Genomic DNA, 115,343 nt, shown 5'->3' with positions numbered 1-115,343 from the left:
TTACCGCCACCAATGCCAGCGGCGCGACGACCGCCCTGGTCGGGTCGCCACGCACGATCGCCGACTCCATTCTCGACTATATCGACCTTGGCGCCGATCTGATTTCGATCCGTGGATACGACAACTATAATGATGCCGTAGACTACGGACGATACATCCTGCCCCTCGTCCGCGAGGGTATTCGCGAACGCGAAGAGGCGAAGAAGAAGGCCGCCGCCTGATCACGGCAGTCCGACCACGCCGTCGGACCGATCCACCTCTCTTCCAAGACCGGGATCATCCACCCCTGTGACGGATGATCCCGCCTGCCGACCATGAGAAAGCCGCTATCCGCATGTCCTATGACCCCACCGCACTCGACGCAGCCGCGCGCGTCCTTTCCGAAGCCGCATCGGATGCGGATCAGACCGGTCAGTTTCCCTGGACCGGTATTCGCGCCGTTCATCAGGCTGGACTTCTCGAAAGCACGGTGGCCACGCGTTATGGCGGGCCGGGAGGAACCTTGAGCACCGCAGCCCATATTCTGGCGGCGCTCGGGCGAGGCGATCCTTCTGTAGCGCTGATCAGCGCAATGACGATTTTTACACATCTCGGGCAGGCCACGAAGGGCCATTGGCCGGACGGTCTCTATAGGGAACTTCTTTCACAGGCAAAGCAGCAGCCGCTTCTTCTGAACGCCGCGCGTGTGGAACCAGAGCTGGGGTCGCCGGCCCGCGGCGGATTGCCGGCCACGCGTGCGCACCGGACGGCAAATGGCTGGTTGATCACGGGCCGCAAGCGCTTCGTAACGGGTGCCTATGGCCTCACCCATTTTCTCGTCTGGGCGCATACCGATGAGGTTCAGCCGCGGGTCGGCACCTTCGTCGTCCCCAACGGTCTGCCCGGCATCAAGATTATCGAGAACTGGAAAAGCCTCGGCATGCGGGCGACCGGTTCGCACGATGTCGAGTACACCGAAGTTGAAATCCCGGCAGAAAATGTGCTGGAGCTCGTTGATCCCTCGGTCGCCCAGCAGGATAATCGCGGCCACGCGGCAATGACGCTTGCACTCACTGCCATCTATCTGGGCGCGGCCGAAGCCGCCCAAGAAGCGTTCATCCGCTTCGCGCATGAGCGCGTGCCGGCTAATCTTGGCCGCCCGATTGCGCAAACGGAACGTTTCGTTGAACTCTCGGGTGAAATCGACCTTCTGGTTGCCGGCGCCCGCCAGATCATCTTTGGCGCGCTCGCAAACCATATTGGCGATGCCGAACACCTGATAAGGGCCCGCCTTCTCGCCGGGAGGCAAATCCGCGACGCTGTCCAGCTGGCGGTCCGCGGCATCGGCAACCCGGGTCTCAATGCCGATCTCGGGCTCGAGCGTCATTTCCGGGATATCCAGTCAGTCCTCGTCCATGCACCTCAGGAAGACACGTCCGTCGCCATTCTCGGACGCGCCGCCTTTGAGAAGTGGAAGACCGGCGAGAATGATCGATCGGCACATCCGGCCGGGTTGTCGATTCTCAAGACGGCCTAGGGCGCGCAGACACAAACCGCATTTATGCAGGATCACCCGAAAGAAAGTTCAATGAGCAACAATCTGATCGTCGGTTTCTCCGGCAACACATCGCGGCCATCAAGCACAAAGCGCTTCGTCGAAAGCGTCAGCGAGGCGCTGGCCGGCCAACTGGGCCTGCAACATCAGGTTTTCGACGTTGAGGATCTCGGCCCCTCCCTGAGCTCGGCACGATCCGTAGCGGACCTGGAAGGCGGCGCGCAGCAGGTCGTTCAGACCATCATCGACGCTGAAGCTCTGGTGATCGGTTCACCAACTTACAAGGGAAGCTATACCGGCCTCTTCAAACACGTCATCGATCTTCTCGATCCCGCCGACCTCAGGGGCAAACCTGTCATCTTGACGGCGACAGGCGGCGGAGACCGGCACTCGCTTGTGGTGGAACACCAACTCAGGCCGCTATTTGCCTTTTTCGAATCCTTCGTGACGCCGACCGCAATCTACACCTCCGGCCGGGATTACGTGGAAGGGCAGGTTTCTCCCGTGGTGAACGCCCGGGTAAATCAGGCAATCGCAGAAGCCGCGCTTCTCGTCAAAGCTCGTTTCGGAAACGTAACAATCGCGGCAGAATAATTTAGAAATGGACGGCTTTTGCCAAGGCAGGCTGCAGGCGCGACGGAACACTATCGGAATTTGGCTGAACCCGCCGCGACAGCGCCGGTGGCTTTGCCTTGGGCTGCATCCCGCTCGATGGTCGTGCAAAGCGTTTAGACGGCGTGCCGGCAGAATCAATCTGCAGGGATCAGCGCGTCACATGTCCGCGACCACGTTTGCGCGTAGCTCGGCGGCACCGCACAAGGGGATAACGACGCCACGGACACGCGTAGCGCCCGTGGATGTGATGATGAACGACGAGCAAGCTGAACTTAATCAGACTCTCCTCGTGGGCTGCTTTTGCTTGAACAGCTTTAGCTAAAGCAAGAGCAACGTACCCTAGATGCGGGCGCCGCCCGTTGCATCGATCATCTGCCCCGTCGTCCAGCGGGCATCGCTGGATGCGAGGAAGGTAATCAGGTCGGCGATATCCTCCGCCTTTCCGACGCGCGAGAATACAGAGAGGGCTTCGGCGCCAGCGCGCGCTTCCGGAGACGACAGCCACTCTGCATTCATGTCGGTTTCCGTGACACCCGGCAGCACGGCATTGACTGTGATACCGCGCGTAGCAAACTCCGGTGCCAGCGCCAATGTCAACGTTTCCAGCGCGCCCTTGGACGCGGCGTAAGCGGGATGAGTCGGCGCTGCGATCCGCGTAAACCCGGTCGACACGTTGATAATACGGCCGTTTTCACGGATGTGGTCGGCCACGGCCTGGATCAGGAAAAACGGCGCCTTGTAGTTGATCGTCATCACCTCATCGAACGCGGCTTCGCTCGTCTGCTTCAATGGCAGTGCGGGCGCGATACCGGCATTGTTCACGAGAATGTCGAGAGCGGTCGAGCCTGTCTCGATCTCCGCTGCTTCGCTGAACTGCGCCCACAGGCTGTCGGCCGCGTCCTTGCCCTGTTTGAGATCGGCCTTCACGGCGACGGCCTTGACGCCGAGCCCTTCGATCTCGCGCACCGTGGCATTGGCCGCATCCGCGTTGGCGGCATAATGCGCGCCAATCAGCGCGGCACCCTCCCTGGCAAAGGCAAGGGAAACCGCCCGGCCGATGCCGCGTGAACCTCCAGTGATAAGGGCTGTCTTGTCTGCAAGTCGTCTGGACATTGATCACTCCGTTGCAAAAATAAATAGTGACCCCTACAATAAGGAGCGAAACACATCTGTCAACAATTTAATAGGGATCACTATTTTATGGAGACACCAGTCCGCAGACGAGGCAGGCCCCGCCTGCTCGATCGCGACGTTGGGCTCGACATCGCGGCACGGCTGTTTTGGGAGCGCGGCTACGAAGGAACCTCGACCGCCGATCTGACGAAAGCGATGGGCATCAACCCCCCGACGCTCTATTCGATGTTCGGATCGAAGGAGGAGTTGTACCGCCAGGCGCTGGATTTCAGCATTGCTCGTGAAAACAGCCGTCGATCCGACATATTGCAGTCCGATCTGCCGCTTTACGAAGCTCTGAGGCTTTACCTCTACGATATTGCCGATGGAGACACCCAGCCGGACAAGCCGCGCGGATGCATGGTCTCCACGGCCGTCCTGCAGCATGCGGAAGAAAATGCGTCCGTAGCGCGTCTGACGGCGACATTGCGCGAGGCATCGATGCAGGCCCTCAAGACCCGCTTCGACCGTGCAGTCGACGAAGGGGAACTGCCGGCGGGAACCGATACCGACACGCTTGCCCGCTTTTATGGTGCGATCATCCAGGGCATGTCCGCCCAAGCCTGCGACGGCGCCTGCAACGCCTTGCTGAAGCGGCTGATCGACCTTGCTCTCGCAGCTTGGCCCGGAACGCGTATCCCCTGACGGGGGGCAGGCCCGCCGGGTGAGCTGACGATCATATCGTTACCCAGATCGGAGCTGATAACTGAAAGCCTGCGGCAGAACGGAGAATTCCGCAGCCCTTCGGGTCGGCACGTTCTCAGATCTGCACTGGCTTGATGGTGTCTATACGGACATCGCCGTCCATCACCCCTCGCGTCAGACCCTGTCGACCGTGTTCCACTTCGATCACCGTATAGAGTTTTTCATCTCTAAAGGCGCTTGCATTCAACGTCGACACGTCTTCAGCGGGAAGGGCGTCGATCTCCATGAAATCGAGTTCCGCACCTGCAGCGACAACCCGTGCATCACCCGCCGTCCGCGCTGCGACGACCACGGTTCCGTGGGCAGGCGCATTCTGCCAGCGTGGGTCGTCCGGCGCCGCAACAGGTTCAAGGCGATAAACATTGAGGGTTTCGCCGGCGGCCGTTCCGCGCGCTATCTCGGTGGCATCGTCAAACTGAGCCTGGCTTTCAAGCGAGTAGCCGAACCGATTGTCGGTCGTACCCGTGTTTTCGGCGTAACCGCCATCCGTGGATTTTGAGTTAGACATTATATCTCCTCTCTTTTCCGCCTTGACCCTTGGTACAAACCGCGGACCTTGTCGAAGTGTTCCAAGCCCGGCCGGAACTCAGCCATTAGCCAACTGGCAGCAGCGGAAATTTCAATCATCAGTCAGTCCCGGCTCCGGGTCATTGTCCTGTTTCAGCGCTACTCTCACGGGAAGACGCAGACGCCAACACCCAACACTGTGTAACGGGAATACTATTCGAGCACCCAGATCCGTCTCGATGCTGCAACCGGCTATTTACCAGCAAGCGACACTGAAAAGAGCCGGCTGGACCCCCGACCGGATCACCGTCGCGGAACCTTGTCAGCCGACGAGGTTTTAAGACGAACTTGGCTAGAGCAAATTCTTGAGCTGAAATCGAGCTTTAAAGAGTTGAACTGGATCCGGTGAGGGGAAGGAGACACGATTTGCCAATCATTGCCACTGCGGCCTGGTCCATCCCGAGAAAGGTGGCCGACCGGTTCCCGGCAGAAGGGAGCGGCCTTCAACGTTACGCCTCGGTCTTTGATGGAGTCGAAATCAACTCCACATTCTACCGTCGGCACAAGGCGTCCACCTTCGCGCGGTGGGCTGAATCCGTGCCCGACACCTTCCGTTTCTCTGCAAAGATGCCCAGAGAGATTTCGCATACGCGCAGAATGAACGATATAGCCGAGCCGTTTGAAACTTTCATAGAAGACCTTGCGCCACTGGGTCGAAAGCGTGGACCGCTTCTGTGTCAGCTTCCGCCATCGCTTGCCTTTGATATCCGGACGTCAGACAGGGCGTTCGAGGCGATGCGTGGGTCTGATAAAGGGCAGATTGTCATTGAAGCCCGGCACGAGAGCTGGGCGTCGCAGGACGCGATTGATTTGCTGAAAACATACAAGATTGACCGCGTTTTCGCCGATCCGGCGCTCGTGTGGCCTGCGGAAACCTTCAACGAACCCCCGCGATATGTTCGCCTGCACGGAAAACCAAAGATCTATTATTCCACTTATAGCGACGATGAGATCAGGCACTTTTGCGAACTCGTTGCGCCTGACGGTTGGTGCGTCTTCGACAACACCGCCTCAGGCGCTGCAATCGAGAATGCTCTGAGCATGACATCCATGCCCGCACGCGATCCTGCGCGCAGGGCATCAGGATGATGCAGCCGCACTTGCGATATCAGTTCCGCGGACGCGGCAGGGATGATACACCGCGATATTCCCGCAAATTCACTGCAATTCCACCCATCATATTCCGGATCCGAAAAGCTCGCGGTCATCATCCCCTTCCCAGGGAGATGGCGCCGAGAGCCCACCGGTATTCGCCGCCGGAACCGGCATCCAGCACTTCAGCTCCGGTTCCGCATATTCAATTATCCGACCCGGTGAGGAATCCGAAGCTCGCCAGCCTTCTGCTCCGAGCCGGTCGCCATTGGACCAATAAACAAGATCCACCTGTGCCGGGCCTTGCTCCGACGAGCGGATCGTCACGAGAATCCGGGTACCGTCTTTCGGTGCGCTTGTCATGTGACGCCACGGCTGGTCCATTTTTGCTCTCCCTTGCCAATGCCCCAAGTTTTGCCTCGCCGCGAGAGGCGGTCAATTCAAACTTTTTGGAACTCGCACAATGCGGGCGCTTCGCTTCCAGTCCCGGCTTCAACACGGCCGTTCAGTTTCTCCGGAAAGCAAAAACACGGCACAGCATGAGCTGCCTGTCCCAGGTTGGACCTGCCTCGACGAACGCGATGCAGTTGCGAAGGGAAGCTACCCCCTAGGGTTTGTCGCACAACGATTAGCGGAAGGGGGCGTTACGGACATACAATCCGCTTCATGGAACGACACCGGGCCACATCACACGGAATAGTCACGCCCAAATCACGCCGCTTGGCGGCCTAACCGCTCAAAATTCCGAGCGCCCCATGAAAACTGCAACGCCACGCGCTAATGAAAGCGCATGACATCGCAGAATTGAGCAAACCATTTCGCTAGCTACGCCCCTCGCCCATTGCCTTCAGGCCTCTCTGAAGGTGCGGTTCGCCTGATCAATCAACGGCTTGAGGAAATAGGACAAGACGCTTCGCTCACCTGTCGTGATGAAAGCTTCCACCGGCATGCCGGGCATGAGGCTGAATTCGCCAAGACGCTTTATCTGCTCTTGCGACGTGGCAACACGTACCAGATAAAAGCTGGTGCCCGTTCGCTGATCCACCGTCACATCAGCGGAGATACGTTCCACCGTTCCGGTTATTTCCGGCGTCGTTTTCTGGTTGAAGGCGGAGAAGCGCAGGTTGGTCAGCTGACCGTAATAGATCTGATCGATATCCTGCGGCGCGACCTTGACCTCGACCACCAGTTTGTCGACTTCCGGCACGATCATCATGATCTGCTCGCCGGGCGCCACAACACCACCGATGGTGTGCACTGAAAGCTGGTGCACCACCCCATCCTGCGGCGCCAGGATATCGACGCGCTTCAGCTGGTCTTCGGCCGCCACCCGGCGCTCGACATATTCACCGATGCGCGCATCCATTTCGCGCAGATCGGAACCCACCTCTTCCGACCATTGTTCGTCGATTTGCAGGATTTGCAGCGCGGTTTCGCTGATCTTCGCTTCGACCCCGGCAATGCCGGCCATCAGCCGGCCAATATCACCGTCGATATCCGTCGCCTGACGCTCCAGTGTGCTGAGGCGGCTTTTTTCCATCAGCCCCCTTTCATGCAGGGAGCGAAAGCGTATGAGCTCTTCATCGACCATGCCCTGCTCGCGGAAATTCGCCGCGCGCTCGGCTTCCATGCCGCTTATCTCATCGCGAAGCTGTCGCACGCGTTGTTCGAGCTGGCGTTTTTTACTTTCGCGAACCGCCTTGCGGTTTTCATACAGGCGCTGTTCGGCATTCATCATGGCCAGAACCTCGCCATCGCCGGCGCGATCGAGCAGCGTTTGCGGAAAAATCACCCGGCCGGCCCGATCACGCTCGCTCTCCAGCCGCGCCTTGCGGGCGGTGAATTGATCGAGGCTCTTGACGATGATGGCGAGATTGGCCTTGGTCATCGTCGCATCGATACGCATGACCACATCGCCTGCCTTGACCCGGTCTCCGTCCCGCACGGCCAGTTCGCTGACAACGCCGCCCACGGGATGCTGGACTTTCTTCAGGCTGGTTTCCACCACCAGAGAACCCTGCGCGATGACCGCACCCACAATCTCGGTACCGACGGCCCAGCCGCCGAAGACGCCGACGAGGGTTAGAAAACCCAGTCCACCAACGAAAATATGGTTGCGGATCGAGCGTCTGAGTGTCTGCCATTCATCCATATTCAGATCTTTCCTGCTTCCGTGGCCTGCACGACCTTGAGGGCGCCTGCCGAACCACCGACCGGACGCAGCACCTTGGCGAGTACTTCCTCCTTGGCGCCGAAGGCCTGCTGCCGTCCGTCAGCGAGCATGAGCACCTTGTCCACGGCCAGAAGCGCGCTTGGACGATGGGCGATGATGACGGCCACGCCGCCACGCTCGCGAATGCCGAGAATGGCAGCCGTCAGCGCCTCTTCGCCTTCGGAATCGAGGTTGGAATTGGGTTCGTCGAGCACAACGAAGAACGGCTCGCCATAAAGGGCACGCGCCAGCGCTATCCTCTGTTTTTGCCCCGCCGACAATTGCCGGCCGGTTTCGCCTACCAGAGTGGAATAGCCATCGGGCAGGCTCACAACGAGGTCGTGGATGCGCGCAGCACGGGCGGCCGCGATGATTTTTTCCGAACTCGCCTGCCGGTCGAAGGAGGCGATGTTTTCCGCAATGGTGCCGTCCAGCAAGTCGATTGCCTGCGGCATGTAGCCGATGTGGCGCGCCAGCGCCTCTGCCGGCCATTGGTCCAGCGTTGCGCCATCCAGCCGGATCGAGCCTTTGAGCGGGCGCCAGAGGCCGACCAGCAACCGTGCGAGCGAACTTTTCCCCGAACCGCTCGCGCCGATCACGCCAAGGGCGCTGCCGGCCGCCAGCGTGAAGGCGACATCCTGCAGAACCGGCTCGGTCGCTTCCGGTGGAATGGCGCCGACACGTTCGACGGAGAGAAGGGAGCGGGGCGCCGGAAGGTCCATGCGCATGGCGGCATCCGGCAACAGCGCAAGCGTCTTTTCGAGACGGCGGCGGCTCTGCCGGGCAGCGATGAAGCCCTTCCAGTTGGCGATGGCGAGATCCACCGGCGCGAGCGCCCGCGCCGACAGGATGGAGCCGGCGATGATGATGCCGGGTGTCGCCTGCTCATTGATGACCAGCCACGCCCCAACCGCCAGAATGCCGGATTGCAGCAGCATGCGCAGCACCTTGCTTGCCACGCCGAAACCGGAGGCTATATCGCTTGCAGCGCGCTGTTCGCGCACATAAGCGCGGTTGCCCGTCTGCCAGCGATCGCGCAGGGGCGGAACCATACCCATGACGGCGACGATGTCGGCGTTCCGGCGCACGCTTTCAATCGACCGATTGCGCTGGGAGGCGTGTCGCGCGGCCTCCTCGACGGGGCGTCTGGAGACAAGCTCGGTCATCAGCGTGAACGCGGTGAGAATTGCGGCGCCGGCAAGCGCGGTGGCGCCAAGCCAGAAATGAAAGGCAAAACAGATGGCAATATAAAAAGGCAGCCAGGGCAGGTCGAACAAGGCCGTCGGCCCGCTTCCCGACAGGAAAGAGCGGATTGTATCGAGATCACGAAGCGGGTGTGCCTGGGCGCCGCTGACCGGCAGGCGCAATTGCAATCCGATCACCGCCTCGTAGACCCTCGAGGAGAGGACCTGATCGAGACGATCGGAGATGCGCACCAGAAGGCGCCCGCGCAGGGCATCGAACAGGCCCTGAAATACGTAAAGCGCCACCACGATGGCGAACAGCGCCACCAGCGTCGGCAGGCTGCGGCTGGGCAGGACGCGGTCATAGACCTCCATCATGAACAGCGAGCCGGTGAGATAAAGAATATTGACCAGGGCGCTCATGAGACCGACGCCGATGAAAGCGACGGCGCAGCCCGCAAATACACCCTTGATCTTACGAACATTACTATTGGCGGATTGGAAACGCATTTTACTGTCCATTGAAATCGCGGCGGTGGGGTCAGCCGGTGGCAATACGCCTGTGACAATCTTCCGCGAACGGGAAAAAGCGCATCGCGAGCGGGCCGGCGATCATGTTTGAAGAGGTCGTCATCTCCTGCCCTTCCTTCGCGACACGGGAGTGGCCCGAGAGCCATGTCGGCACGCCTAGCGGCAAAGGCTAACGTGCGGATGACGGAGACCTGAAAAATCGTAAACGCGCCATAGGGATTTCCCATGGCGGCCATCGGTTTAGTAAAGGGCTGCTGCTTCACCAGCCCACCCTGCATTTCTCGTTGATGAACGACAGGCTGATCGCAGCCAGCGTCGCTGGCGCACAAATGCTACTGGGGGCGATGATCCACGGGAACCCGTGACGGCCGGCCGCTATATGCCGCCCATGCAGAGATATTTCATTTCAAGATAATCCTCCATGCCGTGGCGCGAACCTTCGCGCCCGATGCCGGATTGTTTGACACCACCGAAAGGAGCTGCTTCCGACGACATGCGGCCGGTATTGATACCGACCATGCCATATTCCAGGGCTTCGGCAACACGCCACACGCGCTTGAGATTGGAGGCGTAGAAATAGGCAGCCAGACCGTAGATCGTGTCATTGGCTTCACGCACAACCTGCTCCGCATCGTTGAAACGGATGATCGGCGCTAAAGGTCCGAAAGTCTCTTCCTGCGCCACCCGCATCGCGCTGGTGACGCCGGTGAGGACCGTTGGTTCGAAAAAGGTTCCGCCATTGCCGACACGCTTGCCGCCGCACCTTATTGTGCCGCCTCTTGCGCTGGCGTCGGCCAGATGTGCCTCGATCTTGCCGATGGCGTGGCTGTCGATCATCGGACCGATGGTCACCTCGGGATCGAAGCCGTCGCCAACCTTCAATTCTGCCACCCGCGCAACGAATTTTTCCGAAAACTCATCATGAACCGCCGACTGCACATAGATGCGGTTGGCCGAGACACAGGTTTGTCCGCCATTGCGGAATTTCGCCTGAATGGCGCCTTCGACGGCTTCATCAATATCGGCATCGTCAAAAACGATGAAGGGTGCATTGCCGCCCAATTCGAGGTTGAGCTTCTTTATCTGCGGCGCGCATTGGCTCATCAGCAACCGCCCGACTTCGGTTGAGCCGGTGAAGCTGATCTTGCGTATCTTGGCATTGGTGCACAATTCCGCACCGACATCGGCGCCGTGACTGGCATAGATAAGGTTGAGCACCCCCTCCGGAAAACCGGCGAGCCGCGCGAGCACGAACATTGCCCCTGCCACCAGCGGCGTCTGTTCCGCTGGTTTCAATACGATGGCACAGCCGGCGGCAAGTGCGGGCGAAATTTTCCGGGCGACCATGGATGCTGGGAAATTCCACGGCGTGATGGTGCCCACCACGCCCACCGGCTGCTTGATAACGAGCATCCGCCGATCGTTGGAAGGGGCGGAAATCGTTTCGCCATAGATGCGGTTCGCCTCCTCGGCATACCATTGCACGTAAGCAGCGGCATGGGCGACTTCGGATTTTGCCTCCGTCAGCGGTTTACCCATTTCTGCCGTCAGGATCGTTGCGAGATCGTCCGAATGGAGAACAATCAGTTGGTGCCAGCGGCGCATCACCGCGCTCTTATCCTTGGCCGGCAGGCTCTGCCACACGCCTTGTGCTTCAGCCGCGCGGTCGATCGCGTCCCGGGTTTCCAAGGGCCCCATATCCGGCAGCCGCGCGAGCAGCGCACCGGTCGAAGGATTTAAAACATCGAATTCCGCGCCCGACCAAGCCTTGCCGCCGAGAGCGATGCCTGCAAGATCGGAAAACAGATCCGGCCGGGCGAGCCTGCCGAGGAGAACAGGATAAAGCGACAAGGACGGTTCCCCCTTTGACACGACAACCCGAGTACGCCGACCAGCCGCTATTTCAGCGAATGACCGTCGGCTGACGGGCACCGGCACAGGTGGTAGCGCCGCACCGGAAAAACGTCAATCTTGCGCGTGCATTTGCGACAATCGATCAAGAAAATTCATGAGTCATCACACGCATCGGCGATGAAAACCGCCCTCCCCTACATCGATTATGATTTGAGATATTCCCCGGCAGCTGGTTCGACGCTGGCCATCCAACAGGTCGCCGTCCGAATATGGGCGATCGCGTCCGGCGCCAGCGCCGGTCAGCACGTCCGCTGCAGCAATATTGGCGACAGCGTGCTCTCCGGCCCCCGGGGGGCCAATGACGAAGACGTTTTCTTACTTCGTCTTTGCCGACAGGGTGCGCCACTCCTGCCAGGCTCCCTCAAGCACAAACCCGCCGAAATCGGCGGGTTTGGCGCGATTTGAAGGGCACCCGGATGGATGCGCCCTTTTGGTTTACGCGAAGCGGAAGTCGTCGATGACGAATTGCTCGGTCTTCACACCATCGAAGGTAATCGTCGACCCGTCCTTGAAGGCGATCTCGGCACCGTGGTCGCCATCCGTGAAGACCCCGGAGGCGATAAACGCCTGGTAATCCGCAAAGACGTCCTTCGAGAGTTCGACGACATCCTTGCCGTCGGCGCCGGCCTGGAAGTCCGTCACCACATCCCGGCCGCTGCCGGCTGCGAAAACGAAGGTATCCGCACCACTGCCACCGGTCAGCACATCGTTGCCCGCCCCGCCGATCAGCGTGTCATCGCCCGATCCGCCGTTCAGCTGGTCGTTGCCAGCACCGCCGTGAAGAACATCATTGCCGGCGCCGCCCATCAGCACGTCGTTACCGGCGCCGCCCTCGACGATATCGTTGCCGTCACCAGCAACAACACGGTCGTTGCCAGCGCCCGCATCCACCATGTCGTTGCCGGCACCGGCCAGCAGCGTGTCGTTGCCGTCACCACCTTCCAGCATGTCCTTGCCATCGCCAGCCACCAGGACGTCGTTACCGTCAGTACCGCTGACGATGGTGTATTCGGTGTAGCCGTTCACAGTCACGGTTGTCGTGCCGTGCGCTTCGCCGCCATTGGCGTCGCGGACCGTATAGGTGAGCGTCACGACCGCCTGCTGGTCATCTTCCAGGGCCGCGAAAGCCGAGGAAGGATCAACAACCAGCTTGCCATCGACCACGGAGAAGGCGGCAGCGGCCTGCTCGCTGGTCAGCGCGAGACCGGTAACGGCCGCCACAGCGACGCTGATGAGCGTCAGGCGATCGCCTTCCACATCCGTGTCGTTGGCGACCAGATCGAAGCTGGCGTTATCCTTTTCCGATACGGTGATCCTGTCGTCTACGGCCACGGGCGCATCGTTGACGGGATTGATCGTCACGGAGACGACGCTCTCGGCACTGCCGCCCCTGCCATCGGAAACGACGACCGTGAAGCTGTCGGTTCCATTCACATTGGCGTTCGGCGTATAGACCCACTCACCGGTCGCCGCGTCGATCTTGACTTCGCCCTTCGCCGCGCCGGCATCAGCCTTGATGGCGAAGGTCAGCGTATCGCCATCGATATCGGATGCAACGACCTTGCCCTTCAGGACAACATCCTCATCCGTTTTGACGGCGATGGAGGCGGCAACAGGTGCGTCATTGACAGGCTTGACGGTGAAGCTTGCCGTCGCCTCGCTCGAACCGCCGCGATCGTCAGTGATCCTGTAGCTGAAGGACGCCGTGCCGTTGAAATCGGCAGCCGTGGTGAAGCGGATGCCCGTTTCCTCCATAACCGCTGTTCCACCCGCGACAAGGGAGACACCCGTCACCGCCAGCTGGTCGAGATCGGCGTCCTTGTCATTCGCCAGCAATGTGGCGAAGGAAATAAGGAAGGATGCCGCATCTTCATCGACTGCAGCCAGCGTATCGGCAGCAGCAACCGGGCCACGGTTGACAAGACCCTTGACGATCGCATCGCGGTTGAGAAGCGTTCCGTCGGCGAAGGTCACCAGTTCTAGACCGCCGCCAGCGAGCTGGTTGCGCAGCGAGATTTTTTCACCGTTGCCGAATTCGATTTCGACGTTGTCGCCGAACTTGTGCAGGACGGCTTCGTTTCTGGCAATATCGTGCAGAACGAGAACGTCTTTGTCGCCCGTTGCACCAGCGGTCTCGACGATGTCGTCGGAGCCGTCACCGCGGCCATAGACATAGGTGTCGGAGCCATCACCGCCCAGCAGCAGATCGTTGCCGGTACCGCCTTCGATGACGTCGTCACCCAGACCGCCGGAGACGATATCGTTGCCCTCGTTGCCAAACAGCACGTCGTCACCGTTGCCGCCGGACAGCGCGTCACGCCCTGCCCCGCCCATCAGCACGTCGTTACCATCGCCGCCCGCTAGGCGGTCGTTGCCGGCGTTGCCGATCAACCGGTCATTGCCCCCGTGGCCGAAGATCGTTTCATCGGCATCTGTACCCACGAGGGTGTCGCGCGCTTCCGTGCCGTTGATGGTTGTGCCCGCCTCGAGGCCGGATTTCAGATTGACCACCGTCAGATTGTCGAAGGCCAGACCCTTATTACCCCAGGAATAGAGGCCGAAAGTACCCGCGTCGAGTTCGCGATCACCGATGGGATAGGCAAACAGCGCCTCTTCGTTGAGGAAAGCGGTGATCTTGTCGCCGATGACCTCGACGCGCAGCTTCGTGTCCTGGCCAGGCTCATATTTGCCCGGCACCTGAGCGAGGATTTCCTCGATGCCGTTTCGCATCCGGACGAGATTGAAGATGCTGCCGGCACCATTGCTCGGAGTACGATCAAGAATGCCGTCGGCATCCAGTTCGAGCTTGTAATAGTTTTTGCTGTCCTTGTAGCGGAACAGGAAGCCGAGGCCGTCCTTGTCAGGTGTCTGGAAAGTCGTTTCGATGGCGTAGTCGGTCCATGCCAGCGCTGCCGGGTCGTTGAAGAGCGCATAAGTGCCAAGTCGCAGCACGTTGACGCCGTCCCCCATCGGGCTCCAGCCACGCTTCCAGTAGTCGGAGTTGGTTGCGCCGCTCCAGGTCAGCTCACGGCTTGCAAGCTCGGTCGTCTGAACCAGCCTGCCGTTGGAGATCAACCATTCGGACGACTTTCCATCCGGTCCGATACCGCCGAACTCACCATCGTCAACAATCTTGAAGCGCGCCATGGCTTCTGCGGAGGAGAAATCCTCGGCAACGAGAATTTTCGCCTTCTCCACGACCGTAACATCAACGCGATCGGTCGAAACGGCACCGTTGGCGGAGGTGACCTTCAGGATCAGCCTGTTGATGCCGGTATCGAGCGCGACGTCGACCTTTTTGCCTGTGGCGACGACATTGCCGTCGAGGTCCGTCCAGACGAAGCCAGTCAGATGCTCAGGGCCAAAGGAGCCGGATGCATCGAGCGTGACGGAAGCCTTGCCATCGCCATCCAGGTCGTAGACCCGCTGGTCGATCCCGGCCTTGGCGGTCGTGACCGCGCGCGTGACGACGATGTCATCGAAAACCGAGGCGCGCTGACCGCTGGAATAGACGCCAACCGTGCCGCCGGAGAGCGGCGACGTCGCATCCACGACGGGGCCGCCAAAGACGTTCTTGTCACCCAGGAAGACGTTGATGACGCCGCCGACAACCGAGACGGTCAGCGGAAGCTCCATATTATACTGGACGCCCTCATTGACCGAGGCGAGCAGAACTTCATTGCCGCCCGAAACCTTGATCAGCTGGCGGCGGTTCGTTTCTCCGTCCATCGAGAAGCGGTAGTAGTTGCTCGCGTCCTTGTAATAGAAGTAGACGCCGATTGCGTCATTATCGAGCTGGATGAGCGTCGCTTCCAGGACGTAGTCGCTCCAGCCGGCCGATTGTCCGCCAATATAAACAAGCTTGTTGCCGGTCGCATCGCTCTGGTCGAAGAGCGCTGCCTCCGGAGCGGCAAGGCCATCCGTTGTGCTCGAGCGCGAAAATACCGTGCCCTTGAGCAGGAAGTTGCCGGTGTTGCCATCGGTCGCGCCGAAATTGGTGGCCCAGCCGTCCGCCTTGCCGTCATTGAAGTTTTCAACCAGCAGGGTGCGGTCGCCGCGAACGAGAACGTCGATCTTATCGGTGGTCTTGACGCCGTTGGCGTCGGTTGCCGTCAGCGTCAGCTTGTGCTTGCCGAGCGAAAGATCGGCAACCGCTTCCTTGCCTTCGGCAACCACATCGCCGTTCTTGTCAGTCCAGACGAATTTCTTGATGTCTGCCGATAGCAGTGATTTGGCCGCTGAGAGGTTAACGCTTGCCTTCGATGCACCGGCTGCCGCACTGGCGACGATGTCGTCACCGGCATCGGCCATGGCGCGCGCCTTGCCTGCACCGACATAGACGTTTTCGAACACTTCCTGATGACCGCGATAATAACCGGTCAGGCCGTTGCGATCGATTTCCGGCTTGCTGCGGTAACCGTCGAGGTAATCGTCGAAGGCGGTGAAGTAGGTTTCGGTGGAGATGCGGTTATTGTCCGGATCGATGGTGATCAGGCGTATCGCGCCGTTGCCGCCGTTATTGCCGCGCGACTCGATGCCGTTGCCGGTGATTTCGCGGGATACGCCGTTCTGGTAGTTGACCAGGAACTGGAAGACCGGCTCGCCATACTGGTTGTAGGTGATGTCGGTTTCTGCGCCATCGCCGAAGATGTGACCGGAGAAGGTCATGACGATGTTCGGATAACGGGACAACAAGACGCGGGCGACATATTCGCCGTCGTTTGCGCCGCGCTGGTCGGTGCGCATACCGTAATCATAGCCGGCGCCTTCGTCATAGAGCGGCAAGGCCAGATTGTCCTGACGGCCGGCATAGCTCGTCAGCGAATGCGTTGCAAGCATCACGCGATGGTCGGGAAACTTCTCGATCACATCGCCTGCCCAGCGGATCACGTCGTCGCGCGGGCCGAATTCGAGCGAAATGGACAACCACTTGGTCCCATCAGGCGCGGTGAAGGTGCTGTAGGTGTTGCGGGCGGCGGCCTGTTCCTGATCGTAAGCGCCCCCGAAGGTGCCGGCATTGGTCGCCGCCTGCTTTGCAGCCGAGAAACGGCTGTCCAGCTGGTCGGAAGAATGGTTTGCGGCGTTGCCGGACGAGCCCTGATCGTGATTGCCGGGAAGCAGCGCATAGGGCAGCTTGCCATCGAGCTTGCGCAGCGCAGCTTCGGCAATATCCCATTCGGACGACTGGTTGTTCTGGGTGATATCGCCCACATGGCTCATGAAGACGATGTTGTGGCTCTGGCGGTTATCGACCAGCCACTGCGTCATGTCGCCGAAGAGATGCTTTATGCCATCGTTCGAGGTATAGTCCTGCGTGTCTGGAAAAACCGCAATCGTATAGGCGTTCGGGCCGGCCACACGCACACGAAAGTCGTCGGCCATGCTTTTGCCGGCAGCGTCCGTCGCGGTCACACGAATGTCGGAATGGCCGAGTTCGGCAAAGTCAAGCGTCAGCTTGTTGCCTTCCGCAAGGACCGCATTCACGACCTTGTTTTCGCTGTTCTGCACGGTGAAGGTAAGCTTTTCACCGGAGAAGTACTTCGACAGATCGATCGTCACGTTTGCCGCGTCGGGCGTCACCATCATGTCCCTGATCATGGCGGTTTTTGCCACGGCCGACGGATCGACAGGGGCCGTCTCGCCAATTCCCAGGACGTTAGCCTTTGCAGGCGTCGTGAATTCGAGCGTGGTGCCCTTTGCGGTAATCGTTCCCGTGCCGATTGCGGGTGCGGCCGAGCCTTCCGAGAAACGGACTTCGAGAGCGCCTGTCTGCTCTGCCGCCTGCTTCATTACATCCGGTAGAATACCCGATGCTTTTGCTGCGCCCAGATAGGACATTTCGGCCTTCGTCAGCACTTTCTGGAGAAAGAGGAAATTGCTGAGATAGCCGGGAGATGTATCGCCATCCTCATCCGAGAAGATCAGGAAGCCTTTGGACAGGTCGATGGCGAAGCGCCCCGGATTGGACGATATCTGCTGGGTCGCGATATAGTCGCCATTGACGTATTTATTCATCGAAACGGTGCCGTTCGAATTCTTTTCGATCGTGACACCAACACGGTTCCAGGCATCCAGTTTGGCCGTGCCGCGATAATTACCGCCGATGCCGATACCGTAGCTGGCACTGCTTGCAGAGCCAAAAATGTCGCCGTCGTTGCTGTTGGTAAGATCCGTCTGAAGGAAGGGTATCCATTCGGTGGAGCCGCCCGAAGGGAAATAGACGTCATATACCAGGCTGTAGGACGTTACCGTGCCGGTGCCACCGGGCGAAACGAGAATGCTCTGCTGCTGCGAGAGGTCCGGGATCTTCAGCAGCCAGTCGGAAGAGGTTTCGATGGGGTTGGCGATCGAGTTTTGCGAAGTCGTCATCTCTTGGGCCTTTTTGCGTGAAACGGATTGGCCGAGGCCATGGCGGCACGATTAGAGGCAGGGGCTAACGCCCGGATGACGAATTCTTAACAAAGTGTAAACGCGCCATAGCGATTTCCCATGGCCGCCATCGGTTACGCCACAGGGTAAACGAAGCCTTCTCGCGGGCGTCATGGTGTTGTCAGCGTTTTCGCCGATAATCGCACGGCAGAAGGAAGGCGCACACGGCGCTAGCGCCGGCAGAACAGGATCTCATGTCGACCACCCAGCTGAAGGCCTTTCACATCGTCGCACAATCGGGCGGCTTTTCCCAGGCCGCGCGGGACATGGCGATCAGCCAATCCACCCTTTCAGCCCATGTGCGCGAGCTGGAGGCGATCAGCGGTGTGAACCTTCTGGAAAGAAAACCGCGGGGGGTGAGCCTCAGCCCGCAGGGCGAACGCCTGTTCGAAATCACCGCGCGCCTGTTTCAGGCCGAAAACGAGGCCAAGGCCTTCCTGCGCGGCGATACGGGGTCTGCGGGCGGGCATCTGCGCGTTGCAGCGGATGGTCCCGTGCTGCCGCTGCCGATCCTCTCGCGGCTGAAGGCAGAGCGGCCGCAGCTAACCTTTTCGCTCTCGGTGGACAATTCCGCGCGGGTGATGGAACAGATCATCGACTATCGCGCCGATGTCGCCATTACCGCCCGTGCACCTGATGATCCGCGCCTCTATGGCGTCAAATTCCTCAGCATGCGGCTTGGCCTGTGCGTGCCCGTCTTTCACCCGCTGGCGGCGCGGGAGAGCGTCTTCGTGGCAGAGCTTAAAGGCCTGTCCTTCGTCATGCGAGAACGGGGATCGCGCACCCGCGAAATCTTCGAAAAGAACCTTGCCGATCACGGCATCTCCATCCAGCCCGTCATAGAAATCTCCTCCCGCGAGGGCGTGCGAGAAGCCATCGCCAACGGTGTGGGATGCGGCGTGGTGGCCGATCTGGAATTCGGTCACGACGCGCGCCTTTCCTTCGTGCCGCTCTGCGATGCCACCGAACTCATCGATGAATATGCGATCTGCCTTGCCGAAAGACGACATCTGCCGCTGGTGCGAAGATTCATCGAGGAAGCGGGGCGGGTTCTATGACATTGGCCGTCCTCTCCCGGCAGCAGCCGGAAGGAGGATCAGCCTATCCTCCCCCGCCTAGGCCGCCATCACTCTGCAGGTTTCGAAGCCGCGCTTTCAATATAGGCAATGAGATTGTCCAGATCTTCCGGCTTGCTGATGCCGGCCAGCGCCATCTTGTTGCCAGGGATTTTCTTTTTGGGCGCGCTCAGGAATGCCCGCAATTCTTCCGGCGTCCAGACGAGGCCTTCCTCGCCCGCTTTTTTCATCGCAGCCGAGTAAGTATAGTCCGGCACGCCGCCCGCCGCGCGGCCGATAATCCCGTTAAGCTGCGGGCCGACCCTGTTTTTAGCGCCCTCACCGATGGCGTGACAGGCGGAACACCGCTTGAAGACGGCCTCGCCCTTGGCAACATCGCCCTCCGAAAAAGCAGGAATGGCGCTTGCGGCAAACATTGCCGCCGCGATGATTGTTATTTTGCGCATCGTGTCATCCTTGTCTTGCCGCTTGAGTACGACCCGTCCGCGGAAGCAGACGGGCCGGCGATTTTCTTCAGGTCGTGCCCCAGGCAGGCGTGCCCTTCTTGTAGGGAACGCGATCCTCGAAGCCACCGGGAATCTCGTCATAGACGAGAACTTCCGTGGCGCCGATCTTCGAGGTGAAGAAACCAAGCAGTGTCAGCTGCTTGACCAGCGTGAAAGCATGCGGTTTTGCCGGCGACTGTTCCGCTTTGGCCTGTTTGTCCAGCACAGAAAGCAGCGCCTGGCGCTGTTCGGCGGTCAAATCCACAAAGGCCTTCCCGTGTTCGGCCTGACTGCGTTTCTCGATATCGGAAATGGCCGAAAGGAAGAGTGTCCGCTGTTCGTCAGTGTAGCAATCGGCCGCATAGACGGCCATGAATGCACCGACTTCCGCGTCCTTCGCGCCCGGCGTGGAGGTCCGCGGAATGATGGTTTCCGCCACCTCGTCCAGAAAGCGGATTTCCTCGGGGGTAAAGACATGGGCACCCCCGGCGGGCCTGGCAGCGTTTTCGGCGGCTGTCAGGATATCCGCACCGATCAGCGGCAGGCCGGTCGCAACGGCTATGAGTTTCAGCAGTTCGCGTCTGTTCATCACAGGTTCCCCTTCTTCAGTTCGGAAACGGCGAAATCGGCCGCACGCGCCGTCAGCGCCATATAGGTCAAGGACGGGTTGACGCGGGAGGCCGAAGTCATGCAGGCGCCATCGGTGACGAAGACGTTCTGCGCATCCCAGACCTGGTTGTTGCCGTTAAGGACAGAGGTTTTCGGGTCGCGTCCCATGCGGGCCGTTCCCATTTCGTGAATGCCCATGCCCGGCGCATAGCTGCCACGACTGGGCTTGACGTTCTTGATGCCGACCGCCTCGAACATCTCGACGGCGTCATTGACCATGTCTTCGCGCATGTCGAGTTCGTTCTGCTTCATCTCGACATTCATGGAAAGGACCGGCAGGCCCCACTTGTCCTTCTTCTCATGATCCAGCTTCACGCGGTTCTCATGATAGGGCAGCATTTCACCGAAGGCGGTCATGCCGATGGTCCAGCCACCCGGCTCGGTCAGCGCTTCCTTGTAATCGGCGCCGATATTCAATTCCGCGATCTCCCGCTCCCAGCGCGACCGGCTGGCGGAGCCCTGATAACCGAAACCGCGCAGATATTTGCGCTTGTCGTCACCGGTATTGCGGAACCGCGGAATGTAGAAGCCCGCCGGACGGCGGCCCTTGAAATAGAAGTCCTCGAAACCTTCCACCTGGCCGGTGGCGCCCATGCGGAAATGGTGATCCATAACATTATGGCCGAGTTCGCCGGAGCTGCTGCCAAGCCCGCCTTCCCAGACATCGGTGGCCGAGTTCATCAGCACCCAGGTCGAGTTCAACGTCGATGCGTTCAGGAAGATGATGTCGGCGGTATATTCATAGGTCAGGTTTGTCTCGGCATCGATGATCTCGACACCCCCGCGCCTTCTTCTTGTCCTTGTCATACAGGATTTCCTTGACGATGGAGAAGGGACGAAGCGTGAGATTTCCCGTAGCGACCGCTGCCGGCAGGGTGGATGCCTGCGTACTGAAATAGCCGCCGAAAGGACAGCCCAGCCTGCATTTGTTGCGGAACTGACAGCGCGTGCGTTCCTGATCGGGAAGTTCCTGGGTGATGTTGGCGCAGCGCGAATTGATGAGGTGGCGCGTGCCTTTGAACGCCTTCTTCGGCCGGCTTGCGACATCCTGCTCCACGAAATTGAGAGGAATGGGCGGCAGGAATTCCCCGTCAGGAAGGATGTCCAACCCCTCGCGGCTGCCTGAAATGCCGGCGAAGCGCTCGACGTAGTCATACCAGGGGGACACGTCCTCATAACGGATCGGCCAGTCAACGGCGATGCCTTCTTTCGCGTTGGCCTCGAAATCGGTCTGCGACCAGCGATAGGTCTGGCGTCCCCACAGCAGCGAGCGGCCGCCGACATGATAACCGCGGAACCAGTCGAACCGCTTTTCCTCGACATAGGGCGTTTCCTGCTCATCGGCCCACATGCCAAGCGTCGCCTCTTCCAGCAGATAATCGCGGCTGAGAACGGGATATTTCGCCTTCATTTCCTGCGTGGCGCGGTTGCGATGGGGGTAGTCCCAGGCTTCCTTGTCGGCATTCTGATAGTCGGTGACGTGTTCGATATTGCGGCCACGCTCCAGCATCAGAACCTTCAGGCCCTTCTGCGTGAGTTCCTTTGCGGCCCAGCCTCCACTGATGCCCGAGCCGACAACAATCGCATCATAATGATTGTTTGCCATGATAACTCCTCCGATGTGAGCTTGGAAAAAACGACAGGGCAAAGCGCTTCCCGTCGCGGCGCGGCGGAAATGGACATGCGTCTGCCGAACCTCATGCTCCCCGCCGAAACCGGTCGCCGGGGAGCGGTTCTGGTTTTACTGGCAGTGTTTACTGAACGGTCGGCAGGTGTTCGTTGAGGAACGCGTTGCCCTTGGTTACGACCGCTTCGGCATCGAGCGGAAGGTCGTGCTCGAGGATGAACCATTTTGCGCCGGCATGTTTGGCCGCCGGCAGGATCGTCTTCCAGTCAAGCGTGCCGGTGCCAAGTATGGCGAAGCCGCGTTCGTTTTCCGCCGTGCCCGCCGGTGCATTGTCCTTGGCGTGGATGGCAAAAACCTTGCCCTTTAAGGTACCGAGGAATTCTGCGGGATCATGACGACACGTGTACCTTTGCTGAGCACCACCTTCGGCGCCCTGTGTCGTCTCCTCCGATAGGCTGCGACCTAGATATCGATACTGATCCAGGTCGAGGTCTGGCTGGAGCGAACGGCGGCATCGATGAATGCGAGACCCGCAAGGCCGTCCTCCATGCCGGGGTAAATCACCTCCCCGGCGGCTGCTTTTCCCTCCCTTTTGGCGATGATGGCATCTGCGGCTTCGCGGTAGATCGTCGCAAAACCCTCGAGATATCCTTCCGGGTGCCCCGATGGCACGCGGCTGACACGGTTGGCCGCGGCTCCTGCGCCTGCGCCGTTGCGGGTTATGAGCCGCTTCGGCTCCCCGTAAGGGGTGAACCACAGCTCATCCGGCACGCGGTGGTGCCATTCAAGCCCGCCCTTTTCGCCGTAGACCCGCAGCGACAGCGCGTTTTCATTGCCGACTGCGATCTGGCTTGCCCAAAGCATGCCCTTGGCGCCGCTTTCGTAACGCAAAAGAATATTGGCGCTGTCATCCAGCTGCCGGCCCGGCACGAAAGAGGTCAGGTCGGCATAAAGACTCTTCGGGATTTCACCGGTAACGAAGGCGGCGGCGTTGAAGGCGTGGGTGCCGATATCGCCGATGGCGCCGCCCGCGCCGGAGCGGCTGGGATCGGTGCGCCATTCCGCCCCCTTCGCACCGGTCTTCTCAACCGCCTCGGTCAACCAGTCCTGGGCATATTCGGCCTGAACGTGGCGCAGCTTGCCAATGGCTCCATCAGCCACCATCTGCCGCATCTGCCGCAGCATGGCGTAGCCGGTGTAATTATGCGTCAGGACAAACAGGCTGTCCGACGCCCTGACGATCTCGGCCAGCGCCTTTGCTTCCTCAAGTGTCGCGGTCACAGGCTTGTCGCAGATGACGTGAATACCGGCCTCGAGAAAGGCCTTTGAGGGCGCAAAATGGAGGTGATTGGGCGTCACGATGGCGACTGCCTCGATACCGTCGTCTCGACCGGCCTCTGCCGCGGCCATCTCCTCGAACGAGGCATAGGAACGCTCCGGCGCGATGCCGAGCAGGGTTGCCGAAGCGGCCGCACGCGCGGGATCGGAGGAAAGCGCTCCGGCCACGAGCTCGTAACGATCATCCAGCCGGGCCGCGATGCGGTGCACCGCACCGATAAAGGCGCCCTGACCGCCGCCGACCATTCCGAGACGGATACGGCGGCTGTCGAATTTTTTTGGTGCGGAAGACATGGCTATCCCTTTCAGAGGCCGAGAAGGCGACGATTGGCGGCATCATCGACGCCGCTCTTGGCGAAATCGTCGAAGGCCCGCTCGGTCACACGGATAATGTGGTTTTCAATGAAGGCGACGCCTTCGCGCGCGCCGTCTTCCGGGTGCTTCAGCGCACACTCCCATTCCAGAACCGCCCAGCCATCGAAATCATATTGGGTAAGCTTCGAGAAAACCGCGCCGAAATCGACATGCCCGTCGCCCAGCGAACGGAAACGGCCCGGCCGATCGACCCAGCTTTGATACCCGCCATAAACGCCGGAACGGCCGGTTGGATTGAACTCGGCATCCTTGACGTGGAAGGCGCGGATACGCTCGTGGTAGATATCGATGAAGCCGAGATAATCCATCGCCTGCAGCACGAAATGCGAGGGATCGTAGAGTATGTTGGCGCGCGCGTGGTCGCCGGTGGCTTCGAGAAATCGCTCAAAGGTGACGCCGTCATGCAGGTCCTCACCCGGATGCAGCTCGTAGCAGAGATCCACGCCATTTTCCTCGAAGGCATCGAGAATGGGTGTCCAGCGCTTGCCGAGCTCGGCAAAGGCCATTTCGACAAGGCCCGCCGGGCGCTGCGGCCACGGATAGACGAACGGCCAGGCGAGCGCGCCGGAGAAGGTCGCATGGCTCTTGAGGCCGAGATGCCGCGACGCCTTCGCTGCGCATATCAGCTGATTGACCGCCCATTCCTGCCGCGCCTGCGGCTTTCCGCGCAGTTCGGTCGGAGCGAAACCGTCGAACATCTCGTCATAGGCGGGATGAACGGCAACGAGCTGGCCCTGAATATGCGTCGAAAGCTCGGTGATTTCGACACCGATCTCGGCCAGACGGCCCTTGATCTCGTCGCAATAGTCCTTGGATTTCGCAGCCTTTTCCAGATCGAAGAGCTTGGGGTCGGTCGGCACCTGGATGCCCTTGTAGCCGAGCGAAGCCGCCCATTGGCCGAGATTGTCGAGCGTATCGAAAGGGGCCTCGTTTCCGGCGAATTGCGCGAGGAAAATCGCCGGGCCTTTGATCGTCTTCATGTCCTTTCACTCCTTGCATTCACAGTCTGGCCGCTACCGGTGCGGCGGTCGGCACGGCGCGACCGAGCCGCGCACCACCAGTTCCGTATCCAGCACGATGGTCTCGGCGGTGCGTTTGCCATTCAGCCTGTCCACCATCAGCGCCATGGCCCTTCGGCCCATTTCCTGCCGGGGCTGACGCACCGTCGTCAGCGGCGGCTCAAAGGCATTGGCGAAGATGATATCGTCGAAGCCGATGACGGAGACGTCACCCGGGACCGACAGGCCCCTGCCCCGCAACTCGCTGATCGCGCCAATCGCCATCTGGTCGCTCGATGCGAAGATCGCGGTAAAGACAATGCCGCCTTCGAGAAGACCCGCAATCGCCTGCCGGCCGGCCTCAATGCTGTAATCACCCGTCACCACCAGTTCGTCGGCATAAGCTATGCCGGCCTCCGCAAGTGCCGCGCGGTAACCGTCGAAACGTTCCTGCGCCAGACTTTCCGGTACGGGACCGGCCAGATGCACGATCCTTTCATGTCCCGCTTCCATGAGGTGACGCACGGCGTTCATCGATGCGGCGCGGTTGTCCACCTTGACGGTCGGCAGCTCGAGGCCGGGCACCGTCTCCGACGCGATGACGATCGGCGGCAGCGCATCGCCCTGATCGAGAAGCTCGGACGGGAACTGCCCGGTCATCAGGATGAGGCCGTCGGCATGTTTCTGCCGTACCATATCGATGTGGGTCGCCACACGGTGCTCGTCGTTGCGGGCATCGCCCATAAGCACCTTGAAGCCCGCTTCGCCCGCCGCTTCCTCAACACCCTTGTAGATTTCGAGATAGAAGGGGTTGCCGATATCGCGAACGAGAAGGATGACGGTGTTGTTGGATTGGCGGCGGAAACTGGCCGCCTGCGCATTGGGAACGAAGTTCGCCTGCCGAACGGCATCGAAAACCTTCTTGCGGGTTTCCGGGCGAACCTTGTCGGGTTGCTGCAGCGCGCGCGATACTGTCGCGATGGAGACACCCGCGAGAGCTGCAACTTCCCTGATATTCGAACTGTGGTCTTTGCTCATCTGTCACACACGCAACTGCTTTTGGCGGCCATAAAGCAGCATCAGCGCTAGCAACGTGACACCGAATATGATCTGCCGTGCCCATACATCGAGGTTGAGCGTTATCAGTACGCTTTGCAGAATGGTGAGCGCAACTGCGCCGGCCATGGTTCCGACATATCCGCCAGCCCCGCCGGCCAGCGAGGTGCCGCCAATGACCACTGCGATGATCGACGGAAGCACATACTGGTCGCCGACAGAGATGAAGGACGTGCCGGTATAGCCGATGACGCAAACCCCGGTCAGGCCAGCGAACAGGCCGGAAAGGCCATAAAGCAGCGTGCGGATCAGCGGAACAGGAAGACCTACCAGCGTCGCCGCCCGCTCGTTGGAGCCGATGGCGTAAATGGCGAAGCCGAAAGCCGTGCGGCGCAGGACGAAGAGCATGATCGCGGCGATGCCCAGCCAGACGAAGAGTACACCGGGAATGCCGAAGATGAGCGGGCGGTTGATGAAACCTGCGAGCAGCGGAGCCGCCGCACCTGACGGAACGCCCTGCGAATAAACCACCAGCCCGCCCTGGATGACCGCCGTCATGCCGAGCGTCATTACCAGCGGCGGAATACGCACGAAGGTGATGCCGAGACCGTTGATGAGGCCGATCAGGAACGGAATGCCGCCCGCAACCAGAATGGCAAGGGGAATACCGGCATTCTGCCCGTTCATCATATTGCCGGCAAGCACCGCGCCGAGCGAGATCATCGCGCCGACGGAAAGGTCAATGCCTTCGCGTCCGCCGAGGATGACGAGATTCTGGCCCGCCGCTACGATACCGAGAATGGCGGCAATCGTCAGCAGCCGCACGATCTGCGATCCCTGTGCGAAGCCGGGCGACAACAATTCGCCGACAAGCAGCAGGAAAGCCGATGCGCCAATGGCGATGGTCAGGGGATCGGTGAGAAGGGTTTTGAGTTGCAAGCCGGGATTGGTCATATCAACGCCTCGTCACCAGAACGCCACCGGCCAGAGCCGTCAGCACGATCAGACCCTGCACCAGTGTCTGGTACTCGAAGGGCAGGCCCGCAAAGAAGATCACATTGCCGATCATGCCCAGCACCAGCGCGCCCGCGATCGACCCGGTCGAACTGCCGAAGCCGCCGGAAAGCGCCGTACCGCCCAAGACCACCGCAGAGATGGAAGATAGCGCCAGACTTGCGCCGAGAAGCGGATCGCCGGAGGCCGTCTCACCCGTCAGGCAGAGCGCCGCCAGCGCGGAGAAAAGACCAGAGATCATGTAAGCGCCGATACGGATGCCGGAGAGGCGTAGCCCCGTCTGGAAGGCGCCGGTGCGATTGCCACCCACCGCAAGCAGATGCGTGTGAAAAGGAATACGCGACACGATAAGCGTGAAGGCGATGCCGGCAATCAGCACCCAAAGCACGAAGGGCAGGCCGAAGAAGCTGCCGGAATAGGTCTGCCAATAGGCCTCCGGCACCGGCAGGCCAGCCTGCGGCAGAACCCAGATCGCCATCCCGGCAAAGATGATGCCTGTCGCGAAGGTGGTCACGATCGGCTGGAAACGCAGGCCCGAAATGAAGAGGCCGTTGACCAGGCCGCAGAGTAGCCCAACGGTTACACCCGCTGCCATGCCGGCGAAGACAGCGCCAGTCGTGCCGCCAAGAGCAGCAATGACGCTGACGGTGACGACATTGGCGAGCGCCACGATGCTGCCAACCGACAAATCTATATCGCCCGCCAGAATGACATAGGTCTGGCCGATGGCGACCAGGATCAGCGGCAGGAACGTCGTCAGGTTCGATTGCAGCACCGAGGGCTGAACGAAGGACGGTTGCAGAAACGTATTCACGGCGACGAGAACGGCCAGAACGACGAGGGTGATGACCCATGGCTGCCTGCGCAGGAAACCGGAGACGCTCATGCGGCATCTCCATAAGCGGCGCGGGTCATGTTTACAGATGTCATGTCGGCTCCGGTCAGTTCCGCAGAGATGCGTCCGCCGTTGAACACAAGAATGCGGTCGGCATATTCGAGGATTTCCGCATCTTCCGAGGAATAAAGAAGGATGGTCGCGCCGGCATCGGCCTGCTGACGCATCAGCGCAAAAAGATCGGCCTTGGCGCCGAGATCGATACCCTTGGTCGGATCATCCAGCAGAAGCAGTTTCGGCGCTGTGGCGAGCCAGCGGGAAATGAATATCTTCTGCTGATTGCCGCCGGAAAGCGTGCCGATCGCCATATCCAGGCCGGCAAACTTCGTCTTCATATCATCCGCGACCTTTTGCACCCGCGGCTTCAGCGTGGCGGGCCGGACCAGCCGCATCTTTTCGCGCACCATCAGGGCCGCGACGAGATTTTCGAAGATCGACCGGCCCTGAAGGGAAGCGTCACGCCCGCGGTCGCCCGAGACATAGGCAAAACCGTTGTGAACCGCGTGCGATGGCTTGCCGATGGTAATTTCACGGCCATCGAACCATGTCTGGCCCGTCGCAAAGGGCGTCGCGCCGAACAGCCCCTTCAAAAGCGCCGACTGTCCCTGCCCCTGCAGGCCGGCCAGACCGACGATTTCACCCGGGTAAGCTTCAATACTGACACCGCGCACGCCTTCGCCTGTAACATCCGTCACCTTGAGGCTGGGAGTTGCGGCAGCGCGTCCCTGCTGGCGGGCAGGTGCTGCGCGGACATCGCCGACCATATCGTGCACCACAGCTTCACGCGTGGTTGCCGCCGTATCGAGCTCGGAAATCGTTGCGCCGTTCCGCATCACGGTAATGCGGTCGCAGACGGCAAAAACCTCGTCGAGACGGTGGGAAATCATGATGGTCGAGACGCCATCGGCCTTCTTGGCCCGGAGTATCTCAAAAAAGCGCTGGGACTGGCGGCCATCGAGCGCTGCCGTAGCCTCATCCATAATCATGAGGCTGGCATTCTGGGCAAAGACCTTGAGGATTTCGACGAGCTGGCGCTGATCGGGCGGCAGAGTGCCAACGATCGCATCCGGCTCCAGTCCTTCGCCGGCCACGCCGTCAAACAGGGCGATCAGCCCTGCCGCCTCGGCTTTCAGTACCTTACGGTCAACAAAAATGCCACGTTTCGGCTCCCGGCCGAGAAAGATGTTATCGGCAACCGAAAGCTGCGGAACAAGGCTGAGTTCCTGGTAAAACAGCGCAATACCGGCGTCTTCGGCGTCACGCGGGCTCTTGAAGCGCACATCTTCGCCCTTGAATTTGATCGTGCCGCTCGTCGGCGCCACCGCGCCAGCAACGATTTTGCAGAGCGTGCTCTTGCCGCAGCCATTGGCGCCCAGCAGCGCGTGAATTTCACCGCGACCAACAGTCAGCCTGCCGTCCGAAAGCGCACGTACGGCGCCAAAATTCTTCGTTATGCCGGCCGCTTCCAAAGCGTTCGCCATCGCATGTCCCCGAATAATGCTTGTCACAGGCGGCCAGCCAACGCGCGGTCCGCACTCGAAATTCCGGTTCGGGCCGGCGCTTCCGCCGGCCCGGGACGGTTCTTATTTAAAGAACTCGCCGGCCTGTTCCGGCGTCACGGTCGCCGTAACGGACCAGTAACCGGGCTTGCCTTCTGCAGCCTTGATATTGTCGGCAAGGTTTTCGTTGCTGACGAAGGGGATCGGAATATAAATGGCGTTGCCATAGGTGCCGCCAAAGATACCGTCCTTGAATTCCTTGCCCTGAAGCTTCAGGACAGCGACATTGAGCGCACTGGCCATCACGCCGGGCGGATTGACCGAGGCGCCGGAGTTGAATTTTTCCTTTTCCCAGCGGGTCATGAAGTCCTTGCGGATTTCACCGGTCGCAGCAATGTCCTTCGTCTTGCCGGCGGCTTCGATGGCGCGCCACGCGCCGTCGGCCATGCCGTCCTGCACCCAGACACCGCTGATGTCGGGATAAGTGGCAAGCAGGTTCTGCATGGCCTGCTGCCCCTGCGCCTGATCCCAGCTCGCATTGGCTTCGTTCAGCACCTTGATGTCAGGATATTTCTTGAACACTTCGCGATAACCGGCGACGCGGGCTTCGTTTGCCGGATTGCCCGCGATACCGTTGATGGCGACGACGCTTCCCTTGCCCTTCAGCGCATCCGCCAGCCATTGCGCCGACTGCGCGGCCCATGCCTTCTGGTCGATACCGACATAAATCGCATCCTTGGAGGACACTTCGGCGTCGGTTGCGATGACGAGGATGTTGCGTGCCTTGGCCTGCGCGAAGATTGGATCGAAGGCGGTCGGGCTGCCGGGATTGATGAGGATCGCATCAACGCCCTGGTTCATGAAATTGCGGATATGACCGATCTGCCCCTGCACGTCGACATTGCCGCTCTGGACGACAACCTCGACCTTGACGCCCTTTTCGCCCCACGCCTTCGCGGCAGCCTGAGCTTCCTCGATCATCTGCGTGCGCCATTCGCTGCCGACGAAAGAATTGGAAAGACCGATCTTGAAACTCTGTTCCTGCGCGTGCACGGACGTGCCCGCCGCCAGCACCATCGCGGCAGCAGCCAACAAATGTCTAAACATGAAAACTTGCTCCTCCAAGCAACGGATATCGACTATGAAACCGTTTACATTAGCGAATGTAACCGTTTTCATAAGTGAGTCAATCCCGAGATTGATTTTTGTCGAGCGGTCTGAAAAGGTCCCGGAAGCGGCCGGCGCAACTCTCGGAAACACGCGAGAATGAAGCGCGTGGCGGAGACCGGCGGCAGGGCTTCACAGAATGCGGAAAGCGATGACCCCGCCCCGCCCTGTGGGCGACGGCAGGCCACGCGCTTCACGCCGGCCTGGAACATCAGTCAGGAGAATGACCATGGAAATATTGCGCGCAGGAACACGGGCATCGGCAAAAGGCCCCGCGGCCTGGTTCACGGGCACGGTCCGCATCGATCCGCTCTTCAACCCCTTCGATGCAGAGCGGGTGCAGGGCGCTCAGGTTACCTTTGAACCCGGGGCGCGCACGGCATGGCACACCCATCCCCGGGTCAGACGCTGATCGTGGTTTCCGGTCTCGGCCGGGCACAGCGTGACGGTGGCCCGGTGGAGGAAATCCGCCCCGGTGATATCGTCTGGTTCGCACCGGGCGAGAGGCACTGGCACGGGGCCGCACCTGATGTGGCCATGACCCATATCGCGCTTCAGGAGGTCAAGGACGGCAAGGTGGTGGACTGGCTGGAACAGGTCACCGACGATGAGTATGACGGTTGACCCGGCACCGGACGAGGGCGGCTGCCGTTCAGCAGCCCGCGCCTCGCGCCTGTTCAAGGGGATGGCGGAGCCGGGGCTACGGCAGCGCCGCGCTCAGCCCATCCGCTCCGAGACATATTCTCCCGGCGAGGCGGGGAAAACCACGGTCCTGTTGCCATTCAGGAAAACCCGGTGGTGGATATGGGCATGTATCGCGCGCGCCAACACCTGGCTCTCCACGTCGCGGCCGAGTGACACATAATCCATCGCGCTCTGTGCATGGGTTACCCTGATCGTGTCCTGCTCGATGATCGGCCCTTCATCGAGATCGGCGGTGACGTAGTGGGCGGTTGCTCCAATCAGCCGTACCCCGCGCTCATAGGCCTGCTTGTAGGGATTTGCGCCCTTGAATGATGGCAGGAAGGAATGGTGGATGTTGATGATGCGGCCCGACATTTCCTGGCACAGCCGGTCCGACAGAACCTGCATGTAACGGGCGAGAACGACGAGTTCCGCGCCAGTATCCTGCACCACCTGCAGGATTTCCGCTTCGGCTTCCGGTTTTGTCTCAGGCGTGACGCGGATATGATGAAACGGAATGTCGTCGTTCACAACCTGCTTCTGATAATCGAGATGATTGGATATCACCGCGACGATCTTCACCGGCAATGCGCCGATGCGGGAGCGATAAAGCAGATCGTTGAGGCAATGACCGAAGCGCGACACCATGATCACCACTCTGGTTTTGCGGGAAAGGTCGTGGATGTCGTATTGCATGTCGAAGTCGACGGCGATCGGACCAAAACCCTCGGCGAGAGCGTCCCGCTCCAGCCCCTGCTCCGAAACGAAGCTCAACCGCATGAAAAAACGGCCGGTTTCCTGATCGGTGAATTGCGAGCTGTCATTGATATTGCAGCCGGACCGCGCGAGATATCCGGATACGGCCGCAACGATGCCGCTGCGCGCCGGGCACGAGACTTTCATGACATAGGTGGTCAAATCCTGCTCCCCTTGGTGGATCAGCTCCTGGACGGTTCTGAAACTGCAACGCGTTCAGACGGTTTCGGCGGCGAGCTCCCTGCAGCCGGTTTCAAGCAGATGGCCGAGATGCGACGCGAAACTGTTCCAGACATCCATGCGGAACCGGTGTTCGGCATCTCGCCAAAGCACCACGGTCACGCCGTCGAAAATCGTCCGGCGTCCCTCGCCAACGGCAATGGTGTCGATGTCGCGGGCGCAGCCCAATGTCAGCAACTCAGCAGCCCGCGGACCTTCGATCAACATCGTCACTTCACGGCCGGAAATGTCGACAAGACTGTGCGGAAGGTCGGCATAAACGTCTGCGCAGGCCGCGATCAGCCTATTGATTTCGGCCGTCGGTGCAACGACGGTCCACTCGTCGGGACCAAGGCGCAGAACTTCAATCTCACCGGAAGCGGCGCGGGCGCCGATCCGGTCGGGCAAGTCGAGGCCGAGGGCAGCGTTGAGCGGCGCCAGATCGCCGCGCGCACGCAGCGAAAACCGGGCTTGTGCGGCCGAGATGCTGACCCGTGCCGCTTTGCTTTCGGCGAGCACGCCGGAAACGGAGGAGGAAACGCGCATGTTCATTGTCGGCTCCGGGTCAGATTTTAAGGTGAGTGTTTTCGGGATCGACAAAGACCATCCCGGTGATTTTTGCGGCAATGGTGCGGTCCAGCATGGGAATGTAGACGGTCTCGCCCATCCGCTCATGGCCGCCTTCCACCAGAGCCAGCGCGATCGGCTGGCCAACGGCATCCGAATGGTAGGATGACGTTACGTGGCCAACCATCTTCATCGGGATCGGCTGTTTCGGATCGAAGACGATCTGCGCGCCCTCTTCCAGCTTCGAACGGTCTTCCGTCAGTAGGCCGACGAGATGACGGCGGCCCTTGGCGACGAGGTCGGGACGGGCAAGGCCGCGCTTGCCGACGAAATCGGGCTTGTTCTTGCCCACGGCCCAGCCCATCGCCGCGTCGTATGGCGTCACCGTGCCGTCGGTATCCTGCCCGACGATGATGTAGCCCTTTTCCGCGCGCAGCACATGCATGGTCTCGGTACCATAAGGCGTGATCTCATATTGCTGACCGGCCTCCCACAGGATTTCCCAGAGCTTGCGACCGAGCGGTGCCGGCACATTGACCTCGAAGCCGATCTCGCCGGTGAAGCTGACGCGGAATAGCCGCGCCGGCATGCCGGCAACGGTGCATTCCACGCAGGACATATGCTGGAAGGCCTCTTCGGTCAGCTCGACACCTTCCACCAGCGGCGCGAGCAGCTTTGCCGCATTCGGACCGTTGAGAGCGATGGTGGACCATTGCTCCGTGGTCGAGGTCAGCCAGACATTGAGATCGGACCACTCCGTCTGAAGGTAATCCTCCATCATGTTCAGCACCCGGGCGGCACCGCCAGTCGTGGTGGTGACATGGAAACGGTCTTCGGTCATGCGGCCGATAACGCCATCATCACGGATGAAGCCGTCATCGCCAAGCAGCAGACCATAACGGCAGCGACCGGCAGCAAGCTTCGTCCAGGGATTGGTATACATGCGGTTCATGAACTCGACCGCATCGGGACCGACGACCTCGATCTTGCCGAGCGTCGAGGCATCGAAAATGCCCACACTCTGGCGCACCGCCCGGCATTCGCGGCGAACGGCGGCATCCATATTCTCGCCAGGCTTTGGAAAATACCAGGCGCGACGCCATTGCCCGACCGGCTCGTAAACCGCGCCATGGGCCTCAGCCCAACTGTCGATCTGCGTCTTGCGCGTCACTTCGAAATGCGCGCCGCGGTGATAACCGGCGAAGGCACCAAAGGTTGTCGGCGTATAGGGCGGACGGAAGGTGGTGAGCCCAACTTCCGGCTGGCGTTTGCCCAGCGCTTCCGCAGCGATGTTGAGGCCGTTGATGTTGGACATCTTGCCCTGATCGGTGGCCATGCCATTGGTGGTGTAGCGTTTGACATGCTCGATGGAGCGCATGCCCTCGCGCACGGCAAGCCGCAGGTCCTTGGCGGTCACATCGTTCTGGTAATCGACAAAGGCCTTGGCCTTGCCGGCATCGCGGTCGCTTGGTAGTTCCGTGTGCGATACACCGCTGCCGATACGGTCATGGTCGACCGCATGGCTGGAAACATTGGCGTTCTTGCCAAGGGCTGCAACGACTTCACGGCCCCGCTCCGCACCGTCCTTCAGTGCGGCCTCGATGCCCCAGAGCCCGCGACCGGCGCCCGCTATCACACAATCCTCATTGGTGAGCGCTGGCAGGAAGGTCGTGCGCTCGTCATCCCAGGCAATCTTGCCCTGCGTGTGGGAAAAGAGATGCAGCGATGGCGTCCAGCCGCCCGACATCAGCACGGCATCACAGGCAATTTCCTGACCTGCGCCGACCGTGGAACCATTCACCGGATTGACGCGAACCGACTTGACGCGCAACCGCCCCGACGTCGCCGTGACCGTATGCGAGAGCTTGACCGGAATGCCGAGCGCACGCGCCTCGTTTACCAGCTCCTCGCGCACCTTGGCGCGGGTATCGACGATGGCCTGAACAGGTGCGCCAGCACCGTGAAGATCGAAAGCGGCATACCAGGCGCTGTCATGGCTCGTCACCGCCACCGGGCGGTTACCGACCTTGACGCCATAGCGGTTGAGATAGGTCTGGGCGGAACCTGCGAGCATCACGCCCGGCCGGTCATTGCCGTGGAAAACCAGCGGTTTTTCCAGTGCGCCCTGCGCCAGCACCACCTGACGCGCCCGAACGCGCCACAGGCGTTCGCGCGGCACACCCTTCGGCACGGTTTCGAGATGGTCGGTCAGCTTTTCGCAAAGGCCGATCATGTTCTGGTGGTAATAGGCAATCGCCGTGGTGCGGGTCATCACCTTGACGCCCTGATCCTTCAGGGCCTTCAATTCATCAGCAAGCCAGGTCCATGCGGGCTTGCCATCGATCTTCGCCTGCGGTTCCGAGAGCAGCGTTCCGCCGGCTTCGGCATTTTCATCGACCAGCACGACCTTGAGGCCATCCACCGCCGCCGCGCGCGCAGCTGCGAGACCGGCGGGACCGGCACCGACAATCAGCACATCGCAATGCAGGTTGCGCGAGGCATAGGTGTCAGGATCTTCTTCCGTCGGCGAAACGCCGAGACCCGCGGCCGCGCGGATGAAGGGCTCATAGACCTTGTTCCAGAAGCTCTTCGGCCACATGAACGTCTTGTAGTAGAACCCGGCCGAAAACAGCATATAGGCCATGTCATTGACAGCGCCGATATCGAATTTCAGGCTCGGATATTTGTTCTGCGAGGTGGTTTCCAGCCCGTTCCAGATTTCCTGCACCGTGGCGCGGGTATTGGGCTCGAACCGGCCGGCGCCGCGGCGGGTGCCGATCAGCGCATTCGGCTCTTCGGAACCCGCCGCCACCGGGCCGCGCGGGCGGTGGTATTTGAACGAGCGGCCCATGAGATGCACGCCATTGGCAAGAAGCGCGGAGGCGACGGTATCGCCCTTGACGCCGCGATAGGTCTTGCCATCGAAAGTGAAGCTGACCGAACGGGAAGCATCCACCCGGCCCCGGCCGGAAACGCGATAGGAGTTCATTTCGACACCTCGGAGCTTGCGGTCAAGCGTGTCAGGGAGGACAGTTCAGGGCGCGGTTCACCCGCACGATAGGTCGTGAGGAAACGGTCACTTACCGTGTCACGCACGGCGTTGAAGAAGCGGCCGCAACCATGCAGGTGCCGCCAGCGCTCGAAATGCGGACCTTTGACGTTTTCGCGGATGAACAGGAATTCTTCCCATTGCTCATCGCTCTGCGACGACGGGTCGGCGGCGCGGACGACATGGGCCTGCCCGGCATAGGTGAATTCGGCTTCGGGCAGCGTTTCGTTGCAATAGGGGCAGCGGATCAAAAGCATGGTCGTTATCCTCAGTGCGCCACGGCGGCGGCGGCGGCCTCATCGATCAGGCGGCCGGAGCGGAAGCGTTCCAGCGTGAACGGCGCATTGATCGGGTGCGGTTCGTTTTTGGCGATGGTCCAGGCGAAGGTGTGGGCAGCACCCGGCGTGGCCTTGAACCCGCCAGTGCCCCAGCCGCAATTCACATAAAGACCAGTGACAGGGGTCTTGCCGAGGATGGCCGAGCGATCCGGCGTGACGTCGACAATGCCGCCCCATTTGCGCAGCATCCGCATGCGGTTGAAGATCGGGAAGATTTCGACGATGGCCGCGATCGTATGCTCGATCAGCGGCAGGCCACCGCGCTGCGAATAGGACGTATACTGGTCCGTGCCCGAACCGATCACCAGTTCGCCCTTGTCCGACTGGCTGATATAGGCGTGCACGGCGTTCGACATGACAACACAGGGGAAAATCGGTTTGATCGGCTCCGACACCAGCGCCTGCAAGGGATAGCTCTCAAGCGGCAGGCGGACACCGGCCGTATCCATGACGACAGAGGTGTGGCCGGCGGCGGAGACTGCGACCTTCTTGGCCTTGATGAAGCCCCTCGCCGTCTCGACACCGGCAACGGAACCGTCGGCGTTGCGGCGAATAGCGGTGACCGGGCAGTTCTGGATGATATCCACACCGCGGGCGGCGGCACCGCGGGCATAACCCCAGGCGACCGCATCGTGGCGCGCCGTGCCCGCTCGCTCCTGCAATGCGCCCCCCATGACAGGGTAACGCGCATTAGGCGAAAGGCTCAACGGCGGGCAATATTCCTTGCATTCCTCAGGCGTGAGCCAGCGATTGTCGACACCGTTCAGGCGATTGGAATGGATATGACGCTTGAAGCTCTGCACATCGTGAACATTATGGGCCAGCATCAGCACGCCGCGCCGCGAATACATGACGTTGTAGTTCAGTTCTTGGCTGAGATTTTCCCAGAGATCGACGGCGTGATCGTAAAGACGGGCGCTTTCGTCATAGAGATAGTTGGAGCGGATGATCGTCGTGTTGCGGCCGGTATTGCCGCCGCCGAGCCAGCCCTTGTCGATGACCGCAACATTGGTGATGCCATGCTGGCTGGCCAGATAATAGGCCGCCCCAAGACCATGGCCACCCGCGCCGACGATGATCACGTCATATTCGGCTTTCGGCTGGCTGTCGGGCCATTGTTCTTCCCAGTTTTTATTGCCTGTCAGGGCATTCTTCAAAAGACTGAAAGCATTAAAACGCGTCATGATCGGACCCGACGGTTGGAAAATCTGTTGTCGTAAAAGCTAGGAGCATTTGCCGTCCCCCGGCTGGACAATCGCGTCTGTTTGCATGAATATTTGCGTCATGAAATCGCACGCCGCCAAAAAACGCCTCAGCGTCGCCTTCCTGCTTGCCGACCGCTTCACGCTGTCAGCCTTTGCGAATTTCGTCGACGTGCTGCGCCTTGCCGCGGACGAGGCGGACCGCTCCCGACCCATCCTCTGCGAATGGTCGGTGCTCTCCGCAACGCTCGGCAGTGTGCAGTCGAGCTGCGGCGTGAAAGTGCAGCCGGATACGCGGCTGAGCGATGCCGGTCACTACGACTACATCGTCGTTGTCGGCGGATTGATCAGCGATCACAGCGCCCTGCCGCCGGAAGCACTGCGCTTCCTGAAAGACCGCGCAACGGCAGGCGTTCCGATTGTCGGCCTCTGCACCGGCGTCTTCATCCTCCACGAAGCGGGCCTGCTCGATGGCTATCGCTGTTGCGTAAGCTGGTTCCACCACCAGGATTTTCTCGACCGTTTCGATACGGTTCAGATGATCTCCGACCAGATCTTCGTCATCGACCGCGACCGGCTGACCTGTTCGGGCGGCCATGGTGCCGCGCATCTGGCGGCTTTCCTCGTCGAGCGCCATGTCGGCCAATCCGCCGCCATCAAGAGCCTTAACATCATGATGATCGACAGCGCGCTGAGCGGTGAGAAACCCCAGCCCGGTCAGCAGAGCACACGTAAGGCCAGCGATCCCCTTGTCAAAAAAGCGATCCTGCGGATGCAGCAGAATATCGAGGTTCCCAAGACCGTGCTGGAACTGGCAAGCGACCTCGGCCTTGGCCGCCGCAGCCTCGAGCGGCGTTTCCTCAATGATCTGAGGGCGGCACCATCCAAGGTCTATCTGGAGCTCCGTCTCGACCGGGCGCTCTCGCTCCTGCGCACCACGCACGACCCCATCACCCAGATCGCGCTTGCCACCGGCTTTTGCGACGCACCCCACCTTTCCCGTACGCTTCGAACCGAGCGCGGTTTTACGCCCAGCGAATATCGCAAGACACAGGCTGGCCACACGGCAACCGAGGAAGAATTTGCCGTCGGCGTGCTGCTTCCACAATCCTGAATGTGGTTGCGCCGATCTTACGAACCGCCGCTTTCGAAGGTTACCCGTCATCACCGCAAGAACGGCACGACAGGTTTGCTCGATAAATTCAAGGCATACGGCTGGAATAATCGGGGACGATCATTTTCCGATAAAGGTGCCATGTAGAATGGCCGAGAACGGGCACGACAACCGCTAAACCGACGAATGCCGGGATCGTCCCGAGAACGAGCAGCGCAGCGACAATCAAGCCCCACAGCGCCACCGGAATCGGGTTGGCAAGCGTGGCACGGATGCTTGCATCCACCGCCGCGACCGCGCCGACATCCCGATCAAGCAGCAGAGGAAACGTCACCACCGTTGTCGCCAGCACGATGACGGCAAAAACGCAGCCAGCCAGATTTCCCCAGATGACGAGAGAGAGTCCTTGCGGGGTCATGAATACATCGGAGAGGAAGGTGGAGAGCGAAACCGGTGCCGTCGCATCGAAATTCGCGGTGTAGATGCGCTGCGCAACAATCAGCCAGACGGCGAAAAGCACAAGCAGCATGACGGCGACCGCGATGATCGACGGCAGTGCCGGAGAGTGACGAACCTCCAGCGCGTGCCGCCACGAACTATCCAACCCCTGTTCGCGCCGTCGACTGATTTCATAGAGGCCGATCGCCGCGACTGGTCCAATCAGTGCAAAACCCGACATCAGAGGATAGATCAGCGGCAGCATATTAGCGCCGGCACTCCACATCACCATGAAAACACCGGCGATCGGATACATGAGACAGAGAAAAAAATAATGGGACGGCTTTTCTTTAAAGTCCTCCAGTCCCAGCCTTAACGCGTCGGCTATATCTGCAATACCAATCTTGCGGACTTCCGGGCGGGCAAATTCGCCACTCGCACCGGCCATGACATGGAATGCCGTCATAGCACTTCTCCTCCTGCGCCATGATCCGGCTGGCAGTATGGGAACGCCCGGCGACTTTCACCCGTGCGTCAAACAGCAACCGGCCGACTTGTAATTTATCAAATTTCGTCGCCTTTGTCGCCTGTTCAATTCCACCCACTGGTCCCTCTACGCCAAAGGAGGTGTGACAGCTTGTTGCCGAGGCGCCTTACCGCCCCCAGCAGCGGGCATTGTCTATGGCGCGTGCGAACCGGGCATGATCTTCGGCGCCGACTGATCCATCGGGCGCGAATATCTCGGTCTCGCGCCGCATGGCGGCGACATCTATGCCGCACAGTTCGGCCAGACCGAGCGCCGTCAACTCGCGCATGGCCGGCACGCAAATGGTCCGGCCGCTGGCTGCTGCCAGAAAACGGACAAAATAGCGGCTGTTCGACAGGCCGCCATCGATGGAGATCGTGTCGCCTATAGGAGCAACCGCCGATGCAGCTTCGATCAGCCGCGCCGTCAGCAGGGCAATGCCTTCCAGCACCGCGCGCACCATGTCACTCCGCTCGGTGGCGTGGTTCATACCGATGAACAGCGGCGCGGCGTGTCTGTCCCAATAAGGCGCGGCAAGGCCCGAAAACGCGGGTACGAACGCGAGACCACGGCGAATGGCCGATGGCCCCTCAAAACAATCGAGTTCGGCATTTTCAGCGTAGAGGCCAATCTTTCTCGCCCATTCGACCGCCGCGCCGGCATCATAAACGCCGCCTTCAATGGCGAAAACGGCAGGCGCGCCCTGCATCTGCCAGGCAATTGTTGGCAGAAGCTCCCCCGTCGATGCGCGCCCGTTACCGGCAACGGACAACAGAAACGCCCCCGTTCCGAAAGTTATCTTGCAATCGCCTGCCGTGCGGCAGCCGTGGCCATAAAGTGCGGCCTGCTGATCAACGATGGAAACGCGGATGGGCGTTCCCTCGATCGAGCCGAAGCCGCCGTCGACAGGGCCGACCATGGGCAGGCAATCCATCGCCACGCCATGCAGCGCGCAGAGCTCCGGACTCCAGTCTCCGGTTGAAAGATCCAGCAGCCCCGTGCGCGACGCCGTCGCAAGGTCGGTGCGGAAACAGCCCGTCAGCCGGTCTAGAAAGAACGCGTCGGTGGTGCCCAGCCGCAAACGCCCGGCCGTCTTCGCCTCTGCCACTGCCGGATTGTGCCTGACCAGCCAGGCCAGTTTGCTGGCCGAAAAATACGGATCGAGAGGCAGCCCGCAAATCTCTTTCGAAAGATGTGTTGCCGAGGGCGGCAGGGCGGCCAGCGTCTGGGCGGTGCGGGCATCCTGCCAGACGATGACCGGCGAGAGCGCCTCACCGCTGACGGCATCCCACGCCAGACAACTTTCGCCCTGATTGGCAATGGCGATGGCGTCCACCGGCCCGGCGGCGGCGAGCACCGCGCGGATATTAACAAGCAGTTCTTCCGGATCATGCTCCACATGATTGGCGGCGGGGTAAAATTGTGCGTGACGCCGGCTGGCCACAATCTCCGCCTTGCCGCCATCGGTCACCACAAGGCACCGGGTTGACGTCGTCCCCTGGTCGATCGCCGCAATGCGCATCAACTGGTCTCCTGAAAATGAAAGGAAATCTGAGCCGCTTCAAACGCCGCAGCGGGAATGGGCACAAGCACACGGCGTTCAGGGAACCACTGGCCGGTCTTGCTCCACACTTCCTTTCCATCGAGATGAAGCGAAAGCAGGCCTCGAACGCGCCTGGTGAAACGAAGCTGAAAGTCATGAAATGCGGGTCTGTCGAGCCCGCCCGGCCGTAACATGGCGGGAACCGCCAGCTTGAGCGGATCGGCGAAGGTGACGGGCACCCCCGGCGCGCTGCAGGGTGCCCGGGCGAGATCGTTTGCCACCGCCGCGCCAACCCGACGGCCTTCGCGAAACGCCCAGCCGCCCGTTTCCACGGCCCGCAAGACATTTCCGCCGGCGAAGAAGATCGGATTGGCCATTCGCCCGTCCTGGTCGATCAACGGCCCGGCACTGCCTGCCGCCACCTCCACCGCGGATGCATCGAGAAGCGCCGCCTCCGGCGTGAATCGCCCGGTGAGCAGAACACCATCGCACTGAACTGTCAGGATACGACCATCCACCAGACGGATATCCGCCTCCTCGACCCGGCCGCGTCCGCGGATATCCGTGAGTGCGGCGCCACAATGAAAGGGCACCCCAACAACCGGCGGGAAGCATCGAAAAGGCCACCGCGCGAATGGATAAGGTTCCGGCTCGATCATCGCCACCGGCCGGGCATGATGCGTAAGGCAGGTCAAAAGCGCAGAAAAGGAAACAAGTTCCGAACCGACGATCAGCGGCCGGCGAAATGGCATGATGCCGTGAAAGGCGACATAGGCTTGCAGCGTGCCGGTGGTCAGGACGCCCACCGGCCTGTCACCGGGCAGAAGCCGCGCGGAGCGTGGTTTTTCCCGCGCGCCCGTGGCCAGCACGATGCGCCGGGCCTTCAGTGTCCCGACGCCGCGTGCCGATGTCACCAGCAGCGTGCCATCCTGCCCCAGCTCGACGACGGAATGACCGGTGCGGATATCGATATCCGATTCCTGCGCCTGTCGCTGCAGGCGTTGCGCATAAGCCGGGCCTAAATAGACGCGTCCGAATTCGCGCATGCCAAAAGGTGAATGCACGCAATGCCGGGTGGCGCCACCGAGAGCGGGTTCACGGTCGAGGATCATCACGCGGGGGATACCGCGCGCTTTCAGCTCCAGCGCCGCAGCCACGCCCGCCGGACCGCCGCCGACCACGATGACATCTGCATTCTCAAGGTTTTGATGCACGCGCGGAAACGGCTCCCCGGCGCTCATAGGTCCGCTCCCTCCCGGACGGAAAGCGGCGTTGCCAGACGGTCGCCGGTCATCGCGGCCAACCGCGCGTTGCAATAAAAGCCCTGACAGCGCCCCATCCCGGCGCGGGTACGCCGCCGCAGGCCTCCGAAATCGCCGGGTGGCACCGGGCTCGAAAATGTCGCCTCGATTTCCCTGCGGGTGACGAGTTCGCAATGACAGACGATTTCGCCGTGATCGGCACGCTGCCAGTCCCGCCCGCAGGTTTCGGTCAGATTGGGCATCGTCACTTCGGGGATTGAGGATGGCGGGTTAAAGCGCGTACCGAAACCTTCGTGAAGCCTCAGCGCATGCTGCGCCAGTCCGAGCGCCGCACTGAGGCCCGTGGAGCGAATGCCGCCGAGCGTGATCGCCCGCCGGTCTGGCCGGATGGAAATCCGGTAGTGCTTTTTTTCAGAGGCCGGGCGCAGACCGGCATAAACAGCCGTCACGGAAACGGAGGCCAGCGCGGGAACGATCTCCGCACCGCGTTCCAGCAGTCCTTCCAGCGGCGCCGTCTCGACCGTCGCGCGTTCGCGATCTTCCTGCTCTTCCGCCGTCGGACCGACAAGAACGTTGCCGAAGGCGGTCGGGCACACCACGATGCCCTTGGTGATTTCGGTCGGAACGGGCAAAACAATGCGCGGCACATACCGACGGGCAGCTTTATCAAGCACCACGAACTGCCCCTTGCGGGGCTTGATGGTGAAGTCGGGCGGAAATCCCAGACGTGCGTCGACGATATCTCCGAACAGCCCGGCGGCATTGACGACGCTGGCGGCAAATATAGTGCCTGCCGTCGTCTCTATCTGCCACACGCCGTCGAATGCACCGGACAGGACCTCCGCGTTGCGCAGCAGCTGGGCACCCAGCGCCACCGCCTGCGTGAGATAGCCGAGCGGCGCGGACCAGGGATCGATGATATGTTCGCCCGGAACGTCAAGTGCGGCGACAAGGCGGCCTGACAGGCCCGGCATGGCTTCACGGGCCTGCTCGGCCGTGCGTAACTCAAGCCCGGCAATGCCGTTGCGCCGCCCCTGTTCGGCGATCGCCTGCAGTTTTTCCGCTTCGCCCGGGTTCCAGGCGCAGACCAGTGCGCCCGTTTCGACGATGCTGAGACCCATCCGGCCATGAATGGAGAGATATTCCGCCCGGCCTGCCTTCACCAGTTCCAGCTCCAGGCTGCCTTCCGGCGCATCGAAACCGGTATGGAGGATGGCGCTATTGGCCTTGGAAGCGCCGGAGAGGATGTCGGGGCCTTTTTCGATCACCACCACCTTCGCACCGGCCAGTGCGAAACGGCGGGCGACCGCGCAACCGACGACACCAGCGCCAATGACGGCGACATCAAATTCCGTGGAGGGGGTCTCGGCCATGGGCTTACCTTTGCCTTCGTCGTTCCAAGCGAGATCAACAGGCGCGACGAGTCGCACCGATGCAGCAGCGGTGTTGATAAACGGGAATGAAATCTTCGCCTTTGCCAGTCAGGGGCAGCCGGCACCGGCCGGCGACCCCGCGACTTTACTTCACAAAAGTCTTTGTCAGGCCCGCCGTGCGGTCAACGATGAAGACGACGGCAAGTGTGAGCACGATCAAGAGAACGGAAATGGCCGCAACAAGCGGATCCGCCTGCGTCTCCACATGCTGATACATGGCGACCGGAAGCGTGGTGATGCGCGGACCCGTGAGGAACAGCGAAATCACGGCTTCATCGAACGACACCAAAAAGGAAAGCGCCGCCGTCGCCACGACACCCGGCGCAATCATCGGCATGGTCACGCGGCGGAAAACCGTGAGCGGCGATGCGCCCAGGGTGGAGGCGGCCTCTTCGAAGATCAGCGGCAGGCCGGCAAGCGAGGTGGTAAGCACACGCAGCGCATAAGGCAGCACGATGATGAGATGCGCGATCACCAGACCGGTGAAGGTGCCGAGCAGACCGGCACCGGCAAAGACGATAAGGATAGCAAGGCCGAGAACGATTGTCGGCAGCAGCAGCGGCGCGGTGAAGAAGGCGAGAAGCGCGTCCGCGCCGATGACCCGCATGCGAACGATGGCATAGGAGGCCGGCAGCGCGATCAGCATGGACAGCACGGTGACGATGATGGCGAGAAGGGTGCTGGTGCCCAGCGCTCCCATCATCTTCGAATTATGCATGAGATCCACATACCAGCGCAGGCTCCAGCCCGAAGGCGGGAAAGCCATGTAGCTATCGGCCGAAAACGAGATCGGCACCACGAGCACCACGGGCGCCAGCAGAAAAGGAACATGATGAAGGCGACGATTTTCAGCGCCAGCGGAACGGGACGTTCTTCCATCTTCGATCTCCCCTAAAGAATGGCCCGCAGAAGCCGGGAATAAAGCACCAGAGCTGCACCGAAGATCACGAGAATGATCATCGACAACGTCGCAGCGAGCGGCCAGTTGAGCGTCACGATGGCCTGATCGTAAATTTCCGTCGCCAGAAGGAAGACACGCCCGCCGCCAAGCAGCTTGGGGGTGATGAACGAACTGACGGCGAGGACGAAAGAGAGCAGGCAACCGAGCGCGACACCGGGCATGGTGAGCGGCACGATGATGCGCCAGAACACCTTCCAGGGCGATGCGCCGAGTGTTTCGGCCGCCTCCTCGACACGCGGATCGAGCCTGCCGAAACCGGCAAGCAGCGCCAGGATCATATAGGGCATCAGGATTTCGGTGAGACCGATGACAACGCCGACCTTGTTGAACAGCAGCCGCACACCGCTTTCCGCACCGAATGCGAAGAGGATATTGTTGATGAGGCCGTCATCGGCAAGGATCGCGATCCAGCCATAGGTACGCACCACGGCCGAGGTCAAAAGCGGCGAGATGACCAGTACCAGCAGCAGCGTCTTCCAGCGACCCTGCGCCCGGTGAAGATAGAGCGCGATGGGATAGGAAGCGATAAGCGTGAGGACGGTGATCAAGAGGCTGGTCAGAATGCTCTGGCCGATCAGTTCGATATAAAAACCGTCGGTCAGCGTCGATGTCCAGTTGTCGAGTGTGTGGGCTTCGCCAAGACCGCCGCCGCCGAGGCTTTCGCGGAAGGAAAGCAGGAGCAGGTTGAAGACCGGCATCACAAAGGCAAGGCCGTTGACCGCAATGATCGGCCCGAGAAGAAGCGTTGCGAGAAACACCATGGAGGATGTACGGCTGCCGGGAGCCGTGATCATGACCGCCGCTGTCATTGGTTTGCTCCGAAGACCAGCGTGTCCTCCACGCGCCAGACGAGGCTGACCGCGCTGCCCGCCGCCACCGGCGTTTCGCCGCCTGATGTGGCACGCTCTACGGACAGCGTCTGGCCGCCCGCGGCGATCTCGTAATGGAGGATGTCACCGGCATAATAGACATCGCGGACTTCACCGGCGATACGATTGACCGGTGCTCCCTCGAAATCGGGCGCGACGTCACCGGCCACCGTCATTGCCATGCGATGCGGCCGGACCATAAGATCGATCGTGCCATTGTGCGAACCGGGCGCCCGCAATACCGCATCACCGACCGTGATGTGATCGCCGACCGCGTTTCCGACCAGGCGGTTGGTGCGGCCGACGAAAGAGGCGACGAATGCCGTCGCCGGGCGCTCGTAGAGGTCGTGCGGCGTGCCGAGCTGTTCCAGACGCCCGCCATTGAGGACGGCGACCTTGTCGCACATGCTGAGCGCCTCCACCTGATCATGGGTGACGAAGATTGAAGTGATGCCGAGCTGTTTCTGGATACGGCGGATTTCAGAGCGCATCTCGTCGCGCAGCTTGGCGTCGAGATTGGAAAGAGGCTCGTCGAACAGGAGAATAGAGGGCTGGATGACGAGAGCACGTGCCAGTGCGACACGCTGCTGCTGGCCGCCGGAAAGCTGGGCCGGTCGGCGGTCCTCGCGCCCTTCCAGACGCACCATGGCGATTGCCTCACGGGCACGCCGTTCCGCTTCCGCAGCCGGCACCTTGCGCATTTCAAGACCGAACATGACGTTCTTGAGAACCGTCATATGCGGGAACAGCGCATAGCTCTGAAAGACAAGGCCAATATCGCGCTTGTAGGGCGCAAGCCGGGTTACGTCCTTGCCATCGATCAGGATCGAGCCCGACGTCACCGGGGCAAGCCCGGCAATCATGCGCAACGACGTCGACTTGCCGCAGCCGGACGGACCGAGAAAGGCGACCAGTTCGCCTTTGGGTATCTCGAGATTGAGATTATCCACGGCGACCATGGTTTCATAGCGCTTGGTCAGCGAACGAATTGAGAGAAATCCTGGCTGCATGATGTCTGAAGTTCCCATTCTGGCTTTTTGCCTTTCTCCAGAGCATGTCAGACACTTGGCGTCTTGAACATGTCCTGTCCCTTGCGCGCCGACCCACCTCGCCACCGAACCGAGCGTCGGTGGAGAAGATGAGCCAAGAGGTTTGGTATGCTGCTTCCGCAGCCGACAAGGGGTGCGGAAGTCTTGCCATTTCTCACGCCAGGCGCGAAAAGCCTCAGCGGCTGAGCGGAATGACCTTGCGACGCCAGTCCTGCGTGATCTGGTCACGAACCTTCGAGAGGCCGATCCAGTCAACAGGAATGACCTTGTCCATCGCCTTGACGACCGTGCGATCGCTGACATCGGCAGCCACCGTCGCCTTGGCATTGGTCGGCGCATAATACATGGCGGCGGTGAAAGCGGCCTGGGCTTCCGGGCTCAATGCATAATCGACGAACTTGCGGGCCGCCTCGGACGAAGGGCCTCCTTTGACGAGGTTGAGCGTATTGATCTGGAGGATCGTACCTTCCTTCGGAAGAACGACCTTCATCTTGCCCTTGGAACCATCGGCATTCACCTGGCTGCGGGCGTTCCAGCCGACGCCCAGCGATACCTGGCCATTGACGACATTCGGATAGACTTCCGGTTTCGGTTCCCAGGTCTGGACGTTCGGCGCGACTTCCGCCATCGCATTGATGCCGGCGTCGATATTCTTGATGAAGTCTTTGCCGCCATTCATGTGATCCATGATGATCGTCGTGCCGATACCGACGATGTCAGGGGCGCTCAGCATGGCGACCTTGCCCTTGAAGGCGCTGTCTTTCAGGGCATTCCAGCTGTCCGGGGCGGTCTTGACCGCATCGGTATTGTAGATGAGAACCAGATTGTCGAAAGTCACGCCAACACCGGCCACACCTTCGAAGCGCGCGTTCGGATAAAGGTCGGCGACATTCTTCGTCACGCTTTCATCGATCGTGTCGAACAGGCCTTCATCGGTGCCGGTTTTGGCAACAGAGACATCCATCAGCGCGATATCGGATTGCGGTGCAGCTTTCTGGGCGCGCAGCGAGCCGAGCATGGCGGCAGAACCCTGCTGCGGGAAATATTCGACCTTGATGTCAGGGTTGGCGGCCATGAAAGGCTCGATGACGGCCTTCGTGTAACGCTCCTGGAAAAGGCCGCTATAGCCGAGGAACGTCACGGTCTGCTGGGCCTGCGCCGGCAGGGCAGCCGCACCGAGCATGAGAATCCCACTCAGAAGTATCGTTTTCTTCATTGTCCTGTTCTCCTCTATTGTTATTGGGAGTGGCGAACGGATCCGCCACCCGTAAGCCTGTGTCAGGCGCTGAGCTTGGCCTGGACGAATTTATTGGCGCCCGAAATATCCGGCAGCTTCTCGCCGTTGCGCAGGCGCTCCAGAAGCACGATCTCGGCTTCCTGCATGCCGATGGCGCGCTCCGCCATGGCGCGAGCCTGGCTCGGATGAAGGGCGACCACACCGCTCTCATCGCACAGGATCGCATCACCCGGATTGATCACCTGGCCGCCAACGCTGATTGGAATATTGATCGCGCCTTCCAGACCGAGGATCTTCGTGGTGATCGGCGACGGGCCGCGGCACCACATGGGCATGTCCACCTTGGTGAACTCCGAAAAATCGGTCGCTGGACCATCGACGACACCGGCTTTGACACCGGCCATCTTCATGGTGTTGGTGATGACGCCGCCCCAGCAAGCGTGGCGGGTATCACCGCAACGGTCGATGAGAACGATATCCCCCGGACGCACGAGTTGCGTCAGGTAGTGCAGCATGGTCGAATCCGCATTCGGGATGCGAAGCGTGACGGCGGTGCCCGCCACGCGCTTGCCCGGAAGGACCGCCCGGATTTCAGGATCGACGAAACCGGAATGGAGCACATGGCCGATCGTCGCGACTTCGACCTTTTCAAGAAGTTCGATGATGTCGGGGCCGATCTGTTCCGGCATGGGGTTAACGATAAACATTGGGTCTTTCTCCGATCAGAGAACGTGGTGGTTCGCCACCGGCACGTTGGCGCGCACCTTGGCCGAATAGTCGAAGTCGAGAGCGGCGCCGGCTGTCCCGACAGTGTCGGAGCATTGCGCGACGATGTGACCCCACGGATCGATGACCATGGAATGTCCCCAGCAGGCTTTCTTTCCACCCGCATGGGTGCCGATCTGTCCGACGGCAAGGAAATAGGTCTGCGTCTCGACGGCGCGGGCGCGGGCCAGCACTTCCCAATGGTCCTTCCCCGTCATCAGCGTGAATGCAGCCGGCAGAACGATGACATCCGCGCCCTTGTCCCGCAGCGCACGGAACAGTTCCGGGAAGCGGATATCGTAGCAGATGCCGCAACCGACCGTCTTGTCGCCAACCTTATAGGTTACGACCTCTTCGCCGCGGGCGACGGAATCGGATTCGCGGTAGCTGATGCCGTTCGGCGTATCGACGTCGAACAGGTGAATCTTGCGATAACGGGCGATCTGCTTGCCATCAGGGCCGAAAACGAGGGTCGAATTATAGAAGCGGTTGCCTTCCTTCTCGACGATGGAGCCGGCATGGAGCGTTATGGCATGCTTCTTCGCGAGCCCCGAAAGCAGCGTATAGATTTCACCGCCGGGAAATTCCTCGCCGCTTTTATGCATCTCCTGAGGATTATCTCCAAGAAATGCAAAGTATTCAGGAAGAACAACAAGGTCGGGATTGTCCGCCTTGACTGCATTCTCAATCAAATCGGCAGCAACCTTCAGGTTCTCTGCCTTGTCATTCTGGGTATTCATTTGAACAAGTGAGACTTTCACGTTGCTCTCCTCTCATGTTGCGAGGAGAATTAAGAACGGGAACTGTTTTCGTGACAAACGGAAAAACTCTATCGAAACCCATAAGATAAGCTTATAGATTAATCATCTCGCAATGCAGCATAAAAATTAAGCTGCGGCGGTCATCCACTGAATCGTGGTTTCACTGACGATTTCCGTCGCCATGTCGGCGATCGCGCGGGCGAGCGCATTGTCGCCTCGCTCCTGGTAAACCGTGTGAAAGGTCAGGGGCGGCACCGATGGCGTGATGTCGAGAATACGCGCTTCCCCAGATTTGATGATGCCGTCCACCAAGACACGCGGCAGCGCACCGACGCCGACGGCCGTGGCAACGAGGCGTGTCATGATCGACAGTGAATTCGAATTATAAATGCGGCTGTCGGACAGGCCGTGCGAATCCAGAAGCGCCCGCAACGCCTGATGCGGCTGCGAGCCGGTGGAGAAGGTAAGCAACGGAAAATGCGCGATATCTTCAAGCGTCACGCCGGTTTCCGGCAGCGGCAGTTCGACCGCGCCCACCCAGCAGGATTCGAAGGTGCAAAGCGGTGAGTTATAGATGTCAGCAGCCATGATCGGCCCCATGATGAAGCCGACATCCACCTCGCCGTTCTGGATACGCTGTGAAAGTTTCAGGCTGGTATCGATTGTCAGATCCAGACTGACGCCGGGATATTGCTCGTTCATGCGGCGGATGAGAAGCGGCAGCCAGGCATACACGATCGTATCGGCAGCACCGATCCTCACCGTCCCCCTCAGCGCTTCCCGATTGCTGACGATTTGCCGAAATTCGCCGGTGAGATTGACGATCTTTTCGGCATGTTGCAGCGCCAGACGACCGGCGGGCGTCAGGTTGACGCAGCGCACATCACGCGTGAACAGCACGACGCCAAGCTCCCGCTCCAGCGCGGCGATGCGGTTTGAAACAGATGCCTGGGTCGTGTGCAAGCGTTCCGCGGCTGCCGAAAAGCTGCTCAATCGGGCAGCCCAGAGAAAGGTTTCGAGGAATCGGGTATTCATGGCTCAATCTTCTCGGATGGCTGCGCGACCCAGCTTCAAGTCACTGGCGTCGTCTTGCCCTTGGCATCTGTGGTTCAAGAGGCAGTATGTCCGATGCGCGCGCCCATAAGCAAGTGATCACCGCCGCGTTTGCAGGGGGCGAAAATGAGCCTTGAGGTGACGGGATGACGGACAGCCAACAAATCCGCACCATCCGATTCCGGCGCTTATCGCGGTCACGCGGCGCGTTATCGTGTCGTCTATCCGTGCCTTGCAACACTTGGCGGAACTTGGCGTTATAAAGGCATAAAGTTTCTAGATGCCAGGGGCGACATGGACGACAGCGTGACCATTCCCAAGATCAACCGGCTCGTATTGCAAAATCTCGTAACCGGGCTGAGCGACGGGCTGATCCTTCTCGAAAACGACGGAACAATCGCCTGGGCCAACAGGGCGGCGCTTGTGATGCACCGCATAGAATCGGTATCCGAACTCGGCGACGATACCGAAAGCTACCGGCGGAATTTCACGCTTCGGTATCGCAATAATCACCTTCTAGACGCAGGGCAATATCCGCTTGAGCGGCTTCTTGCCGGCGAGACCTTTGAAGACGTCACTGTGGAAATATCTCCGAGTGACGATGAAACCGAATGCTGGGTGCACACCGTGCGTGGCCTCATCCTGGAAGATGCCGGCGCGAAACCGGATGTGCTGGTGCTGATCATTCGTGACGAGACGCCGCGCTACGAAGCGGAGGCACGTTTCGAGAGTGCTTTTAACGCAAATCCCGCACCTGGTCTCATCTGCAGGCTTGAAGACCAGCGCTTCATTCGTGTCAACCAGGGCTTTCTGGAAATGACCGGCTTCAGCCGGGAGGATATTATCGGCATCAGCGTCGAGGAACTCGGCCTGTTTTCCGAATGCGATACCGGCGAGGATGCGCTGAAACGCCTGCATGAAGGACGTGTCATACGCCAGCGTGAGGCGCTCATCCCCATTCCCGGCGGCGACCGGCTGGTGATCGTGGCGGGAGAAACCATCGCCGTTTCCGAAGAGCCGTGCATGCTTTTTACCTTCGCCGATCTCGACGGCCGCCGGAAAGCACAAAATGCACTTCGCCAGAGCGAGGAGCGCTTTTTCAAATCCTTCCGACTCTCGCCCGCACCGGCTGCGATTTCGAGGCTTGAAGATTTCGTGCTGACAGAAGTCAACGATGCATTTCTGACGCTGTGCGGACGCAAGGAAGCCGAGGTGGTGGGCAAGACGGCGAGCGAACTGAAATTGTGGGACGATGTGGCAGCACGGCGCGATGTCGAAAAGCGGCTGAAGGACAATATCCCGATCCGCAACGAGAACCTGCGCATGAACCTTGCCGATGGCAGCGCGGCCGAATGTATCGTTTCTGCAGAACGCGCCGAGATCAATGACCAACTCTGTGTCATCTGGGCGATACAGGATGTGACGGAACGACGCCGCTCCGAGAACGAACTGATCGAGGCGATCGAGAGCGTCATGGCCGATACATCATGGTTCAGTCGCACCGTGGTGGAACGGCTGGCAGGGCTCAGGCAGAATTCCCGCGGGGCGTCATCTTCCGCTTCGCTCAAGGATCTCACCGAGCGTGAAGAGCAGATATTGTCTCTGATCTGCGACGGATGCAGCGACAAGGAAATGAGCGACCGGTTGAACCTGTCCAGACATACCATCCGCAATCATATCGCGTCGCTATACGGCAAGATCGGCGTCAACCGCCGCACAGCGGCGGTCATCTGGGCTAGGGAGCGCGGTTTTGCCGGCCGCCGGGAAAAACAACATTCGCCACCCGCAAAATAGGTCAATTTGTACCAGTTGAACTAGTAGCTAATGCTCTGCAAGGAGCACTATTCCAGGGCTACCTTTCCATCATGCCGTTACCAACCGCGGCACGCTCAAACGATGGAAGGAGTTCGTCATGGACAATAACCGTATCGAAGGTATCGCCCGTCAGGCAAAGGGCACGATCAAGGAAGCAGCCGGCAAGATCACCGGCAATGACAAGCTTCAGGCTGAAGGCAAGGCCGAAAAACTGGCCGGCCAGGCGCAGGAAAAGCTGGGCCAGACGAAGGATACCGTCAAAAAAGCATTCAAGTGAACCGTCAATGTTCAAGGCAGGAGGTTTCACCATGATGCTTGCGTGCGAAGCAACCCCGGCGGCAAGCTGCCTTCCGCAGGAGGTCAGCCTCTGCGCCGCCCTGCAGGCCGTAATCGCCTATGCTGACGGACAGGAGAAAAGCTCAATCTCCGTCACGTCGGTCGAGGGCCGTATTGTGCTCTCGGGCGAGGTTGAAACGCTCTCTGCCTTCGAACGTGCGGTGATCATCGCGGAATGTTTCGCATCGCGGCCGATCATTGCGGATCTGGCGATCCGGCAGCCGCCCTATCCCTATCTGGATGCCTCTTCCCCACGCATCCGCCTCGTGAATGATAACAGGAGTGACAGACAATGAAAAAACTCGTTCTCGCAACTGCAATTGCAACGCTGGCCATTGCCCCACTCGCTTCCGCCGAGACGAAGCACAACGGCAAGCGCGCTACGGAAACCGCGCAGAAGGAGCGTGTCGGCACGCTGTCGTGTGAAATCGCCGGCGGCGTCGGCCTCGTCGTCGGATCCAGCAAGGCGGTGAACTGCGAATTCCGCCAGCGCTCAGGAAAGACTGAGCGCTACACGGGAAAGATCGGCAAGCTCGGTCTCGACATCGGCGTGACCGGCAAGACCTATATGAGCTGGATCGTGCTGAACACGGCGGCAAGCCGTGTGGGTGACGGTGCGCTGAGCGGTGATTATGTCGGCGCTTCCGCAGGAGCGTCGGTCGGGGTCGGTCTCGGTGCCAATGCGCTGATCGGCGGCAATGCCAAAAACTTTGCCCTGCAGCCGATCAGCGCCGAAGTGGGAACCGGCGTGAATGTTGCAGCGGGTGTATCCCACCTTCAACTGAAGCGCGCGGGTTGACCGTTCATCCGGGGCATTCAAGGAGAGGCCGCGCCTGGCTGGCGCGGCCACAAATTGCGGCCGGCTACTGTATCTTGTCCAGCATCTTGTAATATAAACCCACGAGCGGCAGGAACCAGGGCTTGCCGAAATGACCTGGCACCGCCGGCCACTCAAGCCCCTTTAGCGGGTTGTTGTCCGGCCGCCCCAGAATGGCGTCCGCCACCACCATGCCGAGATGTGTGGAAAGCTGCGCCCCGTGACCGGAATAGCCCATGGCATACCAGACGCCATCGTGATAGCCGGCCCGCGGATAGCGGTCCTTGGTCATGTCCACCAGTCCGCCCCAGCAATAGTCTATCGGCACATGCGAAAGCTGGGGAAAAATGCGATGGAGGCTTTCCGTCAGGATCGCTCCGCTCTTGGCGTCAGAACGCTGGTCCGACGTGGCGGAGAAGCGCGCACGGCCGCCAAAGATCAGCCGGTTATCCGGAGCCAGCCGGAAGTAGTTGCCGATGTTCATGGAATTGACATAGGTTCGATTACCTGGAACCGACGCCTTCACTTCTGCATCCGTCAGCGGCCGCGTGGCGATGATGAAACTGCCGACGGCGATAATGCGCCGGCGAAAATAACCGAAACCGGAGGGCGTGTAAGCGCCCGTCGCAACGAAAACATTGTCCGCGGTCACCTTGCCGCGCGCGGTTTCAAGTTCGTGAAGCCCGCCGTTCTGGATGTGTTTCGTCACCGACGCATTTTCGAAGATAACCGCGCCATGACGGCTGGCAGCTTCGGCGAGCCCTGCCACATAACGGCCCATATGCATCATGGCGCTCTTCTTCGAGAGCATGGCGCCATGAAAGGGCGAACCTATTTCCGCCGTCAGATCGGCGGCGGACAGAAGCGCCGTATCGGGATCGACCTCGGCGTGGACTGCTTCGAAATTCCTCGCCAGCCCTTCGAAATGCTGCGGCTTCGAGGCCATTTTCAGTTTGCCCGCCCGGCGGAAATCACAGTCGATACCTTCCTCGGCGATCAGGCTCTCCAGCGTGTCGATTGACGCGTCCAGCGCCTTGTAAAGGGCAACGGCCCGTTCCTTGCCAAGCTCCGCCTTGGCGGAAAGATAGGAATGGGCAAGGCCGTTATTGAGGTGCCCGCCATTGCGGCCGGAAGCACCCCAGCCGACCCGCTGCCCTTCCAGAACAACGACGCGCTCGCCCGCTTTCGCGAGCTGGCGCGCGGCACCAAGACCGGTAAAGCCGCCGCCGATGATGGCCACATCATAGTGACCCTCTACAGGACCTTCCGCCGCCCCCGCGAAAGAGGGGGCAGTATCGTGCCAGTAGGAGACGAGCTTCATGGCCTGGTCCTTTCCTTACAGTCCGACAACACCCGCGAGACCGGAAATATCGGCGATCTCGACATAACCATAATAAGGGTTTGCCGGTTCGTGGCCGCGATTGACCCAGACCTTGTTCTTGATGCCGAGATCATGGGCCGACATCAGGTCGTAACGGAATGAGGACGAGACGTGGAGAATGTCTTCCGGACCACAGCCGAGCATGTCGAACAAATATTCGAAAGCCTTGAAATGCGGTTTGTAGGCCTGCGCCTGCTCGGCCGTATAGACGGCATGGAACGGCGCACCGAGCTTTGCGACATTCGACATGATCTGCGAATTCATGGCGTTGGACAGGATGACGAGCGGAATTTCGTTGGCGACCTTCGCCAGACCAGCGGGGACATCCGCGTGCGAACCCCAGGTCGGAACGCGCTCATAGGTCATGATGGCATCCTCGTCCTTGAAGGATACGCCGTTGCGCTTGCATGTCCGTGACAGCGCGTTGTGAACGACTTCAGCGTAAGGCTTCCAGTCATGCATGACCTCGTCCAGACGATAAGCGGAGAAATTCTTGATGAATTCCTGCATCTGCGCTTCATCCAGGCGGTCGCCGTAAAGATCGCGGGCGGCCTCGGCCATCTGAAAGTTAATCAACGTACCGTAGCAATCGAAAGTGATGTATTTCGGGCGGAAGATGGTCATGTCGTCGTCATCCTTGATTGGGGATCGAGTGTGGCCGGAATAATGAGATCATAGAAAGCCTTTGTCCCGTCGGCGCACCGCAATTGCCCGTCGCGAAAGCAGATTGTTGCGTATGTAGCTGCCAGTTTGGCAGAGAGTTGCGCGCGGAGAAACCCGGATGCCCTCGCCCGGCCCGGTTTGCCGCCAGGCGCGCACGACAGGCGGCATAAGATGCGGCAACGGATAAAAGCAACAGCGAAACATATCGAACCTTCCCATTTGTCGGGACAATCTTCTTCAAACCTCAGTCTATCAATGAACCAGCAGAGCAAACGGAGTTTCGGCATGCACGCCAGCCCCATCGACATCCAGTCCTTTCAACCTGACCATCTTGACGCCGCCGTCGAACTCTCGCGCCAGGCCGGTTGGCCGCATCGCAAGGAAGACTGGGCGCTTGTCCTTTCAATCAGCAATGGCTTCGTCGCGCTCGAAAACGGCCGTGTCGTCGGAACCGCAATGGCGACGTTGCTGGGAGATGGCTGCGCCACCGTCAATATGGTGATCGTGGATGAGGCAATGCGCGGGCGCGGTCTTGGCCGCCGTCTGATGGATGCGGCGATCGGCGCCACCGAAAAGCGCGAATGCCGCCTGGTCGCCACGGCCGATGGCCTTCCCCTCTATGAAAAAATGGGCTTCGTCGCCTCGGGGGAAGTGCTCCAGCATCAGGGTGTTCCTGTTCGTGGCGAAAAGCCGGCGGGTGTCGCCTGGCTCGAGACCGTCGTTCCAGGGGAGCTTGCGGTGCTCGATGCGCAGGCGTTCGGCGCGGACCGCACCGCACTATTTGCAGCGCTTGTCGCGAGAGCGCGTTTTGCCGAAGTCCGGCAGGAGGGCGTCCTCAAGGGCTTTGCAGCCCTGCGTGCCTTCGGGCGCGGTGAGGTCATAGGCCCGGTCGTGGCAGAAAATGCTGAAACTGCAAAGGCCCTCATCGCTTTCGTCATTGCCGAGCGCCCCGGCATGTTCCTGCGGGTGGACACCACCGCCGATACGGGTCTCGCCCCATGGCTCGTCGAAAATGGTCTTGCCCATGTCGGCGGCGGCATCGCCATGCGCCGACCGAAGACCGATATCGCCCCCGGCAGAAAATTCAAAACATTTGCATTGACCAGCCAGGCACTCGGCTGAATCCGGAGAGAGACCCATGTTAAGCAATTCCCTGATCGAACTGGACCGCGCCCATCTGGTGCACCCCGTCTCCTCCTTCCGCGGCCATGAGAAGCTGGGCGTGCGGGTGCTGAAATCGGCAAGCGGCGCCACCGTCACCGACATCACCGGCCACCAGCTCATCGATGGCTTTGCCGGTCTGTGGTGCGTGAATGCCGGTTATGGTCATGACAGCATCGTTGAGGCCGCGGCCAGACAGATGCGGGAATTGCCCTATGCCACAGCCTATTTCGACATTGGCAGCGAGCCGGCCATCCGGCTTGCGTCGGAACTCGCCGACCGAGCGCCCGGCGACCTGAACCATGTCTATTTCACGCTTGGCGGCTCCGATGCCGTGGACAGCACCATCCGTTTCATCCGCTATTACTGGCACGCCAGGGGTGAGCCGCAGCGTGACCAGTTCATCTCCATCGAACAGGGTTATCACGGCTCCACCACCGCCGGTTCGGGCCTCACCGCCCTGCCCGCGTTCCATGCTGGTTTCGGCGTGCCTTACGACTGGCAGCACAAAATCCCGTCGCACTACGCCTATCGCAACCCTGCCGGAAGCGATCCCGCCGCCATCATCGCCTCCTCCCTGCAAATTCTGAAGGACAAGATCGAGACGATCGGTCCGGAGCGCGTCGCCGCCTTTTATGCGGAGCCCATTCAGGGTTCAGGCGGGGTGCTCGTGCCGCCGCCCGGCTGGATCAAGGCCATGCGGCACCTCTGCAAGTCATACGGCATCCTTTTCGTCGCCGACGAAGTCATCACCGGCTTCGGGCGTACCGGCCCGCTTTTTGCCTGCGCCGACGAAGATATCGTGCCCGACTTCATCACCGCGGCGAAGGGCCTCACGTCCGGCTACGTGCCGATGGGCGCGGTATTCATGGCCGACCATGTCTACGACACGATTGCCGATTTCGCAGGCGAAGCGGCGGTCGGCCATGGCTATACCTATTCCGCTCATCCGGTCAGCGCAGCCGTGGGCCTGGAAGTGCTGAAGCTTTACGAAGGCGGCCTTCTGGAGAATGGCCGCCGCGCCGGCGCGCGCCTCATGGCGGGGCTGGAAGGGCTGAGAAGCCATCCGCTGGTCGGCGATGTGCGCGGCCGCGGCATGCTTGCCGCCGTCGAGCTTGTGACCGACAAGGAGAAAAAAACCCCGCTTCCGGCAGCGGCCATACCGGCCCGCAGGGTTTTTGACCGCGCCTGGGAGAACGGCCTCATCGTGCGCGCCTTCGCGAACGGCATCCTCGGCTACGCGCCGCCGCTCTGCTGTACGGATGGCGAGATCGATGCGATAATCGAACGAACGCTTAAAACCCTCGATCAGACGTTAGAGGACCCGGCCGTGCGGGCGGCCATGGCCTGAAGCGGCGACCGGCTCTTTCCGGCACCTTCGCGAAATGTCGCCACACAGCGCATATTCGCAATATTCTGCCGAAGAGCCGATCCATTTCGGAGAATCCGGCGCGCCGGACCTGCCAAACTATCCCTAAGAAAAAGCACAAAACGCCACTAAAACAGGCGTTTTCAAAAATGGGAACGGGACAAGGATTCCGTCCGGGAACGAAATAAAATGCCGCAACCCTCCCCTAAAAAGGACGTGGCGGCAGAGCGGAGACCGACATTGCCCAAAAAACTGAGCGACTTCAAATATATGAGCTTCGACGTGGTGGGAACCCTCATCGATTTCGAACGGGGTCTGACATCGACGCTGGCCGCAATCGGTGCGGAAAACGGTGTTGAGGTCGATGGTGAAAAGGCGCTCGCGCTCTACCGTGCGGCCCGCTACTCCGACGCGACCGACCTTTTTCCCGATGATCTCGTGCGCGTCTACCTCATCATTGCCCCTGAGCTCGGCCTGCCGGTGGAGCGCGCCTATGGTGAGCGTCTGCGCGACGCGGCGAAGGACTGGAAAGGCTTTTCCGACAGCCGCGCCGCCATGGCCGAACTTTCAAAGACCCACCGCCTGATCGCCATGACCAACGCCCGACGCTGGGCCTTCGACTATTTCTCGAAGGAACTCGGCAACCCCTTCCACGCCGCTTTCACCGCGGATGACACCGGCACTGAAAAGCCCGACCCTGCCTTCTTCGAGAAGGTCTTCTCCTTCGTGGAAAGCGAAGGAGCGTCGAAGGACGACATTCTGCACGTGGCGCAGAGCCAGTACCACGATATCGGCATTTCCCGAAAACTCGGCATGACCAATTGCTGGATAGAGCGTCGCCATGCCCAGAAGGGATATGGCGGCACGATCGAGCCGGAAAACTTCACCGAACCGGATTATCACTTCACGTCCATGGCCGGCCTTGCCGAAGCCGCCAGACAAACGGGCGGCTGAGCGCCGCTGCTGTCGGCGTGGCGCACACCGGTGCCCAGCCGCAGATAATTTCTACAGACGCATTTCAAGAAATCATACAAAAGGGGAAGACCATGAGTGACAGGATTTCAAACTGGACCCGCTCCGATGATGCTGCCGTTGAACAGGCGATACGCCGCGGCGCCACACGGCGCGAACTGCTTCACATGATGCTGGCGGGCGGCGTGGCCCTTTCCGCCGGTTCGGCGATCCTCGGCCGCGCGTCGCAAGCCGTGGCGGCTACCCCGGTTTCCGGCGGCACGCTGAAGGCGGCGGGCTGGTCGGCCTCCACTGCCGATACGCTGGATCCGGCCAAAGCCTCGCTCTCGACGGATTATGTCCGCTGCTGCGCGCTCTACAACCGCCTGAGCTTTCTCGACATTTCCGGCACGCCGCAGATGGAGCTGGCCGAATCGATCGAATCCAAAGACGCCAAGACCTGGACCGTGAAACTCCGCTCAGGAGTGACCTTCCACGACGGCAAGGCGCTGACCGCCGACGACGTGGTCTATTCGCTGAAGCGCCATCTCGATCCAGCCGTCGGCTCCAAGGTTGCCAAGATCGCGGCACAGATGACCGGCTTCAAGGCCGTCGACAAGAGCACCGTCGAGATTACGCTGGCCAGCGCCAATGCCGACCTGCCGACGATCCTTGCCATGCACCACTTCATGATCGTAGCGGACGGCACCACCGATTTCTCCAAGGGCAATGGCACCGGTGCCTTCAAGCTCGAAAAATTCGAGCCGGGGGTACGCTCGATCATGGCGAAGAATACCAATTACTGGAAATCCGGCGGACCGCACGTCGACAGCTTCGAGTTCTTCGCGATCTCGGACGATAATGCCCGTGTCAACGCGCTTCTCTCCGGTGATATCCAGCTCGCCGCCGCCATCAACCCGCGCGCGCTCCGTCTGCTCGACAAGCAGGAGGGCGTTGTCCTGTCGAAGGGAACGTCCGGCAACTACACCAATCTCAACATCCGTCTTGATCAGGCCCCCGGTAACAAGGCCGATTTCATTGCCGGCATGAAGTCGATCGTCAATCGCGAGCAGATCGTCAAGGCGGCCCTGCGCGGACTTGGGGAAGTGGGGAACGACCAGCCGGTGCCGCCCATGAGCCCCTATCACAATCCGGATCTGAAGCCGAAAGCCTTCGATCCCGAAAAGGCGAAGTTCCACTTCGAAAAAGCCGGCGTCATTGGCCAGTCCATCCCGGTCATTACCTCCGACGCGGCGAACTCGGCCATCGACATGGCGATGATCATCCAGGCTTCGGCTGCGGAAATCGGCGTCAAGCTGGACGTGCAGCGCGTTCCCGCCGACGGCTACTGGAGCAATTACTGGCTGAAGGCCCCGATCCATTTCGGCAACATCAACCCGCGTCCGACGCCCGACATCCTGTTCTCGCTGCTTTATGCATCGGACGCGCCGTGGAACGAAAGCCAGTACAAGTCGGAAAAATTCGACAAGTTGATGCTGGAGGCGCGCGGCCTGCTCGACATGGAGAAGCGCAAGCAGATCTACTTCGAGATGCAGACGATGATCGCCGACGAAGCAGGCACCATCATTCCCGCCTATCTCACCAATGTGGACGCAATCTCCTCCAAGCTGAAGGGGCTGGAAGCCAATCCACTCGGCGGCATGATGGGTTACGCCTTCGCGGAATACGTCTGGCTCGAAGCCTGATAAACCATGGTGCCTGGCGTGAAACAGCGCCCGGCAAGCTTTCCCCAAGATGCGGGAAGCCTCCACCATCAGGCAGGTTGCAGGAGCATGTGAATGAACAGCCGGATATTATCCCTTGTCGCCAGGCGGCTGGTCGTCATGCTGACGACGCTGCTTATCGTCTCATTTATCGTCTTTTCAGCCACCAGCCTGTTACCCGGCGACACCGCGACGATCCTCCTCGGCCAGGCGGCGACGCCTGAAGCCGTTGCCGGCCTGCGTACAGCCATGCATCTCGACGATCCCGCCCTGCTGCGTTTCATCCGTTGGCTTTTCGGCCTGGTGCGGGGAGATCTCGGCACGTCCTATGCCAATAACATGGCGATTGCCGATCTCATCGGCCCGCGTTTCATCAACTCCATGAAGCTGGCTGGCATCACGACCATCATCGCCGTGCCGCTGGCGCTGACGCTCGGCATCAGTTCCGCCATGCTGCGGGGAACGCTTTATGACCGGGCCGTCACCGTGCTGACCATCGGCGTCATTTCGGTGCCGGAATTCATGATCGCGACGCTCGCGGTGCTGCTTTTTGCCGTTTACCTGAAATGGCTGCCGGCGCTATCGCTCGTCAGCGAAGTGCACACGCTTTTCGATGTGCTGCGTGTTTACGCCATGCCCGTCATCACCCTGACCTTCGTTGTCTCCGCTCAAATGATCCGCATGAGCCGCGCCGCCGTTATCGAGACACTCGACACGCCCTATGTCGAAATGGCGCTGCTGAAAGGTGCGCCGCGCATGCGCATCGTGCTGCGCCACGCGCTGCCAAACGCGCTCGGCCCCATTGTCAACGCGGTGGCGCTCTCGCTCTCCTATCTTGTCGGCGGTGTTATCATCGTCGAGACGATCTTCAATTATCCCGGCATCGCCAAGCTGATGGTCGATGGCGTCGCCACCCGCGACCTGCCGCTGATCCAGACCTGCGCAATGATCTTCTGCGTCGGTTATCTCCTCCTCATCACGACGGCAGACATCGTCGCCATCATGTCCAATCCGAGGCTGCGCTGATGGCCGATCATGTCAAAACAACTTCGGGGACCTCGCGTTTGGGTTACAAGATCAACGCAGTCGGCGTTTTCGGCTTTCTCGTCATCTTTCTCTGGGCCATGGTTGCGATCTTCGCGCCATATCTCATTCCGCATCCGGTCGGTGAAATCGTCGATTTCGATTATTTCGGGCCGATGACATCAGAGCTCTGGCTCGGTTCGGACTATCTCGGTCGTGACGTGCTTTCCCGTATTCTCATGGGCGCACGTTTCACGGTCGGCATTTCGCTGGCAGCGGTCGCCATCGCCTGCACCTGCGGCGTTGTGCTCGGCATGTGCGCCGCCGTCATCGGCGGCTGGTTCGACGCCGCGCTCAGCCGGTTTCTCGATGCGGTGAATTCCATTCCAAGCAAGCTTTTCGGCCTCGTGGTCGTCGCCGCTGTCGGTTCGTCCATTCCGGTATTGATCGTCACGCTCTCGGTCATCTACACGCCCGGCGCCTATCGTTTTGCGCGCGCGCTTGCAGTCAATGTCAACACAATGGATTTCGTCACAGTGGCGCGTGTTCGCGGCGAGAGCCTCTTTTATCTCATCGGCTCCGAAATTCTGCCGAACATCATCCGGCCCGTGCTTGCCGATCTCGGCGTACGGTTCGTGTTTATCGTCCTGCTTCTTTCTGGCCTTTCCTTCCTTGGCCTCGGCCTGCAGCCACCCAATGCCGACTGGGGTGCGCTGGTGCGCGAAAACATTGGCGGCCTGCCTTTCGCGGCCCCCGCGGTCATTTTTCCGTCACTGGCCATTGCAAGCCTGACGATCAGCGTGAACCTGCTGATCGACAATCTGCCGCAGAAAATTCGCGACAGGAGCGAAGCATGAACAATCTCGTTGAAATCCGCGGATTGAAGGTCGAGGCAACCACCGATTCAGGCCGTCGCATCGATATCATCAAGGGCGTCGACATCGATATCGCCGATGGCGAAATCGTCGCACTGATCGGCGAAAGCGGCTCCGGCAAGACCACCATCGCCCTGACGCTGATGGGTTACGCCCGCCCCGGTTGCCGCATTTCCGGCGGCAGCGTCAAGGTGGCGGGTCAGGATATGGTGCAGCTTTCCGAAACAGAGCGCGAAAGGGTCCGCGGCACACAAGTCACTTATGTCCCGCAAAGCGCTGCTGCCGCCTTCAACCCGGCACAGAAGATCATAGATCAGGTCATCGAAGTCACCCGCATCCATCACCTGATGCCGCCGCAGGAAGCCCGTGCACGCGCGGTTGAGCTCTTCAAGGCGCTCTCATTGCCCAACCCGGAAACCATCGGTGACCGTTATCCGCATCAGGTCTCCGGCGGTCAGCTTCAGCGCCTCTCCGCGGCCATGGCGCTGATCGGCAATCCAAAGCTGGTGATCTTCGACGAACCGACCACCGCACTCGACGTCACGACCCAGATCGAGGTCCTGCGCGCCTTCAAATCGGCAATGCGTAAGGGCGGCATCGGAGGTGTCTATGTGTCACACGATCTCGCCGTCGTTGCCCAGATCGCCGACCGGATCGTGGTGCTGAAAGGCGGCGAGGTACAGGAAACCGGCACCACCAGGGATATTCTCGAAAATGCGCAGCATCCCTACACAAAGGAATTGCTGACGGCATTTCATGACAAGGTCCGCGCGGTCGCCCCGCCAACGCAGGAGCGGGCAGCACCGTTGCTGGATATTGAAAATCTGATCGCTGGATATGGCACCAAGGGCGACGACAGGATGCCGCTCGTGCGCGCCGTGGATTCCGTCAGCCTTTCGGTCTATCCCGGTCGCAATCTCGGTATCATCGGCGAATCCGGCTGCGGAAAATCGACACTGGCACGCGCCATTGCCGGCATTCTTCCGGCGGCAGGCGGCCATGTCATTTTCGAAGGCAAGGAGCTGGATGCCGATGCCCGCCATCGGACAAGCGACCAGCTGCGCCGCATGCAGATCGTTTTCCAATATGCCGATACCGCGCTTAACCCTTCGAAACCGATCGAGGATATTCTCGGCCGGCCGTTGACCTTTTATCACGGCATGAAGGGCAAGGCCCGGGATGCGCGGGTCGATCAGCTTCTCGACATGGTGAAGCTGCCGCGCTCGGTGCGCCACCGTCATCCCTCAGGCCTGTCAGGCGGGCAGAAGCAGCGCGTCAATTTCGCCCGGGCGCTGGCCGCCGAACCATCACTCATCATCTGCGACGAAATCACCTCGGCGCTGGACACCGTGGTTGCCGCCGCCATCATCGATCTTCTCGGCGAATTGCAGCGGGAGCTGAACCTCTCTTACATCTTCATCAGCCACGATCTCTCGGTGGTGGAGACCATCTGCGACGAAATCGTGGTGATGTACGCCGGCAAGAAGGTGGAGCATCTGGAGACGGAAGCCATAAAATCGCCGACGCATCACTATTCAAAGCTGCTCTTCTCTTCGGTACCCAAACTCGACCCGACATGGCTCGACAATCTTCAGCAGGATGCAGAGCTGGTGCGGGCGTTTTCCAAGCGGTGAGCTGCTGAAAAACAGTAAGGCGTTGCAAAAACCTGGGTGATTACCAAAGAGGATTGAGACGCTGTCCTCCGTCATGCCGAACTTGATCCGGCATCCAGCCACGGCGCGTCTGCCCCGTGAGAAGAGTCTTTTGCAATCAAGGACTTGATCGCGCTGGACCCCGGATCAAGTCCGGGGTGACGGAGTGTAAGTGCAACCCCCTGTCAAACCCATCGGTTCTGCGGACGTCTGATGTACTACCTCTCACTTCAAAGCGGAAACAGGCTGGTCAGCGGCATATGCGATTTGATAATCGGCGATTTCAGCACCACGAAGCTGAAATATTTGTCGATGCCCACGTCCATATCGGTCAGCCTTTCCATGATCGACTGATATTCGACAATGCCCGACGTGACGAATTTCAGGAGGTAGTCGTAACCGCCGGAAACGAGATGGCATTCCACCACCTGGTCGATTTTTTCAACGACCCCGAGGAAGCGGGCGAAATCGATCTGGCGATGATTCTTGAGTGTGATCTCGGTGAAGACCGTCAGCGTCTGGCCGAGTTTGTTGATGTTGATCTGCGCCGAATACCCCTCGATATAACCTTCCGACTGGAGCTTCTTCACCCGCATCAGGCAGGGGCTTGGCGAAAGATTGACAAGTTCCGCCAGCTCGACATTGGTGATGCGACCGTTTTTCTGAAGTTCATAGAGAATCTTGATATCGATCCGGTCAAGTTTCATCACGTGCGGAACCCCTTTTGTTTTTTCAGACACGCGGCATAAAATTCTGGCGCGGCAATTGAAATCTTACCACATGGACGCGCGCTGTCGACGCAACGATGTTTTTTTCATTCAGCAGAAAGAGTTGCAGAGAGGTCTGCGAACAGCAGGAAATTCCGACAGAGAGCCCAGTCTGGCAACGTTTGCGCGCCGGCCAAGGTAAATTAGGACGACTATAAGGAGCCAGACCATGCCCGCCCCGCTGCAACAGATAACGACATCGCCGGACCTGCCGAAAGCGGCTGACGCCGTCATCATCGGCGGCGGCATCGTCGGCGTATTCGCTGCTTATTACCTCGCGCAGCGCGGCCTGAAAGTCGCCCTTGTCGAAAAAGGTCTTATCGGCGCCGAGCAATCCAGCCGGAACTGGGGCTGGTGCCGGCAGCAGAACCGCGACGCAAGGGAATTGCCGATTTCGACGCAGAGCCTTACGCTCTGGGAACGATTTGCGGCCGAAAGCGGCGAGAACACCGGCTTTCGCCGCTGCGGGCTGCTTTACCTGAGCGACAACGAGGCCGAGCTTGCTGGATGGGCGCGCTGGCGCGACTTTGCCCTTACTGCCGGCGTGACGACCCATATGTTGAGCGCAGATGAGGCGAGCGAGCGTGGGCATGCGACCGGAAAACGCTGGAGGGGGGGCGTTTTTTCACCGACCGACGGGACAGCCGATCCTTCCATGGCGGCCCCCGCCGTAGCGCGTGCCATCATGAAGCTGGGCGGCACGGTACATCAGAACTGCGCCGCGCGGGGCCTTGAGACGGAAAATGGTCGCGTCAGCGCCGTCGTTACCGAAAAAGGAACCATCCGCACGAAAACGGCGATCATGTCCGGCGGCGCCTGGGCCTCTTCATTCTGCCGCCAGCTGGGCATCCGTTTTCCACAGGCTTCGGTTCGGTCCTCTATTCTCGCCGTTACGCCCGGCGCGGAAGGTCTGCCGGATGCGCTGCACACTGCCGCCGTCTCGGTAACGAAGCGGAATAATGGGGGCTATACGCTCGCCATCAGCGGGCTTGGACGCATTGACCCGACGGCGCAGCAGGCGCGGTTTGCGCGTGAGTTCGTGCCGATGTTCCTCAAGCGCTGGCGCAGTCTCAGGCCGGGCGGCCTGGAAGGCGTTCGCGGCGGCCATGAGTCACTGAAAAACTGGCGGCTCGATGCGCCGACCCCCATGGAAAGGGTTCGCATTCTGGATCCGAAACCGAATGCGGCAGCGATCCGCGAAACCCATGAAAGAGCTTTGCAGCTCCTGCCTGCTCTGCGCAAAACGCAGGTTTCGACCACATGGGCCGGCTTTATCGACAGCACACCGGATGGCGTACCTGCCATTGGTGAAACCATCGAATTGCCCGGCTTCATCCTCGCCGCGGGCTTCAGCGGCCATGGTTTCGGCATAGGTCCGGGAGCGGGCCACCTCATTGCCGATATCGTCACTGGCGCCAGCCCGATCGTCGATCCCGCGCCTTATCATCCCAGCCGTTTTAACAGCTCGGCCTGGGGCAAGGTCGCGGATTTCTGACGGACAAATACCCGCGGGGCTGACCCAGCGGGTATTGCAGTCCGCCGCATCTCATCTGCAGGTCAGCTTTTCGGCAGTCCGGGAGGATTGGTCCGCGATTCCGGCAGCGCCTCTTCGGAAAGTTGCCAGCGGTCGAGAATTTTCGCATAGGCACCACTCTTGATCAGGTCGTTGGTGGCGAGTGTCAATGCATCGGCCAGTCCCGAACCCTTGCGGGTGGTGATTGCAACGTCGGAACGTTCCGGCCATCCGGCGGAAAGGGTTCCGACACGCTTGATTGTCTTGTCGCGTGCGGCGGTGAAAACCAGCTGGGCATGCGGCTGAACGATTACATCCGCCCGCCCTGCCGAAAGGGCTACAAGCCGCGTTGCTTCATCGTCGTAATATTGCAGCTCGATCGGCTTCAAACCGGCGGCAACGTTCTCGTCGCTCCATTTCAGCAGGATACGCTCCTGAAAGGTGCCGGCGCCGACGATGATACGCAGCCCCGCCGCATCCTTCGGCTCCCTGATAGCGCTTATGCCACTGTCGGACTTGACGAAGAAGCCGTGGAGACCCTGCCGGTAGGTGGAGAAGTCGAACTTTTCCTTGCGCTGCTCCGTGACACCTACATTCGAGATCACCGCATCGTATTTGCCCGACGCGAGCCCCAGCGGCCAGTCCGCCCAGGCGACCGCCACCAGTTCCAGCTCAAGCCCGAGACTGTCGGCAACGGCGAGCGCATAATCGGGATCGGCCCCTACGACAGTCTTGGCATCGGTTGCATAAGTGGCCAGCGGCGGGCCGCCCGGTGAAACGGCCACGGTGAATTTGCCTGGTGAGACGAACCGGAAATCCTTCGGGATGGCGGCAATGGCGCCGGCATCCTTCTCGACCCTGACACGCCCAGGCTGATCCGGCGACAGATCGAAGACATCATCTGCGAAAGCAGACGCGAAGCCGGCAAAGGAAAGAAAGGCGCCGAGCGTGACGGAGGTCAGGCGAAAGGTGAAAGTCATTGGTGTTTCCCGATATTGATCGCGGGACGGAGGTAGCGCGGGCGGGAGGAGGCCCGCGCTACCGGCTGAGTGATGTCCCACCTTCAACTCAGCTTTTTCGGCAACTTGGCTGTCAGCGATATGCCTTCTCAGCTCTTGGGCAGACCGGGCGGGTTTGTGCGGGATTCGGTGATGGCCTCCGAGCCCAGATTCCAGCGGGCGAGCACCTTACCGTAGTTGCCGTTCTTGATTTGGGCATTCAGTGCGGCAGTGATGGCTTCGGCAATACCGGCGTCCTTTTTCGAAGCGACGGCGATTTCCGCCGCTTCGGGCCAGCCGCCGGAGAAGGTGCCGACGAGCTTCGTCTTCTTCTGGCTTGCCGCCTGGAAGGCAGAGGTGGCATTGGGGCCAAGATAGGCATCCGCGCGGCCGGATTGCAGGGCGACATCAAGCACCGCCTGGTCGTCGTAATATTGTACCTCGGTGTCGGCCAGGCCCTTGGCTTTGTTGTCCTTGATCCACTTCAAGAGTATCTGCTCCTGATTGGTGGCCGCGCCGACGATCACCTTCAGCCCGGCGACATCCTCGGGCTTGCCGATTGACGTGACCTTGCTGTTGTTGCCCACGTAAAAGCCCAGCAGGTCATTGCGATAGCTGGAGAAATCGAACTTTTCCTTACGGGCCTCCGTCACCGTTATATTAGACGTCACGGCGTCATATTTGCCTGATGTGAGACCGAGCGGCCAGTCGGCCCAGGCGATGGGGACAAGCTGAAGTTCAAGTCCAAGGCTGTCGGCGACGAGCTGGGCAATATCTGGCTCCACGCCGATCGGCGTCTTCGTGTCGCTCGCATAATCCACCAGCGGCAACCGGAAAGGTACGGTCGCAACCGTCAGCTTTCCATCGGCAACGAACTTGTGGCCGGCAGGCAGAAGCTTGATCGCCTCCTCCACCTTTTCTGCGCGAACGCGACCCTTCTGCTCCGGCGACAGGTCAACCTCCTGCGCATGCGCTGCCGGGATGAGCGCGGCAGTGGCCGTGAAAAGACCACCGGCGAGCAGGGATAATAATTTCGATGAAAAAGCCATGTGAGTGTTTCCTTTTTGTTGATTAGAGAACTTTGGCGAGGAATTCGGCTGTGCGCGGATGCTCGGGATTATTGAACACCTTGTCAGGCGTGCCCGTTTCGAGAATCCGCCCCTGCTCCATGAAGATCACCCTGTCGGAAACTTCGCGGGCAAAACCGATCTCGTGCGTGACGATGATGAGGGTGACGCCGGACCGGGACAGTTCCTTGATGACGTCAAGCACCTCGTTGACGAGTTCGGGATCAAGCGCCGAGGTCGGCTCATCGAACAACAGCACCTTTGGCCGTAGGGCAAGCGCCCGCGCAATCGCCACGCGCTGCTGCTGGCCGCCTGAAAGCTGACGCGGATAGGCTCCGGACTTTTCGGCAAGACCGACGCGAGCCAGAAGATCCCTCGCCTCCGCCTCGGCCTGCTCCTTCTTGATGCCGCGAACCACGACCGGCGCTTCGGCTATATTTTCCAGTGCGGTAAGATGGGGGAAGAGGTTGAAGCTCTGAAAAACCATACCCACTTCAACGCGTCGCTTGAGGATCTCCCGCTCCTTCAGCTCGTAGAGCGTGTCGCCTTGCTGGCGATATCCGACCAGTTCGCCGTCAATGGCAATGAAGCCATCATCCACGCGTTCCAGGTGATTGATGGAGCGCAGCAGGGTGGACTTGCCGGACCCGGACTGGCCGAGAATGGTGGTGACACTGCCCGCCGGAATGGAAACGGTGACATCATCAAGGACTTTCAGCGAGCCGAAAGACTTCGAAACACCGTGAATATTGACCGAACCACCGCGATTTCCGAGCTGGAAACTACCGGTCCTGACGGCGGCCGGCCGTTCGGCTCTAGCGTCCGCAGGCGCTGGTGCCTCCACCGCTTCAGGCAAGGGCCGGCGCGGCCGGATTGTGCGGTAGAGCGTTGCAAATAGTGAGGGCGGAGGGTTGCGCAGCGCGCCACGCGAAAAGTGCCGCTCGATGTGATGCTGGACGATGGAAAGCGCGGTCAGGATCACCAGATACCAGACGGTGGCAACCATCAGCAGCGGGATCACTTCCAGATTGCGGCGATAGATGATCTGGATCGTATAGAATAGCTCGGGCAGCGCGAGGATATAGACCTGCGACGTTCCCTTTGCGAGGAGAATGATCTCGTTGAAACCATTGGGCAGAATGGTTCTCATCGCCTGCGGTAGCACGATGCGCGAAAACTGCCGGCGGCGCGGCAGGCCAAGCGAGGCCGCCGCTTCGAGCTGACCTTGTTCGACTGATAGGATGCCGCCGCGCACGATCTCCGATGAGAAAGCCGCAGCATGTAGCGTCAGTCCGAGCACCGCAGCCGCAAAGGGCGTCATGAGCTGCGTCATGTTCCAGCTGAAGAAGTTGATACCGGTATAGGGAACGCCGATCGTGACGGTCTCGTAGAGATAACCGAGATTATTGAGGATCAGCAGCAGCACAATCAGCGGAATGGAACGGAATATCCAGATATAGGTCCAGGAGATCGCGACAAGCAGGGGAGACCCCGAAACGCGGGCAAGGGCGAGAACGGTGCCGAGCACGAAACCCAGAAAAGCCCCAAGCGCCGTCAGCAGCAGCGTCCGGCCTAGCCCCACAAGCACCGGTTCGGCGAAAAACCATTCCGCAAATACATTCCAGCCCCAGCGTGGGTTACCGAAGACGGAATGCAGGACGGCCGCGATGATGAGAACCGCAAGAACGGTGCCCGCCGTACGCAGTGGATAGCGGGCAGGAACGACGCGGAAATGCGCGTAACCGTCCCTGACCGGCTCGCCCTTGTGTTCACTCACCGAGACATTCGGAAAATCGGAAGCTATCGTCATCGGAAAAGGCCTTTCACGGATGAACTGGAGAGAGTTGCGGCCGCGCGGCCGAAAGCGATGCGCCATCCCTGATGGGCGCAGAAGCTTCAGACAGCCATTTTTCAAAAGGCAGGGACTTGATCGTCTCGGGATCGGCCGCGGTGTCGAACAGGGCGCGGTAGCCGTTGGTCAGATAAAGACCGACCGCTTCTGGCTGACGGAAGCCGGTGGTCAGATAAACGCGACCGTAGCCCTGACGGATCGCCTGCAGCTCCAGTTCACGCAGCACAAGTTTCGCGAGCCCCTGCCTGCGATGGGCGGAGTGTGTCCAGACGCGCTTGAATTCTGCCGTCTCGTCGTCGTAGCGCATGAAAGCCCCACCGGCGATCGCCTTGCCGTCACGCAGGAGCAGCAGGAAGTTGCCAGATGGCGGGCTGAAGGCCTCAGGCGGATATTTGTTGAGCTCCGCCTTGGCCCCTTCCGCATTGAAAAATGTGCCGTAGCGGCTGTCATATTCGAACAGCAACTCCTCAAGAAGCGGCGTCGCGAGCGGATCCTTGACCGATGTGTAGAAAAAACTGTCGCTCATGTCCTTGTCCCAAATTTTGCGTCAGGAGAGGTAGTCTTCCGCCAGACGCACCCAGAAGCGCGCCGCAGGCGCGATGATCGTATCGTTGAAATCGTAGTGAGGGCTGTGCAGCGGCGCGCTGTCGCCATTGCCGACGAAGAGATAGGAACCAGGCCGCTCCTGCAGCATGAAGGCGAAATCCTCGCTCGCCGTTCTCGGCTGAAAGTTCTCGGCGATCTGTCCTGGCGGGAAGTTCCGTCTGGCGACATCTTGGGCGAAAGCCGTCTGCACGGCATGATTGATGACGGGCGGAAAACCCCGTGCATAAGCAACCTCGGCCTTTGCGCCAAAGCTTTCCGCCTGCGCCTTTGCCAGCGCCGGAAGCCGCTCCTCCAGCCTGTCGCGCACGACCGGCGAGAAGGCGCGTGCAGTGATCTGCAGTTCGACGCTCTCGGGAATAACATTCGAAGCCGTCCCGCCATGAATGGAACCAACCGTCAGCACCGCCATCTCGCGCGGATCGACATTGCGTGAAACGATGCTTTGCAGCGCGGTGACGAAGCTTGCCGAGGCGAGAACCGGGTCGACCGTTTCGTGCGGCGCTGCCCCGTGTCCGCCCCTGCCGACAATCCGCACCTTCGCCTTGTCGACGGAGGCCATTGCAGGACCTTCAACGAAACCGAACTGGCCCGCCTCGACACCCGGCCAGTTATGCAGGCCAAAGACGGCGTCGACCGGAAAGCGTTCGAACAGCCGGTCCTTTATCATCGCCCTCGCGCCGGCGCCGATTTCCTCGGCGGGCTGGAAGATCAGTGTCAACGTGCCGGAAAAACTCGAGGTTTCGGCAAGATAACGGGCTGCTGCGAGCAGGATGGTCGTATGGCCGTCGTGACCGCAGGCATGCATGACGCCCGGCGTGTCGCTGGCATAGGCAAGGCCGGTTTCCTCGGCAATGGGCAGCGCGTCGATATCGGCGCGAATACCGAGGCGTTTTTCGCCATGGCCGCGCTTGAGGGTCGCCACGACGCCATGGCCGCCGACGCCCTCCGTCACCTCATATCCGAAGGACAGAAGATAACGGGCGATGAGAGCGGCCGTGCGTTTCTCCTTCAGCGAGAGCTCCGGATGCCGGTGGAGATCGCGCCGGATGGCGATGCTCTCCTCGATGAAGGCAAGGATTCCCCGTTCGGCGTCGTCCTGCGGACGCGCGCCGTCAATGTGGATGTTCATGGTTCTATCTCCTGCACGACCCTTTACGCGCCGCGTCCTGAAAGTCTGCGCCGGCCGGATCGCCCTCCGGCCGCGATCTTATGCGATGGCCTTGTCCGAACCGCTATCGCCGCGGGCGTAGACGCTTTCCCGGAAAGGCAGCCCGAGATGGTCGCGCAGCGTCGCCCCGTCCAGATGCGGATCGAAATAGCCCCGCCGCTGCAGCACAGGAATGACAAGGCGGATGAAATCATCCAGCCCTTCGGCGATCACGGGAAAACCGAGAATGAAGCCGTCCGCAGCGTCGTGCTCCACCCAGCGGATGATTTCGTCAGCCACCTTGTCCGGTGTGCCGATGAAGCCCTCACGCGGGGTCGCCGCCTCCAGTGCAGCCTCACGTAGCGTCTGGTTCTTTTCCTTGGCGCGACGCTTGATGCGGTCGGTCGTTGAACGGAAACTGTTCTTGCCGATATCGCCCAGGTCAGGGAAAGGCTCATCCAGCGGATAGACGCTGAAATCATGATGATCGAAGAAGCGGCCGAGATAGGCGAGCGCCTCCTCGATTGTGATGAGGTTGCGGATAACGTCGTATTTCGCCTCCGCTTCTTCCTGGGTCTCGCCGACAATCGGTCCGATACCTGGGAAGATCTTCACATCGGCAGCGGACCTGCCCTGCGCGACGGCACTCTGCTTGACTCGCTTCAGGAAGGTCTGGTTTTCCTCAAGTGAAGCGGAATTGGTGAAGACCGCATCAGCGTGCTTGCCCGCAAGACCGATGCCGGCATCGGATGAGCCGGCCTGAAACACTACCGGCTGCCCCTGCGGCGAACGCTGGATGTTCAAGGGGCCTTCCACCTGGAAAAAGCGGCCCTTATGGCCGAGGGTGTGAAGTTTGGTGCGGTCGAAAAATTGTCCCGTCTCACGGTTGCGCACAAAGGCATCATCGTCCCAGCTGTCCCACAGACCCTTGATGACTTCGAGATATTCGTCGGCAATCTCATAACGCAGCGCATGTTCAGGATGATTGCGGCTGTAGTTCTTCGCCGTGCCTTCGAGAGGTGTCGTCACCGCATTCCATCCGGCGCGGCCACCGCTCAGGAGATCGAGCGAAGCAAACTGGCGGGCGATGGTGAAGGGGTCGCTATAGGAGGTCGAAACGGTTCCGGCGAGACCGATCTTCGAGGTCACCGCGGCCAGCGCTGAAAGGATCGTCAGCGGCTCGAACCGGTTGAGGAAATGAGGGATCGACTTTTCGTTGATGTAAAGCCCGTCCGCCACGAAAGCGAAGGCGATACCGGCCGCCTCCGCCTTCAACGCATTCTTCCTGAAAAACTCGAAATTGACGCTAGCGTCAACTGGGCTTTTGGGATGCCGCCAGGCGTTCATATGCCCGCCGGGGCCCTGAAGCATGATGCCGAAACGGATTTTCTTTCTCGTCATGTCATTTCCTCCTGAGGACTAAATCACGCCGCCCGGGAAAGGCGGTGCGTGGCCAAGAGTTCGATCGAGGCAAGCCGCTGATCGGCCCCGACATGCGGCGGCTCGATGATGAATTCCTCGATGCCGTGCTCTTCGGAAAGCGCGCGAAGCGCCTTGTGAATATCCTCCGGCCCGCCATGCAGGACATTGGGCTTGCGCTCCTCGATGCGGTAATCGGCATCGCCGGACTGGCGGGCAAATTCCTCCGCCTGTTCACGCCGGCCCAGATTGAAGGCCCTGCCATCACTGAGGAACACCCGGTAAATGCGCTGACCTTCGACCTGCCGCGCGGCATGAGCGGGGTCGCTGGCAGCAAACGCTGACAGGGCAAGGACCGGGGCAACTCCGCCGCTTTCTTCACGGAAAGCCGAAAGGCTGCGGCGGAGAACCTCCACGTCGCCATTGAGATGGCCGGCAAAAACGAAATTCCATCCGCGTGAAGCGGCAAGCCTTGCGCTTTCCGGGCTGGCGCCGAGCAGGAATCGTTCCGCAGCGACCGGCGGTACGGGAGTTGCCCGCAATCCGGCCTGCGCGTGTTCGTGCGGCGCGGCGCCGGACAGGAATGTGGTAAGCTCGCCGAAGGCCGCTTCAAAATCCGGTTTGCGGGCAGGATCATAGGCCTGCTGCAAGGCTGACGTCGCGAGCGGCAGCCCGCCCGGTGTCTTACCGATGCCGAGATCAACCCGGCCAGGAGCGAGCGACGACAAAACGTTGAAAACCTCGGCAACCTTGTAAGGGCTGTAGTGCTGCAGCATGACACCGCCTGAGCCGACGCGGATGTGGGAGGTCTTCGCCAATATCCACGCAACCAGCGCTTCCGGCGCGGACCCGGCTAGTTCCGGCGAATTGTGATGCTCGGCCACCCAGAAACGGCGGTAGCCCAGCTCTTCGGCACGTCTGGCGAGATTGATCGTGTCGCGGAATGCACTCGCCGCGTCCTCACCCGTTGGAACAGGGCTCTTGTCCAGCAAACTGAGCGTATACATCATCACCTCGCGTGTCTTTGATGCATACTTTGTCTACGGATTTTATATACTAATAAAGGATGATCGTTCCACGTTGCGGCGCGATGAGAGAAAATATTGTTTTCAGTGGTGTCTCGGAAAGCCGGCGCAGGCGGGAGGCATCCGCAACGCGGAGGTCACCTCAAAATAACGTGGCAATTGGCCGCTTTCAGCACCAAACGAAGGCGAAACGGGCTTGCGCCGAAATTCGGTAAAAACTACTTAGTAACTCAGGAATAATATGGCGAGGCGCTGTAAAATGTGCCGTCTCTCTTTCGGATCATGTGATGTTGACCAAAAAAGGCAAATACGGACTAAAGGCACTTGTCGATCTGGCGCGGTTGCCCCAGGGCGAAACCGCCTTCGTGACAGAGATTGCGAGCCGTAACAACATCCCGAAAAAATTTCTCGACACCATTCTTCTGGAACTGCGCAATAGCGGAATCCTGCGCTCCAAGAAGGGGCCCAATGGCGGTTATTCACTGTCGAAAATGCCGTCGGAAATCATGATCGGCCAGGTTATCCGCACGCTGGACGGTCCTCTGGCGCCCATCCGCTGCGCAAGTCGCACAGCCTTTGAAGCCTGTGACGACTGCGATGATCCGGAGACCTGTCAGGTCAGACTTTCGATGACGGACGTGCGTGACGCCATCGCAACGATTCTGGACAATATGACGCTTGCGCAATTCGTGGAGAAGGACGGGCAGGACGCCCACGCCATTCCGGCCGGTCAATAGATTTCGAACGGTCGGCCATTCGCGATCTACTCATTGCCTGCGCAGATCGTCCTCCAGCGAAGCGATCAATCCGTCTTCGCTGACGCCTTCGACAAGACCGAGGCGTGCCATCAGGATTTCAAGCGTGATGGCATTGTTGCGAACCGAGCGAAAGGTGACGTTTTCTGCACCAACCTGTGCCGCATCGATATTGGCCGCAAGGCTTGCTATCTGCGCCCTCAGGAGTTCGATGGCGAGAAATACTTCCCCTATGACGGGTCGTGCCGCACCCTTATACGCCAGCCTGTCGATCAGCAGGGACGAAAGCTCACCCTGCTTTTGTCCCAACGCCACTGCGGCCCTCAAAAGAGTTGAAACGGAAGTGGCCAGATTTCCGGCGCCCTGAGCCAGGAACACAACCTGATCGGCACGCAACAGACCCTCCCACGACGTATTGGGGCGATTGCGCAATACGATAAGCAAGGGCTGCCCGGACGTATTGACCGCTGGCACGACGATCCAGTCAGCGTCGCCCCTCACCGACCCAACAACGTCGTCGGGAAGCCGCAGGGCGTAGTCGTCTTCCGTCACCGTAACCGCTTGGTCCAGATTCGCGGCAGACGTTGCCAGTCCGAATGTCTCGCCAAGATCGAGACGGGCGAAAAGCGCCCTGCGCTGCTCTTCGCTGCCCGCATTCCTGATGAACTCAAGGGCAGTGAAATGTTCAACGAGGCCCTGCGCCGCCTCGGCATCGGCTGCTGAAATAATGGCAAGCGCCTGTGACAGAATGTCATTGGTGATATCCGCTCCACCGAGCTCCGTTGGAACGGAAAGAGCGAGAAGGCCGGAACGGGCAATCCGAGCGTGGATGTGTCCTGGACTTTCAACGCCGCAGTTCGCGGCGATTGCCCGTGCGACGGTCAGCACATCAATATCCGCGCCAAGGCGTGGAGGAACGAAACGAAGTCTTTCGCCGAGAGGCGTGACGGATCCCATGCTCAACTCCCTCAAACAATGACAAAGTAACGCGCCAGCGGCCGACGCTTAACCCAGCGAATGATAACGCCCGTTCTGATAGACCAGCGAGTAGCCGGAGCCGACGCGGATCGCCTCCACCTTGCCGATCACGATGACATGGCTATGCCGTTCGATCGCTTCCTCAATGGTGCAGTCGATCGCCGCGACAGCATCCTCGAGAATGGGCGCGCCGCTCGCCAGCCGGGTCCATTCAGCGCCGCGATAACGATCCGCACCCTTCAGGCCGCCGATGCCGGCAAACTGGTTGGCGATGAACTGATGGTTGGGGCCGATAATGTTCACGGCGAGATGACCGAAACGCTGCACGACCGGCCATGTGGACGAGGAGCGATTGAGCGCGACAAGAATTCTGGGGGGATCGACCGACAGCGCCGTGGCCGAGGTTACGGTCGCACCCGTGCGGGCCTCCCCTTCCCCCGCCGTGATCACGCTGACGCCGCCGCCCAGTGTTCTCAGCGCCGCCTTGAGGCTGTCGGCATCCGGAGCCTTGCCGGCAACGGGGTCACGGAGATTGATGAATTGTTGATCCTTGGCCGCATATTGCAATGTCATCGGTGGCTCCTGAAAAAGCTGATTTGTTCAATAGCTAACAGCGGCGATGGGGTGGGAAACAGGCACCTTTTTCCATAATCACAAAATTCTATAGAAATAATGTTTTATATGCTTCTGCACCGTTGCAGCCTGCCGCAGGATACGAGGCGGAGGGAGGATGGCCTGCCTTTCGCAGGCCATTCAGGACCCGGATACAAGCTTGACGTTGCCGCCATGGCCACCGCCGCCAAAGACCTGCTTCGTTCCGAATGACGAGCGGATCTGATCGCGCGGTCCGCCGAGCCCGATTTCCGGGAACAACAGTTCGGAAACGCGATAGGCTTCCTCGAGATGAGGATAACCGGACGCAATGACGGTATCGATGCCGAGCGCCTGATATTCCCGCAGTCTCGCCGCAACCGTCTTAGGCGAACCGACCAGCGCCGTGCCGGCGCCCGAACGGACGAGCCCGATGCCCGCCCACAGGTTCGGGGAAACCTCGAGCCGGTCGCGTCGGCCGTTGTGCAACGCCTGCATTCGCGCTTGCCCGACGGAATCCGACGCTTTGGAGAATACTTCCTGAGCAGACGCAATGGTCTCGTCGGAGAGCTTCGAAATCAGCCTGTCGGCATCGGCCCAGGCCTCCTCGTCGGTTTCACGCACGATGAAATGCAGGCGAATGCCGAAGGTTACTTCGCGGCCCTTTTGGGCGGCGGCCGCACGTACCTTGGCGATTTTTTCAGCGACTTGTGCCGGCGGCTCGCCCCAGGTGAGATATTTGTCGGTGATACCAGCCGAAAACTCGATGCCGGCATCGGAAGAGCCGCCGAAATAAAGCGGCGGGCGCGGCTCCTGTACCGGCGGCAGGCCGAGCCTTGCGTCCACCGCCTTGATATATTTGCCGTCCAGGCTCCCCTTGCCGGTTTCGATCAGTGAATTGAAAACCTGGAAGAACTCGTCGGCATGGTCGTAACGTTCGTCATGCGGCAGGAAAATGCCGTCGCCGCCCAGTTCCTGCGCGCTGCCGCCAACCACGATGTTGAGAAGCAGCCGTCCATGGGAAACACGATCAAGCGTGGAGGCCAGCCGGGCATAATAGGCGGGTGACGCAACGCCCGGACGGATGGCAACGAGGAATTTCAGCTTCTCGGTATAAGCCGCAAGATTGGCCGCGAGAATAAAGGATTCCTCGCAGGCGACGCCGGTTGGAATGAGCACGCCGGAATAACCCAGCCGATCGGCAGCCTGCGCGATTTCGCGAAAATAGCCGGGATCGGCAGGACGCGCGAGATCGTCGGAGCCCAGATAACTACCGTCGCCCGACGAGGGAATGAACCAAAGAAAATCGAGGGGTTTGTCGGCTGTGCTCATCGGCTGGTCCTTTGCAATCCGCCCTTCGGGCAATGCGTTCTGATGATAAAGGGTAGCCAATTCCCCGGCGCGTTTAAGAAATTTTGTTCCAATTTCCATTCGGCATGGAGAGTTTCTCTCCCGGATAACCCGCCCTGCGAAGCGAAACGAAGCCTTCGCCAATAGCCGTCAGAAGACCGGGTAAAGGCCAAGCATTGCAAAATTCATTTCGCAGATTTCTTCCCGCTCGAGTTCGAGATCGCTTTTTTCTCGCCTGATACGTCCGGAATGGTCCAAGGGATGAAGGCTGACCTGTTCCTCGTCATGCGGCTGACGCCGGATCAAACCGAACAGATCGAAAGTAAACGCATGAAGTCCCTGTGGCATGTGCGCCTCCTTTGCTCTACTCGCTCCATCCTCAGGCGATCATCCAAAATCGTCAATTTCGATAAAATTACTATTCTATAATTAGAGGATCATCGGCAAATGTGGACCAAGCTTGCGGCGTGACGGAAAAAATCCGTTTCCGACGGCCAATCGCAGTACATGGACCGCAAACGACCACTCTTCTCTTCAAAAATACGCATCACTGAGCGCAGTCAGTGTGTTCGACCTGGATCGGGTCCCCGCCATTGCGGGTGCGTTACCCATCTTCAGCCGTTCGAGCAGCGCATAACCCTCGGGCCATCGTCCGTAGCCGCTGGCAATATTGATATGCCCGACGGCGCCGAGATTGATGAGATCGCTCCCCCACAGGCCGGCACTGCGCGAGAGCTCTTCGGCATCCATGTAGGGATCGTTCATACTGCCCACGACGAGGCTCGGAAAAGCAAGCGGCTGCTGCGGAAATGCGCCGAACCGCACAATACAGGGATGCATCGCCTCCACGCGGTCGAGATGAGCGGGTGCAACCAGAAGCGCGCCCCTGATCTTGGCGGCGGAGGGTCGAGAAGCCATATTCGCCACCAACAGGCAACCGAGGCTGTGGGCGACGATATAAGCACTTTCGACGGTCGCCAGCGCTGCCTCCAGACGGTCAAGCCAGTCGTCGAGAACCGGGCATTGCCAATTGTCCTGATCAACCAGTTGGGCATCGGGATCATCCAGCAACCAATGTCGCTGCCAGTGCCCTTCATCCGAACCATTCAGGCCAGGAACAATCAAGGTGGTACACATGCCTGCTCCGTAGGTTGTGTGCGAGTGCACCAAGCATGGTGAATTTTATGATTCCAGTCGACTATGGCCTTGCTCACCTTTTGGATGCACGAGAAAAAACGATCCAGACAAATCCGATAGTTCAGAAAATACGTTCTCGGTCCCCAAGATAATGCCCGTCAGAGGAAATCATTTCCTCAAATTTTTTATATAGAAAATATGTGCAATTTAGGCTTCCCAGACGGAAAGCTTTTCCTCTGCCGGACATCAAAAGAAACGTCGCTGCTTCGCCGGGCCGTCGCCGCTTTGCCATTCTCGCACGTGGGTAGGCTTGCGCTTCCCGTAGCCCAAGTGGCAGAGGCCGGTCTTTGGCAGAGCCGCTCCGCCGCACCACAAACGAAAATTCAGGCGGATAATGTGAGCAGCACGAGCGAATTTCTCTGGTACATCCCCAATGACGTCAAACCCGGTCACCGTGGCGATGCCGTCAGCGATAATCACAACAGTCTCGACACGTTGACGGGCCATGCCAGGGCGCTTGAAACCCATGGCTGGAAAGGCGCGCTGGTCGGCACGGGTTGGGGAAGACCCGACACGTTCACGGTGGCGGCGGCGCTTACTGCGCGCACCACCACATTCGAGCCGCTGATCGCCATCCGCCCCGGCTACTGGAAACCGGCCAACCTCGCATCGGCAGCCGCCACCCTCGACCAGCTTTCGGGTGGCAGGGTCAGGATCAACATCGTCTCAGGCAGGGATGACCTTGCGGCCTATGGCGACGAAGAAGGCGATCAGGCGCAGCGTTATGCCCGCACGAAAGAATTCATGCGGCTGGTGCGGCGGCTCTGGACGGAGGAAAACGTCTCATTCGAAGGTGAGCATTTCCGGGTGAAGAACTCCACTGTCCTGCCGCGCATCGCGCCGCGCGAAGGCAGGCCGCATCCCAAACTCTATTTCGGCGGCGCTTCCGAAGCAGCCGAGCAGGTTGCCGCAACCGAGGCCGACGTGCAGCTTTTCTGGGGAGAGCCGCTCGCCGGTGTGCGTGAGCGGATAGAACGGCTCAGGCACCTCAGTGAAACGCTCGGCCGCGATCTGCCGCCGCTGCAATTCGGCCTGCGGATCACCACGCTGGTGCGCGAAACGACCGCCGAGGCGTGGCGCGATGCGGAAGCAAAGGTTGCCGAGATGGCCGCAAACAATGGCGTGCGCTGGAACGACCATCTTCAGGCAGTCGCAGTCGGCCAGCGCCGCCTTCTGGACTTGCACCGGCAGAGCGACGTGCTGGACGACAATCTTTACACCGCGCCGGGCAAATTCGGTGGCGGCGGCGCCGGGACGACCTGGCTTGTAGGATCAGCGGAAGATGTCGCAACGTCGCTCAAGAAGTATCGTGCGTTGGGGATCACCCATTTCGTGCTGTCCGATACGCCCTATCTGAAAGAAATTGAGCGGCAGGGCGACAGGCTGCTGCCGCTGCTGCGGGATTGATGCGGTGACGCTGCCGGGCGACCCTGCTGGAACAGGGCCGCCCAATGCCTTCTCCGGTCAGCCACCGGCTGCCTTGATGCTCTGGCGGCCAAGGATCGTCCGGATCATATGGCTCTGCGGCGCATGCGCCCGTGCCGTGATGGCATCGCGGTGATGGCGCTCAAGATTGTAGTCCCGGCGCAGGCCGCGATTGCCGCCCAGTTCCAGAGCCAGATCCGTCACCGCCACCGCATTGTCAATCACGACATGGCGAACGGCCAGTGCATCGGTTCCCACTCTCTCCCCCACATCGATATCCCGGGCGACGGAGGCAAGCAGGCGTCTGTTCGCCGCCAGCAATACTTCGATCTGACCGAGACCTTCCTGAATGCGGGGGATGGAGGACAGCGGTGCGCCGAGACTTGCCGGAACATGGCCATTAAGATGGCGCAGCAGATCGTCCCGCGCCGAGAGCGCGACGCCGTGATAGACGGAAGCCAGCAGCACGAAGAAATTGTAACCGTCCACTTCATCGCGCCGCAGCGGCTCATCCGCCGGTTGCTCGGCCACGATATCGGCAAGTGGCACCCTGACGTCCTCCAACACCAGATCATGACTGGCGGTGGCGTACATGCCGGTCGCTTCCCATGCCTTTTCCTGGGTGATTCCAGTCGCGTCGAGAGGAACCAGAAGCTGGATGAGGCGCGGCGTCTCTTCCGTCGTCACGGCAAGCACGATCGCCCATTTCAGGCCCGGCAGGCCAGTCACGAAGCTCTTGCGGCCATTGACCACCCAGACATCGCCCTCAATTCGCGCCGTTGTTTCCGGCAGGCCGCCATGGGCCGGCGAACCGACGCCCGGCTCTGCCTGCGCGTTGTTGAGGAGTGCCAATTCCCGGCCATTGGCGACCAGCACCCTTGCGGCCAGTGTCGCCGGCCACTTGCCGCGCAGGATCGCGGCATGGACGCTATAATGCATGGCGAGGATGAGAGCGGTCGATGGATCGCCCTTGGCGATGGTTGTGATGACGGCATGGGTCGTTTCCATGCCCTCGCCCCAGCCGCCATCCTTCTCAGCCGCGACAAGACCGAGCAGGCCTGATTTGAAAAGCGCCTCGAAATTACCCGCAGCGAATTCACCGCTCTTGTCGTGGTCCGCAGCCGTCAGGCTGAAATCTTCGGCCAGCGCGGTTGCCACGGCGACCGGATCGGCGGGCTGCGCCGACGCGTTCGGAACGGCGGAAAGTGCGACGCTCATGCCACCGCCCTTTCATTCGCCGTAACGAAACGATCATCGATCCAGTCGCCAAGATTGAAGTCGTTTTCGAGAAAGCCCCACTGGTGCAGGAAGTCCTTGTAATGGCCCACGGCACCGACAAGGTCGGCATCGAGGCCAAGGCCAAGATGGCGGTGAACCTCCGCGCCGTTGGCGGCCAGAACCTGCTCTTCGGTCGCGCCAGCCTCACGCGCAATGAAACGGCGCGTCTCCTCGGGGTGCTGCTCCGCCCAGAGCGAGGCTTTGCCGATGGCAGCAACCAGCCGCTCGACCAGATCGGGACGCTCATCGGCAAGCCGCCCATCCACCGTCAACACCCGGGGCGAACCGGAATTGATGCGTATCTTCGGATCGGGGTGAAAGCCGAACTCCGCCACCTGCACGGCGCCGATCAGATTGGCGGCGGCAATGCCAGCCGTTCCCTTGACAAAAATCGCATCGACCTCGCCGCGCAGGAGCGCGATGATCTCCTCGCCGAAGGATTGCCGGCGCTTCAGGCCGAACAGCGACGGCCCCTCCTGCGAGGCGAGCACCGAATCCTTGATGACAATATCTGTGAGTTGGATATCCCCGACCTTCAGCCCTTCCAGCGAGAGCGCCGAAACGATGCCCTTCAGCGCCGTCGCCCGCATGAAATCGACAATGCCCTCCGGCCGGCGCGGCACGCCGAAACGGCGACCAACGAGATCGGCAAGCGAACGGATACCGGTTTCCGGCAGGGTAATGATCGCCTGAAACTCATCCGTCCACGTCACCCCGACGAGACGGGTATTGCGCCCTTCCGAGCGGGCACGGATGGGCGGCACATTGCCGCCATGGCGGAACGACCATTCCAGCGTGTGGTTGAAATGGCTCTGGCGAACGGAGCGGTCAGGTGAGTCGATGATGGATTTCAGCGCTATGCCGGCCTCTTTGAAGGTCTGCTCGAGATAACCCAGCTGCGCCGCGAGCCCCACTGGCGTGGGCACCGGGCAGCGTGTGTACCAGATTTCAGAAAGTGTCGTGCTCATGGAATGGCCTCAATGAAACGATGGCACCGGAAAGCGAAGCTGCGGCGCCCGTCGGCTGAAGGGAGACATCCCGGCCCGCCGCAAGGGCGAGCCGGGTCTGGTGAGACGATCAGGATGCGGCGATATGCGCGAAGGCGAGGCTTCCCGCCACACCTTCGGCACCGATGGTGTGATCGGCGATACGTTTGTTGAAGATGGTGATTTCAGGTGCTGCGACGATGTCGATGGCCGGTACGTCCTCAACGAGGATCTGCTGGATCTCCTTCCATTGCGCGACGCGCTTGTCGGGATCGATCTCGATGGCGGCCGCTTCAAGAAGTGCATCCACCTTAGGATTGCTGTAAGCCGCGCCATTGGAGAAAGGCACGCCCTTCTTGAAGTTCTTTGACCAATAAAGCCGCTGCACACCCACGGTCGGATCGAAGAGATTGCTCATGCCCTCATAGGCAAAATCGAAGTCGCGATCCGTGTAGATACGCTTGGTGTAGGTGGCGAAGTCCTGCGTGCGCACCGTCACATCAACGCCGACTTTCGCCAGCGCCTGGCGAATATAATCTGCGCCGCGGGGATAGGCCTCGGTGCTCGGCACGTAATCCAGATTGAGCTTGAAACGGATGCCATCGGCACCGCGCTTGTATCCGGCCTCATCGAGCAGCGCTTCGGCGGCCTTCAGATCGATCGGATAAGTCTTCAGATCATCCACGAACCATTTCGTGAGCTTCGGATTGATTGGCCCGGTGATCGTCGCGCCGTAACCATAGTTGACGGTGTTGAAGATGACGTTGCGGTCGATGACATGCGCGAAGGCGCGGCGGACACGGACATCCTTAAAGACATCCTTTTCAAGGTTGAACTCCACGCGGCTGATCGAGTTGGTATATTGATAGCCATTGGTCTCGAAGCCGAGGCTCGGAAGCTCCTTCAAACGGTCGAGATCGCTATAGGCAACCGGCGTGCTGGGCGCGAGATCGATTTCGCCGGTTTCAATGGCAATCGCGCGGGCGGAAGCATCAGGAATGAAGCGAACGATGAGCTTGTCGAGATAGGGGCGCGGCGCATCCCAATAATCGGCATTGCGCTCGAAAACGATATGGCTGCCGCGTACCCATTCCTTGAACTTGAATGGGCCGGTGCCAACGGGTGCGAGATTGACCGGGTTTTCGGTCACTTTCGTCCCTTCATAGAGGTGTTTCGGCACGATCGGCGTTTCAGCGGCGGCGAGCGCCGTAATGAGGTAGGGCGCGGGCTTGGAAAGCACCAGCACCGCCGTCAGCTCGTCCGGCGTCTCGACGGCAGTCAGATTGAGGAATGTGTTGCGGCCGCGCGGATGCACTTCCTTGATGGCATTGATGGAGAACGCCACATCGGCGGATGTGAAGGGCTTGCCGTCATGCCATTTTACGCCGGGTCTCAGCTTGAAGGTGTAACGCAGGCCATCCGCGCTCACATCCCATGATTTTGCCAGCAGCGGCTTGGGATTGAGATCGAAATCATAGGTCAGCAGACCCTCGGTGACCTTCGGTGATATATAGACGGAATTATAGGCCGTGTGCGCAATCGTCGTCAGCACCGGCGGTTCCGACGAGATAAGCAACGTGGCTGTTCCGCCACTGGCAGGCTCTGCCGCGCGAAGCTTCAGCCCAGGCAAAGACACCACGCCAAGGGCGACCGACGCCAGTAGAAATCCCCGCCGCGTCGTCTGGTTGAAAACAGTCATGCGATACCCTCTCCTTGATTGAACCGGCAAAAAACCGGCGAAACTGAACTCTTGCGCTTGGGAAGAAGTTTGTTCCTCGGACGAGAACGAGATTGGGATAGTGAACCAACCATTCTCACAAATAGGAATTATCTTTTCTTTAAGGCGCGATTTTCCGTAAATTTCAGAAAATAATTCTATTACTCTTTGACAAATTCCATAAAATTAGTCAACTAATGTCCATGCCTTGACCGGCGGATTTGTGTTTTAACGATTGCGGACTGGAGCCGATGTCAAATTCGAAAAGGATTTTATCGCAGGCGAAACGGGTGGCCATTCAGGCCGTCCCGACGGTTCTCGGTATTGTCATTCTGAACTTCTTCCTGCTGCAGCTGGCGCCGGGCGATGCCGCCGATGTGCTGGCGGCGGAAGCGGGTTCGGCAACGGTCGAAACCATGGCGGAAATCCGCAATCGTTTCGGACTGGACCTTCCGGTCCTGCACCAGCTGATGAATTATCTCGGCAATCTCGCCCAGTTCAGCCTCGGATTTTCGCCGCGCTACGGCATGCCGGTGGCTGATCTCATCGGCCAGCGCCTGCCGGGCACGCTTGCGTTAATGGGCGCGGCGCTCGGCATTGCGATTTTCGTCGGCGTGTTTCTCGGCTCGATCATGGCCCTTTTTTCCGGCAAGCTGCCGGATCGGATCATTTCCATCGGCTCGCTGATCTTTTATTCCGTACCCGGTTTCTGGATCGGGTTGATGCTGATCCTTACCTTTTCGGTGAAGCTCGGCTGGCTTCCCTCGGGCGGCGACAGCACCATTGGCAGCAGCCTCACCGGGTTTTCCGCCCTGCTGGACCGGCTGCGCTATATTGTCCTCCCCGCCCTGTCGCTGGCACTTTATTTTCTGGCGATCTACGCCCGCCTCACCCGCGCGGCGATGCTGGAGGTGAAGTCGCAGGACTATGTGCGCACCGCTCGTGCCAAGGGCGTTTCACCGATCAGGCTGACCACACGCCACATTCTGCGCAATGCGCTGATCCCCATCACAACCATGGCCGGCATGCATATTGGCGGCCTGCTTGGTGGTGCTGTCGTGGTCGAAACCGTATTCAGCTGGCCCGGCCTTGGCCGCCTTGCTTTCGAAGCCGTCATGGCGCGGGATTTCAGCGTTCTGCTCGGCATTCTGCTTCTCTCCTCCCTCGTCGTTATCATCGTCAATGCAGCCGTGGACCTGTTGCAGGCATGGCTTGACCCCCGCATTGGAGAAAGCCGATGAATTCCTCCCATACATCAGCGGTTCTCGACACGGCCGAACTCGGCGCTGAAGAAACCAGCCCCAAACCGAAGAAGCCCGAAGAAAAGACCTGGCCCTATATCCATGCGCCGGATGCGCTCTCGGCCCGCTCCGTTTCCGTGCCCCGGCGCGGCCTGCGGCGGGAACTGAAAATCTTCCTCACCAATCCCAACGCCATCGTAGGGCTGCTGTTTCTCGCGACCGTCATCGTTACCGCGCTGATCGCCCCCTTGATCTATCCCGGCGATCCGCTGGAAATGGTGGCCCGCCCGTTTCTGTGGCCCGGCCAGAACGCGGCCTATCCGCTTGGCACAGATTCCATGGGCCGGGATGTTCTGGCGGGCATCGTGCATGGTGCGCGCATCTCACTCACCGTCGGTGTCGTGGCGACACTGATCGGGCTCACCATCGGCATCGCCGTTGGCGCTTTCGCCGGTTATTTCGGCGGCATCATTGACGATATCCTCGTCAAGCTGATCGAAATCTTCCAGACCTTGCCCAACTTTGTGCTGCTGGTCGTGCTCGTCGCCATCGCCCAGCCTTCAGTCACCACGGTCACCTCGGCGATCGGCATCATCACCTGGCCACTGGTGGCACGCCTCACCCGCGCCGAATTCCGCGCCATCCGCGAGAAGGACTACGTGCTTGCCGCGCGCAGCCTCGGTTACGGCCATGCGCGCATCGTGTTTCAGGAAATCCTGCCCAACGCGCTGCCGCCGATCATCGTCACCTCCTCCGTCATGGTGGCGGGCGCAATCCTCATGGAAGCAGCACTTTCCTTCATGGGCCTTGGTGACCCCAACCGCGTTTCCTGGGGTTCGATGATCGGGTCTGGCCGCGATGTCATCCGCACCGCCTGGTATCTGACCGCCCTTCCCGGCCTCGCCATCGTCTTCACCGTCATTTCGCTGAACCTCATCAGCGACGGCCTCAACGATGCGCTCAACCCCCGTTTTTCGGAGGAACGCCGATGAGCAAACTGATTGAAGTCCATGACCTCTCCGTCAGCTTCGGCTCTGCCCAGCCCGTCAAAGGCGTCAGTTTCGATGTCAGCCCCGGTGAAATGCTCGCGATCGTCGGCGAGAGCGGCTCGGGCAAATCCCTGACGGCGCTCGGCCTGATCGGCCTCCTGCCCTCCCACGCCAAGACGGGCGGGCGGGTTCTGCTCGAAGGGCGCGATCTGCTGCCGCTTTCGGAAAAACAATGGCGCGGCATTCGCGGTCGCGATATCGGCATGATCTTTCAGGAGCCTATGACCTCGCTGAACCCGGTTCTGACCGTTGGCGAACAGATCATCGAGGTGCTGCGCATCCATGAGAAGATCGATCGGCATCAGGCCCGCAAACGGGCCATTGAGCTCCTCGACCTCGTCAATATTCCCGATGCCAGCCGTAGAGTGGATGATTATCCGCACCAGCTGTCCGGCGGTATGCGTCAGCGCGTGATGATCGCCATCGGCGTTGCCTGCAATCCGAAACTGCTGATTGCCGACGAGGCAACGACGGCGCTCGACGTGACGATACAGGCGCAGATACTCCAGCTGCTCGACAATCTGCGCCGTGATCTCAACATGGCCGTCATCCTCATCACCCACGATCTCGGCATCGTGGCGCAATGGGCGGACCGGGTGATGGTCATGTATGCCGGACGCAAGGTGGAGGAAGGCTTGCCGGAACCGGTTTTCTCCAATCCCTACCACCCCTATACGCGTGGCCTGCTTGCCGCCTCGCCGCGCGCCGAAGACGGCCAGCATTATCGCGATGGGCCGCTCATCGAAATTCCCGGCTCCATCGTTTCCGCCACGGGGGAACGCGGCTGCGCCTTCCGGCCGCGTTGTCCGAGCGCCCGCGGTTTCTGCGGGCAATATGTACCACCGCTGAGGCAGATTTCAGACGGCCGTTACGCCGCCTGCCCCTTCGTTGCTCCAACATCTCAGGAGATACCCAATGGCGCTCTTGTCGGTGCATAGTCTTTCCACCCATTATACGGGCGGACGCGGCACGGTGCGCGCCGTCGATGACGTGTCGCTCGATATCGAGGCGGGTGAAACCGTTGCCCTGGTGGGCGAATCCGGTTGCGGCAAATCTTCGCTCGGCAAGTCCCTGATGCGTCTGGTCGAACCGTCTTCCGGCAGGATCACCTTCAAGGGTGCGGATGTGACCGCAATGACATCGTCCGAACTGCGCGGCATTCGCCGCCGCATCCAGATGATCTTTCAGGATCCTTTTGCCTCGCTCAATCCCCGCCAGACGGTGCGCACCATCCTTACCGGGCCGTTGAAGGTGCACGGCATAGGAGACCGGGCGCGCCAGCGGGAGATCGTTGAAGCCATCGTCGCGCAGGTGGGCCTGCCGGCGGATTCACTCGACCGTTATCCGCATGAATTCTCGGGCGGCCAGCGCCAGCGTATCGGCATTGCCCGCGCACTTGTTCTGGAACCGGAACTGGTCGTCTGTGACGAGCCGGTCTCGGCGCTCGATCTTTCGATACAGGCGCAGATTCTCAATCTTCTGGTGGAGATGAAGAAGCGGCTTTCGCTGTCCTATCTCTTCGTCTCGCACGACCTTTCCGTGGTGCGTTATTTTTCCGATCGCGTGCTGGTCATGTATCTCGGCAAGATCGTCGAAAGCGCGCCCACATCGGAACTCTGGGCAACCCCGAAACACCCCTATACCCGCGCGCTTCTCGCCGCCGTTCCGGATCCCGCCCGCCGCAAGCAGGCGGCCCCCATTTCGGGCGATCTGCCGAGCCCGCACAATCCGCCATCCGGCTGCCGGTTCCATACACGCTGCCCGCTCGCCACAGATCTCTGTCGCGAAAAAGCACCTGACTATACCCTTTTCGGCAAGAACCACGCCGTGGCCTGCCACCATGCCCAATAAACTGAAGGAGCAACCATAATGGTCGACTATCGCTATCTCGGACGCAGCGCGCTGAAAGTTTCACCGCTGAGCCTCGGCACGATGATGTTCGGAGGCCCGACGCCGGATGACGTGGCCTTCCGCATCATCGACAAGGCTCGCGAACAGGGCATCAATTTCATCGACACCGCCGATGTCTATCACGACGGCAAGTCGGAAGAGGTCGTGGGCCGCGGCATCAAGGCCACGCGCGATCACTGGGTTCTGGCCACGAAATTCGTCAACTCCCATACCAAGGGCCCGAACCTTGGCGGCCATTCGCGCAAATGGGTGATCGAAACGGTCGAAAATTCGCTTCGCCGCCTCAACACCGATTACATTGACATCCTCTATTTCCACCGCGCCGTGTTCGATGCGCCGCTGGAAGAGCCGGTGCGCGCCATTGCAGACCTCATCCGCGCCGGCAAGCTGCGTTATTTCGGCGTGTCGAATTTCCGCGGCTGGCGCATCGCCGAAATTTCGCATCTGGCCGACCAGCTCGGCATCGACCGGCCGGTTGCCAGCCAGCCGCTCTACAACATCGTCAACCGCACGGCGGAAGCCGAACAGTTGCCGGCGGCCAATCATTACGGCCTTGGCGTAGTCTCCTATTCGCCCCTCGCCCGCGGCGTGCTGACCGGCAAATACCAGCCTGGCGAACAGCCGGGTGCCGATACCCGCGTTGGCCGTGGCGACAAGCGCGTTTTGGAAACCGAATGGCGTCCGGAATCGGTCGAGATCGCCCAGAAGGTCGCGGCCCACGCCGCTTCGAAGGGTGTTTCGGCAGCCGATTTTGCACTCGCCTGGGTGCTGAACAACAAGTTCGTCACCGCCGCCATCACTGGCCCGCGCACCGAAGAGCATTGGGACGGATATATTCGCGCACTCGATGTGAAGATCGATGCGGAAGATGAAGCGCTGGTCGACAGCCTCGTCACGACAGGCCATCCCTCCACACCCGGTTTCAACGATCCGAGCCACCCCGTCGAAGGCCGTGTGCCGCGCAATCTTGAGCCCGCACACCGCCCGGCGCTCAAGCCGCGCGCGGTCGCCTGATCGTCCAGAAGACCATGCCTGCGGCGCGCTGTGCCGCAGGCCCTCACATCCGCTCAGGGAAAACCGCAATGTCCAATCCGAAACTGCAGACAACCACCACCGACAATTCCGGCGTACCGAGCCGTGACGAGATTCTGGCCCGGGCAAAGGACATTGCGGCTATCGCAGCAAAGGATGCCGCCCGCCGCGAACGCCAACGGGAACTTCCTTACGATATATTCGCCCTCATCAAGGAGGCGAAGATCGGTACATTGCGTATTCCCGAAGCCAAGGGCGGACCGGGCGGCTCGATTGCGGACTATATCGAGGTGCTGATGATCCTCGGCGAAGCCGACAGTAATATTCCGCACGCGCTTCGCAGCCATTTCAATTTTACCGAAAACCTCGCTCTCGCACCCATCGAGCTGGAAGACCGGCGGCATCTCGAACATGTGCTTGCGGGCAAGCTTTTCGCCGGTGCCAGCACCGAACAGGGCACCAAGCGCCCCGGCGAAATCACCACAAGGCTCAGCGCCGATGGCGACCGTTACCGGCTGAACGGCCGCAAATGGTATGCGACCGGTACCGCCTTTGCCGATTTCGGCACTTTCAGCGCTATCGGCGATGACGAGCAACCGATCGGCGTGCTCATTCCGCTTGATCGCCAGGGGATCACCATCCTCGATGACTGGGACAGCATGGGCCAGCGTATGACGGCGAGCGGCGGCGTGCTGCTGGAGAATGTCGAGGTTCTGCCGCATGAATTGACGACCCGTAAGCTCGGCAGCCAGATTGGCCGGCACAGTTCGGCCATGCGGCAGCTGCACCTTGCCGCCTCGGCCGCCGGCGCCGTTCAGGGCGCGCTGAATGACGGTGTCGAGTATGTTTTGCGCCAGGCGCGCACCACGCTTCACAGCAGCGCCGAAACCGCCAATCAGGACCCCTTCGTGCAGAAGATGCTCGGCGAAATCAGCGCCGGCGCCTTCGCGGTGAAAACCCTTATCCGCGAAGCAGCCCGAACGCTCGACCGTACCGCGGCCGCCTTCGCCACCGGCGATGAAGAGGCGATCGAGGCGGCCTTGCTGGAAGGCTCGCTCGCCACTGCCCGCACCCAGATCATTGCCTCGCAGCTGTCGCTGACCGTTGCCACCAACCTTTATGAACTGGGGGGCGGTTCGGCGACATCCAGCGACCGGAATTTCGACCGTCACTGGCGCAATATCCGCACCGTCTACAATCACAATCCGCTTGCCCACAAAGCGCGGGTGATCGGTGATTATTATCTCAACGGCACGACGACACATCTCAGGGAAGGCCGGGTGTTCTGACTGTGCGGAAGATGCAGCCGACAAAGGAGAAGCAGCAATGAGAACGGAGTTTGTCGCTCCCGCCGGGGGCCGGACAGCTTTTCGCCTGCCCACGCTTTCCCGGCTGCCGCCGTTGACGGCCCTGCGCGCCTTTGTCGTGGCTGCGCGCCACGCCAGCTTCTCACGCGCCGCGGAGGAGCTGCATGTTTCGACCGCTGCCATCGGCCAGCAGGTCCGGATTCTCGAAACCCACCTCGGCCAGCCGCTTTTCAGCCGCCAGCGCGGTGACTTGGTGCTGACCGATGCCGGCAGCGCACTTTATCCCGGTCTGGCGGACGCTTTCGAGACCATGATCGGCGGTCTTTCCGACCTGATGGTTTCCAATGCGCGGCCGCAGTTGAAAGTTCTGGCGGAAGGTTGCTTTGCCGCCCGCTGGCTTGCGCCGCGGCTAGGCAGCATCGTTCCGGCACTCGGAGACGTCGAGCTTTCGATCGAATCCATCGAGGGCGATACCGTCGACCTCACCCATTTTGATGCCGATTGCGCATTCGTCGCCACCGCCGCCCAAATTCCCGGCTTCATTCATGAGCCGCTATTTCCCGATACCGTCAGCGCCGTCTGCACCCCGGATTTTGCAAACCGCCATGGCCTTGCAGGCGAACCGGAGCGGTTGCGTGATATCGGCTTTGCGCTGCTGCGTGGTAATGGCCTTGACCCGGCGTTTGAGTGGGCGAACTGGCTTCGCGCCTGCCGCATTCCGCTCAGGCTTTCCGCAACGGGTCCGCGTTTTTCACGCCAGACCGCGCTGATAGAAGCGATCTCATCCGGGCACGGCATAGGCCTGGTGCGTCATTCGCTGATTTCGGAAGAACTGAAAAGCGGCCGCCTGATCGCTCCTTTTGGTTCGCCGCAGCCGACCGCCAGCCGGTATCACCTCCTGACCAGTCCTGACAGGCGGCGGCTACCAGAGGTCGCATCTCTACTCGCTCTGTTGCGCGAGGATATGCGCGCTCTTGAGGCCGCCGCCTGAACACGCCCGTCCCACCTCAGGCGCGTTCCTTTTGCGGCTCTCTCGCCACGTAAATATTGTCAGGTCGTGGCAGGCCGTAGTGATCACGCAACGTGTCGCCCTTATAATCCTCACGGAAGAGGCCTCGTTGTTTGAGGATCGGCACCACCTCGTCCACGAAGAGGTCAAACCCGCCATTCAGCCATGGCGGCATGATATTGAATCCGTCGGCAGCACCCTCGCGAAACCAGGTCTCTATCCAGTCCGCCACCTGTTCCGGTGTGCCTGATATGACCTTGTGACCACGCCCGCCGGCAAGCCGGTGAAGCAATTGCCGGATCGTCGGGTTTTCCCGGTCGATGACGTCGAGAACCAGCTGATGGCGGCTGCTGTTCGCCTGCGCGCGCGTCGCTTCCACGGCCTCCTGCGGCAGCGGCCGGTCGAGATCGGCCGATGACAGGTCTATGCCCGTGATGCGCTGCAATTGCCCAAGCGAAAATGCCGGCTGGATGAGATCGTTGAAGGAGGCCTCAAGGTTTCGTGCCTCCTCTTCGGTTGATGCGATGAAGGGGCTGATGCCGGGTAAGATTTTCACATGGGCGGGATTGCGCCCCGTGGCTGCCACACGCCGCTTGATGTCGGAATAAAAAGACCGCGCACTCTCCAGAGTCTGATGCGCGGTAAAGATTGCCTCAGCATAATGGGCGGCAAAACCGCGGCCTTCCTCCGAGGAGCCTGCCTGAACATAGACTGGCCGTCCCTGCGGTGAACGAGGCACATTCAATGCGCCCCGCACCCGATAAAATTCGCCATCGTGATTGGCGGGATGGATGCGATCTGTTTCGGCAAACAGTCCGCTTTCCTTGTCGGCGACGATGGCATCGTCTTCCCAGCTGTCCCAGAGCTTTGTCACCACATCGACGAACTCGATGGCCTGACGGTAACGATCGGCATGCGGCGGGTGCTTCTGGAGGTTGAAATTGCCGGCCGCTGCATCCGCCGAGGTCGTAACGATGTTCCAGCCCACACGGCCGCCGCTGATATGATCAACAGAGGCAAACAGCCGGGCGAGATTATAAGGCTCATAATAGGTGGTCGACGCCGTGGCGATGAAGCCGATCTTTTCGGTGACGGCGGCGAGCGCCGCCAGCATGGTGATCGGCTCCAGCCGGTGGCGGGCGGCATAGCGGATATTGGCATCCAGCACCGGCGCATCGGCAAAGAAGATCGCATCCAGCTTCGCCGCCTCGGCCTTGCGGGCGATATCCTGATAAAGCCTGATATCGGTGACGCGGTGCGGCTCCGAATCCGGATGCCGCCAGGCCGCTTCGTGATGTCCGCCCGGATAGATGAAGGCGTTGAGAACAAGCTTTTCGGATTTTCTGCTCATGGAAATGACCTCACTGCTCTAAGAACCAACTGCGGCGGCTCACGCCTCCTTCGTCAGCCATGCCCTGGCCAGATTGCCGCCGAGACCTTCGGCCCCCGTCGCATAATCCTTGATGCGCACGCTGCCGACGACCGGCTGGATGGGTGCGACGAGATTGATGACGGGAAGATCTTTCGCGACAACGGCCTGAAATTCCTTGAAGAAGGCAGCGCGTTTCTCGATGTCAGGCTCCACGGCCGCCGCTTCCAGCAGCCGGTCCACCTCCGGATTGGCGTAGTGGCTGGCATTTGAGAATGGCAGGCCGATCTTGAAGTTCTTGCTCCAGTAGACGCGCTGGACGCCGGCCGTCGGATCGAAAGTGTTGGACAGGGATTCCACCGAAAGGTCCCAGGCGCGGTCAGTGTAGACCACCTTCACATAGGTGCCGAAATCGAATTTCTGGATATCGGCCTCAATCCCGATCTTCGACAGCGCCTGCGCGATGAAATCCGAATAGGTCTGCGGATTGAACGGGTTGGTGGTGACGCGGAGCTTGAAACGCTTGCCGCCATCCTTGCGCGGGAAACCGGCCTCATCCAGCAATTTTTCCGCCTGCGCGACGTCGAACTTGGCAAACCCGATATCGGGATTGTGGAACTTTGCAAGGCCGGGGCTGATCGGCGTCGGCGATGGCACAGCGTAACCGTAAAGCACGGTATCGATGAGCGCCGGAACATCGATGGCGTGGGCAATGGCCTGCCTGACCTTCAGTTCCTTCAGATATTCGTTCTCAAGATTGATGACCAGCTGGTTCTGCTGGCCGGCATAGGCATAGATGCGGTCATCCACCTTCAGTGTCGGGATTGCTTTCAGCCGTTCCAGATCGGCGAGCGCCACAGGGTTGGGGCCAATATCCCCTTCCCCGGTTTCCAACGCCGCCGCGCGGGCGCCCGCATCGTTGATGAGGCGAATGATGACGCGCTCCAGATAGGGGCGCGGCGCATCCCAGTAGTCGGCATTTTTCTCCAGCAGGATATGGCTGCCGGGCACCCATTCCTTGAGCACGAAGGGGCCGCTGCCGATGATCTGGGCAGGCTTGGGATTGTCGGTCGGTTTGAAGGTTTCGAAGATGTGCTTCGGCACGATGGGCGATTCAGAGGACGCGAGCGCGGTAATCAGGCCCGGCGCCGGCTTGGAGAGCTTCACCTTCGCGACCAGCGGATCGGAAGTATCGACGCTCTCGACATTCGCAAACGTCGCCCGACCGCGCGGATGGGCCTCTTTCAGCCGCAGGATGGAAAATTCCACATCCGCCGATGTTACCGGTTTGCCATCATGGAATTTGGCCTTCGGCTGGAGGTGGAAAACATATTCCAGTCCGTCCGCCGAAACGCTCCATTCCCTGGCGAGGCTCGGCTTCGGCGAAAGCTCATAGTCATAGGTCAGAAGCCCATCATAAATCTTCGAGCCGATGAACTGCGGTCCGCCCGCACTGGTATTGATGGCCACGAGCTGGGTCGGCTCAGGAAAATAAACAATCTTGAGCGTGCCGCCCGAAACCGGCTCTTCGGCCGCGGCGAAAGAACCGCCCGGGAGCGCCACGAATGCGCCGGCAGCAAGTGCGATCTTATGAAACTGGCGTCTGGAAATGGTCATATCTATCTCCGAAAAATCCGATATGCGGGGTGCGGCAACTCAGTGCAGCTGCGGGAACCCGTGGCGCTCGGCGAGGATTTGCAAAATGCGTTTGGTGTCCTGAATGAAATGCGTCTCGCCCTTGACCGTGACGTCGGCAGGCGCGTCGCCGGCGAAGATGAACAGCGGCAGCGACTGATTTTCCTCCCCCACTACGGCGATAACCGCCTCACGTGGGCGCTGGAACCCGACGCGGTGGACGTCGATCCCAGCGGCAAGGTCAGGAAACGCGGCGAGCAGACCCTCGATCTGGTTACAATGCGGGCAGACGAACCGAACACCGGGGTGCTTGGGGTCTTCAAAACCGGGAGCGATCAAAAAAAGCGTATCCTTGGCCATGGCATCCATCATGTGAGGGTGAGATTTCCAGCTCACAGTGCAGGCGGCCATAGCGCGGGTCCAGAAAGCAATTCTTGCTTGGAAACGAAGAAAATCTTTGCGCTAAATTATTGATGAAATTGATTTTTTCGAAATTTTCGTGGATGGCATCGCTGTTTCACCCGATCTGTCTCATGCGCAAAGTTTTTCCCTGAAACAGGCTTGCCGCGCGAAGGTGCAAACAGGATGGAAGGTGGGTTTCGGCAATAAAAAACCCGGCAGAATTGCCGGGTTCTGGTGAGATGCTGTTGGCGTAAAACCTCTCCTTCGTCATGCTCCGGCCTATCCCGAGCATCTGCGATCTACAAGGCGTAGGATGCCTTGGGAGATCCTCGGTGCAAGACCGAAGATGACGTTGAATGCGGAGAAAAGTTCGTCATAACTTTCGCGCCGCAGGGTGATCGGATTTCTGTCCTCACTCGCTTTTCCAGGCCGTCGCCAGATCGCCATAGGCAATGTCGATGGTCGTCACGAGCGATTTCAGGCTGGTGTTGCGTAGAATGACGGTCGGCAAAGCAACGATCGAGAAATTCGGCAGCTCGTCGCCGACGACTTTCTGGATCTCATGGAACTGCCCGGCCCGCTTCGTTTCATCAACCTCGATGGCGGCCGCCCGGAAAAGATTGTCCACCGTAGGATTGTTATAGTGGGCGGCGTTGACATAAGGCGCGGGGTTCTTGATGCCATCGGACCAATAAAGACGCTGCACGCCCGCCGTCGGATCGAACAACCGGCTGATGCCGTTCACCGTCAGGTCGAAACCGCGCTCGGTATAAACGCGCTTGATGAAGGTGGCGAGATCGCCTTCGACGATATCCACCTTCACGCCGAGTTTGCCGAAGGATGAGCGGAGATATTCGGACGTTTTACGGAAGACGTCGGACGGCAGAAAGGCGAGCCGCAGCGAAAAGCGGGTGCCATCCGCGCCCTTCGGGTAGCCGGCCTTGTCCAGCAACTCATTCGCCTTGGCGAGATCGAAGGGATAGGTGAAAGGCTTTTCGTCGTTATAGGCGGTGAAGACTGCCGGGATGTTGGAACCGGCAGGTTTCGCCGTCCCGAAGAAGATGGCGTCATTGATGAAATCGCGGTCGATGGCGTGGGCCAGCGCGTGACGCACCTCCTTCTTCGCCAGAATTGGGTTCTCCAGATTGAACTCGAACACGGCCGCATTGTTGAGATAAGCGTCGGTATAGACCTCCACAGCCAGTTTCGGATTTTGCCGCAGGCGCTCAAGATCGCTGTAGGAGACATCGGCGGTGTAATCCGCCTCACCCGTCTCCACGGAAATGGTGGTGGAAGCCGCATCGGCGACGAACCGTGCCACGAAACCATCAAGGTAGGGCAGATCGGCCTGCCAGTAATCCGGGTTCTTCTTCAGCTTCACATAGCTGCCGCGTTTCCATTCCTCGAACACGAAGGGGCCTGTGCCAATTGGCGCATTGCCGTTCGGGCTTTCATTGTAGTTTTCCGAAGCATAGGCATGGGCCGGCAATATGGGCGTTTCGCCGCCCGTCAGCGCGCGCAGAAGATAAGGCGCAGGTTTGGAAAGCACCACCACGGCCGTCAGCGGATCAGGCGTTTCGATATCGGCAACATTGGCGAAGGTGATGCGCCCCCGCGGTCCGACCTTCTTGAAGGCAAGCAACGAAAATTTGACGTCCTGCGATGTGAAATCCTTGCCATCATGCCATTTGACACCCTTGCGCAGCTTGAAAGTGTAGCGCAGTCCGTCGGCCGATGTTTCCCAGCTTTCGGCCAGAACGGGATGCGGTTTGAACTCGCTGTCGAACCGCACCAGACCCTCGAGGATTTTCGTGGAAATGGCGCGGGTGCGCGTATTGGAATCGGAAAGCGGCACCAGCGTCGTTGGCTCGCCAAGACCTGCAAAAGTGACGATCCCGCCCTTTTTCGGCGTTTCCGCCGCCAGCGTCGGCAGGGATGGCAGCAATGTGGCTCCGGCCAGGGCGGCACTCAGAAGCAATGTCTCACGTCTTGTAATATCCATGGATGTTTCCTCTTACAGACTTGTTTTTTTTAAATTTCAGGCAGGTTTCAGCCGGGTTTCCACCAGCCGCGCGAACAGGGTCGCCCCGACGGGCAGGATGTCGTCGTCAACGATGAAACCGGGATTGTGGGCAGGCACCGTGCCGGAATGGCCAAGGGTGAAAAACGCACCCGGTGCGTGTTTCAAAAGATCGGCGAAATCCTCGCTGCCCATGAAGCGGCCGGGCGCCGTGGAAACGCGCTCGTCTCCCAGAACCTCGCGCGCCACGCCGGCAACGATTTCCACTGACACGTCATCATTGGTAAGGACCGAGAATATGTCGCGAATATCCACCTCAGCAGTCAGGCCATAGGCAGCAGCGATGTGATCCGAGATGGTGCGGATGCGGCCCCTTATGGTTTCGCGCACGCTGTCGGAGAAGGCTCGCACTGTTCCGGCAATCGCGGCCGTTTCGGGAATGACGTTATAGGCTGATCCAGCTTCGATCCGCGTGATCGACAGCACGGCGGGATCGGTCGGCGATACGTTGCGGCTGACGATGGTCTGCAGCGCCTGGATCAGCTCACCCGTTGCCGGCACCGGGTCGCGGGAGACATCGGGATGCGCGGCGTGAGCACCCCGGCCCTTGAGCCGGATGTCAAAGAAATCCGCACCAGCCAGAATGGTGCCCGGCGAAACCTTGAGGTGATTGGGCGCGGCATGGGTGGAGTTGTGGAGCCCGTAAATCTCGTCGACCGGAAAATCCTTGAACAGCCCATCGGCAATCATGGCGCGCGCGCCACCCAGTCCCTCTTCGGCAGGCTGGAAAATGAACACCACCGTGCCGGCGAAATCGCGGGTTTCCGCCAGATAACGGGCGGTGCCGAGCAGGATGGTGGTGTGCACATCATGCCCGCAGCCATGGAACTTTCCGGGGTGGACGGACGCATAGGGCAGACCGGTTTCCTCGGGCATCGGTAGGGCATCCATATCGGCCCGGAGCCCGATGGAGCGATTGCCCGCATGACGGCCGCGCAGCACGCCAACCACGCCGGTCTTGCCATAACCGCGATGAACCTCGATGCCCCAGGAAGCAAGCTTTTCAGCGACGATGCCTGACGTGCGCACCTCCTCGAAGCCGATTTCGGGATGCTGGTGCAGGTCGTGGCGGATGGAGACGAGCTCGGGAACAAAGGTCCCGATCCGGTCGATGATTTTAGGGGCGGGTGTTTTAACGGGATCGACGGCGATATTCACGGTATCTCCTCAGGACAAAAAATATCGTTTTCGCAATCGGACGATTGCGAAGGATTGGCTTCGGATAGGAAAATCAGGGCTGGAAAGGCGTCAGAGCCTCAGGCCCGCCTCCTTCATCAAGGGCAGAATACGCTCGGCGAAATAATCGAGGTCTTCGCGGAAATCGTAGAAATTCAGCTGAACGCCATCGATCCCCGCCTTCTTCAGGCCGACAAGCTGCTCGACCACCTGTTCCGGCGAGCCGATGATTTCGATATTGCCACCTAGATTGCGGCCCTGCTTGTGGCGTGCATCACCGCGTCCGCGCCAGGCATGGGCGTCGCTGTCGTAATTGTTGGTGGCGAAAGCACGCGTGCCGGGCTGCGGCTTTCCGGCCTCGATGGCATCGGCATAGGCGATCGCCTCCTTCTCCGTATCGCGACTGACAATGATCGGATTGATGATCGTCTTCACCTGCCGGCCATAGGCTTTGGCGCGGTTCTTGATGGTGGCGACATGATCGGGAAGCGTTTCGAGCGCACTGTCTATATGCGCACCGCCCGGCGAAGTGACGAAAACCAGATCGGAATGACGGGCGGCGAAATCGATACCGGCGGGAGAACCGGTCGCTGTCACCAGCGGCGGACGGCCGAAAGCGGGCTTCGGCGTGATCCAGCCATTGTTGATCGCCCACGGGTTGAGCTTGCCTTCATAAGTGAAGTTTTCGGTTTCTCCCCAAAGGCGGTGGAGCACATCGAACAATTCCCCCGCCATGTCATAACGCTTGTCATGATCGATCCGCTGCCAGCCGAACATTTCATGTTCGATGGCACGGTGGCCGGTGACGATGTTGATGCCCCAGCGCCCTTGGGCGATATGATCCAGCGTCGCGCCATATTTGGCGAGATGCAGCGGATGCAGGGGCCCGTAAAGAACGTGGATGGTGGAGATCAGCAAAATGCTCTTCGTCACCGCCGCCATCGCGCCAAGCGCAATGAAACTGTCAAGCGAGGATTCACCGTCATAACCACCCTTCGGCAGCCATTGCGTGCGACTGAAGGCGATTTCGAAACCGAGCTCTTCGGCACGCTTCACCAGTTCGACATTGTAATCGAAGGTCCAGCTGTTGCTGGTCGGCAAACTGGAGAAATTGATATCCTGCAGATTGAGGAACAGACCGAGCATCAGGGGCTGCTTTATGGCGCGACTGAGCGGGCTGTCGTCGAAATCAGCCGGGCCTTTCAGCTCAAGACCTTTGAGCTCAGAATCTTCGGGTAATGGAACAGTCAGCGCCATGTCTTTTCTCCCTCGGAACGATCACCCTGTGGGGCAGTCGCCAGCCGCGCGCGCAGATAATCTTCGACACTGCGGGGCTGGCGGCCGGTGATATGGTAGATGGCGTCGGTGATGGATGCGGCGAAACCTTCGCGGATGAGTTCTCCGAATTCACCGATCGCCGTCTGTTCGAAAACGCCGATATGCGGCGGAAAGACGGGGGCAGCATGGTGCGAAACGCCAACGGGCCGATGCAGGATACGGGCCGCAATGCGGGCAATTTCCAGCGCCGTCAGCGCTTCGCGTCCGGTCAGCACCAATGGGCCGACGAGCGGTGCGCTTGAAGTCAGAGCCTGTACAGCGACATCGGCAATATCGTCGGCATCGATGAAGGAGACCGCCGCATCGCCGAAACGGGCCGGCACGTCCTCGCCTTTGCGAAGCGCGGCGACAGCAGGCTCCAGCGCAACCTGCATCCAGGCGTTCGGCCGCAACACCGTATGCGCGATGCCGCTTGCCGCCAGATATTGTTCCACCTCGCCATGCGCCGCTCCCGAAATCGAGCGTGCAGCATTTCCAATAGTCCAGTCGGAACCGGATATTTTCACGATCCGCGATATACCGGCGGAGAGAGCGGCATCGATGACCGTCTTCTGGTCTGCCGCCAGCGTCTCCCCGATGGGCGAAAGCAGAAACACCCTGTCGGTCCCCTGCGCTGCCGCCTTCAGGCTGGCCCGATCGGAAAAATTACCCTCCGCAATCTCGACCCTGTCGCCCCACAGCTTAAGCGCGTCTTCGCGCCGGCGGGTCAATACCCGAACCTCCGCCTGACGTTGCAAAAGACGGCTGACGACCCTTTGCCCGAGCTTGCCCGTTGCACCCGTTACAAGAATGATGGCTGCCATGATGTTATCATCTCCCAACAATATGGTGCGCGGTATCCTGCGGTGCAGAAAGGGCGCGTGGATCGGCCCAGTCCTGGACATCGAAATCTTCGGGAATGAATTTCCATTGCAGCAGGAAATCCTTGAAGTGACTGAGCGCATCCAGCTCAGCCGGATCGAGACCGAGTCTCAGATTGCGATATACGTCCGGGCCATTCGCAGCGAGAACCGCCTCCTCGCTGACGCCGATCTCGCGAGCGATGAAACGCACGGCCTCCCCCGGATTGTCATTTGCCCAATCCGCAACGCGCTGAACCGTGGCCACCAGTTCCGCTACCAGATCCGGACGCTCATCGGCAAAAGTGGCGTCCACGGTCAGGGGACGCGGCGTACCGTTATTGATGCGGATCTTCGGATCAGGGTGAAAACCCGTCGATACCACGACCTGCGCGGCGATGAGATTGGCGACAGTGACGCCTTCCGCGCCCTTGACGAAAAATGCATCGATTTGGCCCCGGTGTAATGCTGCGATTTCCTCGCCATAGGGAAGCCGCCGGCGCAGACCGTGGAACCGTTCCTCCGTCGGGCCGAGCAGCACGGGTTCTTTGGCGGCAAGCTCGACAAGCTCGACATCTGCGATGGAAAGCCCCGAGACCGTCAATGCCGACACGATGCCCTTGAGCGAGGTGGCGCGCTGGAAATCGATGATCTCGTCCGGGCGCTTCGGCAGACCGATGCGCCGCCCCTTCAGATCGCTTCCCTTGCTTATGCCACTTGCGGGCAAGGCAATGACGGCCTGGAACTCGTCGGTCCTTGTCAGCCCCACCAGCCGTGTTTTCCGGCCACCGGATTTCGCCCAGATCGGTGGGATGTTGCCGCCCTGACGGAACGACCAGTCCAGCCGATGATCAAAATGACTCTGGCGAATGGCTGGATCGGCCGCATCGCGAATGGACGAAACGGAGATGCCGTGGTTGGCAAAACTCTGCTCAATCCAGCCCAGTTGCGTTGCGATGGAAAGCGGCGTGGGCGCCGGGCAGCGTGTATACCACACCGTTACGGGTTGGGTTCCCTGGCGAAGAGCGGCGTTGGCCATGGCGTTCGTCCTCGAAATTGCGATCTGGACGGCACGCTACACGCCATAAAACATTTTCTATAGATAAAGTGTACTATTTCAAACGCGATTGAGGAAATTCGTTTCCATCTTACCAGCTCATGCGCCGCATGGCGGAATATCCTTTCGATAAAAGCAGGATTTCGCTGGGATTTTTGTCGGGCATCGATCAGATCGACCACGCGCGGGTGAAACTGGAGACGAAAGTTTTTCTTCTCCGCACAGCAAGGATTTTTAACTCGCGACCGGCCCCCCGGCTGTTACGCTTCCCGCAATTGCGCGGCCATACAGGCCGATAATCCAACAGACCCGAAAGAAAAAGTGGCAGCATGAGCAAGACCAAACGCCGGCTCAATCTCAACGTCGGCATCAACACGACAGGATATCTCGCCAATGCCTGGAAATATCGGAGCGGAGACCGGCACGATATAAACGATATCGAATATTACCGACGACTGACGGAACTGGCGCATAAGGGCCGGTTCGACGCCGTTTTCCTTTCCGACCACCCGGCACTGCTGACCGACCCGGCAAGCCGGCCGTTCCACACCATTGATCCGCTCATCCTCTCGACATCGCTTGCCGCACAGGTGCCGGATATCGGCTTTGTGGCAACCGTGTCCTCCACCTACAATTCGCCCTATAATTTCGCCAGACGAACTCAATCCATCGATCTCGTCACCGGCGGCCGGCTGATCGTCAATATCGTTTCTTCCTTTAATCCCAATGTTGCCGCCAATTTTGGCAATGACCCGCTGCCGCCGCGCAGCGAACGTTATGCCAAGGCTACCGAATTTCTGGATGTCGCAAAAAAGCTCTGGTCTAGCTGGGACCCCCGCCGCGAGAGCGACGTGCCGGAGAACCGCTTCTGGGATGCGGCTACAGCCGAAACCATCGATCATGAGGGGCAATATTTCCATGTCAAAGGCCCCCTCAACGTTCCGCGCGGGCCGCAGGGGCATCCCGTTATCGCGCAGGCCGGCGCCTCCGAAGGCGGCATTGATCTCGCGGCACGCCATGGCGAGATCATCTATTGCAATATCCTGTCACGTCCCGCAGGGCAGGCTTTTGGCAAGAAGGTCCGCGACCGCGCCGTCTCCCTCGGGCGCGATCCCTCCGGCATCCGCATCGTTCCCGGCCTCGTCGTCATTCTCGGCGAAACCCGGCAGGAAGCCTTGCGTAAACACGAACTCTACAGCGGCGCCGGTTCGGAAGACGGTCTCCTGGCACGTTTCGCCAGAGAAAACGGCATAGAGCCTCGCGATTTCGACCCCGACGCAAAACTCGATGCCGAGCGTTTCATCCCCGATCAGAACCGGCAATGGGCGGTAGGCATGGGCCTTGGCCTTTCCGATCTTCTGACCCATGAAAAACTGACTGCCCGCGAGGCCGTACGCCGCTCGGAAGGGCACCACCGGCTGCTGCTCGGCACGGCGGAAGAGGTAGCGGACGGCATTATCGACCTCTGGCAGGATGGCACAGTGGACGGCTACACATTACAGCCGCCACGGGCGCCCGATGATATCGCTGAATTCGTCGAACAAGTTGTTCCGGTACTGCAGGATCGTGGGGTTTACCCGCGCGAATATGAAGCCGCGACGATCCGCGACCGCTATGGCCTGCCATACCCCGATTGAAGGACGGATGCGGCAATGTCGCTCAGTCGACCTCCCGCCGGCTTCCATTGAAAGTCGAATGGCGGGAGGTGGCGATGTTATTGCCCCGTCGCCACTTTCAAAACCGGCCTTTCGCCGGAAAGCTGCGGCAGGACAGAGGCGAAATCCGTCACGATCTGGCGATAATCGTCCGGCTGGAATTCATAGGGAAGTTCGAGGCGGAATTCCGAGACAAACGGCAAAACGGGGTCGCTCGACAATCTTTCCAGAATCTCATGCGTCGTCCCGACGATATCCGGCAGGAAAAGCGTGCGGCGCGCCCCATGCGGCGAGGTCGTGCGCTTGTCCCGCTCGGCAACGAATTCCTGGTAACGGCGGCGCGTGGCGGGGCTTGCGCTATCGGTTGGCAGGATCACGCGGCCAAGAGCGACACGCGGTTCGCGCTCATGCGCCCATTCCTGCCGGAAGCGAGCAACGAGAGCCGCCTGAGTGGTCAGAAAATCATCGGTATTCTCGCCGCTGACAATATTGCCCGTCAGAAGGTTGAACCCTGCCCTGCCAGCCCAGCGCGCAGAATTCTGCGATCCACCGCCATACCATAACCGGTCCGTCAGCCCCTTGGCGACTGGCCGAAGCCGCGGCACCTGCGCACCGGCCGCATTGCCCGCTTCCGTCTCGTTCGACAGCGGCTCCGATCGCAGCGCCCTCGCCAGCTTCTCAGCGCGCGCGTGGCTGTAGTCCGCGTCTACAACCGTATCGACATAGTCGGAAATAAGATGGGCGAAGGGTGGTGCGCCGACCGAAACCCCCACATTCAGCCGTCCGCGCGACAGGACATCCACGGTGGCCAGATCCTCCGCCAGCCTGAATGGGTTCTCGTAACCGAGTTGAATAACGGCGATGCCTAACCCGATCCGTCTGGTTCGTTGCGAAGCCGCAGCGAGGAAAGTCACCGCAGAGGAAACACCCCGCTCCAGATGGCGCTGGCGGACCCAGGCGCTATGATAACCCAGCGCCTCTCCTGCTTCGAAAAGCTGCAGGGTTTCTTCCAGCCCCTGTCCCGGATCATCGTCATGATAGTTGCCCGGGACAAGAAAGGCGAAATGGGAGATATGGGAAAGGGGCATGGGCGTGCATCCGGAAACGAGTTGAAACTCAGCGACGCAAACGCAGCCATCCTGGTTTGGAACGACCGCCCGATGCGACGCATGCTCACACAGCATGCATGATGACGGCGGCAACTGGCGCGGCATGTTCGTTTATAGTCCCGGCCATTGTTGAAAGATCATTGCGCGATTCAATAATACACTAAAATTGTGGACTATCCCTCCACACAGGCCGCCCTCACGCTTCCTCGGTTTTTTTCCGGAATGAGGCAAATCCGCCAGAGGCTGTTCCTCACCGCCGACCTGTGCAGCGTCGAGCACAAATGACCTTGATTTCCCCATCCAACATGTAATACAGATTATCATACATGTTGACAAATATTGCATACATGTATGACATTGCGGCGACCAACAACGCCGAGACACCTGCATGAGGGAGGAATTATGATCATTACCGACGTCGAGGTCCGTGTTTTCCGCACGACGACCCGTCGGCACTCGGACAGTGCCGGCCACGCGCATCCGGGTCCGGCGCATCAGGTGGAACAGGCCATGCTGACGATCCGGACAGAGGACGGCCACGAGGGCCATTCTTTTACCGCGCCAGAGATCGTTCGCCCGCATGTCATCGAAAAATTCGTCAAGAAGGTCCTGATCGGTGGGGACCATCGAGACCGTGAACGGCTGTGGCAGGACCTTGCCCACTGGCAGCGCGGTTCGGCCGCCCAACTGACTGACCGCACGCTGGCGGTGGTTGACTGCGCGCTATGGGACCTTGCCGGCCGCTCCCTCAATCAACCTGTATACAAGTTGATCGGCGGTTATCGCGACAAGGTGCTCGCCTATGGCTCCATCATGTGCGGTGACGAACTGGAGGGCGGGCTGGCGACACCGGACGACTACGGCCGCTTTGCCGAGACACTGGTGAAGCGCGGCTACAAGGGCATCAAGCTGCACACGTGGATGCCGCCCGTCAGCTGGGCGCCGGATGTGAAGATGGACCTCAAGGCCTGCGCGGCCGTGCGCGAGGCGGTCGGCCCCGATATCCGCCTGATGATTGACGCCTTCCACTGGTACTCCCGCACCGATGCGCTGGCGCTGGGCCGTGGCCTCGAAAAACTCGGTTTCGACTGGATCGAGGAGCCGATGGATGAACAGTCGCTGTCCTCCTACAAGTGGCTTTCCGACAATCTCGATATTCCGGTCGTCGGCCCGGAAAGTGCGGCCGGCAAACACTGGCACCGTGCCGAATGGATCAAGGCCGGCGCCTGCGACATTCTGCGCACCGGCGTCAACGATGTCGGGGGCATCACACCGGCGCTGAAGACCATGCATCTGGCCGAAGCCTTCGGCATGGAGTGCGAAGTGCATGGAAATACCGCCATGAACCTGCATGTGGTTGCCGCCACCAAGAATTGCCGCTGGTATGAGCGTGGCCTGCTACATCCCTTCCTCGAATATGATGACGGCCACGACTATCTGAAGTCTCTGTCCGATCCGATGGACCGGGATGGCTTTGTCCACGTTCCCGACCGGCCGGGCCTTGGCGAGGACATCGATTTTACCTTCATCGACAACAACCGGGTGAGGTAACGGGCGATGAAAACGGTGCTCGCCTTTGGAGACAGCCTCACCTGGGGCGCGGACCCGGCAACGGGCCTCAGGCACCCCGCCGCATATCGCTGGCCGGAGGTTCTGGAAACCGAGCTTGCCGGCATGGCGAAAGTTTACCCCGAAGGTCTTGGCGGACGAACCACCTGCTACGACGACCACGCCGGTCCGGCCTGCCGCAACGGCGCGCGGGCGCTGGAAATAGCGCTCTCGTGCCATATGCCGCTTGACCTCGTCATAATCATGCTCGGCACCAACGACATCAAACCGGTGCATGGCGGACGCGCGGAAGCCGCCGTTTCCGGCATGCGCCGGTTAGCGCAGATCGTCGATACCTTCATCTACAAGCCGCGAGAAGCGGTACCGAAACTGCTGATCGTTGCCCCACCGCCCTGCGTTGCAGGCCCCGGTGGAGAACCGGCGGGAGGGCGGGATGTCGGGCAATCGCTCAGGCTTGCACCGCTTTACCAAAAACTCGCTACCGAACTCGGACATCACTTCTTCGACGCCGGTTCGGTCGCCAGTGCTTCGCCGGTGGACGGCGTGCATCTGGACGCGCCGGCGACAGCGGCGATCGGCCGGGCCCTGGCCACGCCAGTCAAAGATATTCTTGGTTGATCACACGCCGCCCGAGGAGGAACCGGGCAGGTGGATCGAAACGTGGAAGGCCGTATGAAGCGGCCGTATTGGGAGGAAAGATGAAACATTTTCTTGCAACAGCAGCACTTGGCGCCCTGCTGATCGGCGCCATGCCGCTCAGCACTTTTGCCGAGACGCCAAAGGACCAGCTCATTGTCGCCACGACCATGAGCAATATCCTCACACTCGACCCCGCCGCTATCACCGGCCGCGAGACCGTGCAGGTTCTGAACAATATCTATGACACCCTGATCGTGCTTTCGCCTGAGGACCGGAGCGTCCAGCCGCGCCTTGCCGAACGCTGGGAAATAGCCGAAGATCGGAAGTCGATCCGTTTCCATCTGCGTGCCGATGCCAAGTTCGCTTCCGGCAGTGCCGTGACGGCAAAGGATGTGGCATGGAGCCTCAAACGGCTGCTCGCCCGCAACCTGGCGCAATCATCCTTTCTGAAAACCCGCGGTTTCAAGCTGGAAGAGGCCGACAAGCTTTTCGTTGCCGAAAGCGATCAGATCTTCGTGCTGAATATCCCCAAGCCCGACGATCCCAACCTTCTGCTGATGATCCTTGCCCAGAACGGTCCCGGCTCGATCATCGACAGCCAGACCGCGCTTGAGAATGAGAAGGATGGCGATCTCGGCGGCGCATGGCTGACGCTGAATTCCGCCGGCTCCGGCCCCTTCAAGCTGACCCAGTGGAAATCCAACGAATACATCATCCTCACCCGCAACGACGATTATTGGGGTGAAAAGGCCAAGATGAAGCGTATCCTGATGCGCCATCTGCCGGAATCGCAGTCGCAGCGGCTCATGCTGGAAAAGGGCGATATCGACGTTGCCTATTCCCTGCAGGCTCCGGATCTGAAATCACTTGAGGCCGACAAGACCGTCACCATCGAATCCACACCGGGCTCCGGTTTCTATTACCTCAGCGTTTCGATGAAGGACGAGAAATTCGCGAACAAGAAGGTGCGCGAGGCCTTGCGTTACCTGATTGATTACGATGGTCTCGACAAGGCGGTCATGCCCTATTACGGCAAGCTGCATCAGCGCTCCCTCAGCACCGGCGTCATGGGTGCGCTGCCGGATCAGGGCTACAAGCTCGATATTGAAAAAGCCAAGGCGCTTCTGGCCGAGGCCGGTTATCCTGATGGGTTCAAGACAACGCTGCGCGTGCTTTCGGAAGACCCGTTCATGAAAGCCGCAACGGCGATCCAGAACACGCTCGCCCAGGCAGGCATTCAGGCCGAGCTGATCAGCGGCTCCGGCGACCAGATCTATGGTGCGATGCGCGAGCGCAACTTCGAATTGCTGCTCGGCCGCGGTGGCGGCGGCCAGCAGCCGCACCCGGACAACAACCTGCGCTCGATTGCCTACAACCCCAATAATGCCGATGACGCCAAGCTCACGAATTACCAGAGCTGGCGCACCAGCTTCTTCGACAAAAAGCTGAACAAGATGATCGAGGAAGCTCTTGTCGAGCGCGATGCGGCAAAACAGACGAAGCTTTATGAAGACCTGCAGGGTTATATGGATGAAATCGTCATGTCCATTCAGCCCTTCTCCGAAGTGGTCGACACCGCAGCCTTCCGCAGCGACGTCAAGGGCATGATCGTCAGCCCCTGGCTCTCGAGGTTTGAAGTGGTGAGCAAGGAGCGATAATCGACCGCCATATCTGCGAGTAAGAAAAGGCGCGGCTAACCCCGCGCTTTTTTGCTGCCGACGAGGCCTTACAAAGCCGAAATATTCCCCAAAATTTAGTCATCCGCACTCCGTCACCCCGGACTAGATCCCGGGTCCAGCGCGATCAAGTCCTTGATCGCGCAAGACTCCTCTTACGGCGCAGACACGCCGTAGCTGGATGTCGGATCTAGTTGTAGCGCGCAAAATCGAATGGCGCGGAGCGCAAAATCGCATGGCAACACTTACCGAAATCCTATATGCGCTAATTGGTCAGTATGTCGAGCGCCGGAACCGACTGAAAAACGTCCTCACCGTTGGGGCTTATAGCCAGCCCACAGAGATATTGAGAGGACCGTTTCGACGCGAGATATCCCGGCGTTCGACCGCCACCCAAACTGTAATGAAGAGTGTGCCCGGCCAAGACACCTGTTCCTGATGCGAACGACGGACCACGCTTTGGATTTTCAGCGTACTTCAATGCGAGCTGGAAACTGATATCCCAACCACGGGCCAACCTATGGTCTGCCACTTCCTTTTGAATGTTAACGGTCACTTCTTCGACGTCATCCCAAAACTCTGTTCCGAGGGGTCGACAAGCGTTGCGAAAAGCAGTCAGCGCGGCGCGGACATCAGCTTCGCTGTATCCCGCTGCTCGAATTGAAATCTTTAAATCTTGCGAAAACGAAGGCAGCGTTGAGAACGCAACAATAACGGCCGCGAGGCCAAATTTGAAAACTGCCATCAAAATCTCTCCTGTTTAGGTACTTCGGTAGCACACGCCGCTTGCGAATATAATGGTGAATGTCATCAGCCTTGAGTGACGCTATCCAGCGCCACCCGTGATGATGACCTCCCTTACGGCTTTGGCCTGACCTTGACCATGCAGTGAGTACGTGCAGTCAATTTCCATGATCTTGAAAATCCTGAAAATCTCATAGACCTCTGGAACAGCATTCAAAGACAGTATGAAGCGGCCTTTAATCCGACCGAGGACATCCGCCATCTCGGCGAATTCCTCACGAGCGAACACGCCGGAGCCGTAGTCTGTCTCGTTCCCGTAGTATGGCGGATCGAGATAAAACAGCATTCCCGCCCTGTCGTAACGTTCAATAAAGCGCCGCCAAGGAAGTTGCTCGATGACGACACCTGCCATCCGTTCGTGGATCGCCTCCAGTTGCGGAGCGAGCTTCAGGAGATTGAAGCGAGCGCCCTGCATCGAGACGCCGAAGTTCTGCCCGGCAACCTTTCCGCCAAAAGCCGTTCTTTGAAGATAGAGAAACCGCGCTGCCCGTTCCAGATCGGTCAATGTGGAAGGGTCAGTGCGCGACAGACGATCAAATTCGCGCCGGCTCGTAACCTGATATCGCAGCGTCTCCATGAACTGCGGATAGTGCCGCTGTAATATCCTGAAGAGGTTAGCAACATCGCCGCTGATATCGTTGATCACCTCCATGCGCGGCTGAAGATTTCTTCGGAGGAAGACACCACCCATGCCAACAAACGCCTCCGCGTAACTTTCGTGCGGCGTTTCGTTAATGCGGGCGATGATGGCTTTCGCCAAAACGCGTTTTCCACCGATATAAGGGGCGGGAGGAGTGGCCGGAGCAACCGGCATCAGATTCACCATTTCAAATATCTCTCGACTCAGTCACAGCAAATCCGCCCTGCAGGGTACGGGTGTGACAGTTATCGAACAGTGCTGTCGGACGGGTTAGGTCGCCAAACTTTGGCCCGTCGCTTGGGGTGCACGAGGCACCTCAGGCCACCCGGTCTAGCCGGGTCGCGATTGCTGCCTATGTATCCTTTGCTGCGATTTCGACAGTCATCAGCCAGCCTCCGCTTTCATCGAAGGTGAAGGCGTGGGAGATGCTGCCGGCGCTGAGGGTGTTTCCGGCCCATTGACCGAAGCCGGGCAGCGACAGCGGAGCGCCCGCCATAGCTTCCACATCGCCCTCGATCGTTAGACTGCCGGCCACGGTTGCCCGCGCCAGATCGGTCGCCTGTGTCTTGCTGCGCACTTTGGCTTCAGCGGATGATGGTGCTGGATGCAGCATAGAGGTTCTGGAGGTTTTGCCCTTGCCGCTGGTTTTCTCTTCAACCCACGCGCCGGCGTCCTCATCGAAGTAGCCGGCAGCGACGGTGCCATATTCAGGTCGGCCCTCAGACGTCAGGCCAGCGTCAAAGACGATGTCGGGAGATATGACGATCGCGGGCAAAGCGTTCCCGGTAGCTGTCCGGCCGGACGACTTCGCCGTCACGATCCATTTCCCGCCAGCAAGCTTCAGGGAGCCGCCGACCTCATCAGCCAGCGCTTGCCCGAAGCCGATCGCGGACTGATTTAATCGCAAGCGATAAGGAATTTCGACCTTCGCGATATCGCCATCGACCACGGCCGATTTCCCGGCTTCTGCAGCAAGCTTCTCGAATATCTTGCCGGCTGTCGTGTTTTCATAATGCTCCAGGTCGGCCGACTTATCGGCTTCAACGAAGTCGGCCGACCTCGCGGTTATGGTCATTGTCCACGCGTCACCTGCAGACTTGTTTAGGCCGGAATTTTGGTAGGTAAACACCCCTGCGTTGCGAAGCCTTTCCTTGGCCCATCCGTACTCCAAGACGTAACGCGTGCCTTTTGGTGGCGGGGCAGGAAATGGCGGAGCAACAACGAAAGTGATCTCCAGCTCGTCAGCCTCGCCGCCCTCGTTGTCGGTATAGGTGACGCTTTCGAGCAGAGATTTCCATTTCGGAATCAGGTCGGTTCCGGACTGGCCCGTGATGCGAACGATGGGTGTTTTCATGACGTCACTCCCAAGCCAGAGTGAAATCTGCGGTGCGGGCCGGCGCGAAATCCTCCGGCACGGTGATGATTGTGCCTGCCGGAACTATCGCTGAAGCCAGATGCGCGAGGCCGGGATTTGCCGTCAACAATGCCTCAACGGTGCCTTCGCGCTCGGTTTGAAGGACTTTCTTGGCAATGCGATCGAGACGTTCTCCGCCATAGGGAACCACGTATTGCATCAGAAAGCACCTCCGAGAATATCCCCGAGGCTGGAAACGCCGACAGAGGAAAATGGGGTCGACTCCGGCAGGATGATCAGGCCCATGGTCACGTCGAGTTGTCGGCCGACGCCGTCGACCGGATGCAGGCGCTCTTCATCGTAGTCGAGCGTTTCGATGACGCAGAGACCAAGCGCCTCACCGAGGTAATTTCCGCGTAGGCGAATGAACGGGACGATCGACTGGCGACGGTGGTGTGCTTTCAGGATGGCGACCGAATCCAGACCACCGAAAACATGCGGAAAGGTCATGGCCTCGATCGTCACCAGTTCGGCGTCCGGACCGGTCGCCTGATACCTCAAACCGCCCTGCACAGGATGGGCCGGAAAGCGCGCTGAAGACGAGTAACTGACGCGCTGGGGGTTCATCCCGATTATGCAAAGCCTCGCGCCACCGATCGATATCAGCGCGCCGTTTTCAACAAAGATGCTCATGCCAGCCTCGGGCCGAGGTCATAGAACGAACGCGAGCGCGCCTGCTCGATTGCACGCGACTGCTCCCGCCGGGCCTTCACGGCGGCAAGCTTGGCATTCGGCGTTGTAATGTTCTGTGTCAGCCTGACGTTGCTGGATTGCTGCAACGAAGAGTGCTTCTCACCGGCGGGCGCTGGCGCTGGGACTGATGCAGGAGGGACGAATGTGGGCGAAATCGTCGGCGACACTGTGAAGCCGAGTACAGACTTAATGTAGTCCGCGATGCTACTCGCCTCAGCTTTTGCCGCCTCTCCCTCGCTGGAAAGCGCGCTATTATACGCCGCCATCCCTTCTTTAGCGGCCTGCCCGAATTCGGCGGGCCTCGGTGTCGGAACTGGTATGGCTCCAGTTGATGCACCAAGGTCTCCGCTTGTTCCGCCACCGATGGCCATGTGTTTACGGAAGCTGAAATCAGGATCGGCGGCATCGCCAAGAAGAAACCGTTTCGCGGCGGATGGCCGGCCTTCGCCACCAGTATCGACGGCAAGCTTGGTGAACCACTCCAAGAGGCCGTACGCTGGCGCGACGGAGAGAGGATTTTTTTGCTCATTTTCCCGAGCACGTTCCATTGCGGAAGAGGCATGCTCAGCTAGAGATGTGAGAAGCGGAAGCAGAGGTGCCGCAAGTGATTTGATGTTTGTGCCAATGTTCGCGGAAAGACGATCTTTTTGTGTTTCGAAATTGCCCGTTGAGGTCTCGTAGTCCTTTGCGATCGTACCTTCGGCGCCGCCCATTCGCCCGACCATCGCTTTCATCTCATCGATGTCTTTGAAAATCGCCGCCAGACCTGCATAGGACTCGCTGTTGCGGAACAGTTCTTTGAACTTTGGCTCGTCACCGCCAATCAATTTTCGATAGCCTTCGATCATAGCTAGAACGGGATCATCCCCCCGTTTTAACGCATTTTGTTTGGTTTGATTCGGGTCAAACCCCATCTTTTGGGCGCGATCGACAACCTCTGGCGCGGTCAGGTCGGAGAGGAGCGCCTCAAATCGGGTTTTCGCTTGGTCGCCGGAACCAGTGGTTTTTCGGATCGATTGAGACATAGCGGTAGCTAATTTGACGCCCTCGAAGCCTTCAGAACCCTGAGCAGCCATAGCGGCGAGCATCGATGGAAACTGGCGAGCCATGTCCTTGACCTCGAACTGCCCTTCTTTTCCACCGACAGCCATCGTGTCGTATGCGCGCATCATCTGATTGGCAGGGATTTTCATGTTGTTGCGTAAAGCAATCGCAGTATTTGCAGCGTCTTCAGGGTTTGAATTGGTTGCTTTCGCAAAAACAAGGACGTCATCCGTCATTGTCGCAGCGTCTGCGCTGGCAAGCCCGCCGGCCTGTAACGCACCAAAGACGCCCATAGCACCTTGGGTTCCGACACCGCGCCGAGCACCTGCGCGCCCGAGCATCTGACGGTATTTTTCGCGTTCCGTTTCATCGAACCCGCCAGTCGTCTGCAACTGGTCCATTGAAAATTCGTCTTTGCCCGCCGCATTTATCGCGGCTCCGCCCGCAACCGCTGCCCCGGCCGGGAGCGCACCGGCAAGATAGGCCCCACCAGCTCCGATAGCGACAGGTAGGCCGAACTGATCAACTGCGCCTTCCAGCGTGGACATCCGAGTGCCGGGTGCACCGCTGCTAGAGTGGGGACCGCGTCCGCCGGCCGACCATCCCCGCACCGACCGGAGCTTCGCATCGGCCGCATCGGCAGCCGTGCCAATCTGCTTTATCGCCGACTCGGCAGCGACCGCATCGGCCTTCAAATTTGAAAAAGCGCCGTCGCCGATCCGGCCGATCGCAGCTCGCGTGACGTTGGATTGCTGCTCGATGCCCTTCAGGCTGGCCTCAGCCGATATTGCATCTGTTTTTAGGTTCCCAAAGCCGTCGCCGATACGAGCAATAGCGAGCCGCGTATTATCGGCGCGATCCTTGATCTTCGCTAAGGACGTTTCCGCCTTAGCTGCATCAGTTTTGAAATTATTGAAACCGGACCCTGTTTTGCCGATTGCCCGGCGTAGCTGATCGGCCTCCTTTTCAATCTGACCAAGTTTGATCTTGGCGGCGTCGGCTTTACGACCAACGTCAACGAGACCTCGTGAGAGCGTGTCGCCGCCCTTGACGCGACCAAGTTGCTCAGCAGTCTTCTTGAGGTCTTTAAGGTCGCGCTCGGCTTCACCAGCCGGGCGGGAAAGCTGGTTGAGCAGCCGCAAACGCAGAGAAACATCCATAGTGCTCATCGTCGGCGGTCCCACGTTTCCTTGTAAATTGCGTCGGCCTCGATGTACCAGCGCAGCATTTCATCCCACGGCATAGCTAATGCCGTGGAGAGATCGGTCAGTACAGCCGCAGTGCGAGATGTTACCTTTCGCCAGTCGGTCAGCCTTATGACGATGCGGACTGGTCCGTCTCCGCCGGGCGGAAGTAGCGGGGCAAAAAATCGTAACAAGCCTCCGCAACAAGCTCGCCGTCATCAGAGATCAGGCCTCTCAGGACGCTTGCTGGTAGACCAGTCATAGCGCCGTAAATGTCGAAGTTGTCCGGAACATTAGCGGGCCGTTTGTCGATGATGTTTCCCACTTCTCCGGTTGTCAGCCGGCGAACCGAGATCATACGAACGGGATTTCCTTGCCAATTGAAGGGGAACTTCAAAGGGATGTTGCGAACCACGTCAGAATTTTCTTCGAGAATAAAATCCAGCGTCTCGATCTGTCTATCCGGACCTGCTGGAACCACGGCGGAAGTCGCTTCTGTCGATGCACCTGATGCCACAGTGACGTTATCGCCCCACAGTTCGCGGGGCGGAAGCGGTATTTCTTCGAATTTCACGTCGCTGGGGTCCGACTTGGACTGAGGGACCGCCACGCGGGCGGTCAAAGTGTCGTCGCTTTTCTGCATGTACGATGCCCTTTGGCTATCATGCCGAGATCAGATTGTTGAACTCGGCCGTGTAATTCACGCCGTTGATGATCAGGGTGTTGTTCTGGATGTCGAACTTGTGGATGACCTTTCCATCCATCATGTCCTGATAGAGAACGATGGAAGACCAACGGAGCCGCGTGGCCGCCGTAGACTTCTGACCCTTGACGCCTCCCTGCTCGAAGTTGTTGAGCAAGCCTTTGAGGATAACGGTGCGGCCCTTCAACTGAGGCGAAGCTGATGCATTGGCCTCACCCGTGGAGTTGGCCGGGAATACATTGAGCAGCGCCTCGTAATAGGCGATCGTCGTCCAGTCGCCGGGTTCCCGGCCGAAACGCGTCTTGAGGTCCTCGTGGACGCCGTTGACGCTCATCTCGCAAGTAAGAGG

The 115,343-nt window shown here is 60.0% G+C and carries 100 protein-coding genes and 4 pseudogenes (1 of these 104 cut by a window edge); 34 read left to right on the top strand and 70 right to left on the bottom strand.

Annotated features, from left to right (window positions below; all coding sequences use genetic code 11):
- The 3 genes from AGR2A_RS22610 to AGR2A_RS22600 all read left to right on the top strand — a co-directional run.
- Positions 1–221: the end of an LLM class flavin-dependent oxidoreductase gene (locus AGR2A_RS22610; protein ID WP_072493099.1), read on the top strand. Its footprint begins 883 nt before the window's first position; 221 of the gene's 1,104 nt are visible here — the last part of the coding sequence; its start codon lies beyond the left edge, outside the window; it ends in the stop codon at positions 219–221.
- Positions 222–334: 113 nt separating this feature from the next.
- Complete coding sequence (locus tag AGR2A_RS22605; protein ID WP_072493100.1) at positions 335–1,516, top strand: acyl-CoA dehydrogenase family protein; 1,182 nt, start codon at positions 335–337, stop codon at positions 1,514–1,516.
- Between the two features lie 51 nt (positions 1,517–1,567).
- Positions 1,568–2,128, top strand: a complete 561-nt coding sequence (locus tag AGR2A_RS22600; protein ID WP_072493101.1) for an NAD(P)H-dependent oxidoreductase — start codon at positions 1,568–1,570, stop codon at positions 2,126–2,128.
- Between the two features lie 360 nt (positions 2,129–2,488).
- On the opposite strand, the gene AGR2A_RS22595 is transcribed toward AGR2A_RS22600, so the two are convergent.
- Complete coding sequence (locus tag AGR2A_RS22595) at positions 2,489–3,262, bottom strand: SDR family oxidoreductase (protein WP_072493102.1); 774 nt, start codon at positions 3,260–3,262, stop codon at positions 2,489–2,491.
- A gap of 87 nt (positions 3,263–3,349) precedes the next feature.
- Between AGR2A_RS22595 and AGR2A_RS22590 the strand changes: the two genes are divergently transcribed.
- Positions 3,350–3,967, top strand: coding sequence for a TetR/AcrR family transcriptional regulator (locus AGR2A_RS22590; RefSeq protein ID WP_006698382.1), 618 nt, complete (start codon positions 3,350–3,352; stop codon positions 3,965–3,967).
- Between the two features lie 115 nt (positions 3,968–4,082).
- Here AGR2A_RS22590 and AGR2A_RS22585 read toward each other — a convergent pair whose 3' ends face one another.
- Complete coding sequence (locus AGR2A_RS22585) at positions 4,083–4,535, bottom strand: hypothetical protein (RefSeq protein ID WP_072493103.1); 453 nt, start codon at positions 4,533–4,535, stop codon at positions 4,083–4,085.
- A 425-nt stretch (positions 4,536–4,960) separates the two neighbouring features.
- Between AGR2A_RS22585 and AGR2A_RS22580 the strand changes: the two genes are divergently transcribed.
- Positions 4,961–5,683, top strand: a complete 723-nt coding sequence (locus AGR2A_RS22580) for a DUF72 domain-containing protein (protein ID WP_072493104.1) — start codon at positions 4,961–4,963, stop codon at positions 5,681–5,683.
- An 87-nt stretch (positions 5,684–5,770) separates the two neighbouring features.
- Here AGR2A_RS22580 and AGR2A_RS22575 read toward each other — a convergent pair whose 3' ends face one another.
- The 4 genes from AGR2A_RS22575 to AGR2A_RS22560 form a co-directional block, all read right to left on the bottom strand.
- The gene (locus AGR2A_RS22575; RefSeq protein WP_004445373.1) at positions 5,771–6,070 is read right to left on the bottom strand and encodes a hypothetical protein; all 300 of its coding nucleotides are present in this window, start codon (positions 6,068–6,070) and stop codon (positions 5,771–5,773) included.
- A gap of 463 nt (positions 6,071–6,533) precedes the next feature.
- Positions 6,534–7,838: an HlyD family type I secretion periplasmic adaptor subunit gene (locus AGR2A_RS22570; RefSeq protein ID WP_052114222.1), complete on the bottom strand. Its 1,305-nt coding sequence runs from the start codon at positions 7,836–7,838 to the stop codon at positions 6,534–6,536.
- Between the two features lie 2 nt (positions 7,839–7,840).
- Positions 7,841–9,592, bottom strand: a complete 1,752-nt coding sequence (locus tag AGR2A_RS22565; RefSeq protein ID WP_072493105.1) for a type I secretion system permease/ATPase — start codon at positions 9,590–9,592, stop codon at positions 7,841–7,843.
- A 396-nt stretch (positions 9,593–9,988) separates the two neighbouring features.
- The gene (locus AGR2A_RS22560; RefSeq protein WP_072493427.1) at positions 9,989–11,419 is read right to left on the bottom strand and encodes an NAD-dependent succinate-semialdehyde dehydrogenase; all 1,431 of its coding nucleotides are present in this window, start codon (positions 11,417–11,419) and stop codon (positions 9,989–9,991) included.
- A 165-nt stretch (positions 11,420–11,584) separates the two neighbouring features.
- Here AGR2A_RS22560 and AGR2A_RS22555 point away from each other — a divergent pair, with 165 nt between their 5' ends.
- A complete protein-coding gene (locus AGR2A_RS22555) occupies positions 11,585–11,932 on the top strand; it encodes a hypothetical protein (RefSeq protein ID WP_080823376.1) in 348 nt (115 codons plus the stop codon).
- A 30-nt stretch (positions 11,933–11,962) separates the two neighbouring features.
- Here AGR2A_RS22555 and AGR2A_RS22550 read toward each other — a convergent pair whose 3' ends face one another.
- Positions 11,963–17,896 (bottom strand): Ig-like domain-containing protein, encoded by a 5,934-nt coding sequence (locus tag AGR2A_RS22550; RefSeq protein WP_167378239.1) that lies wholly within the window; start codon positions 17,894–17,896, stop codon positions 11,963–11,965.
- A 254-nt stretch (positions 17,897–18,150) separates the two neighbouring features.
- Between AGR2A_RS22550 and AGR2A_RS22545 the strand changes: the two genes are divergently transcribed.
- Positions 18,151–19,014 carry a LysR substrate-binding domain-containing protein gene (locus tag AGR2A_RS22545; protein WP_072493107.1) on the top strand — a complete coding sequence of 288 codons (864 nt, stop codon included), beginning with the start codon at positions 18,151–18,153 and terminating at the stop codon, positions 19,012–19,014.
- A gap of 68 nt (positions 19,015–19,082) precedes the next feature.
- On the opposite strand, the gene AGR2A_RS22540 is transcribed toward AGR2A_RS22545, so the two are convergent.
- From AGR2A_RS22540 to AGR2A_RS29725, 12 genes and pseudogenes are all read right to left on the bottom strand, one after another.
- Positions 19,083–19,478 carry a c-type cytochrome gene (locus tag AGR2A_RS22540; protein WP_004445382.1) on the bottom strand — a complete coding sequence of 132 codons (396 nt, stop codon included), beginning with the start codon at positions 19,476–19,478 and terminating at the stop codon, positions 19,083–19,085.
- Between the two features lie 67 nt (positions 19,479–19,545).
- Positions 19,546–20,106: a gluconate 2-dehydrogenase subunit 3 family protein gene (locus AGR2A_RS22535; RefSeq protein ID WP_072493108.1), complete on the bottom strand. Its 561-nt coding sequence runs from the start codon at positions 20,104–20,106 to the stop codon at positions 19,546–19,548.
- A pseudogene (locus tag AGR2A_RS30380) lies at positions 20,106–21,792 on the bottom strand (GMC oxidoreductase). Before AGR2A_RS30380 ends, AGR2A_RS22535 begins: the two are co-directional and overlap by 1 nt.
- 148 nt (positions 21,793–21,940) lie before the next feature.
- Positions 21,941–22,207: pseudogene (locus tag AGR2A_RS30375) on the bottom strand (sugar phosphate isomerase/epimerase); the annotation flags it as partial.
- Positions 22,208–22,275: 68 nt separating this feature from the next.
- Positions 22,276–23,445: a Gfo/Idh/MocA family protein gene (locus tag AGR2A_RS22520; RefSeq protein WP_072493109.1), complete on the bottom strand. Its 1,170-nt coding sequence runs from the start codon at positions 23,443–23,445 to the stop codon at positions 22,276–22,278.
- Positions 23,446–23,456: 11 nt separating this feature from the next.
- Entirely contained in the window at positions 23,457–24,506 is a 1,050-nt protein-coding gene (locus tag AGR2A_RS22515; protein WP_072493110.1) for a sugar phosphate isomerase/epimerase family protein, read from the bottom strand.
- A gap of 33 nt (positions 24,507–24,539) precedes the next feature.
- Positions 24,540–25,562 (bottom strand): LacI family DNA-binding transcriptional regulator, encoded by a 1,023-nt coding sequence (locus AGR2A_RS22510; protein ID WP_006698393.1) that lies wholly within the window; start codon positions 25,560–25,562, stop codon positions 24,540–24,542.
- A 3-nt stretch (positions 25,563–25,565) separates the two neighbouring features.
- Entirely contained in the window at positions 25,566–26,534 is a 969-nt protein-coding gene (locus AGR2A_RS22505) for an ABC transporter permease (RefSeq protein WP_004445396.1), read from the bottom strand.
- Position 26,535: 1 nt separating this feature from the next.
- Positions 26,536–27,480 carry an ABC transporter permease gene (locus AGR2A_RS22500; protein ID WP_072493111.1) on the bottom strand — a complete coding sequence of 315 codons (945 nt, stop codon included), beginning with the start codon at positions 27,478–27,480 and terminating at the stop codon, positions 26,536–26,538.
- The gene (locus AGR2A_RS22495; protein WP_072493112.1) at positions 27,477–28,970 is read right to left on the bottom strand and encodes a sugar ABC transporter ATP-binding protein; all 1,494 of its coding nucleotides are present in this window, start codon (positions 28,968–28,970) and stop codon (positions 27,477–27,479) included. Before AGR2A_RS22495 ends, AGR2A_RS22500 begins: the two co-directional genes overlap by 4 nt.
- A 102-nt stretch (positions 28,971–29,072) precedes the next feature.
- Positions 29,073–30,095, bottom strand: a complete 1,023-nt coding sequence (locus AGR2A_RS22490) for a substrate-binding domain-containing protein (protein WP_004445399.1) — start codon at positions 30,093–30,095, stop codon at positions 29,073–29,075.
- 192 nt (positions 30,096–30,287) lie between these two features.
- Positions 30,288–30,458, bottom strand: coding sequence for a hypothetical protein (locus AGR2A_RS29725; protein WP_167378212.1), 171 nt, complete (start codon positions 30,456–30,458; stop codon positions 30,288–30,290).
- Here AGR2A_RS29725 and AGR2A_RS22485 point away from each other — a divergent pair.
- Positions 30,385–30,779, top strand: a pseudogene (locus tag AGR2A_RS22485) ((R)-mandelonitrile lyase). The gene AGR2A_RS29725 and the pseudogene AGR2A_RS22485 overlap by 74 nt on opposite strands.
- Positions 30,780–30,872: 93 nt before the next feature.
- On the opposite strand, the gene purU reads toward AGR2A_RS22485, so the two are convergent.
- From purU to AGR2A_RS22460, 5 genes are read right to left on the bottom strand one after another with little or no spacing between them, the layout of a single operon-like run.
- Positions 30,873–31,757 (bottom strand): formyltetrahydrofolate deformylase, encoded by an 885-nt coding sequence (gene purU, locus AGR2A_RS22480; protein WP_072493113.1) that lies wholly within the window; start codon positions 31,755–31,757, stop codon positions 30,873–30,875.
- A gap of 54 nt (positions 31,758–31,811) precedes the next feature.
- The gene (locus AGR2A_RS22475; protein ID WP_072493114.1) at positions 31,812–32,366 is read right to left on the bottom strand and encodes a sarcosine oxidase subunit gamma; all 555 of its coding nucleotides are present in this window, start codon (positions 32,364–32,366) and stop codon (positions 31,812–31,814) included.
- 13 nt (positions 32,367–32,379) lie between these two features.
- Positions 32,380–35,370: a sarcosine oxidase subunit alpha gene (locus AGR2A_RS22470; RefSeq protein WP_072493115.1), complete on the bottom strand. Its 2,991-nt coding sequence runs from the start codon at positions 35,368–35,370 to the stop codon at positions 32,380–32,382.
- Positions 35,367–35,687: a sarcosine oxidase subunit delta gene (locus tag AGR2A_RS22465; RefSeq protein WP_004445406.1), complete on the bottom strand. Its 321-nt coding sequence runs from the start codon at positions 35,685–35,687 to the stop codon at positions 35,367–35,369. Before AGR2A_RS22465 ends, AGR2A_RS22470 begins: the two co-directional genes overlap by 4 nt.
- Positions 35,688–35,698: 11 nt before the next feature.
- Positions 35,699–36,952 (bottom strand): sarcosine oxidase subunit beta family protein, encoded by a 1,254-nt coding sequence (locus AGR2A_RS22460; RefSeq protein WP_044459223.1) that lies wholly within the window; start codon positions 36,950–36,952, stop codon positions 35,699–35,701.
- Between the two features lie 85 nt (positions 36,953–37,037).
- On the opposite strand from AGR2A_RS22460, the gene AGR2A_RS22455 reads away from it, so the two are divergent.
- Positions 37,038–38,084 carry a GlxA family transcriptional regulator gene (locus AGR2A_RS22455; protein ID WP_167378238.1) on the top strand — a complete coding sequence of 349 codons (1,047 nt, stop codon included), beginning with the start codon at positions 37,038–37,040 and terminating at the stop codon, positions 38,082–38,084.
- An 88-nt stretch (positions 38,085–38,172) separates the two neighbouring features.
- Here the strand turns inward: AGR2A_RS22455 and AGR2A_RS22450 are convergent, their stop codons facing one another.
- From AGR2A_RS22450 to AGR2A_RS22400, 11 genes and pseudogenes are all read right to left on the bottom strand, one after another.
- The gene (locus tag AGR2A_RS22450; RefSeq protein WP_072493117.1) at positions 38,173–38,988 is read right to left on the bottom strand and encodes a DUF2189 domain-containing protein; all 816 of its coding nucleotides are present in this window, start codon (positions 38,986–38,988) and stop codon (positions 38,173–38,175) included.
- 187 nt (positions 38,989–39,175) lie between these two features.
- Entirely contained in the window at positions 39,176–40,570 is a 1,395-nt protein-coding gene (locus AGR2A_RS22445; protein ID WP_072493118.1) for an FGGY family carbohydrate kinase, read from the bottom strand.
- Positions 40,570–41,832, bottom strand: coding sequence for an NAD(P)/FAD-dependent oxidoreductase (locus tag AGR2A_RS22440; RefSeq protein WP_072493119.1), 1,263 nt, complete (start codon positions 41,830–41,832; stop codon positions 40,570–40,572). The genes AGR2A_RS22445 and AGR2A_RS22440 overlap by 1 nt, the downstream gene beginning before the upstream one ends.
- Positions 41,829–43,226, bottom strand: coding sequence for an NAD(P)/FAD-dependent oxidoreductase (locus AGR2A_RS22435; protein ID WP_072493120.1), 1,398 nt, complete (start codon positions 43,224–43,226; stop codon positions 41,829–41,831). Before AGR2A_RS22435 ends, AGR2A_RS22440 begins: the two co-directional genes overlap by 4 nt.
- 145 nt (positions 43,227–43,371) lie before the next feature.
- Positions 43,372–44,165 (bottom strand): annotated as a pseudogene (locus AGR2A_RS22430) (ABC transporter permease).
- Between the two features lie 12 nt (positions 44,166–44,177).
- Positions 44,178–45,056 carry an ABC transporter permease gene (locus AGR2A_RS22425; protein ID WP_004445419.1) on the bottom strand — a complete coding sequence of 293 codons (879 nt, stop codon included), beginning with the start codon at positions 45,054–45,056 and terminating at the stop codon, positions 44,178–44,180.
- The gene (locus AGR2A_RS22420) at positions 45,053–46,126 is read right to left on the bottom strand and encodes an ABC transporter ATP-binding protein (protein ID WP_072493428.1); all 1,074 of its coding nucleotides are present in this window, start codon (positions 46,124–46,126) and stop codon (positions 45,053–45,055) included. The genes AGR2A_RS22425 and AGR2A_RS22420 overlap by 4 nt, the downstream gene beginning before the upstream one ends.
- A 214-nt stretch (positions 46,127–46,340) precedes the next feature.
- Positions 46,341–47,381, bottom strand: coding sequence for an ABC transporter substrate-binding protein (locus AGR2A_RS22415; RefSeq protein WP_006698406.1), 1,041 nt, complete (start codon positions 47,379–47,381; stop codon positions 46,341–46,343).
- Positions 47,382–47,443: 62 nt separating this feature from the next.
- A complete protein-coding gene (locus tag AGR2A_RS22410; RefSeq protein WP_006698407.1) occupies positions 47,444–48,109 on the bottom strand; it encodes an RraA family protein in 666 nt (221 codons plus the stop codon).
- A gap of 15 nt (positions 48,110–48,124) precedes the next feature.
- Positions 48,125–48,907: a carbon-nitrogen hydrolase family protein gene (locus AGR2A_RS22405; protein ID WP_234797343.1), complete on the bottom strand. Its 783-nt coding sequence runs from the start codon at positions 48,905–48,907 to the stop codon at positions 48,125–48,127.
- A 147-nt stretch (positions 48,908–49,054) separates the two neighbouring features.
- Positions 49,055–49,963, bottom strand: coding sequence for a LysR family transcriptional regulator (locus tag AGR2A_RS22400; RefSeq protein ID WP_004445429.1), 909 nt, complete (start codon positions 49,961–49,963; stop codon positions 49,055–49,057).
- A gap of 312 nt (positions 49,964–50,275) precedes the next feature.
- On the opposite strand from AGR2A_RS22400, the gene AGR2A_RS22395 reads away from it, so the two are divergent.
- The 4 genes from AGR2A_RS22395 (at position 50,276) to AGR2A_RS22380 (ending at position 52,931) form a co-directional block, all read left to right on the top strand.
- Positions 50,276–51,775, top strand: a complete 1,500-nt coding sequence (locus tag AGR2A_RS22395) for a helix-turn-helix transcriptional regulator (protein ID WP_072493122.1) — start codon at positions 50,276–50,278, stop codon at positions 51,773–51,775.
- A gap of 118 nt (positions 51,776–51,893) precedes the next feature.
- Positions 51,894–52,073 carry a CsbD family protein gene (locus tag AGR2A_RS22390; RefSeq protein ID WP_004445431.1) on the top strand — a complete coding sequence of 60 codons (180 nt, stop codon included), beginning with the start codon at positions 51,894–51,896 and terminating at the stop codon, positions 52,071–52,073.
- 7 nt (positions 52,074–52,080) lie between these two features.
- A complete protein-coding gene (locus AGR2A_RS22385; RefSeq protein ID WP_080823375.1) occupies positions 52,081–52,428 on the top strand; it encodes a BON domain-containing protein in 348 nt (115 codons plus the stop codon).
- Entirely contained in the window at positions 52,425–52,931 is a 507-nt protein-coding gene (locus tag AGR2A_RS22380) for a DUF992 domain-containing protein (protein WP_072493123.1), read from the top strand. The genes AGR2A_RS22385 and AGR2A_RS22380 overlap by 4 nt, the downstream gene beginning before the upstream one ends.
- Before the next feature lie 64 nt (positions 52,932–52,995).
- Here AGR2A_RS22380 and AGR2A_RS22375 read toward each other — a convergent pair whose 3' ends face one another.
- Both AGR2A_RS22375 and AGR2A_RS22370 read right to left on the bottom strand, forming a co-directional pair.
- A complete protein-coding gene (locus AGR2A_RS22375) occupies positions 52,996–54,270 on the bottom strand; it encodes an NAD(P)/FAD-dependent oxidoreductase (RefSeq protein WP_072493124.1) in 1,275 nt (424 codons plus the stop codon).
- 15 nt (positions 54,271–54,285) lie between these two features.
- Positions 54,286–54,954, bottom strand: a complete 669-nt coding sequence (locus tag AGR2A_RS22370; RefSeq protein WP_072493125.1) for a haloacid dehalogenase type II — start codon at positions 54,952–54,954, stop codon at positions 54,286–54,288.
- Between the two features lie 324 nt (positions 54,955–55,278).
- Here AGR2A_RS22370 and AGR2A_RS22365 point away from each other — a divergent pair, with 324 nt between their 5' ends.
- From AGR2A_RS22365 to AGR2A_RS22335, 7 genes are all read left to right on the top strand, one after another.
- Positions 55,279–56,115: a GNAT family N-acetyltransferase gene (locus tag AGR2A_RS22365; RefSeq protein ID WP_072493429.1), complete on the top strand. Its 837-nt coding sequence runs from the start codon at positions 55,279–55,281 to the stop codon at positions 56,113–56,115.
- 16 nt (positions 56,116–56,131) lie between these two features.
- Positions 56,132–57,505, top strand: a complete 1,374-nt coding sequence (locus AGR2A_RS22360; protein ID WP_072493126.1) for an aspartate aminotransferase family protein — start codon at positions 56,132–56,134, stop codon at positions 57,503–57,505.
- Positions 57,506–57,763: 258 nt separating this feature from the next.
- Positions 57,764–58,477, top strand: coding sequence for an HAD-IA family hydrolase (locus tag AGR2A_RS22355; RefSeq protein ID WP_072493127.1), 714 nt, complete (start codon positions 57,764–57,766; stop codon positions 58,475–58,477).
- Positions 58,478–58,569: 92 nt separating this feature from the next.
- Positions 58,570–60,180: an ABC transporter substrate-binding protein gene (locus AGR2A_RS22350; RefSeq protein ID WP_006698417.1), complete on the top strand. Its 1,611-nt coding sequence runs from the start codon at positions 58,570–58,572 to the stop codon at positions 60,178–60,180.
- 93 nt (positions 60,181–60,273) lie between these two features.
- Entirely contained in the window at positions 60,274–61,224 is a 951-nt protein-coding gene (locus AGR2A_RS22345) for an ABC transporter permease (RefSeq protein ID WP_072493128.1), read from the top strand.
- Positions 61,224–62,078, top strand: a complete 855-nt coding sequence (locus AGR2A_RS22340; protein WP_004445444.1) for an ABC transporter permease — start codon at positions 61,224–61,226, stop codon at positions 62,076–62,078. The genes AGR2A_RS22345 and AGR2A_RS22340 overlap by 1 nt, the downstream gene beginning before the upstream one ends.
- A complete protein-coding gene (locus AGR2A_RS22335; RefSeq protein ID WP_072493129.1) occupies positions 62,075–63,730 on the top strand; it encodes an ABC transporter ATP-binding protein in 1,656 nt (551 codons plus the stop codon). The genes AGR2A_RS22340 and AGR2A_RS22335 overlap by 4 nt, the downstream gene beginning before the upstream one ends.
- 248 nt (positions 63,731–63,978) lie before the next feature.
- Here AGR2A_RS22335 and AGR2A_RS22330 read toward each other — a convergent pair whose 3' ends face one another.
- Positions 63,979–64,455 (bottom strand): Lrp/AsnC family transcriptional regulator, encoded by a 477-nt coding sequence (locus tag AGR2A_RS22330; protein ID WP_004445447.1) that lies wholly within the window; start codon positions 64,453–64,455, stop codon positions 63,979–63,981.
- Positions 64,456–64,684: 229 nt separating this feature from the next.
- Here AGR2A_RS22330 and AGR2A_RS22325 point away from each other — a divergent pair, with 229 nt between their 5' ends.
- Entirely contained in the window at positions 64,685–66,010 is a 1,326-nt protein-coding gene (locus AGR2A_RS22325) for an NAD(P)/FAD-dependent oxidoreductase (protein WP_022562877.1), read from the top strand.
- A 62-nt stretch (positions 66,011–66,072) separates the two neighbouring features.
- Here the strand turns inward: AGR2A_RS22325 and AGR2A_RS22320 are convergent, their stop codons facing one another.
- The 7 genes from AGR2A_RS22320 to AGR2A_RS22290 all read right to left on the bottom strand — a co-directional run bounded on the left by AGR2A_RS22320 (position 66,073) and on the right by AGR2A_RS22290 (position 74,127).
- Positions 66,073–67,008 carry an ABC transporter substrate-binding protein gene (locus AGR2A_RS22320; RefSeq protein ID WP_072493130.1) on the bottom strand — a complete coding sequence of 312 codons (936 nt, stop codon included), beginning with the start codon at positions 67,006–67,008 and terminating at the stop codon, positions 66,073–66,075.
- Between the two features lie 128 nt (positions 67,009–67,136).
- Positions 67,137–68,075 carry an ABC transporter substrate-binding protein gene (locus AGR2A_RS22315; RefSeq protein WP_004445450.1) on the bottom strand — a complete coding sequence of 313 codons (939 nt, stop codon included), beginning with the start codon at positions 68,073–68,075 and terminating at the stop codon, positions 67,137–67,139.
- 22 nt (positions 68,076–68,097) lie between these two features.
- Complete coding sequence (locus AGR2A_RS22310) at positions 68,098–69,903, bottom strand: amino acid ABC transporter permease/ATP-binding protein (protein ID WP_072493430.1); 1,806 nt, start codon at positions 69,901–69,903, stop codon at positions 68,098–68,100.
- A gap of 13 nt (positions 69,904–69,916) precedes the next feature.
- Positions 69,917–70,471 carry a GNAT family N-acetyltransferase gene (locus tag AGR2A_RS22305; RefSeq protein ID WP_072493131.1) on the bottom strand — a complete coding sequence of 185 codons (555 nt, stop codon included), beginning with the start codon at positions 70,469–70,471 and terminating at the stop codon, positions 69,917–69,919.
- A 21-nt stretch (positions 70,472–70,492) separates the two neighbouring features.
- On the bottom strand, positions 70,493–71,680 hold the full coding sequence (locus tag AGR2A_RS22300; protein ID WP_072493132.1) for a M20 aminoacylase family protein: 1,188 nt from the start codon (positions 71,678–71,680) through the stop codon (positions 70,493–70,495).
- A gap of 78 nt (positions 71,681–71,758) precedes the next feature.
- On the bottom strand, positions 71,759–73,099 hold the full coding sequence (locus tag AGR2A_RS22295) for an LLM class flavin-dependent oxidoreductase (RefSeq protein WP_072493133.1): 1,341 nt from the start codon (positions 73,097–73,099) through the stop codon (positions 71,759–71,761).
- A gap of 23 nt (positions 73,100–73,122) precedes the next feature.
- Positions 73,123–74,127 carry an LLM class flavin-dependent oxidoreductase gene (locus AGR2A_RS22290; RefSeq protein WP_035206909.1) on the bottom strand — a complete coding sequence of 335 codons (1,005 nt, stop codon included), beginning with the start codon at positions 74,125–74,127 and terminating at the stop codon, positions 73,123–73,125.
- A gap of 302 nt (positions 74,128–74,429) precedes the next feature.
- On the opposite strand from AGR2A_RS22290, the gene AGR2A_RS22285 reads away from it, so the two are divergent.
- The gene (locus tag AGR2A_RS22285) at positions 74,430–74,879 is read left to right on the top strand and encodes an RrF2 family transcriptional regulator (protein ID WP_004445456.1); all 450 of its coding nucleotides are present in this window, start codon (positions 74,430–74,432) and stop codon (positions 74,877–74,879) included.
- 30 nt (positions 74,880–74,909) lie between these two features.
- On the opposite strand, the gene AGR2A_RS22280 is transcribed toward AGR2A_RS22285, so the two are convergent.
- From AGR2A_RS22280 to AGR2A_RS22260, 5 genes are all read right to left on the bottom strand, one after another.
- A complete protein-coding gene (locus AGR2A_RS22280) occupies positions 74,910–75,854 on the bottom strand; it encodes an acyl-CoA dehydrogenase family protein (RefSeq protein WP_004445457.1) in 945 nt (314 codons plus the stop codon).
- 48 nt (positions 75,855–75,902) lie between these two features.
- A complete protein-coding gene (locus AGR2A_RS22275; RefSeq protein WP_004445459.1) occupies positions 75,903–76,448 on the bottom strand; it encodes a flavin reductase family protein in 546 nt (181 codons plus the stop codon).
- A gap of 180 nt (positions 76,449–76,628) precedes the next feature.
- Complete coding sequence (gene ssuD, locus AGR2A_RS22270) at positions 76,629–77,798, bottom strand: FMNH2-dependent alkanesulfonate monooxygenase (RefSeq protein WP_004445461.1); 1,170 nt, start codon at positions 77,796–77,798, stop codon at positions 76,629–76,631.
- Positions 77,799–77,966: 168 nt separating this feature from the next.
- Positions 77,967–78,164 carry a hypothetical protein gene (locus AGR2A_RS22265; RefSeq protein ID WP_072493134.1) on the bottom strand — a complete coding sequence of 66 codons (198 nt, stop codon included), beginning with the start codon at positions 78,162–78,164 and terminating at the stop codon, positions 77,967–77,969.
- Between the two features lie 186 nt (positions 78,165–78,350).
- On the bottom strand, positions 78,351–78,953 hold the full coding sequence (locus tag AGR2A_RS22260) for an alpha/beta hydrolase (protein ID WP_072493135.1): 603 nt from the start codon (positions 78,951–78,953) through the stop codon (positions 78,351–78,353).
- A 396-nt stretch (positions 78,954–79,349) separates the two neighbouring features.
- Between AGR2A_RS22260 and AGR2A_RS22255 the strand changes: the two genes are divergently transcribed.
- The gene (locus AGR2A_RS22255) at positions 79,350–80,420 is read left to right on the top strand and encodes an LLM class flavin-dependent oxidoreductase (protein ID WP_072493431.1); all 1,071 of its coding nucleotides are present in this window, start codon (positions 79,350–79,352) and stop codon (positions 80,418–80,420) included.
- Positions 80,421–80,477: 57 nt separating this feature from the next.
- Here AGR2A_RS22255 and AGR2A_RS22250 read toward each other — a convergent pair whose 3' ends face one another.
- The 3 genes from AGR2A_RS22250 to AGR2A_RS22240 all read right to left on the bottom strand — a co-directional run bounded on the left by AGR2A_RS22250 (position 80,478) and on the right by AGR2A_RS22240 (position 84,401).
- Complete coding sequence (locus AGR2A_RS22250; RefSeq protein WP_072493136.1) at positions 80,478–81,656, bottom strand: acyl-CoA dehydrogenase family protein; 1,179 nt, start codon at positions 81,654–81,656, stop codon at positions 80,478–80,480.
- A complete protein-coding gene (locus tag AGR2A_RS22245; RefSeq protein WP_072493137.1) occupies positions 81,653–82,684 on the bottom strand; it encodes an ABC transporter substrate-binding protein in 1,032 nt (343 codons plus the stop codon). Before AGR2A_RS22245 ends, AGR2A_RS22250 begins: the two co-directional genes overlap by 4 nt.
- Before the next feature lie 109 nt (positions 82,685–82,793).
- Entirely contained in the window at positions 82,794–84,401 is a 1,608-nt protein-coding gene (locus tag AGR2A_RS22240) for an ABC transporter substrate-binding protein (RefSeq protein ID WP_072493138.1), read from the bottom strand.
- Between the two features lie 269 nt (positions 84,402–84,670).
- Here AGR2A_RS22240 and AGR2A_RS22235 point away from each other — a divergent pair, with 269 nt between their 5' ends.
- The 7 genes from AGR2A_RS22235 (at position 84,671) to AGR2A_RS22205 (ending at position 91,950) form a co-directional block, all read left to right on the top strand.
- A complete protein-coding gene (locus tag AGR2A_RS22235; RefSeq protein ID WP_004445474.1) occupies positions 84,671–85,660 on the top strand; it encodes an ABC transporter permease in 990 nt (329 codons plus the stop codon).
- On the top strand, positions 85,657–86,652 hold the full coding sequence (locus AGR2A_RS22230; RefSeq protein ID WP_004445477.1) for an ABC transporter permease: 996 nt from the start codon (positions 85,657–85,659) through the stop codon (positions 86,650–86,652). The genes AGR2A_RS22235 and AGR2A_RS22230 overlap by 4 nt, the downstream gene beginning before the upstream one ends.
- Positions 86,649–87,647 carry an ABC transporter ATP-binding protein gene (locus AGR2A_RS22225; RefSeq protein ID WP_006698434.1) on the top strand — a complete coding sequence of 333 codons (999 nt, stop codon included), beginning with the start codon at positions 86,649–86,651 and terminating at the stop codon, positions 87,645–87,647. Before AGR2A_RS22230 ends, AGR2A_RS22225 begins: the two co-directional genes overlap by 4 nt.
- Positions 87,625–88,560 carry an ABC transporter ATP-binding protein gene (locus AGR2A_RS22220; protein ID WP_072493139.1) on the top strand — a complete coding sequence of 312 codons (936 nt, stop codon included), beginning with the start codon at positions 87,625–87,627 and terminating at the stop codon, positions 88,558–88,560. Before AGR2A_RS22225 ends, AGR2A_RS22220 begins: the two co-directional genes overlap by 23 nt.
- An 18-nt stretch (positions 88,561–88,578) precedes the next feature.
- Positions 88,579–89,634: an aldo/keto reductase gene (locus tag AGR2A_RS22215; RefSeq protein ID WP_072493140.1), complete on the top strand. Its 1,056-nt coding sequence runs from the start codon at positions 88,579–88,581 to the stop codon at positions 89,632–89,634.
- A 68-nt stretch (positions 89,635–89,702) separates the two neighbouring features.
- A complete protein-coding gene (locus tag AGR2A_RS22210) occupies positions 89,703–90,941 on the top strand; it encodes an acyl-CoA dehydrogenase family protein (RefSeq protein WP_072493141.1) in 1,239 nt (412 codons plus the stop codon).
- 37 nt (positions 90,942–90,978) lie between these two features.
- On the top strand, positions 90,979–91,950 hold the full coding sequence (locus AGR2A_RS22205) for a LysR substrate-binding domain-containing protein (RefSeq protein WP_072493142.1): 972 nt from the start codon (positions 90,979–90,981) through the stop codon (positions 91,948–91,950).
- A gap of 16 nt (positions 91,951–91,966) precedes the next feature.
- On the opposite strand, the gene AGR2A_RS22200 is transcribed toward AGR2A_RS22205, so the two are convergent.
- The 8 genes from AGR2A_RS22200 to AGR2A_RS22165 all read right to left on the bottom strand — a co-directional run bounded on the left by AGR2A_RS22200 (position 91,967) and on the right by AGR2A_RS22165 (position 101,846).
- Entirely contained in the window at positions 91,967–93,319 is a 1,353-nt protein-coding gene (locus AGR2A_RS22200; RefSeq protein ID WP_072493143.1) for an LLM class flavin-dependent oxidoreductase, read from the bottom strand.
- Between the two features lie 39 nt (positions 93,320–93,358).
- Entirely contained in the window at positions 93,359–94,954 is a 1,596-nt protein-coding gene (locus AGR2A_RS22195) for an ABC transporter substrate-binding protein (RefSeq protein WP_035206885.1), read from the bottom strand.
- 39 nt (positions 94,955–94,993) lie between these two features.
- Positions 94,994–95,344: a DUF3088 domain-containing protein gene (locus AGR2A_RS22190; RefSeq protein ID WP_006698441.1), complete on the bottom strand. Its 351-nt coding sequence runs from the start codon at positions 95,342–95,344 to the stop codon at positions 94,994–94,996.
- Positions 95,345–95,786: 442 nt separating this feature from the next.
- On the bottom strand, positions 95,787–97,376 hold the full coding sequence (locus tag AGR2A_RS22185) for an ABC transporter substrate-binding protein (protein ID WP_072493144.1): 1,590 nt from the start codon (positions 97,374–97,376) through the stop codon (positions 95,787–95,789).
- A 36-nt stretch (positions 97,377–97,412) separates the two neighbouring features.
- On the bottom strand, positions 97,413–98,612 hold the full coding sequence (locus AGR2A_RS22180; protein WP_072493145.1) for a M20 aminoacylase family protein: 1,200 nt from the start codon (positions 98,610–98,612) through the stop codon (positions 97,413–97,415).
- Positions 98,613–98,702: 90 nt separating this feature from the next.
- On the bottom strand, positions 98,703–99,887 hold the full coding sequence (locus tag AGR2A_RS22175) for an LLM class flavin-dependent oxidoreductase (protein WP_034497015.1): 1,185 nt from the start codon (positions 99,885–99,887) through the stop codon (positions 98,703–98,705).
- Positions 99,878–100,771, bottom strand: a complete 894-nt coding sequence (locus AGR2A_RS22170) for an NmrA family NAD(P)-binding protein (protein ID WP_072493146.1) — start codon at positions 100,769–100,771, stop codon at positions 99,878–99,880. Before AGR2A_RS22170 ends, AGR2A_RS22175 begins: the two co-directional genes overlap by 10 nt.
- A gap of 7 nt (positions 100,772–100,778) precedes the next feature.
- Positions 100,779–101,846 carry an ABC transporter substrate-binding protein gene (locus tag AGR2A_RS22165; protein ID WP_072493147.1) on the bottom strand — a complete coding sequence of 356 codons (1,068 nt, stop codon included), beginning with the start codon at positions 101,844–101,846 and terminating at the stop codon, positions 100,779–100,781.
- 347 nt (positions 101,847–102,193) lie between these two features.
- Here AGR2A_RS22165 and AGR2A_RS22155 point away from each other — a divergent pair, with 347 nt between their 5' ends.
- Positions 102,194–103,501, top strand: a complete 1,308-nt coding sequence (locus tag AGR2A_RS22155) for an NtaA/DmoA family FMN-dependent monooxygenase (protein ID WP_072493148.1) — start codon at positions 102,194–102,196, stop codon at positions 103,499–103,501.
- Positions 103,502–103,578: 77 nt separating this feature from the next.
- Here the strand turns inward: AGR2A_RS22155 and AGR2A_RS22150 are convergent, their stop codons facing one another.
- Positions 103,579–104,607, bottom strand: a complete 1,029-nt coding sequence (locus tag AGR2A_RS22150; protein ID WP_072493149.1) for an LLM class flavin-dependent oxidoreductase — start codon at positions 104,605–104,607, stop codon at positions 103,579–103,581.
- A gap of 423 nt (positions 104,608–105,030) precedes the next feature.
- On the opposite strand from AGR2A_RS22150, the gene AGR2A_RS22145 reads away from it, so the two are divergent.
- From AGR2A_RS22145 to AGR2A_RS22135, 3 genes are all read left to right on the top strand, one after another.
- On the top strand, positions 105,031–106,179 hold the full coding sequence (locus tag AGR2A_RS22145; RefSeq protein ID WP_080823374.1) for a mandelate racemase family protein: 1,149 nt from the start codon (positions 105,031–105,033) through the stop codon (positions 106,177–106,179).
- Between the two features lie 6 nt (positions 106,180–106,185).
- Entirely contained in the window at positions 106,186–106,815 is a 630-nt protein-coding gene (locus AGR2A_RS22140; RefSeq protein WP_072528490.1) for an SGNH/GDSL hydrolase family protein, read from the top strand.
- Between the two features lie 80 nt (positions 106,816–106,895).
- Positions 106,896–108,494, top strand: coding sequence for an ABC transporter substrate-binding protein (locus tag AGR2A_RS22135; protein ID WP_072493151.1), 1,599 nt, complete (start codon positions 106,896–106,898; stop codon positions 108,492–108,494).
- Between the two features lie 283 nt (positions 108,495–108,777).
- Here the strand turns inward: AGR2A_RS22135 and AGR2A_RS22130 are convergent, their stop codons facing one another.
- The 8 genes from AGR2A_RS22130 to AGR2A_RS22095 form a co-directional block, all read right to left on the bottom strand.
- The gene (locus AGR2A_RS22130; protein WP_080823373.1) at positions 108,778–109,257 is read right to left on the bottom strand and encodes a hypothetical protein; all 480 of its coding nucleotides are present in this window, start codon (positions 109,255–109,257) and stop codon (positions 108,778–108,780) included.
- Between the two features lie 81 nt (positions 109,258–109,338).
- The gene (locus AGR2A_RS22125; RefSeq protein WP_080823372.1) at positions 109,339–110,142 is read right to left on the bottom strand and encodes a DNA adenine methylase; all 804 of its coding nucleotides are present in this window, start codon (positions 110,140–110,142) and stop codon (positions 109,339–109,341) included.
- A 166-nt stretch (positions 110,143–110,308) separates the two neighbouring features.
- The gene (locus tag AGR2A_RS22120; protein WP_080823371.1) at positions 110,309–111,310 is read right to left on the bottom strand and encodes a phage late control D family protein; all 1,002 of its coding nucleotides are present in this window, start codon (positions 111,308–111,310) and stop codon (positions 110,309–110,311) included.
- A gap of 4 nt (positions 111,311–111,314) precedes the next feature.
- The gene (locus AGR2A_RS22115) at positions 111,315–111,530 is read right to left on the bottom strand and encodes a tail protein X (RefSeq protein ID WP_072493223.1); all 216 of its coding nucleotides are present in this window, start codon (positions 111,528–111,530) and stop codon (positions 111,315–111,317) included.
- Positions 111,530–112,003, bottom strand: a complete 474-nt coding sequence (locus AGR2A_RS22110; protein ID WP_080823370.1) for a phage tail protein — start codon at positions 112,001–112,003, stop codon at positions 111,530–111,532. Before AGR2A_RS22110 ends, AGR2A_RS22115 begins: the two co-directional genes overlap by 1 nt.
- On the bottom strand, positions 112,000–114,276 hold the full coding sequence (locus AGR2A_RS22105; RefSeq protein ID WP_080823369.1) for a phage tail tape measure protein: 2,277 nt from the start codon (positions 114,274–114,276) through the stop codon (positions 112,000–112,002). The genes AGR2A_RS22110 and AGR2A_RS22105 overlap by 4 nt, the downstream gene beginning before the upstream one ends.
- A gap of 145 nt (positions 114,277–114,421) precedes the next feature.
- Positions 114,422–114,934 (bottom strand): hypothetical protein, encoded by a 513-nt coding sequence (locus AGR2A_RS22100; protein ID WP_080823368.1) that lies wholly within the window; start codon positions 114,932–114,934, stop codon positions 114,422–114,424.
- A 19-nt stretch (positions 114,935–114,953) separates the two neighbouring features.
- The coding region (locus AGR2A_RS22095; RefSeq protein WP_080823367.1) for a phage major tail tube protein at positions 114,954–115,343 on the bottom strand (390 nt) is incomplete at its 5' end.

The sequence above is a fragment of the Agrobacterium genomosp. 2 str. CFBP 5494 genome, from assembly GCF_900013495.1.
GTDB classification, from domain to species: domain Bacteria; phylum Pseudomonadota; class Alphaproteobacteria; order Rhizobiales; family Rhizobiaceae; genus Agrobacterium; species Agrobacterium pusense.
Note: the sequence above shows the minus strand (reverse complement) of the source record. Positions and strands in the feature narration are given on the sequence as shown.

Coding starts and splice junctions, on each gene's coding strand:
- AGR2A_RS22605 (WP_072493100.1), top strand. CDS start 335: ATGTCCTATGACCCCACCGCACTCGACGCAGCCGCGCGCGTCCTTTCC.
- AGR2A_RS22600 (WP_072493101.1), top strand. CDS start 1,568: ATGAGCAACAATCTGATCGTCGGTTTCTCCGGCAACACATCGCGGCCA.
- AGR2A_RS22595 (WP_072493102.1), bottom strand. CDS start 3,262: ATGTCCAGACGACTTGCAGACAAGACAGCCCTTATCACTGGAGGTTCA.
- AGR2A_RS22590 (WP_006698382.1), top strand. CDS start 3,350: ATGGAGACACCAGTCCGCAGACGAGGCAGGCCCCGCCTGCTCGATCGC.
- AGR2A_RS22585 (WP_072493103.1), bottom strand. CDS start 4,535: ATGTCTAACTCAAAATCCACGGATGGCGGTTACGCCGAAAACACGGGT.
- AGR2A_RS22575 (WP_004445373.1), bottom strand. CDS start 6,070: ATGGACCAGCCGTGGCGTCACATGACAAGCGCACCGAAAGACGGTACC.
- AGR2A_RS22570 (WP_052114222.1), bottom strand. CDS start 7,838: ATGGATGAATGGCAGACACTCAGACGCTCGATCCGCAACCATATTTTC.
- AGR2A_RS22565 (WP_072493105.1), bottom strand. CDS start 9,592: ATGCGTTTCCAATCCGCCAATAGTAATGTTCGTAAGATCAAGGGTGTA.
- AGR2A_RS22550 (WP_167378239.1), bottom strand. CDS start 17,896: ATGACGACTTCGCAAAACTCGATCGCCAACCCCATCGAAACCTCTTCC.
- AGR2A_RS22545 (WP_072493107.1), top strand. CDS start 18,151: ATGTCGACCACCCAGCTGAAGGCCTTTCACATCGTCGCACAATCGGGC.
- AGR2A_RS22540 (WP_004445382.1), bottom strand. CDS start 19,478: ATGCGCAAAATAACAATCATCGCGGCGGCAATGTTTGCCGCAAGCGCC.
- AGR2A_RS22535 (WP_072493108.1), bottom strand. CDS start 20,106: ATGAACAGACGCGAACTGCTGAAACTCATAGCCGTTGCGACCGGCCTG.
- AGR2A_RS22520 (WP_072493109.1), bottom strand. CDS start 23,445: ATGTCTTCCGCACCAAAAAAATTCGACAGCCGCCGTATCCGTCTCGGA.
- AGR2A_RS22515 (WP_072493110.1), bottom strand. CDS start 24,506: ATGAAGACGATCAAAGGCCCGGCGATTTTCCTCGCGCAATTCGCCGGA.
- AGR2A_RS22510 (WP_006698393.1), bottom strand. CDS start 25,562: ATGAGCAAAGACCACAGTTCGAATATCAGGGAAGTTGCAGCTCTCGCG.
- AGR2A_RS22505 (WP_004445396.1), bottom strand. CDS start 26,534: ATGACCAATCCCGGCTTGCAACTCAAAACCCTTCTCACCGATCCCCTG.
- AGR2A_RS22500 (WP_072493111.1), bottom strand. CDS start 27,480: ATGAGCGTCTCCGGTTTCCTGCGCAGGCAGCCATGGGTCATCACCCTC.
- AGR2A_RS22495 (WP_072493112.1), bottom strand. CDS start 28,970: ATGGCGAACGCTTTGGAAGCGGCCGGCATAACGAAGAATTTTGGCGCC.
- AGR2A_RS22490 (WP_004445399.1), bottom strand. CDS start 30,095: ATGTTTAGACATTTGTTGGCTGCTGCCGCGATGGTGCTGGCGGCGGGC.
- AGR2A_RS29725 (WP_167378212.1), bottom strand. CDS start 30,458: ATGCGGACCGTGCCCGTGAACCAGGCCGCGGGGCCTTTTGCCGATGCC.
- AGR2A_RS22475 (WP_072493114.1), bottom strand. CDS start 32,366: ATGAACATGCGCGTTTCCTCCTCCGTTTCCGGCGTGCTCGCCGAAAGC.
- AGR2A_RS22470 (WP_072493115.1), bottom strand. CDS start 35,370: ATGAACTCCTATCGCGTTTCCGGCCGGGGCCGGGTGGATGCTTCCCGT.
- AGR2A_RS22465 (WP_004445406.1), bottom strand. CDS start 35,687: ATGCTTTTGATCCGCTGCCCCTATTGCAACGAAACGCTGCCCGAAGCC.
- AGR2A_RS22460 (WP_044459223.1), bottom strand. CDS start 36,952: ATGACGCGTTTTAATGCTTTCAGTCTTTTGAAGAATGCCCTGACAGGC.
- AGR2A_RS22455 (WP_167378238.1), top strand. CDS start 37,038: ATGAATATTTGCGTCATGAAATCGCACGCCGCCAAAAAACGCCTCAGC.
- AGR2A_RS22450 (WP_072493117.1), bottom strand. CDS start 38,988: ATGACGGCATTCCATGTCATGGCCGGTGCGAGTGGCGAATTTGCCCGC.
- AGR2A_RS22445 (WP_072493118.1), bottom strand. CDS start 40,570: ATGCGCATTGCGGCGATCGACCAGGGGACGACGTCAACCCGGTGCCTT.
- AGR2A_RS22440 (WP_072493119.1), bottom strand. CDS start 41,832: ATGAGCGCCGGGGAGCCGTTTCCGCGCGTGCATCAAAACCTTGAGAAT.
- AGR2A_RS22435 (WP_072493120.1), bottom strand. CDS start 43,226: ATGGCCGAGACCCCCTCCACGGAATTTGATGTCGCCGTCATTGGCGCT.
- AGR2A_RS22425 (WP_004445419.1), bottom strand. CDS start 45,056: ATGACAGCGGCGGTCATGATCACGGCTCCCGGCAGCCGTACATCCTCC.
- AGR2A_RS22420 (WP_072493428.1), bottom strand. CDS start 46,126: ATGCAGCCAGGATTTCTCTCAATTCGTTCGCTGACCAAGCGCTATGAA.
- AGR2A_RS22415 (WP_006698406.1), bottom strand. CDS start 47,381: ATGAAGAAAACGATACTTCTGAGTGGGATTCTCATGCTCGGTGCGGCT.
- AGR2A_RS22410 (WP_006698407.1), bottom strand. CDS start 48,109: ATGTTTATCGTTAACCCCATGCCGGAACAGATCGGCCCCGACATCATC.
- AGR2A_RS22405 (WP_234797343.1), bottom strand. CDS start 48,907: ATGAATACCCAGAATGACAAGGCAGAGAACCTGAAGGTTGCTGCCGAT.
- AGR2A_RS22400 (WP_004445429.1), bottom strand. CDS start 49,963: ATGAATACCCGATTCCTCGAAACCTTTCTCTGGGCTGCCCGATTGAGC.
- AGR2A_RS22395 (WP_072493122.1), top strand. CDS start 50,276: ATGGACGACAGCGTGACCATTCCCAAGATCAACCGGCTCGTATTGCAA.
- AGR2A_RS22390 (WP_004445431.1), top strand. CDS start 51,894: ATGGACAATAACCGTATCGAAGGTATCGCCCGTCAGGCAAAGGGCACG.
- AGR2A_RS22385 (WP_080823375.1), top strand. CDS start 52,081: ATGTTCAAGGCAGGAGGTTTCACCATGATGCTTGCGTGCGAAGCAACC.
- AGR2A_RS22380 (WP_072493123.1), top strand. CDS start 52,425: ATGAAAAAACTCGTTCTCGCAACTGCAATTGCAACGCTGGCCATTGCC.
- AGR2A_RS22375 (WP_072493124.1), bottom strand. CDS start 54,270: ATGAAGCTCGTCTCCTACTGGCACGATACTGCCCCCTCTTTCGCGGGG.
- AGR2A_RS22370 (WP_072493125.1), bottom strand. CDS start 54,954: ATGACCATCTTCCGCCCGAAATACATCACTTTCGATTGCTACGGTACG.
- AGR2A_RS22365 (WP_072493429.1), top strand. CDS start 55,279: ATGCACGCCAGCCCCATCGACATCCAGTCCTTTCAACCTGACCATCTT.
- AGR2A_RS22360 (WP_072493126.1), top strand. CDS start 56,132: ATGTTAAGCAATTCCCTGATCGAACTGGACCGCGCCCATCTGGTGCAC.
- AGR2A_RS22350 (WP_006698417.1), top strand. CDS start 58,570: ATGAGTGACAGGATTTCAAACTGGACCCGCTCCGATGATGCTGCCGTT.
- AGR2A_RS22345 (WP_072493128.1), top strand. CDS start 60,274: ATGAACAGCCGGATATTATCCCTTGTCGCCAGGCGGCTGGTCGTCATG.
- AGR2A_RS22340 (WP_004445444.1), top strand. CDS start 61,224: ATGGCCGATCATGTCAAAACAACTTCGGGGACCTCGCGTTTGGGTTAC.
- AGR2A_RS22335 (WP_072493129.1), top strand. CDS start 62,075: ATGAACAATCTCGTTGAAATCCGCGGATTGAAGGTCGAGGCAACCACC.
- AGR2A_RS22330 (WP_004445447.1), bottom strand. CDS start 64,455: ATGAAACTTGACCGGATCGATATCAAGATTCTCTATGAACTTCAGAAA.
- AGR2A_RS22325 (WP_022562877.1), top strand. CDS start 64,685: ATGCCCGCCCCGCTGCAACAGATAACGACATCGCCGGACCTGCCGAAA.
- AGR2A_RS22320 (WP_072493130.1), bottom strand. CDS start 67,008: ATGACTTTCACCTTTCGCCTGACCTCCGTCACGCTCGGCGCCTTTCTT.
- AGR2A_RS22315 (WP_004445450.1), bottom strand. CDS start 68,075: ATGGCTTTTTCATCGAAATTATTATCCCTGCTCGCCGGTGGTCTTTTC.
- AGR2A_RS22310 (WP_072493430.1), bottom strand. CDS start 69,903: ATGACGATAGCTTCCGATTTTCCGAATGTCTCGGTGAGTGAACACAAG.
- AGR2A_RS22305 (WP_072493131.1), bottom strand. CDS start 70,471: ATGAGCGACAGTTTTTTCTACACATCGGTCAAGGATCCGCTCGCGACG.
- AGR2A_RS22300 (WP_072493132.1), bottom strand. CDS start 71,680: ATGAACATCCACATTGACGGCGCGCGTCCGCAGGACGACGCCGAACGG.
- AGR2A_RS22295 (WP_072493133.1), bottom strand. CDS start 73,099: ATGACGAGAAAGAAAATCCGTTTCGGCATCATGCTTCAGGGCCCCGGC.
- AGR2A_RS22290 (WP_035206909.1), bottom strand. CDS start 74,127: ATGATGTATACGCTCAGTTTGCTGGACAAGAGCCCTGTTCCAACGGGT.
- AGR2A_RS22285 (WP_004445456.1), top strand. CDS start 74,430: ATGTTGACCAAAAAAGGCAAATACGGACTAAAGGCACTTGTCGATCTG.
- AGR2A_RS22280 (WP_004445457.1), bottom strand. CDS start 75,854: ATGGGATCCGTCACGCCTCTCGGCGAAAGACTTCGTTTCGTTCCTCCA.
- AGR2A_RS22275 (WP_004445459.1), bottom strand. CDS start 76,448: ATGACATTGCAATATGCGGCCAAGGATCAACAATTCATCAATCTCCGT.
- ssuD (WP_004445461.1), bottom strand. CDS start 77,798: ATGAGCACAGCCGACAAACCCCTCGATTTTCTTTGGTTCATTCCCTCG.
- AGR2A_RS22265 (WP_072493134.1), bottom strand. CDS start 78,164: ATGCCACAGGGACTTCATGCGTTTACTTTCGATCTGTTCGGTTTGATC.
- AGR2A_RS22260 (WP_072493135.1), bottom strand. CDS start 78,953: ATGTGTACCACCTTGATTGTTCCTGGCCTGAATGGTTCGGATGAAGGG.
- AGR2A_RS22250 (WP_072493136.1), bottom strand. CDS start 81,656: ATGAGCGTCGCACTTTCCGCCGTTCCGAACGCGTCGGCGCAGCCCGCC.
- AGR2A_RS22245 (WP_072493137.1), bottom strand. CDS start 82,684: ATGAGCACGACACTTTCTGAAATCTGGTACACACGCTGCCCGGTGCCC.
- AGR2A_RS22240 (WP_072493138.1), bottom strand. CDS start 84,401: ATGACTGTTTTCAACCAGACGACGCGGCGGGGATTTCTACTGGCGTCG.
- AGR2A_RS22235 (WP_004445474.1), top strand. CDS start 84,671: ATGTCAAATTCGAAAAGGATTTTATCGCAGGCGAAACGGGTGGCCATT.
- AGR2A_RS22230 (WP_004445477.1), top strand. CDS start 85,657: ATGAATTCCTCCCATACATCAGCGGTTCTCGACACGGCCGAACTCGGC.
- AGR2A_RS22225 (WP_006698434.1), top strand. CDS start 86,649: ATGAGCAAACTGATTGAAGTCCATGACCTCTCCGTCAGCTTCGGCTCT.
- AGR2A_RS22220 (WP_072493139.1), top strand. CDS start 87,625: ATGGCGCTCTTGTCGGTGCATAGTCTTTCCACCCATTATACGGGCGGA.
- AGR2A_RS22215 (WP_072493140.1), top strand. CDS start 88,579: ATGGTCGACTATCGCTATCTCGGACGCAGCGCGCTGAAAGTTTCACCG.
- AGR2A_RS22210 (WP_072493141.1), top strand. CDS start 89,703: ATGTCCAATCCGAAACTGCAGACAACCACCACCGACAATTCCGGCGTA.
- AGR2A_RS22205 (WP_072493142.1), top strand. CDS start 90,979: ATGAGAACGGAGTTTGTCGCTCCCGCCGGGGGCCGGACAGCTTTTCGC.
- AGR2A_RS22200 (WP_072493143.1), bottom strand. CDS start 93,319: ATGAGCAGAAAATCCGAAAAGCTTGTTCTCAACGCCTTCATCTATCCG.
- AGR2A_RS22195 (WP_035206885.1), bottom strand. CDS start 94,954: ATGACCATTTCCAGACGCCAGTTTCATAAGATCGCACTTGCTGCCGGC.
- AGR2A_RS22190 (WP_006698441.1), bottom strand. CDS start 95,344: ATGATGGATGCCATGGCCAAGGATACGCTTTTTTTGATCGCTCCCGGT.
- AGR2A_RS22185 (WP_072493144.1), bottom strand. CDS start 97,376: ATGGATATTACAAGACGTGAGACATTGCTTCTGAGTGCCGCCCTGGCC.
- AGR2A_RS22175 (WP_034497015.1), bottom strand. CDS start 99,887: ATGGCGCTGACTGTTCCATTACCCGAAGATTCTGAGCTCAAAGGTCTT.
- AGR2A_RS22170 (WP_072493146.1), bottom strand. CDS start 100,771: ATGGCAGCCATCATTCTTGTAACGGGTGCAACGGGCAAGCTCGGGCAA.
- AGR2A_RS22165 (WP_072493147.1), bottom strand. CDS start 101,846: ATGGCCAACGCCGCTCTTCGCCAGGGAACCCAACCCGTAACGGTGTGG.
- AGR2A_RS22155 (WP_072493148.1), top strand. CDS start 102,194: ATGAGCAAGACCAAACGCCGGCTCAATCTCAACGTCGGCATCAACACG.
- AGR2A_RS22150 (WP_072493149.1), bottom strand. CDS start 104,607: ATGCCCCTTTCCCATATCTCCCATTTCGCCTTTCTTGTCCCGGGCAAC.
- AGR2A_RS22145 (WP_080823374.1), top strand. CDS start 105,031: ATGATCATTACCGACGTCGAGGTCCGTGTTTTCCGCACGACGACCCGT.
- AGR2A_RS22140 (WP_072528490.1), top strand. CDS start 106,186: ATGAAAACGGTGCTCGCCTTTGGAGACAGCCTCACCTGGGGCGCGGAC.
- AGR2A_RS22135 (WP_072493151.1), top strand. CDS start 106,896: ATGAAACATTTTCTTGCAACAGCAGCACTTGGCGCCCTGCTGATCGGC.
- AGR2A_RS22130 (WP_080823373.1), bottom strand. CDS start 109,257: ATGGCAGTTTTCAAATTTGGCCTCGCGGCCGTTATTGTTGCGTTCTCA.
- AGR2A_RS22125 (WP_080823372.1), bottom strand. CDS start 110,142: ATGGTGAATCTGATGCCGGTTGCTCCGGCCACTCCTCCCGCCCCTTAT.
- AGR2A_RS22120 (WP_080823371.1), bottom strand. CDS start 111,310: ATGAAAACACCCATCGTTCGCATCACGGGCCAGTCCGGAACCGACCTG.
- AGR2A_RS22115 (WP_072493223.1), bottom strand. CDS start 111,530: ATGCAATACGTGGTTCCCTATGGCGGAGAACGTCTCGATCGCATTGCC.
- AGR2A_RS22110 (WP_080823370.1), bottom strand. CDS start 112,003: ATGAGCATCTTTGTTGAAAACGGCGCGCTGATATCGATCGGTGGCGCG.
- AGR2A_RS22105 (WP_080823369.1), bottom strand. CDS start 114,276: ATGAGCACTATGGATGTTTCTCTGCGTTTGCGGCTGCTCAACCAGCTT.
- AGR2A_RS22100 (WP_080823368.1), bottom strand. CDS start 114,934: ATGCAGAAAAGCGACGACACTTTGACCGCCCGCGTGGCGGTCCCTCAG.